Raw genomic sequence first — 111,082 nt, 5'->3', positions numbered from 1 at the left:
GGTGAACCATTCGCCGAGCAGGGCGGCGCCGAGGAAGGTCGCGACCAGCGGGCTGAGCAGGCTGAGGAAGGCGACGCCCGTGCCGATGGCGGCGATGCCACGCACCCAGAGCCAATAGGCGAGGGCGGTGCCGATCACGACCAGATAGCTCAGGCCGGCGAGGTTGCGCAGGGTGGGCATCGGCGGCAGGCCTTCGACTGCGAGCGCGACCGGCAGGAGCAGAAGCCCGCCGAGCGTGAGCTGCCAGGCGGCGAGCGCCAGCGGCGTCCCGACCCTGCCCCAGCGCTCGATCAGCACGGTGCCGGTCGCCATCGAGGCGGCGCCGACGAGCGCGGCGACGACGCCGACCGCATCGAGCCGCACCGTGTCGCCGATCACCAGCAGGCCGACGCCGACGGTGCCCGCGAGCGCGGCGAGCACCTGGCCGAGGCGCGGGCGGCGCAGCAGGAGCGGCCAGGCGAGGAAGGCGACGAGCAGCGGCTGCATGGAGCCGAGCGTCGCTGCGAGCCCGCCCGGCAGGCGCGAGGCGCTGAGAAAGAGCATGCCGAAGAACAGGCCGATATTGGCGAAGCCGATGACGGCGAGCGGCAGGAGCCTGTCGCGCGGCGGCAGGCCGGGACCGAGCAGCATCAGGAGGAGGCCGGCCGGCAGCGCACGCAGCGCCCCGACCAGCAGCGGATGCTCGACCGGAAGCGTCTGGGTGAAGACGATATAGGTCGAGCCCCACAGGCAGGGCGCCAGGATCGTCGCGAGCAGGATGCGGGTCTTGCCGTCGGCCATCGCGGCCTCCCTTTGCATCGTGGATGGCATGCGCGTAAGTTTATTCGAGGCAAGATAATTTGATATCGAATTATCTGATGAAGGACAACTAGGCTTGGGATTTTCATGAGTCAAGCTGATCGGACGGAGCAGGGCGGCGGGCTCGAGTCGATCCTCGCCCAATGGCGGCGGGCGCGGCCCGATATCGACCCGAGCCCGATGGCGGTTTGCGGCGCGATCTGGCGGGCGGCCGAGCGGGTGCGCCTCGGCGTCGGGCGCAATCTGCTCGGCGAGGATCTCGACTTCGCCGGTTTCGACGTTCTGATGACGCTGCGCCGCCAGGGCGAGCGGGGCGGCTCCCTGACGCCGTCGGAGCTCGCCCAGGACATGATGCTGTCGACCTCGGCGATGACGAATCGGCTGGACCGGCTGGAGAAGCGCGGGCTGATCCTCCGGCAGGCCGATCCGCAGGACAGGCGCAGCCTGCGCATCGTGCTGACGCCAGCGGGGTTCGCGCTGATCGAGCGTCTCGTGGCCTCGCATGTGGCGACGGAGGAGGCGCTGCTGTCGGCGCTGGACCGGGCGGAGCGCGAGCAGCTCAAGGCCCTGCTGGCCAAGGTCGCCGCGCGCGAGGGGGAGTGAGTCCGGCGCGCAACAGACACCCCCACATTAACCGGGACGGCGCATCGTTAACGCGTCGTTAACCATGTCGGATCAGGTTCGGACCCGGGAGTTCGGTGTCAGGAACCTTGATGGGCAAGCATGTCGCAGTGCTGATGGGCGGGTGGTCCGTCGAGCGTGAGGTCAGCCTCAGCAGCGGCGCGGCCTGTGCTCGGGCGCTGGAGGGCGTCGGCTATCGCGTCACGCGCGTCGAGGTCGGCCGCGACATCGCCGAGGTGCTGGCGAGGCTGAGGCCCGACGTCGCCTTCAACGCCCTGCACGGCCGTTACGGCGAAGACGGCACGATCCAGGGCGTGCTCGAGATTCTCGCCATCCCCTATACTCATTCCGGCGTGCTGGCTTCCGCGCTCGCCATCCGCAAGGACAAGGCCAAGACGGTGGTCGCGGCGGCCGGCGTGCCGGTGGCGCAGGGCGTGACGGTCTCGCGCTTCGAGGCGGCCCGGCGCCATGTCCTGCCGCCGCCCTATGTGCTGAAGCCGGTCGACGAAGGCTCCTCGGTCGGGGTGGTGATCGTTAAGAAAGGCCGCGAGCACCCGCCCCAGGAGATCGCCCGGCAAGACTGGCCTTGCGGCGAGACCATGCTGGCCGAAAGCTTCGTCGCCGGGCGCGAGCTGACCTGCGCGGTGATGGACGGCAAGTCCTTGGGGGTAACGGAGATTCGGGCGGCGACGGGCGAATTCTACGACTACGACGCCAAATATGCCAAAGGCGGTTCGGTCCACATCTGCCCGGCGCAAATTTTACCGAATCTTTACCGCCAAATCGAAGAGTGTGCGTTAACGGCGCATCAAGCAATCGGATGCCGCGGCGTCAGCCGTTCAGACTTCCGCTACGACGACGCGAGCGACACGCTCGTCTGGCTGGAAGTCAACACGCAGCCGGGCATGACCGAGACTAGCCTGGTGCCCGAACTAGCCGCCCATGCGGGCATGAATTTCGGTGAGCTCGTCAGATGGATCGTGGAGGACGCCTCCTTGAATCGGTGAAGGTGGAGCCGGCATTCGCCGGCGCCAACCTGCCGATGCGCGTGACGGGGCCGCAGCTCCTCGTCGGCGAGCGCTCGCGCCGCTGGTTCCGCGGCTCGCGCCGCAGCGCCGTCGCGGTGCCGCTGGCCGAGCGGCTGCCGCGCGGCTTCGGCTCGCTGCTGGCGATCGGCTTCCTGACGCTCGCGGGTGCGACCGGCGCCGTCCTCGGCGGCCATTACGAGACCTTCCGCGAGACCTATGGCGAGCCCAGGCACGCAGTCGCCCGGCTCGTCGGGCTCGGCATCGACCGCATCACCATTTCCGGGCTGAGCGGGCTCTCGGAGATCGAGGTGCTGGTCGCGGCCGGCATCGATCCGAAGGTCTCGCTCGCCTTCTTCGACGCGGACGAAGCGCGCAGGCGGCTCGAGGCGACGCCGATGATCCGCGAGGCCTCGGTCCGCAAGCTCTATCCCGGCGAGATCGCGATCAACCTCGTCGAGCGCGAGCCCTACGCGCTCTGGCAGGTCAAGGGCGATCTCTTCCTGATCGCGCAGGACGGCACCGTGATCGACAAGATGGACGATGGCCGCTTCGCCTATCTGCCCCTGGTCGTCGGTGCCGACGCCAATCTCAGGGCGAAGGACTATCTCGCCCTGCTCGCCGAAGCCGGCCCCTTCGCCGCGCGTATCCGCGCCGGCAGCCTCGTCGCCGGCCGGCGCTGGAACCTCAAGCTCGACAGCGGCGCCGATGTCAGGCTGCCGGAGCAGGGCGCCGGCGCGGCACTGAAGCGCCTGGCCAGCCTCGAGCAGGACTTCCGAATCAGCGAGAAGGACCTGATCGCCATCGACATGCGCCAGCCGGACCGCGTCACCATGCGCCTGACCGAAGAGGCCGCGACCGCGCGGGCCGAGCAGCTCAAGAGCAAGGCCAAGAAGAAAGGCGGCGAGGCATGAGCCTGACCTCGCAAGGCCTGACCCCGCGGATGCGGCCGCTTTCGTCGCGCAAGAGCGCGACCTTGTCGATTCTGGACATCGGCACGAGCAAGGTCGTCTGCCTGATCGCCGAGCTCAACCCGGCCGAGGCGAACGAGCGCCTGCGCGGACGCACCCATGTCGCGCGCATCATCGGCATCGGCCATCAGCGCTCGCTCGGCCTGAAGGGCGGGGCGATCATCGATCTCGAAAGCGCCGAGCGTGCCATCCGCGCCGCGGTCGACGCCGCCGAGCGCATGGCCAAGGTCGAGGTCCAGTCGGTGATCGTCAACCTGACCGGCGGCCGGCTGAACTCGCAGCATTACCAGGCCAGCGTCGAGCTGCGCGGCGGCTCGGTCGGCGATTCCGACGTGAAGCGGGTGCTCGCCGCCGCTGCGACCCATGCCATCCGGCCGGGCAAGGCGGTGCTGCATGCGCTGCCGACCGGCTATGCGCTCGACGGCTCGCCCGGCGTGCTCGACCCGCGCGGGCTGATCGGCGGGGCACTCTCGGTCGACATGCACGTCGTCGCGGCGGAAGCGGCGGCGGCGCGCAACGTCATGCTCGCGGTCGAGCGCTGCCATCTCGAGGTCGAGGCGGTGGTCGCGACGCCCTATGCCGCGGGGCTCTCCGTGCTGGTCGACGACGAGGCCGAGATGGGCGTCGTCGTGGTCGACATGGGCGGCGGCACGACCTCGCTCGGCGTCTTCTCCGGCGGCCACCTGACCCATGCCGACGCGGTCGCCGTCGGCGGCAACCACATCACCATGGACGTGGCGCGCGGGCTCTCGACCCGGGTCTCCGCGGCCGAGCGGCTGAAGACGCTGCACGGCTCGGCGATCGCCAGCCCTTCCGACGAGCGCGACATGATCGCGGTGCCGCAGGTCGACGACGACGAGCGCGACATGCCGAACCATCTGTCGAAGTCGCACCTGGTCAGGATCATCAGGCCGCGCGTCGAGGAGATCCTCGAACTGGTGCGCGACCGGCTGAAGGCGGCCGGCTTCTCGGCCGAGGCCGGGCGGCGCGTCGTCCTGACCGGCGGCGCCTGCCAGCTCACCGGCATGCCGGAGGTGGCGCGGCGCGTGCTCGGCGGCCAGGTCCGCACGGGCCGCCCGCTCGGAATCAAGGGTCTGCCCGAGGCGGGCAAGGGGCCGTCCTTCGCGGCGGCGGTCGGCCTGCTGGTCTATCCGCAGGTCGCCCATGTCGAACATTTCGAGCCGCGGGCGGGGGCGTCCTTCTTCGCCCATGCGAGCGACGGCTATTTCTCCCGCGTCGGCCGCTGGCTGCGCGAGAGCTTCTAGAGTTGCGGCCCGCGGCGTCGAGAGGCGGGGCGGGCCGGGGTGAGTTGAGCAGAACGGGGCCGCGGCCCCTGGCGTGGAAGACGGGACGGCCCGCCAGGAGCCGGACAAGACAGTGAAAGAGGCAATCATGGCGATGAACCTGCAAGCCCCGGACATCCGGGAACTGAAGCCCCGGATTACCGTCTTCGGCGTCGGTGGCGCCGGCGGCAATGCGGTCAACAACATGATCGAGGCCGGCCTCGACGGCGTCGACTTCGTCTGCGCCAACACCGACGCCCAGGCGCTCGCGCTCTCCCGTGCCCCGCGCATCATCCAGATGGGCCTGCAGGTCACCGAGGGCCTCGGCGCCGGCTCGCAGCCGGAAGTCGGCCGCGCCGCGGCGGAAGAGGTGATCGACGAGATCCGCGACCATCTCGCCGGCGCGCACATGGTCTTCATCACCGCCGGCATGGGCGGCGGCACCGGCACGGGCGCGGCTCCCGCGATCGCCCGCGTCGCCCGCGACATGGGCATCCTCACGGTCGGCGTCGTCACCAAGCCGTTCCAGTTCGAGGGCATGCGCCGCATGCGCATGGCCGAGGCCGGCATCGGCGAGCTGAACGAGGCGGTCGACACGCTGATCGTCATCCCGAACCAGAACCTGTTCCGCGTCGCCAACGAGAACACCGGCTTCGCCGACGCCTTCGGCATGGCCGACCAGGTGCTCTACTCCGGCGTGGCCTGCATCACCGACCTGATGGTCCGCCCCGGCCTGATCAATCTCGACTTCGCCGACGTGCGCGCCGTGATGCGCGGCATGGGCAAGGCGATGATGGGCACCGGCGAGGCGCAGGGCGAGAAGCGCGCGCTCTCGGCAGCGCAGGCGGCGATCAACAACCCGCTGCTCGACGACGTCTCGATGAAGGGCGCGCGCGGCCTGCTGATCTCGATCACCGGCGGGCGCGACATGAAGCTCTACGAGGTCGACGAAGCCGCCACCCGCATCCGCGAGGAGGTCGACTCCGAGGCCAACATCATCGTCGGCGCCACCTTCGACGAGGCGCTGGAAGGCACGATGCGCGTCTCGGTGGTGGCGACCGGCATCGACAAGCCGATCAGCGCCCAGGGCGAGATCGACCCGACCGAAGCGCGCATCGCCGAAGTCGCCGAGCGGCTGAAGGCGGAGGCGCGGCTGCGCTCGGCCGTGCCGAACATCCGCACCTCCGCCGCGGCTCCGGCCCCGGCAGCGATGCCGGCGCCCGTCGCCGAGACCGCGATGCCCGAGCCGGTGCGCGCACCGGCCCCGGCTCCGGCCCCGAGCTTCGCCGCCGACGTCCGCATCGAGCCGGCCCAGCCGCGCCAGGCGATGGTGGCTCCGCCGGTCGTCGAGGCGCCGATGCCCGAGGCGTCGGTGCCGCATATCGAGGACAGCTTCATCCCGCCGGCTCCGGAGCGTGCGGTGATCCGCCCGACCCGCATGCCGCGCGTCGAGGATCTGCCGCTGCCGGCCCAGCACCAGATCGCTCAGAGCCGCGGCGCGGCGCCCGCACCGGCGCCGGCCTCGGTCGAGCAGAAGCGCATGTCGCTGATGCAGCGCCTCGCCTCGGTCGGGTTCGGCCGCAAGGAGGACGAGCATGAGGTGCCCGTGGCTCCGCCGGCGCCGGCACAGCGGCAGGCGCCGCCGGTGGCCGCGCCCGGCCCGAGCGCGGCCCATGCCGAGTTCATGCGCCGCCCGCCGGTTCCGGCGACCCGGCCGGCTCAGGGGCAGCTCGACCAGCTCGGCCGCGCCGCGCCGCAGCGCAATACCGAAGAGGACCAGCTCGAGATCCCGGCCTTCCTGCGCCGCCAGTCGAACTGACCGGCCAGACCCGGCGCGACCGGTCTTTCACGAACGGCCCGGCGGAGCCCTCCGCCGGGCCTTTTTTAACGCCTGAAAAACCATATACATCAATCGGATGGTTAAGGTTTTCTGGCTTCGTAACCTCTGTTACAGAGCGAAAGAAAGCGTGATTTTGAAGGCAGTGCGCCTGCGCGTATCTTGCAGCGCATCACCGGGTAGGGGATTCGGGATTAATCCTGAGTTCGCCGCACATCAGGGAACCGCGTCGATCGTCGAACAGGTTGCGCCGCAAGGTGCCGGCCCGGAGATCGTCGCGCTCGAGATCGGATACTGAGTATGATGGCTGAACGGCAGACGACCCTACGCTCGCCCGTGACCCTCGAAGGCATCGGCGTTCACTCCGGGGCTCCCGCCTGCCTGACCCTGCGGCCCTCCACTGCCAATTCCGGCGTCGTCTTCCTGCGCAAGGGGCTGGAGGGCGGCCATGAGCAGCTGATCCACGCCCGCCACAACAAGGTCAGCGCCACCGAGCTCTGCACCGTGATCGGCGACCAGGCCTCCGGCTCCGTCGCGACGATCGAGCATCTGATGTCGGCCTGCTCCGGCCTCTGCCTCGATAATGTGCTCGTCGAGATCGACGGTCCGGAAATGCCGATCATGGACGGCAGCGCCGCCGAATTCGTCGCGGCGATCGAGGCGACCGGCCTCGTCGCGCTCGGCGCGACCCGGCGTTATCTCAAGGTGCTGCGGCCGGTGCGGATCGAGCATGGCCGCGCCTTCGCCGAGCTGTCGCCCTCGGAGAACGGCTTCCGCCTCGATGTCGAGATCGATTTCGACACGCCCGCGATCGGCCGCCAGCGCAAGATCTTCGATCTCGATCCCGAGGCCTATTCCCGCGAGATCTCCCGCGCCCGCACCTTCGGCTTCATGCGCGATGTCGAGCAGCTCTGGAAGGCCGGCTTCGCGCTCGGCGCCTCGCTCGACAACACCGTCGCGATCGGCGACGACAAGGTGATCAATCCGGAAGGCCTGCGCTACGCCGACGAGTTCGTGCGCCACAAGGTGCTCGACGCGGTCGGCGACCTGGCGCTCGCCGGCTATCCGATCCTCGGCGATTTCCGCTCCTATTGCGGCGGCCACCGCATGAACATCCGGGTTCTGGAGGCGCTGTTCGCCGACCGCGCCAATTATGCGATCGTCGAGGCGCAGCCGGTCTACGCCCATCGCGCGGTGCAGATGGCGGCCGGGCCGGTGCCCGCCGCGCTGGCGCCCGACCTGCACTGAGGGCCTCCCGGCAGGGCATCACGCGACGCCGCGCCTTGCATTCGCCCGTTTCCTGTTGGAAACGGCGATCGCACTGCACGAAGCGCCCGTCACGCTTGGCGAAAAGGTTGCTTCTGAGCTAGAGCATGGTCCGCAAGGGCGGGAACCGCTTTTGCGACGGGACCATGCTCCAGCGGTGAGTTGGCGCGATTTTGGTCGTTCGGCCGTTCCGGCTGGACCGAAAGCGCGCTAAGCCATTTCGTGCGCTTCTCCCGAGGGGGCGCTTCAAGGACGGATGTAGTGAGCGTCATGCGGCTGAAGACATTCAATTCCGGCGAATCGGCGAGCGGCGCCAAGCGCCTTGCGCTGGCTTTCGCTCTCGCGGCCGCGCTCGGCGGCTGCGACACGATGAGCTCGCTCAACCCGTTCGACCGGCCCGAGGTCTACAAGCCCGAGGTGCTGCCGGAGGTCCCGGCCGACAAGCTCTACAATGAGGGGCTCGCCCGCCTGCAGGGCGGCGACACCGAAGGCGCGAACAAGAAGTTCGAGGAGATCGACAAGCAGGCGCCGTTCTCGCCCTATTCGAAGAAGGGCCTGATCCTGACCGCCTACGCCAATTACGAGGCGGCGAAGTACGACGACGCGATCACCGCCTCGAAGCGCTTCCTGGCGCAGAACCCGGCGAGCCCGGACGCGGCCTACGCGCAGTACATCCTGGCGATGTCCTATTACAACCAGATCCCCGACGCGACGCGCGACCAGGAGCGCACCGGCCTGGCGCTGCGCGCGATGCAGGAGCTGCTCGACCGCTACCCGAAGTCGGAATACGTCATCGACGTGCGCGAGAAGATGCTGGTCGCCCGCGACCAGCTCGCCGGCAAGGAGATGAATGTCGGCCGCTTCTATCTCCAGAAGCGCAACTATACCGGCGCCGTCGGCCGCTTCCGCGAGGTCATCACCAAGTACCAGACCACGCGCCATGTCGAGGAGGCGCTGATGCGCCTGACCGAGGCCTATATGGCCCTCGGCATCACCAACGAGGCGCAGACCGCCGCCGCGGTGCTCGGCCACAACTTCCCGGACAGCCCCTGGTACAAGGACGCCTATGCGCTCCTGGAGAGCGGCGGGCTGCAGCCGCGCGAGGATCGCGGCTCCTATATCAGCCGGCTCTTCAACGGCTTCACCCGCACCATCACCGGCCTGGTGCGCTGACCGCATGAGCGGCGCCGCCGCAAGCTGAGAGCCGTCATGCTCGCCCAGCTCTCGATCCGCGACATCGTTCTGATCGACCGGCTCGACCTGGGCTTCGAGGGCGGGCTCAGCGTGCTGACCGGCGAGACCGGCGCCGGCAAGTCGATCCTGCTCGACGGTTTCGCGCTGGCGCTGGGGGCCCGCGGCGATGGCGGGCTGGTGCGCCATGGCGAGAGTCAGGGCCAGGTCAGCGCCGTCTTCGACCTGCCGATGACGCATCCGGCGCGGGCGCTCGCCCAGGCGCAGGAGATCGATACCGACGGCGACCTGATCCTGCGGCGCGTGCAATATGCCGACGGCCGGACCCGCGCCTTCGTCAACGACCAGCCGGTCAGCGTGCAGATCCTGCGCATGATCGGCGCGGCTCTGGTCGAGATCCATGGCCAGCACGACGACCGGGCGCTGACCGATCCGGCCCAGCACCGCACCATCCTCGACGGCTTCGGCGAACTGACCGAGCAGGCGGCCGAGGTGGCGCGCGCCAGCGAGATACTGAAGAAGGCGCGCCAGGCCCTGCAGAGCCAGCGCATCCGGGTCGAGACCGCGCGCAAGGAGGCTGATTTCCTGCGCCATGCGGTGGCCGAGCTCGGCAAGCTCGCGCCGGAGCTGGGCGAGGAGGAGGCGCTCGCGGCGCAGCGCCAGGGCATGATGGCCGCCGAGAAGGTGGCGCGCGACATCATCGAGGCGTTCGAGGCGGTCGGCGGCACGGCGTCGCCGGTCGCGGCGCTGTCGGGGGTGCTGCGCCGGCTGGAGCGCCGGGCCGCGCAGGCGCCGGAGCTGATCGATCCCTCGATCGCGGCCCTGACCACGGCGGTGGTGGCGCTGGAGGAAGCGGGCGAGACCCTGCAGGCCGCGGTGCGCGCGGCGGAGTTCGACCCACGCGTGCTGGAACGGGTCGAGGAGCGCCTGTTCGCCCTGCGGGCGGCGGCGCGCAAGTTCGACGTGCCGGTCGACGCGCTGCCGGCGCTGGCGCAGACCATGGCGGCCGACCTCGCCGCGCTCGACGAGAGCGAGGGCTCGCTGAAGCGGCTGGAGGCGGAGCTCGCCGAGGCCGAGGCGGCCTATGTCGCGCTGGCAAACACGCTTTCGGCCGGGCGTCTGTGGGCCGCGGCGGCGCTCGACGCCGCCGTCAAGGCTGAGCTGCCGCCGCTCAAGCTCGAGCGGGCACGCTTCATCACGCAGATCGACAGCGATCCCGAGGCACGCGGGCCGGAGGGGTTCGACCGGGTGGAGTTCTGGGTCGAGACCAATCCCGGCACCCGGCCGGGGCCGATGATGAAGGTCGCGTCCGGCGGCGAGCTCTCGCGCTTCATGCTGGCGCTGAAGGTGGTGCTGGCCGAGCGCGGCTCGGCTCCGACGCTGGTCTTCGACGAGATCGACACCGGCGTTGGCGGCGCGGTGGCGGATGCGATCGGCGAGCGACTGGCGCGGCTGGCGGCGCGGGTGCAGGTGATCTCGGTGACGCATGCGCCGCAGGTCGCTGCCAAGGCCGGGCAGCATTTCCTGATCGCGAAATCGGCCCAGGGCGGAGAGGGCGCGGACGAGCGCACCGTCACCCGCGTCTCGCCGCTGGAGGAGGGCAGCCGGCGCGAGGAGATCGCGCGCATGCTTGCCGGCGCCTCGATCACCGAGGAGGCGAGGGCGGCGGCCGGCAAGCTGCTCGATGCGGCCGGGCTGCGGGGATAGCGGCCGTCCTTCCGGGTTCGGGCCTGCCGGCCTGCCCCGAAAAGACGGTGTGGTTCCATGCCCTCCCGACCGAGAGCCGATCAGGCGGCGATCAGCTCGTAGCCCGCGCCGTTCTCGGCGACACGCCTGAAGCCCTCGATGTGGCCGCCCGACACGATCCAGCCCTCGCCGGCCGCACGCGCCAGGATGGTGCGGCGGGAGGCGCGGGCGGAGGCGGCGTCGAAATCATAGACGAAGCCGATGTCGGGATCGGAGGCCTGCAGGTCGGACAGATGCAGCGCATCGCCCCAGAGCAGGAGGCTCTCCTCGCCGTCGATCAGGTAGCCGCTATGGCCGACGGTGTGGCCGGGGAGCGGGAGCAGCGTGATGCCGGGCCGCACGAGGCCGGGGGCCACGGGCCGGATGCGGCCGGCATAACGCGCCTTCACGGCCGCCGTGACGGCGAAGCCGCCCTGCCTGTTCTGCGGCGTCCGGGCGCGGTTGGCCTCGTTCCCGAAGAAGCCGAAATCGGCCTCGGGCACGATGAGCTCGGCATTGGGGAAACGGGCGGCATCGCCGTCGAAGAGGCCGAGCGCATGATCGCCGTGCAGATGCGTGATCAGGACACGCTCGACCTGCGTGGGGGCGATCCCCGCCCTCGCCATGGCCGCAGGCGCATGGCCCATCGCCTCACCCCAGGAGGGGCCGGTGCCGGCATCGACGAGCGTGATCCCGTCGGGGCCTCTCAGGGCGAAGCAGTTGACGACGATGCTGACCTTCGGCTTGCCCCAGCGCGCCAGGGCCGCGGCGCGGGCGGCCTCGCCATCGGCATGGATCAGGACGTCGAGCGGCGCCTCGAAGACCCCGTCATCGAGCGTGAGCACCTCATAGGAGCCGAAACGCCGCCAGGCCGTGCTTGCCATGCTGGTTTTCCCGTCGTCCAAGGTTCGAACCCCGCCTCACCCCGAGGCTGCGCATGGCTTGGTATCTCAGAATGCCGGCCTCGCCATTCCCTTTTCCGGCGATTTCCTCTATGTGCAGCGCAATATCGCGGTGCCGCTTCCGGCGCCGCCCCTCGTTCTGCTTGCTGCCGACCCGCCAGCCCCAAAGGCCCGACATCGCATGTCCTTCATCTCCACGAGCGCGCCGCTCGCGCGCGCGCTCGCCGACCGCAATTACAGTGAGCCCACCCCCGTCCAGGCCGCCGTGCTGGAAGCGGCGGCCGCCGGCCGCGACCTGCTGGTCTCGTCGCAGACCGGCTCCGGCAAGACGGTGGCCTATGGGCTCGCCATCGGCGCCGACCTGATGGGCGCAGCCGAGACCCTGCCGCGCGCGGAGCGGCCGCTGGCGCTGATCGTCGCGCCGACGCGCGAGCTGGCGCTCCAGGTCCAGCGCGAGCTCGCCTGGCTCTATGGCGAGGCCAAGGCCCGCATCATCGCCTGCGTCGGCGGGATGGACCCGCGGCGGGAGGCGATGCTGCTGGCCGAGGGCGCGCATATCGTCGTCGGCACGCCGGGGCGTCTGCGCGACCATCTCGACCGCGGTCAGCTCGACCTCTCGGCGCTGAAGGCGGTGGTGCTCGACGAGGCCGACGAGATGCTCGATCTCGGCTTCCGCGACGATCTCGAATTCATCCTGCAGGCGGCACCGGCCGAGCGCCGCAGCCTGCTGTTCTCGGCGACGCTGCCGAAGGCGATCATCGCGCTCGCCAGGAGCTATCAGCGCGATGCGCTGCGTATCGAGGTCGCGGGCAGCGAAGGCGGCCACGCCGACATCGAGTACCGCGCCATCCGCGTCTATCCGCGGGAGAGCGAGCTCGCCGTCGTCAACCTGCTGCGCTTCTACGACGCGCCCTGCGCGCTGGTGTTCTGCAACACCCGCAACGCCGTGCGGCATCTCGAGGCGGCGCTGCTGGAGCGCGGCTTCGCGGCCGTCTCGCTCTCGGGCGAGCTCAGCCAGAGCGAGCGCAACTCGGCGCTGCAGGCGCTGCGCGACGGCCGGGCGCGCATCTGCGTCGCGACCGACGTCGCGGCGCGCGGTATCGACCTGCCGGGCCTGACCCTCGTCATCCATGCCGAGCTGCCGAACGATCCCGAGGTGATGCAGCATCGCAGCGGGCGCACCGGTCGGGCCGGCAAGAAGGGCATCAGCGCGCTCCTGGTGCCGCCCTCGCGCCGGCGCAAGGCGCAGATGCTGCTCGCCGGCGCCGGCGTCGAGGCCGAATGGGCTGGCGCGCCGACGCGGGACCAGATTCGCGCGCTCGACCAGGAGCGGCTGCTGCAAGACCCGCTGCTCTCGGGCGAAGCGGGCGAGGACGATGCCGGCATGATCGGCGCGCTGCTTGCCGGGCGTTCGGCCGAGGAGCTCGCGGCGGCGCTGGTGCGCGTCTACCGGGCGCGCCTGCCGGCGACGGAGGAGGTCGGCGATCCCGGATTCGCCCATGAGGAACGCCGCCCGGCCCGCAGCGCCGAGGATTATGCGCAGAAGCGCACGCCTGGCGAGCGGGAGCGCGGCGAGCGCTCGGGGCCGCGCGGGGAGACGGTCTGGTTCCGGCTGAGCACCGGCCGCAAGGACGGCGCCGATCCGCGCAAGCTGTTGCCGATGCTGTGCCGGCGCGGCCAGATCACCCGCGACGAGGTCGGCGCGATCCGAATCTTCGACCGGGAGACCAAGGTCGAGATCGACGCCGACGTCGCCGAGCGTTTCGCCGAGCTGACGCGCGTGCCCGACCGCGACCGGATCACGATCGAGCCCGTGACCGGCGAGGCTGAGCGCCGGCCGGCCAAGCCCTTCGCCGAGAAGCCTAGCCATGTTCCGCGCGGGGCTCGCCCGCCGCGCGACGAGCGTCCGGCGCGCAAGCCCCAGGAAGGCAGGGGCAAGCCGTTCGGCGCCAAGCCCTATGATCCGACGCGCCGCGATCGCGAGCCCGCCTACGAGGAAACCGCGATCCTGCGGCCCGAGCGCCCGTCAGGCAGAGGCGAGCAGGGCAAGCCGGGCGCCGGACCGTTCAAGGGCGGCAAGAAACCTTATCCTGCCCCCCATGGCGGCGAACGCCAGGGTGAGAGCCGGCCTGCCGGCAAGAGCTTCGGCGGGAAGAAGCCCTATGGCGGCAAGAAGCCGTTCGCCGGCAAGAAGCCGCGCCGCGACGATCGCTGAGGCGGGCTGCGTCCGCGCCATTCGTCGTGGTCGGGCTGGTCCCGACCATCGCGGTCGTAACCGAATGCGTGCTGAAGACGTGGATGCTCGCCGCGAAGGCGAGCATGATGTGCTGGCGCTGTCGCGTATGCGGGCCTGAGCCCGCTTCGGCTCAGCGCAGGCCGAGGAAGGAGAGGATCGCGAGGACCACGACGATCAGGCCGACGATGTAGATGATGTTGTTCATGGCGGGGGCCCCTCCGATTGCGTTGTGGCCGCAATTGCACGTTCAAGGGCGTGCGCGACCTTGCGGCAGCACCGACGCAACGCGAGCCTGGCCGGGATTGTTCCGGTTTCGTCGCATCCCTGTTGCACTCGCGCGCCATCCGCACCCACAATGCCCGGCCGGGCAGAGACCCGGACGGGGGAACGCCATGAGGACGATTGGTAAGGCGCTCGGCGCCGTGTTGATGATGGCGGGGCTGAGCCTGCCCGCCGCCGCGCAGGACCGGCTGGTGATCGCCGGGCGCGATGCCGGCTTCGCGCCGGCGCTGGCCAAGATGGTCGAGCTCTACCAGGCCAGAAATCCCAACCTGAAGATCGAGCGGCTCGAGCTCGGCGGCGGCCCGCTCTACGAGCGCCTCGCGGTCGGGGCGCGCGAGAAGGCGGCGGCGACCGACGTCGCCATGCTCGACGATATCTGGGCGCCGGAGTTCATGGCGCGCGGCTGGCTCACCGATCTCAACACGGTCGGCGGCCTGCCGGGCGAGTTCGTCAAGTCGGCGCTGGAGGTCTCGCGCCATAACGGCAAGCTCTATGCGGCGCCCTTCGTCGGGAACATCGCGATGTTCGCCTATCGCAAGGACCTGCTCGCGAAATACGGCTTCGAGCGGCCCAAGACCTGGAGCGAGGTGGTCAAGGCGGCGCAGACGATCCAGGAGAAGGAGCAGGGCGTCTCCGGCCTGGTCTTCCGCGGCCTCAAGGGCAACCCGATCGTCACCTCCTTCCTGCCGGTGCTGTGGGCGCATGGCGGCGACGTGGTCAGCGCCGACGGCAAGGCCGTGCTCGATACCCCGGCGGCCGAGAAGGCGCTGACCCAGTTCCTGTCGTTCAAGGCGCTCGCGCCGAAGGGCGTCGAGACCTACAACGCGACCGAGCTGCGGGACGCGATCCAGCAGGGCCGCGCCGCGATCGCTGTCGAGATGTGGTCGTCCTGGGCCGGCACGCTCGACGGCAGCGCCTCGAAGGTCGCGAACCAGGTCGAGGTCGTCGCGTCGCCGGGCGAGGTCAAGGGGCCGGCGCCGATGCTGGGCGCCTGGCTGCTCGGCATTCCGGCGGATTCGCCGAACAAGGCGCGCGCCGCCGACTTCATCCGCTTCGTCACCAGCCCCGAGAACCAGAAGCTGATCGCGCTCGAGACCGGCAACCCGCCGACGCTCGCGGCGCTGTTCAACGACAAGGATCTCGTCGCCAAGTACCGCTGGTATCCGGCGCAGCTCGAGGCGCTGAACGTCGCCCAGGCCCGTCCGCGCATCAGCCAGTGGGCCCGGGTCGAGACCGTCCTCGGCGACTACCTGCAGCTCGCGCTGATCGGCCAGCTGCAGCCCAAGCAGGCGCTGACCGAGGCCAACGCCCAGATCGCCCGCGCGCTGGCGCGCTGAGCGATCTTGCCGAGCCTATTCTCGCGGCCGTCCCGGGCGCGCGCAGCGCGGCCCGGGACCCATGCCTGAACCTTCTTCGTACATGTTCCGGCATGGATCCCGACTCTCCGCATCGCTCCGGCCGGGATGACCCTGGAGAGGTATTCTCAGTTCAATGCCCTTGACCGCATGACCGCCTCCCGCCGCCTGCTGCCCTGGCTCCTGCTGACGCCGGCGCTTCTGATCTTCGCCGGGCTGACGCTCTATCCGCTCGGGCGGACGCTGGCGCTCTCGCTGTTCGCCACCGATTACGGCTTCGAGAACGCCAAATTCGTCGGGCTGGAGAATTTCCGCGAGCTCCGGGACAGCCGCTTCTTCCGCCAGGCGGTGACGAACACGGTGCTGTTCACGGTGGTTTCGACCGTGCTCGAGGTCGCGGCGGGCCTCGGCCTCGCCCTGCTGCTCGACCGCGCCTTTCCCGGCCGCACGCTGGTGATGACGCTGTTGCTCGCGCCTTTCGTGCTTTCGACCATGGTCGTCACCGCGATCTGGCGGGCCTGGTTCCATTTCGACCTCGGCTATCTCAACAACCTGCTGCGCGCGGTCGGCCTGCCCGGCGTGCCCTGGCTGTTCGATCCCGATCTCGCGCTCTGGTCGATCGTGCTGGTCGATCTCTGGCAGACCGCGCCGTTCGCCTTCCTGATCATCTTCGCCGGGCTTCGGCTGATCCCGCAGGACGTCTACGAGGCGGCCCGCGTCGACGGCGCCGGGCGCTGGCGGCGCTTCCGCGACATGACGCTGCCGCTGCTCGCGCCCTATCTCTTCGTCGCGGCGCTGCTCCGCTCGGTCGACAGCTTCAAACTGTTCGACAAGGTCTACGCCATGACCGGCGGCGGGCCCGGCCAGGCGACCGAGACGGTCTCGATGTTCGTCTACCGGCAGGGCTTCCGCTTCTTCGACATCGGGCTGGCCTCGGCCGCGGCCGTGGTGATGATCGCGGTCGCGGGCCTGCTCGCGGCGGTCTATGCCGCCTCGCTGCTCAAGGGGGCCGGCCGATGATCCGGATCGCCGCCGCCTTCGGCCTCTGTGCGCTGTCGCTGATCCCGCTCGCCTGGATGGTCGCGACCTCGTTCAAACCGCCGGCCGAATATGTCTCGACCTCGATCGCGCTCTGGCCGCAGGACCCGACGCTGACGCATTACCGGGTGCTGCTGGAAGGCGGCATGTGGCGGCTCGGGCTCAACAGCGTCGTGGTGGCGCTGGGAACGGTGGCGCTGTCGCTGCTGGCGGGCTTGCCGGCGGCCTATGCGCTGGCGCGCTTCACGCTGCCGAGGCGCTTCGACATCGTCTTCCTCGGCTTCGTGCTGGTGATCAAGCTGGCGCCGCCGATCGCGCTCGCCATCCCGCTCTACCAGGTGCTGCGGGCGCTCGGCCTGCTCGACACCCATCTCGGCCTGATCCTCGCCAACCAGATCCTGGCGCTGCCCTTCGCGATCTGGATGCTGCTCGGCTTCGTGCGCGACGTGCCCTATTCCTTCGAGGAAGCGGCGATGCTGGACGGCGCCGGCTTCGTGAGGCGCCTTCTGGGCATCGTCGTGCCGCTGCTGATGCCCGGGCTGGTCGCCACCGCGGTCTTCGTCGCGATCATGAGCTGGAACGAGTTCCTGTTCGCGCTGCTGTTCATCCAGACGCCTTCGAAATTCACGCTGCCTGCCTTCATCGCGACGCTGATCAACGAGGACGAGACCCTGTGGGGCAGGCTTTCGGCGATGGGGCTGATCGCCTCGCTGCCGGTGCTGCTCGCGGTCGGGCTGGTCCGGCGCGGGCTGACGCGCGAGGTGGCGGTCGATCAGCATTGAGGGGGTGAAGCGTCATTCTCGGGCGGCGCGTGGCGCCACCCGAGAATCTCGTGACGATTGAGGCGCCAGCCGGCGCCTCATCCGGCCTGAGATTCTCGGGTCAAACCCGAGCATGACGGCTGGAAGCTATCGCGGCACGACCTTGCGGTAGAGGTGCCAGCTGGCGTGGCCGAGGATGGGCATGACGACGATCAGGCCGACCAGCACGGGCAGCGAGCCGAGCACCAGCAGCGCCGTGATCGTCAGGCCCCAATACATCATCACCTTCGGATTCTTCTCGACCGCCGCCAGCGAGGTCTTGACCGCCGTCGCCATGTCGACATGGCGGTCGAGCATCAGCGGGAAGGAGACGACCGAGATCGAGAACACCAGGATGGCGAAGAGCAGGCCGAGCGAATTGCCGAGCACGATCATCGTCCAGCCGTTCGCCGTGGTCAGGAGCGGCGTCATGAAGCTCTCGAAGGAGTCGAGCGGCACGTCGCCGAGCAGCCAGCGATAGATCGCCCAGGCGCTGAACAGCCAGGCGAGGAAGATGCCCGTCAGCAACGCGCCCAGCGTCGCGATCGGGCCGATGCCGGGCGAATGCAGCACGTCGAGGGCGTGCTTCCAGGAGGTGTCCATGCCGAGCTCGCGCCGGCGGCTGATCTCGTAGAGCCCGATCGCGGCGAAGGGGCCGAGCAGGGCGAAGCCCGAAGCCAGCGGGAACAGCAGCGGGAAGATGTTGTAGCTCACCGTGAGCCGGGCGAGCACGATCCCGGCGACCGGATAGATCAGCGCGATGAAGAGCAGATGGCTCGGCTGGGCCATGAAGTCGGAGAGGCCCTGTCTGAGCGCATCCCTGATATCGGCGACGCCGATCTCGCGCACGGGCAAGGCATCGGCGGGCGCGGCGTCGTTCGCCGCCATCCGGGGATGATGGATATGCATGTCGGCCATGGCGTTCTTCCCGGTTCCGGCCCGGTTCGCCGCGGCGGTCCTGACGCGATCCTCCGGTCAAGACCTGCGAGGCGTCGAGCATCCGTTGTCAGCAGGGTACAGCCTACACCCGACCGGCTCCTGCCACAAACCGGCAGGCGCGTGACAGAGAGCTTCGCAGAAGACCGCCCCTGAACTAGAACGGCGCCATGCCCGAGACTGTTCCCACCCCCGTCGAAGATCTCACTCCCGAGGCGGCCCGCGCGGAGCACAAGCTGCTGGCCGTGGCGATCGCCGAGGCGGACCGCGCCTATTTCCAGGACGACGCACCGGTCCTGGACGATTCCGTCTATGACGAAAAGCGGCGGCGGCTCGAGGCGCTCGAAGGGGCGTTCCCCGAGCTCAGGGGCGCCGAGGCGCTCTCCGACAAGGTCGGCGCCAAGCCGTCCGGCAAGTTCGCCAAGATCCGGCATCGGGTGCCGATGCTCTCGCTCGGCAATGCCTTCAGCGACGAGGACATCGCCGATTTCGTCACCCGCGTCCGGACCTTCCTCGGCCGCAAGGACGACCAGCCGCTCGCCTTCACAGCCGAGCCGAAGATCGACGGCTTGTCGCTGTCGCTGCGCTACGAGAAGGGCGAGCTGGTCAGCGCCGCGACCCGGGGCGACGGCGAGGAGGGCGAGGACGTCACCGCCAATGCCCGCACCGTCTCGGAAATCCCGCACCGGCTGAAGGGGACGGACCTGCCAGAGATCGCCGAGGTGCGCGGCGAGGTCTATCTCGGCCACGCCGATTTCGCCGCGATCAACCAGCGCCAGCGCGAGAAGCAGGAACGCGAATTCGCCAATCCGCGCAATGCGGCCGCCGGCTCGCTGCGCCAGCTCGACGTCTCGATCACCGCGAGCCGGCCGCTGCGCTTCTTCGCCTATGCCTGGGGCGAGATGCCGGAGCTGCCGGCGCCGACGCAGTTCGGCGTGGTCGAGGCCTTCGCGCGCTGGGGCTTCCGCACCAACCCGCTGATGGTCCGCTGCGCGAGCGTCGAGGAACTGCTGGCGCATTACCGCGCGATCGAGGCGCAGCGCGCCACGCTCGGCTACGACATCGACGGCGTTGTCTACAAGGTCGACGACCTCGCCCTGCAGCAGCGGCTCGGCTTCGTCGCGCGCGCGCCGCGCTGGGCGATCGCCCATAAATTCCCGGCCGAGCTCGCGACCACGGTGCTGGAGGCGATCGACATCCAGGTCGGCCGCACCGGCGCGCTGTCGCCGGTGGCGCGGCTGCGGCCCGTGACGGTCGGCGGTGTCGTCGTCACCAATGCGACGCTGCACAACGAGGACTATATCCGCGGCTTCGACTCGAAGGGGCAGCCGATCCGCGACGGCAGCGACATCCGCATCGGCGATACCGTCACGGTGAAGCGCGCCGGCGACGTGATCCCGCGCGTCGAGGCGGTCGACCTGACCAAGCGCCCGGCCGATGCCCAGCCCTACGTCTTCCCGACGACCTGCCCGGTCTGCGGCTCGGACGCGGTGCGCGAGCACAATCCGCGCTCGGGCAAGGAGGATGCGGTGCGCCGCTGCACCGGCGGGCTGATCTGCGCGGCGCAGGCCGTCGAGCGCCTGAAGCATTTCGTCTCGCGCGACGCGCTCGACATCGACGGGCTCGGCGACAAGCAGATCGAGTTCTTCCACGCCGATCCGGACCTGCCGGTGAAGGAGCCGGCCGACATCTTCACGCTGGCGCGGCGCGACGCGGCCAACCTCAGGAAGCTCAAGGACAAGGAGGGCTTCGGCGCGACCAGCACCAGGAAGCTGTTCGAGGCGATCGAGGACCGGCGCAGGCCGCCGCTCAACCGCTTCATCTTCGGGCTCGGCATCCGCCATATCGGCGAGACCAATGCGCGGCTGCTCGCCCGGAATTACGGCACGTTCGAAGCGCTGCAGGCGGCCTGCCTCGCCGCGCAGGACCCCGCGAGCGAGGAGCGCGCGGCGCTCGACGCGATCGACGGCGTCGGCCCGACCGTGGTCGAGGCGCTGCTGCAATTCTTCGCCGAGGCGCATAATCAGCAGATGCTCGCCCGGCTGCTCGCCGAGGTCTCGCCGCAGCCGCTGGAGGCGGTGGCCTCGTCCAGCCCGGTCGCCGGGCAGATCGTGGTCTTCACCGGCGCGCTGGAACGCATGACCCGCGACGAGGCCAAGGCGATGGCCGAGCGGCTCGGCGCCAAGGTGGCCGGCTCCGTCTCGTCGAAGACGAACCTGCTGGTGGCGGGGCCGGGGGCGGGTTCGAAGCTCAAGGACGCCGCCAAGCACGGCGTCACGGTGATCGACGAGGCCGGCTGGTTCGAGTTGGTTGGCGGGTAGGTTTGCCTGGGAATTGCGCTTGATGAAGAGTGCGGGGAACCCTTCTCCCGTATGGGAGAAGGGCAGGGATGAGGGCCCGCCCTATCCGTAGAAGGCGCGGCCGCGGCGTCGCGTTCCAGCAATCAGCGGCGGTCCCTCGCCCCTACCCCTCTCCCATCCGGGAGAGGGGATCCCGCGGTTGTTGGGGCTGCTCTTACCTTTGCTCCCCCGCCAGCGTGCAGATCATCCGTGCCACCTCATACGACTTCTCGAAGGCGGGCACCGGCAGGAATTCGTAGCGCGAGTGGAAGTTGTAGGCGCCGGTGAAGAAGTTCGGGGTCGGCAGGCCGCGGGCCGAGAGCGCGGCGCCGTCGGTGCCGCCGCGCATCGGGATCTGCTTCTTCCGGATCTGCAAGGCCTCCAGCGCGGAAAAGAGCAGATCGACCGGGCGCTGGTCGTCGCCGAGGCTGTCATGGATGTTGCCGTAGGTGTCGCTGACCGTGCATTCGACCCGGCCGGTCGGATAGAGCGCGGCGATCTCGGCCGCGACCTCCTCGATGCGGCGCTTGCGCGCCTCGAAGCTGGCCTTGTCGAAATCGCGGATCAGGGCGCCGAGCTTCGCCTCGCTGGCATTGGCGGTGATGGCGTTGAACCAGACATAGCCCTCGCGCCCTTCGGTGCGCTCCGGCGTCTGCGCCCGATCGAAGCGGTCGATGAAGTCGTGGGCCATCAGCACCGGATTGACCAGGACCCCCTTGGCCGACATCGGGTGGGTGCTGACGCCGGTCAGGGTGATCTCGGCGCTGGCGGCGTTGAAGTTCTCGATCACCACCTCGCCCAGCTCGCAGCAGTCGATCGTATAGGCGAAGTCGCAGGGGAAGCGCGCGAGGTCGAGCGCCTTGGCGCCGCGCAGGCCGATCTCCTCGTCCGGCACGAAGGCGACGGCGATGTCGCCATGGCGGTCCTGCGGGCCGAGCGTGGCGAGCAGGGTCATGATCACCGCGATCGCCGCCTTGTTGTCGGCGCCGAGCACGCTGGTGCCGTCGCCGGCGATGATCTCGGCGCCCAGCCAGTCGCGTAGCTGCGGATGCTCGGCGACGCGCAGCCAGATGTCCTCGTCGCGGTTGAGGCAGAGGTCCTCGCCTTCGAAGCGCAGCAGCTGCGGGCGGATCTCGGGCGAGAGGCCGGCGTCGAACGTGTCGAGATGGGCGATGAAGCCGATCCGCGGCGCGTCCGGCACCGTGCCTCGCTTCAGCGCCGTGACGGTGGCGCGCTCGTCGATGGCGACATCGGCGAGGCCGAGCGTGCGCAGCTCCTCGGCCAGCACTTGCGCGAGGCGCTGCTGCCCTGGCGTGCTCGGCAGCGTCGCCGCCCTGACGTCGCTCTGGCTGGGGATGGCGAGATAGCGGAAGAAGCGCTCGATCAGGTGCTGGCGGATGCTCATCGTCGTCCGTATTCGTTCGCGGGATGTTGGTCATCGCGAGCGTAAGCGAAGCGATCCAGAAGCGGCAGAGCTCTACGCTTCCCTGGATTGCTTCGTCGCTTCGCTCCTCGCAATGACGGGAAACCCGCCGGCAGGGGAGGCGTCGACGGGCCGGGCCGAGGGAGCCGGCTGCTCGGCCGCGCGGAAATGGCTCGGCGGCTTGCCGATCACGCGCTTGAAGGCCCGGCTGAAGGAGGCTTCCGAATCATAGCCGAGGCGGCGGGCGACGACGGCGATCCGCATCCGGTCGCGTTCCAGCCATTGCCTGGCCTGATGCATCCTGACCTGCGCGACATAGCGCGCCGGCGTCTCGCCGACGATCGCGGCGAAGCGCTCGGCGAAGGCGGAGCGCGAGGCGTGCATCACGCGAGCGAGCGCATCGACGGTCCAGTCCTCGCTCGGGTCGAGATGGATCGCGGCGAGGACGCGGCCGATATCGGGGTCGCGGGCGGCGGCGACCCAGCCGGTGGCGCTGCCGCAGCCGCGTTCGACCCAGGAGCGGATCAGGGCGGCGGCGACGACGTCGGCGAGCCGGGTCAGGATACCGCCGGCGCCGACGCGATCGAGGGCGAGTTCGCACGCCATGCTGCCGAGCAGTGGCGGAATCCCCGGCTCGTGGAGCGCCATCTCGTGCACCCACATCAGCTCCGGCATCATCCGCAGCAGCGGGTGCTGGGCGTCGACGTTGAAATTCAGGCTGGCGCTGAAGAACAGCGTGGCCGCGCCATCGCCGCCGCCGCGCGCCTCGGCAATCTCGCCGCAGCAGCGCTCGAAGGCGCAGGGGCCGAGCGGCGCGGTGCAGGCGCCGGGCTCGCTCGCCAGCGCGTGCTCGGCGCCGCGCGGCATCAGCACGGCATCGCCCTGTTCGAGCCGGACCCAGTCGCCCTCCGGGGTGCGCAGCCAGCAGCCGCGCTCGGCCATGAAGTGGAAGCGCGCCGCTCCTTGCGCTGGGAACAGCAGCCCCCAGGGGGCCGTCATCTGGTAGCGAGCATAGTCGACGCCTTCGAGCCGGAGGCCGCGAAGCATCTCCGTCAGCGGGTCCGGCCCGGTTCTTCTGGACGATTGGTCAAGCATCGCGGGTTTTCTAGCATGGAAGCTCCAGCCGGTCACGCCTAACTCGGTGGTCCGAACTTCTCCGGCCTGTTTGGAGCCAGTCATGTCCGATTCCCTGTCAGCCACCGCCGATCCCGAATTCGTCAGCACCCCGCCCGAAGCGCGGACGGATGCCGCCTGGGCCGGAATCGTCTCGCTCGCCATGGGCGTGTTCGGCCTCGTCACCGCCGAGTTCCTGCCCGCCAGCCTGCTGACGCCGATCGCGGCGGACTTGCGCATCAGCGACGGCGCTGCCGGCCAGGCCGTCACCGCCACCGCTGTCATCGGCGCCGTCGCCGGCATCGCCACTGCGATCGTCACGCGCAGACTCGACCGGCGGGTGGTGATGTGGTCCCTGACCGTCCTGCTCATCCTGTCGAGCCTGCTGGCGGCGGCGGCCAACGGCCTCGTCATGCTGCTCGGCGCCCGGCTGCTGCTCGGCATCGGCCTCGGCGGCTTCTGGTCGATGGCCGCGGCGACGGCGATGCGGCTCGTGCCGATGGAGGCGATGCCGCGGGCCATGGCGATCATCTTCACCGGCGTCTCGGTGGCGACGGTCAGCGCCGCGCCGGTCGGCGCCTATCTCGGCGACCTGATCGGCTGGCGCGCGGTGTTCGTGCTCTCGGCAGCCATCGGCGGGCTCACGCTGCTGGCGCAGGTGTTGACGCTGCCGCGCCTGCCGCCGCTCGCCGCGCCGAGCCTGCGCACGCTCGGCGAGCTGCTCGGCCGGCCGGCGGTGCGGCTGGTGCTGCTCGCGGTGCTGGTGATCATCTCCGGCCATTTCGCCGGCTTCACCTATGTCCGCCCCTTCCTCGAGCAGGTGCCGCTGCTCAAGGTCGAGCTGATCTCGCTCGTCCTGCTCGCCTATGGCGTCGGCGGCTTCTTCGGCAATCTCGCCGGCGGGGCCGTGGTGGCACGCAGCGTCAAGGCGGCGGTGGTGATCGGGGCGCTCGCCATCGGCGTCGCGGCGCTCGCCATGGCCTTCGCCGGGAGCTCGCTCGCGGTCTCCGCGGCCGCGGTCGCGGCCTGGGGCTTCTTCTTCGGCTTCCTGCCGGTCGGCATCCAGACCTGGACGGTGCGCGTCGCGGCCGACCAGGCCGAGGCCGCCGGCGGCCTGCTGGTCGCCGCGTTCCAGGTCGCGATCGCGGGCGGAGCCGTCCTCGGCGGGCTCCTGGTCGATCATCTCGGAGCGCTCGGAGCCGTCGGCTATCTCGCCGTCGCAACGCTGCTCGGCGCCGGGCTGGTGCTCGCCGCCGGCCGCGAGCCGCCGGCGGCGGGCGCCGTCACCGCCGCGCTCTGACCCGAGCGGATGGCGACGGTCGCGTGATCGCCGCCATCACTTTTCTTCAAGACAGGCCGGCCGGCTTCCGCTCTATCTTGCGGCATGGATCTGATCAGCCAGGGCGACGCATTGCTGGAGACGCCGCTGCGGGCGGGGGAACATGCCCGCCTGTTCACGGCGGCGCGCTTCTCCGATCTGGAATGTCTTTCGGCGCGATTCTCGACCCACACCTATCTGCCCCATGCGCACGAGACCTATGCGGTCGGCACGATCCTGTCGGGTTGCGAGGTCTGGCATGCCCGCGGCCGCACGCTCTTCGCCCGCACCGGCGATCTCGTCTTCAACCACCCGCTCGACGTCCATGACGGCGCGCCGAGCGAGGGCGGCTATCGCTACCGGATGACCTATCCGACGATCGAGCTGATGCGCGAGGTCGCGATCTCGCTCACCGGCGACGATACGGTCGGCACACCCTTCTTCCCCGAGCCGACGGTGCAGGATCCGGAAGGCTCCGCCCTGTTCTCCGCCGCGCACCGCGCCCTGGAGGAGGGCGGCGACGGGCTCGCCGGCGAGGAGGGCCTGCTGCGCGCCTATGGCTGGTGCCTGTCGCGCCATGCCGACCTCACCGTCCGCGAGATCGGGCGCGAGCGCGGGCCGATCGCCCAGGCGAAGGAACTGCTCGAGCAGCGCTATGACGAGGACCTGTCGCTGGCGGACCTCACCCAGCGTTCGGGCCTGCCGCGGCATCACCTGATCCGCGCCTTCCGGCGCGAGACCGGGCTGACGCCGCACGCCTATCTCGTCGATGTCCGCGTCCGGCGGGCCCGGGAGCGGCTGCGGCGCGGCGAATCCCCCGGAGCGGTCGCGGCCGCCACCGGCTTCTGCGACCAGGCGCATCTGACCCGCGCCTTCAAGGCGAGGCTCGGCGTGACGCCGGGCGTCTTCCGCGCCGCCCATCACGGCTGAACCACGACAGGATCACGATGTCCGTGTGCGACGACGCCCGCTTGGGCTTCAGCGATATCTGGCCGGCGATGATCGCGGCCATGCCCTTCGGCCTGCTCTTCGGCGCGCTCGCGGCCGGCAAGGGCCTGTCGCCGCTCGAGGTCTTCGCGATGAGCGCGCTCGTCTTCGCCGGCGGCGCGCAATTCGCCGCGGTCGAGATGTGGGCGAGCCCGACGCCGGTCCTGGCGCTGATCTTCTCGACGCTGCTGATCAATTCGCGCCATGTGCTGATGAGCGCCTCGCTCGCGCCCAAGCTCGGCGGCTTCAGCACCGGCCAGAAGCTCGCCGGACTCTACTACATGGCCGACGAGAATTGGGCGCTGGCCGAGAAACGGGCGCGGCTGCGGGCGCTGACCCCGGCCTATTGGTTCGGGATGATCGTGCCCTTCGTCGCCGGCTGGCTGGCCATGTCGATGGTCGGCGCGCTGGTCGGCGCGGCACTCGGCGATCCACGCCGCTTCGGCGCCGATTTCGCCTTCACCGCGATCTTCATCGCCCTGACCGCCGCCTTCTGGAAGGGCCGGGTGACAGCCTGGACGGTGGCGGCGGCCGGAATCGCCTCGGCGCTGACCTACAAACTGGCCGGGCCGCCCTGGCATGTGCTCGCCGGCGCGCTCAGCGGGCTCGCGGCCGCGTGGATCGCCGCGGGAGCGGAGCCGCACCGGACAGCCGCGACGGAGGCGGAGCGATGAGCTTCGATCCGCTCAACCTCGCAGCCATCCTCGGCATGGCGGTGGTGACCTATCTCACGCGCATCGCCGGCCTCGCCCTCGCCGACCGGCTGACCCTGTCGCCGCGGGCCCAGGCTGCCTTCGACGCGATCCCGCCGGCCGTGCTGATCGCGGTGATCGCCCCGAGCGCGCTGGCGACAGGCTGGCCGGAGACGATCGCGGCGGCGATCACCGCGCTCGCCGCGACGCGACTGCCGTTGCTCGGCGTGGTTGCCGTCGGCGTCGCGAGCGTGGTTGCCTTGCGCATGGTGGCCTGAGGCCGGCCGGAGGGAAACGCATGCGCGCCGTGATGAATTCCGTGGTCGAGGCGATCGGCGATACGCCGCTGGTCCGGCTCGATCGCTTGACGCGGCATCTCGGCGCCAGAGGAACCATTCTCGCCAAGCTCGACTATCTCAATCCCGGCTTCTCGAAGAAGGATCGGGCCGCGCTGGGCATCATCGAGGAGGCGGAAGCATCGGGCGCGCTGAAGCCCGGCCAGACCGTGGTCGAGCTTACTTCCGGCAATATGGGCACCGGGCTCGCCATCGTCTGCGGGATCAGGGGTTATCCCTTCATCGCGGTGATGTCGAAGGGCAATTCGGAAGAACGCGCCCGGATGATGCGGGCGCTCGGAGCGGAGGTCGTGCTGGTCGACCAACTGCCCGGCTCTGTGCCGGGGCAGGTTTCGGGCGGCGATCTCGAACTGGTCGACAGAGAGGCGAAGCGGATCACGCAGGAGCGCGGCGCCTTCCGCGCCGATCAGTTCAACCGCGACGGCAACTGGCTGGCGCATTACCGCACCACCGGGCCGGAGCTCTGGGAGCAGAGCGGCGGGGCGATCGACGCCTTCGTCGATTTCATCGGCTCGGGCGGCAGCTATGCCGGGGTGACCAGGGCGCTGAAGGAGCGCAGCCCGGCCGTGCGCTGCTATGTGGTCGAGCCGGCCGGCGCAGCCGCTGCGGCGGGCGAGGCGGTGACAAGGCCCGATCATCCGATCCAGGGCGGCGGCTATGCGCTGGCCGAGCTCGCTTTCCTCCGGGATGTGCCGGTCGACGGCTATCTGCAGGTCACCGGCGAAGAGGCGCGCGAGACGACGCGGCTGCTGGCGCGGCATGAAGGTATCTTCGGCGGGTTCTCGGCCGGGGCGAATGTCGCGGCGGCGATTCAGCTGCTGCGCGGGTGGGAGGCCGGGAAGACTGTTGCCGTCATCGTCTGCGATTCCGGCTTGAAGTATCTGTCGACGGATCTGTGGCGGTGAGCCCCGAGAGCACTTCGCCGCGAGGAAAGCGCGGGGAACCCTCTCCTTCCTGGAGAGAGGAGCCCGCGCCTCATCCTTTCACAACGGCAGACACGCCTGCTCGAGCCAGGCCTTCGCCTCGCCTTCGACCAGCGGCGCGAGATTGCTCCAGACCTGCGCGTGATAGGCGTTGATCCAGGCGATCTCGCCCTCGTCGAGCAGCGAGAGGTCGATCAGGGCGCGCTCATAGGGGCACCAGGTGATGGTCTCGAAACCGTACATGGTGCGCTCGGCGCCGGGAATCGCGCGCTCCTCGACCACGATCAGGTTCTCGATGCGGATGCCGTAGGCGCCCTCCTTGTAGTAGCCGGGCTCGTTCGAGAGGATCATGCCCGGCTCGAGCGGTGTGGTGCCGAGCTTGGAGAGCCGCTGCGGCCCCTCATGCACCGAGAGATAGCTGCCGACACCGTGGCCGGTGCCGTGGTCGAAGTCGAGACCGGCCTGCCAGAGCGGGGCGCGGGCGAAGGCGTCGAGCTGGGCGCCCGACGTCCCCTTCGGGAAGATGGCGCGCGAGATGGCGACATGGCCCTTGAGCACGCGGGTGTAGCGATCGCACATCTCCGCGCTCGGCTCCCCGACGGCCATGGTGCGGGTGATGTCGGTGGTGCCGTCTTCGTATTGGCCGCCGGAATCGACCAGGAAGATGCCGGGCTCGATCCTGCGGTTGCTCGCCTCGGAGACGCGATAATGCGGCAGCGCCGCGTTCGGGCCGGCGCCGGCGATGGTGGCGAAGGAGACGTCGCGCAGGTCGCCGGTCTTCAGCCGCTCGGCCTCCAGCGCGGCGACGGCGTCGATCTCGGTCAGTTCCCCCTTCGGCGCCTCGCGCGCCAGCCAGGACAGGAAGCGCACGATCGCGGCGCCGTCGCGCAGGTGGGCCTGCCGGCTGCCGGCGAGCTCGGCCTCGTTCTTCCTCGCCTTCATCAGCGCGGTCGGGTCGGCGCCGGCCTCAGGCGTGCCGCCGGCATCGCGGATCAAGGTGGCGAGGGCCGATGCGGCCGTCGCGGAATCGAGCCGGACCTTGGCCCTGGCGGCGCCGAGCGCCTCGAGTTGCTGCGCCAGCGCCTGCGGCGGGGCGATCTCGCCGAGCGCGCCGATGGCGTCGCCGGCCTCGTTGGTGATCTTCTCCGGCGCGAGGAAGACGGTCGGCCGCCCCTCGCGCGGCACGATGGCATAGCCGAGCGGCAGCGGCGTGTGCTCGACGTCGCCGCCGCGGATGTTGAAGGTCCAGGCCAGCGCATGCGGATCGGAGAGCACGAGCGCATCGACCCTGGCCGCGGCGAGTTCCTTCTGGATCCTGGCGAGCTTGTCGGCGCTGCTCTCGCCGGCATAGACGGCCGGATGCGCCTTGACTGCGGCGGTCGGCGGGGCAGGGCGGTCGCTCCAGAGCGCGTCGATCGGGTTCGGCGATACCGGCACCAGCATACCGCCGGCGGCGGCCGCCGCCTTCTCCAGCCGGGCGACGCCGTCGACGGTGTGGAGCCAGGGATCGTAGCCCAGCTTGCCTCCGGCCGGCAGATTGGCCTCGATCCATTTGTCGAGCGGGGTCTCCTCCATCTTCGTCGGCGTCACCACGTCCGTGTCGGTCTGGGCCGCCGACTGGATGGTGTAGCGGCCGTCGACGATCAGGGCCGCCTTGTCGGCGAGCACGACGGCGTTGCCGGCCGAGCCGGTGAAGCCGGTGAGCCAGGCGAGGCGCGCCATATGGGCGGGAACGTATTCGCCCTGATGCTCGTCGGCGCGCGGGACGACGAAGCCGTCGAGGCCCTGCTTTGCGAGCGCGGCGCGCAAGGCCGCGACGCGCGGCGCGACCTGCGAGGGATCGCTCGGCTCGGCGAAGGACTGGAAACGGCAGGCGGTCTTGCGGGAGGTCTCGGTCATGTCGGGCTCGGAGGGCTGGGAGCCGGCATGCTCGCCTCGCGGCCGCCGAAAGGCCAGTGCAAAACTGCCGTTTCGCACCTGCTTCCGGAGCGGGCCCATACTGCCTCGCATCGGAGCAGTGTGCCTGCCGGCTATGCGAGGTGCGCAGTCGTTAACGGATCTGTTCTTCCGTTATGCGTTTTTTGCATGTTGTGCATATGCGAACACGTCTTCTCGCAAGTGCGAAGACGGCCCACTTTAGTCGCATAAGAGAACGAGGAAGCGACCGGGACTGTCCTTCGTGATCTGAGGAGAGACCCTATGACCTATGTGCTGAATTCCACAGACGTGCTGCCGGCCGCGACCCGCGCGGAGGCGACGGACAAGACCGCCGGCCAGGGCTTCTGGCAGCGCTTCTACGCCGCGATGATCGAGAGCCGCCGCCGTTCGGCGCTGCGCGAGCTGCGCGCCCACAGCTATCTGGTGCGCGAATCCGAGCTGGTGCTCGGCGGCTTCCCGGCGACGACGCTGAAAAACGACGACGCGCTGCCGTTCAACCACTGATTTCGAGCGCCGCAGGCCGCGATACGCGCCGCGCGCAGCCGCAAAGGAACCGAACCATGATCGCCCTCATCAAGTATGCCTATGAGGCAGTTGTCGACGCCGCCAAGTTCGCCGCCGCCGTCTGGCACGATGCCCGCACCATGCAGGCGCAGGCCGAAGAGAAGTACGGCCATCTCGGCTTCTGATCCGGCGGCGGCTTCGGCCGCCTCGGTCCATGTGAAGCAGAAGGCCTAGGAGAGGCGGCGCGGCCTGGCGGCTGCGCCGCCTCTTTTCATGACCAGGGTCGCCCAGCCCTCGCGCGAGGAACGCCGCGCCAGCGCCAGCCCCTGATGGCGATAGGCCGAGACGACGCCGGCGACGTCCATCTCCAGCAGCCCCGACAGGATCACCGTGCCGTCGTCGGAGAGGGCGCGGGCGATGGCGGGGGCGAGCTTGCGCAGCGGTCCGGCCAGGATGTTGGCGAAGATCAGGTCGAAATGCCGGGGCCGGTTCGCCTTGGCGTGGCGCAGGCCCGGCGCGACATAGAGGTCGAGCGCCTGGGGCGCGGCGTTGATCCTGGCGTTGCGGGCCGAGACCTCGATCGCGATCGCGTCGATGTCGCCGGCGACGACTTTGCGCTTGACCTGCTTGGCGAGCGCCAGGGCCAGGATGCCGGTACCGGTGCCGACATCGATGGCGTGCTTCGGCCGGCGCTTCTTCAGTTCGGCGTCGAGCGCCAGCAGGCAGCCGGCGGTGGTGCCGTGATGGCCGGTGCCGAAGGCCAGAGCCGCCTCGATCTCGATGGCGACGTCGTTGACCTTCACCGCCGCCCGGTCATGCGAACCATGGACGAGGACTCTGCCGGCGCGCACCGGCTGCAGGCCCTCCAGGCTGGCGGCGACCCAATCCTGCTGCTTCACCGTGGTGAAGGGGGTGGTGTCGATGCCGTCGCCGACGATGGGCCGGAGCATGTCGCGCACCGCCTCCTCGTCCGGATGCGTCGCGAAATAGATCTCGACCTTCCAGGGCGCGTTGAGCGACAGGCTGGTGACGCCGCTCTCGACCTCGAAGGCCGAGACGGCGGTCTCGGTCGGGTCGAAGACCTCTCCGAGCAGTTCGGTCAAGGCGCGCGCCTTGTCGCCGCTGGTCGAGAGTTCGAGGACGGTCGCGACCGTCGATGGGAGGAGGCCTTCGCGCATGGCGGGGGCTTAGCAGGGGCATGGACGGATGTCATGTGCCGCGCTTGGCAAGGGCGCGGTCTCACCTAATCTGGCCTCCTGTCCGGGAGTAAGCCAATGCTGTCGCATGTGACTGTCGGTACCAACGCTTTCGAGCCGGCTTTCGCCTTCTATGAGGCGCTGTTCGCCGAGCTCGGCCACAGGCTGCGCTTCTGCGACCGCGAGAAGCCCTGGGCCGCATGGCAGCAACGGGCCGGGGGGCGGCCGCTCTTCATCCTGTCCGCCCCGTTCGACGGCAAGGCTGCCGGCGTCGGCAACGGCCAGATGGTCGCGCTGCTCGCGGGCGACCGCGCCAGCGTCGATCGCTGCCATGCGGCGGCGCTGGCGCATGGCGGCCGCTGCGAGGGCCCGCCCGGCCTGCGGCCGCATTATCATCCGAATTATTACGGCGCCTATTTTCGCGATCCGGACGGCAACAAGCTGTGCGTCTGTTGCCATGAGGCGGAATAGGCGCCGCGGGTCGTTCCGCCATTGCGAGGAGCGAGGCGGCGAAGCAATCCAGGAGGACCGAGCGAGGCCTTCTGGATTGCTGCGCTATGCTCGCAAGGGCGAGAGGACTCAGCCGTGCTGGGCGGCGAGCTGGGCGAAGATCGCGTCGACCTGGCCGTTCTCGGCGGCAAAGCGCAGCGGCTTGCAGCGCTCGACGATGATCTCGCCCGTGTCAGGCCGGCTTTCGAGCAGCGCCATCACCTCGGCGGTGAACTCGGCCAGGGGCATCGCCGCGGGATCGACCGCCTGCTGCGGGCCGAGCAGCTCGGTCTGGACGTAAGGCGGGGCGATCTCGATGACCTCGACCGAGGTCGCTTTCAGCTGCTCGCGCAGCGCCATCGACCAGGAATGGATCGCGGCCTTGGTCGCGCTGTAGGTCGGCGTCGTCGCCAGCGGCACGAAGGCGAGGCCGGAGGAGATGGTGAGGACCGCCGCGTGCTTCTGCGCCAGCAGATGCGGCAGCAGCGCGGCGGTCAGCCGGATCGGGCCGAGCAGGTTGGTCGCGATCGTCTCCTCGGCGGTGGCGAGAAAACCGCCGGCCGCGACGGACTCGGGACGCATGATGCCGGCATTGTGGATGACGACGTTGAGCGCCGGAAAGGCCTCGACCGCCTGGCTGGCGAAGGCCGCGACGTCGTTGCCGTCCTGAATGTCGAGCACGAGCGCTTCCATGCCCGGATTGGCCGAGGTCACCTCGTGGAGCAGCGCCTCGCGCCGGCCGGCGATGACGACCTGGTTGCCGGCCCTGTGGAAGGCCTCGGCCAGCGCCCGGCCGATGCCGGAACCGCCGCCGGTGATGAGGATGGTGTTGCCCGTCATGTTCATCGCAAATCCCTTTCCTGGTTGCGGAACATCAGCTGGCGTCGATACTCTTCAACGGAAAGAAGGCTCCCGAAAGTTCGATACGCACCAAAAGGAGAGTGTCGGCATGTATGCGATCCGCGAGGCGATGGCGGCGATGCACAAGCGCAGCGAGGAGATCCCGCCGGTTGCGCCGGCGGTCGAATCGCTGGTGCGGCAGGTGATCGCGCAGGTCGCCGACAAATGGACGATGCTGGTGCTGGAGGCGCTCGAGGAGCACGGCACGCTGCGCTTCAGCGAGGTCGGGCGCATCGTCGGCGGCATCAGCCAGAAGATGCTGACCAAGACGCTGCGCGAGATGGAGCGCGACGGGCTGGTCGTGCGCACCATCCATCCGGTGATCCCGCCGCATGTCGACTACACGCTGACAGAGCTCGGCCGCGAGCTCAGCGCCGCCTTCTGCGGCGTCTGGACCTGGGCGGAGACGTATTACGCGCAGGTCTCGGCGGCGCGGCGGGCGTTTCGGGAGCGGGAGGAGGGGTAGGGCGCTGCGCTCCCCGTCATTCCGGGGCGGGCCGCAGGCCCGAGCCCGGAACCCATGACCACGCTGTCAGGTCGTCATTGCGAGGAGCGAGAGCGACGAAGCAATCTAGCAAGGCTCGCGCCGCCGGCTTGGATTGCTTCGCTTCGCTCGCAATGACGGAGCGTTCTGCTGTCGGGTCGTGTTCATGGGTTCCGGGCTCACGCCTTCGGCGTGCCCCGGAATGACGGATCCCCGCGCCGTTATTCAGCAGCCGGCTGGAAGGTGAGACGCGGGGCCGGAATGAGCGCTATCGCATGCGCCGCGATATCGGCCGCGACCTCGGGATCGGCCTTCAATTCGCTCGGCGTGCGGGCGCGCGGGATCGCTTTTCCATCCTCGACCATCGACTCGACCCAGAGCGCGAGGGCTTCGGGCGCGTTCGCCATCGCCTCGTCCAGCGTGTCGCCGGCCGAGAAGCAGCCGGGCAGGTCCGGGAACCAGACGCCGACGGCATGGTCGGAGCCGGCATCCTCGATGATGGCGACGTAATGGGTCATCTCAATCGCGGGGCCAGCCTGCCTGCTTGTAGATCTTCAGCACGAGACCGGGTCCGAGTTTCTTCTTCGGATGCGGCACCGAGATATTGTCACGGACGCCCGGCTTTTTGAAGACATGGTGCGAGCCGGCGATGCGCGCGCATTCCCAGCCTTCGCGTTCGAGGCGGCGAATGATGTCGGCGCTGTTGTTGAGCATGTGTGCCTCGGACGAATCGAACGGCACATAACTAGTCACATAAAATCGTTTCCCTCTCCGGGAAAATGACTGCAAACATCCCGGAGAAGGAGGGTTGAAGCTGGGCTCACCCCGCCTTCTGCACGAAGCTGTCCAGCACCATTTTCCTTCCGGCCTTGTCGAAATCCACCGTGAGCTTGTTGCCGTCGACGCTGGCGACCGAGCCGGGGCCGAACTTGATGTGGAAGACGCGGGCGCCGGGATCGAAGGCGGAAGTGCCGGTCGATTTCGCCGTCAGCTCGCCCTCGATCAGGAGGGGGCCGCGCTGGCGGTTGCCGAAACCACCGCCTGAGCCGAAGCCGCGGCCGCTCTCCGAGAAACCGGAGCTGCCGCTGCTCGAGCCGCCGCCCGAACCGAACTTCGCCTTGTTCTCCTGCGCCCGCTGCCAGCCCGGCGTCTGGTAGGAGGAGCCGAAGCTCTCCATGCGCTCGAAGCGCGAGGCGCCATAGCCGCCCTGGCTGTAGGCGGTCGGGGCCTGGACGACCTCGACATGGTCTTCCGGCAATTCGTCGATGAAGCGCGATGGCAGGCTCGACTGCCAGAGGCCGTGGATGCGGCGGTTCGAGGCGAAATAGAGCTTCAGGCGCTTGCGCGCCCGGGTCAGGCCGACATGGGCGAGGCGGCGCTCCTCCTCCAGCCCCGCGCGGCCGTTCTCGTCGAGGGCGCGCTGGCTCGGGAACAGCCCTTCCTCCCAGCCGGGCAGGAAGACGGTGTCGAATTCCAGCCCCTTGGCGGCGTGCAGCGTCATGATCGAGACGCGGGCGCCGCCATCGCCGCTGTCGGCGTCCATCACCAGCGAGACGTGCTCGAGGAAGGCCGGCAAATCGGGGAACTCGTCGAGCGAACGCACCAGCTCCTTCAGGTTTTCCAGGCGCCCGGCGGCATCGGCCGAGCGATCCTTCTGCCACATCTCGGTGTAGCCGGATTCTTCCAGCACCAGCTCGGCGAGCTCGCCCTGCTGCATCGCCTCGGCCTTGCCCTGCCAGCGGGCAAAAGCCTCGACCAGCTCGCGCAGGGACGTGCGGGCTTTGGGCTTCAACTCCTCGGTCTCGACCACGGCCCGGGCCGACTGCATCAGCGAGAAGCCGGTGGCGCGGGCATGGTTGTGCAAGAGCTGGATGGTGGCGTCGCCGAGGCCGCGCTTGGGCACGTTGACGATGCGCTCGAAGGCGAGGTCGTCGGTCGGCGAAACGACGCAGCGCAGATAGGCCAGCGCGTCGCGGATCTCGGCGCGCTCATAGAAGCGCGGGCCGCCGATGACGCGATAGGGCACGCCGACATGGACGAAGCGTTCCTCGATCTCGCGCATCTGCGCGGAGATGCGGACCAGGATCGCGATCTCGCCGAGATTCTCACCCTTGGACTGCATCGCCTCGATCTCGTCCGAGATCAGGCGCGCCTCCTCCTGGCTGTCCCAGGCGCCGGTGATGGTGACCTTCTCGCCGGCCTCGTCCTCGGTGCGCAGCGTCTTGCCGAGGCGGCCCTCGTTGCGGGCGATCAGCTTGGCGGCGGTGGCGAGGATATGGCCGGTCGAGCGGTAGTTGCGCTCCAGCCGGATCACGGTCGCGCCCGGGAAGTCGTGCTCGAAGCGCAGGATGTTGTCGACCTCGGCACCGCGCCAGCCATAGATCGACTGGTCGTCGTCGCCGACGCAGGCGATGTTGCGCCGGCCCTGGGCCAGCAGGCGCAGCCAGAGATATTGGGCGACGTTGGTGTCCTGGTACTCGTCGACGAGGATGTAGCGGAAGCGCTCGTGATAGCTCGCCAGCAGTTCCGGATGCTCGCGGAACAGCGTCAGGCAATGCAGCAGCAGATCGCCGAAATCGACGGCGTTCAGGGTCTTCAGCCGGTCCTGATAGGCGGCGTAGAGCTTGCCGCCCTTGCCGGAGGCGAAGACGGCGGCCTCGCCGGGCGGGACGTCCTTGGGCGCGAGGCCGCGGTTCTTCCATGAGTCGATGAAGCCGGCCAGCATCCGGCCGGGCCAGCGCTTCTCGTCGATCCCTTCGGCCTGGATCACCTGCTTCATCAGGCGGATCTGGTCGTCGGTGTCGAGGATGGTGAAGTCGGAGCGCAGGTCGACCAATTCGGCATGGCGGCGCAGCAGCTTGGCCGAGATCGAGTGGAAAGTGCCGAGCCAGGGCATGCCCTCGGCGACCGGCCCGACGAGATGGGCGACGCGCTCCTTCATCTCGCGCGCCGCCTTGTTGGTGAAGGTCACGGCGAGGATCTGCGAGGGATAAGCGCGGCCCGTCGCGATCAGATGGGCGATGCGGGTGGTGAGCACGCGGGTCTTGCCGGTGCCGGCGCCGGCCAGCACGAGCACGGGCCCGTCAGTCGCCTCGACCGCCTGGCGCTGCTCCGGATTGAGCCCTTGCAGGTAGCCGGCTGCCGGCTGCGCGGCCGCACGCGATGCGAGGCCGCCGGGACGGGGCAGGGGGGCGGAGGTGGACTGGTCGGACAAGGGAACGCTGCTCGATCGTGATTCGTTCTGCGGTCAATATAGGGTGTCGCGCGGGGGATTGCTGGATCAGGATGCAGCCGCGAACAGGATAAGCCGCAGGAGCGCCCGATGCCGTCAGCAGGATCATCGCCGGGGCACGCCCACCAGGTCACCAACCAGGTGCCGCCGCTGGCCGATTACGACGCCTATGCCGCCGATCCGGTGCTGAAGGCGGCGATCGCGGCCTTCGATGCCGGCTGGGCCGATGAGCGGCTGCACGAGGCCGGGCGGACGGTCGGCGCGGCCGAGACGATCGAGATGGCGCGGCTCGCCAACCGGCACGGGCCGGAATTGCGCAGCCATGACCGCTTCGGAAACCGCATCGACCAGATCGAGTTCCATCCGGCCTGGCACGCGCTGATGGCCCGGGCCATCGGCCAGGAGACGCATGCGCTCGCCTGGAACCGGCCGGGGCCGGGGGCGCAGGTGGCGCGGGCCGCGCTGCAATATCTCTGGTATGGCTGCGAGAGCGGCATCTGCTGCCCGATCTCGATGACCTATTCGGCGATTCCCGTGCTGAAGCAGGACCGGGCGCGCTGGGCCGAGTGGGGCGCGCTGATCACCTCGAAGACCTACGACAAGACGCAGAGGCCGGCTCAGGCCAAGACGGGCGCGACCGTCGGCATGGCGATGACCGAGACGCAAGGCGGCTCGGATCTGCGCCAGACCCAGACCATCGCCTATGACAATCGCGACGGCACCTATTCGCTGCACGGGAGCAAATGGTTCTTCTCGGTGCCGCATTCCGACGTCTTCCTGACGCTGGCGCGCAACGAGGAGGGCATCTCCTGCTTCGTCGTGCCGGGCTGGCGACCCGACGGCGAACGCAACGGCATCGCGATCCAGCGTCTCAAGGACAAAAGCGGCAACCGCTCGAACGCCTCCTCCGAGGTCGAGTTCCGGGGCGCGATCGGCCATATGCTCGGCGATCCCGGCCGGGGCCTGCGCACCGGGCTGTCGATGAACCACAATACGCGGCTCGACATCGCCGCCGCCTCGGCCGGGCTGATGCGGCAGGCGGTGATGCTCGCCGGCCACCATGCCGCGCATCGCACCGCCTTCCAGCGCCTGCTGATCGACCAGCCGATCATGCAGAACGTGCTCGCCGACCTCGCGATCGAGGCCGAGGCGGCCGCCTGGCTCGCCTTCCGGCTGTTCGCCGCGGTCGACCGGCAGGAGCATTCGGAAGGTGAGAAGCTGCTGGCGCGGATCGGCGCGCCGCTGGCGAAGTACTGGGTGGCGAAACGCGCGCCGGCGGTCGTGGTCGAGGCGCTGGAATGCCATGGCGGCAACGGCTTCATCGAGGAGAACCCGATGGCGCGGCATTATCGCGAGGCGCCGCTCAACTCGGTCTGGGAGGGCTCCGGCAACGTCATCTGCCTCGACGTGCTGCGCTCGCTCGAGCGCGAGCCGGGCTCGCTGCAGGCGCTGCGCGCCGAGCTGCACGCCGTCTCAGGCCAGGACCGGCGCTACGACGCGGCGCTGCAGGTCCTGGAGACCGACCTGCACGAGCTCATCCGCCATGAGGGCCAGGCGCGTCTGCTGACCGAACGGCTGGCGCTGCTGCTGCAGGGCGCGCTGCTGATCCGTCACGCCCCGCACGCGGTCGCCGACGCATTCGTCGCGACCCGGCTCGGCGGGCACTGGTCGGGGCATTTCGGCGACCTGCCGCTCGCGGTCGACGCGGCGACGCTGGCGCGGCGGGCGGTGCCGGAGATTTGAGGCTCGCCGTCATTCCGGGGCAGGCCGAAGGCCTGAGCCCGGAATGACGGGGGCCTCAACCCGCCTCCGGCGCGAAGTCCATCGCCACGCCGTTGATGCAGTAGCGCAGGCCCGTCGGCGGCGGGCCGTCCGGGAAGACATGGCCGAGATGGCCGCCGCAATTGGCACAATGGACCTCGACCCGGTGCATGCCGAAGCTGAAGTCCTCGCTGGTCCCGACCGCACCTTCCAGCGGCTGGTCGAAGCTCGGCCAGCCGGTGCCGCTCTCGAACTTCTTGTGCGATTTGAACAGGGGCTGGCCGCAGCCGGCGCAGGAGAAGGTGCCGGCGCGCTTCTCGAAATTGAGGGCGCAGGAGCCGGCCCGCTCGGTGCCGTGGCCGCGCAGCACCTGGTACTGCTCCGGCGTCAGCCTCTCGCGCCATTCGGCGTCGCTGAGCTGGAAGGGGAATTCGCGCCCCGGCTTTCCGCTGCCGGCGCCAGCTTTGGCGAACATGTCCATCAGGCCCATGCGAGGCTCCTTTCCGCGCTGTCTTGTCGGGATCGTCGGGCGAGATATGGGGATTTGTCGCCCCGATGTCAGCCTTGCGCAAACGCAGCCCGTTTCACGTTTGCGTTCGGCCGCCGCCGCTTCCGCGCCACCCCGGCACGTCACCCAACCGTCACGCGACTCCTCTAGTCGGCTCGCCATCGCAACGGGCGCCAGCGAGGGCTTCGTGACGCAGACGATCCGCGCGGCGAAGCGCACCACGACTCTCGGCCTCACCACCGCCGTCCATCGCAGCAAGCCCCTGACGCGCGCCGGACTGCTCGAGCGGATGTTCACGCTCGCCTTCTCCGGGCTGGTCTATCCGCAGATCTGGGAAGACCCGGTCGTCGACATGGAGGCGCTGGCGCTGCGGCCGGGCGACCATCTCGTCGCCATCGCCTCCGGCTCCTGCAACATCCTGTCCTATCTCACCGCCGACCCGGCGAAGATCAGCGCGATCGATCTCAACGGCGCCCATATCGCGCTCGGCCATCTCAAGCTCGCGGCCCTTCGCGAGATCGACGACCACGCGACCTTCCGCCGCTTCTTCGGACAGGCGCAGTCGCAGGCCAATGTCGAGATTTATGACCGCCTGATCGCGCCGCGGCTCGACGCGGTCAGCCGGGCCTATTGGGACGGGCGCAACCTCGCCGGCCGGCGCCGGATCGAGCTCTTCGCCCGGAATTTCTATCGCCACGGCCTGCTCGGCCGCTTCATCGGCACGGGGCATTTCCTGGCGCGCCGGCTCGGCTGCGACCCGCGCGTCATGCTGCAGGCGAGGACGATGGAGGAGCAGCGGGCGCTGTTCGAGGCGCATCTGGCGCCGGTCTTCGACAAGAGGCTGGTGCGCTGGCTGGTGCGCCAGCCGGCCTCGCTCTACGGGCTCGGCATCCCGCCGGCGCAGTACGAGGCGCTCGCCGCAGATGGCGATGCCGGCATCCGCGCCGTGCTGCGCCACCGGCTGGAGCGTCTGGCCTGCGGCTTCGATCTGAAGACGAACTATTTCGCCTGGCAGGCCTTCGGCCGCGGCTACGGGCCGGAGCCGGATGCGGCGGTGCCGCCCTATCTCGAGCGCGGTCATTTCGAGACGGTGCGGGCGCGCGCCGGGCGCGTCTCCTACCATCAGGCCGCGATCACCGCCTTCCTCGAACAGCAGCCGGCGGAAAGCTGCGACGGTTTCGTGCTGCTCGATGCGCAGGACTGGATGAACGACGCCGAGCTGACGGCGCTGTGGACTCAGGTCACGCGCAGCGCCGCTCCGGGCGCGCGGGTGATCTTCCGCACAGCCGCCGACGAACGGCTGCTGCCCGGACGGGTGCCGGAGGCGATCCTGTCGCAATGGCACTACGACGAGGCGCGCAGCCGCGAGCTCGGCGCCCGCGACCGGTCCTCGATCTACGGCGCCTTCCACCTCTATGTCCGCGGAGCGGCCGCGTGAGCGCGCTCCACGGCCCGTCCGAGGCCGCCGGTCTGATGGACCGGATGTACCGTTTCCAGCGGCACATCTACGACGTCACCCGCAAATTCTACCTGCTCGGCCGCGACGGGCTGATCGCCGGTCTGCAGCCGCCGCCCGGCGGCGCGGTGCTGGAGATCGGCTGCGGCACCGGGCGCAACCTGATCGAGATCGCCAGGCGCTATCCGCAGGCGCGCTGCTATGGGCTCGACATCTCGGAGGAGATGCTGCGCACCGCTCGCCGGCAGGTGGCGAGGGCCGGGCTCTCCGAGCGCATCACTCTGGCGCAGGCCGATGCGACCAGTTTCGATCCGCTGGCGCTGTTCGGCCGAACCGGCTTCGAGCGGGTGGTGATCTCCTATGCGCTCTCGATGATCCCGCCCTGGCGCGAGGCGCTTGCCGAGGCGCTGCGTGTGGTCGCGCCCGGCGGCTCGCTGCACGTCGTCGATTTCGGCGACCAGGCGCATCTGCCCGGCCCATTCAGGGTGGTGCTGAACCACTGGCTGGCGCTGTTCCATGTCACGCCGCGCGAGGATCTCGAGGCGGTGGTGAGCGATCTCTGCGCCGGGGCCGGAGCGCTCGGCGGCACAACGCGGCTGTATGGCGGCTATTCCGTGCGGGCGGTGGCGGTCAGGCCGGAGTGAGCCCGGGGCTGGACGCTGCGGCCACGGCACTGCAAGGTCGAACGCATGAGCGCGGCCGCCGATCCGGACGACAGCAGCAACAATGGACATCCCGGGCTGCGCGACCGGCTGCGTCAGCTCTATCACGGCCGCTCCCCGGCGGCACTGCGGTTCCAGCTCGCCACTCTGATCGTCGACCTGCTGATCATCGGCTTCTTCGTGGCGACGCCGATGCTGCGCGACCGGCCGGAATTCCTCTGGCTCGACTATGCCGTCGCCCTCGTCGTCGCCGCGGAGATCGCGGCGCGTTTCCTCGCCTCCTCCAACATGCTGCGGCTGCTGCGCCAGCCGACCATGCTGCTCGACCTCTTCATCCTGGCGACGCTGCTGGCGCCGCAATGGCTGGAGAATTCCGGCTTCCTGCGCATCCTGCGGCTCTGGTCGCTGTCGCAGCGCGGCTTGCTCTGGTCGCAATTGCGGCAGACGCGCTATCGCGACTGGGAGGACGTGGCGCGCGCGCTGATCAACCTCACGACCTTCCTCTTCGTCGTCACCGGCTTCGTCTACACCTTCTTCTTCATGAGCCGGCCGGGGCTGGAGGGCTATGTCGAGGCGCTCTACTTCACCGTCACCACGGTTACGACGACCGGCTTCGGCGACATCACCCTGCCGGGCATCGCCGGCAAGCTGACCTCGATCGCGGTGATGATCGTCGGCATCTCGCTGTTCGTGCGGCTGGCGCAGGCGGTGTTCCGCCCGCACAAGGTGACCTTCTCCTGTCCGCAATGCGCCCTGCAGCGCCACGAGCCCGACGCCGTGCACTGCAAGGCCTGCGGCCATCTGCTGAAGATCCCGGATTCGGACGACTGAGCTGCGAAAGGACGTGGACTGCCAGCGCTCAGTGCCGCGTCTCGGTCTCCCGTTCCGTCTCTCGCTCCTCGGCCTGCGAACCGAGATTGATCGTGCTCTTCTGCGGCATGCCGATCATTCTTCCGACCGTGGCCGGGCGGGGCATCTGCGCATGCGCCGCCTTCATGATCGCGAGGTTGGCGAGGATGTCGGCCGGGAAGGGCGTGACCCTGCGGGTCGTCATGTCGACATGCAGGGAGAGGTTCTCCGAGCTCGCGGCGAGCCAGCCTTCGCTGGCATGGCGCATCTCGAGATAATAATGCAGGCGCTTGTCGTCGAAGGCGATCAGTTGCGCGGTGACGCGCACCAGGTCACGCGCGTTCAATTCGCGCTTGTACAGCACATGGCATTCCGCCGCGAAGAACGACGCCTTGCGGGACTCGACATAGTCCTGGTTGAGCCCGACCAGCGAGAAGACCTCGTCCACCGCGCGATCGAACAGGACATGGTAATAGGCCATGTTGAGATGGCCGTTATAGTCGATCCATTGCGGCTCGATCCGCATCGGGGACGAGACGAAGGGAGCGAAGAACAAGGCGGGCGTGCGAATTTCGTCCGGCATCGGCTCCTCCTTTCGTTCCGTCTGTCGTCGATGCGTAGGCGGCTCTGCGCCGCCGGCTCTTGCCGACGCGGGCGCGGCGCGTGAAAACAAGCGCAAGCCGCTCCTCCAAGGCCGAACCATTCCAGACTAGGCGAAGTTCTCCAGCCATGACAATGCCTTCACCCGCCTCCGTGCTTCAGGCCCCCGTTGCTTGCGCTGCAGAGCTGCCGCCATCGCCGCAGGCGATCGCCGCCGTCACCGAGGGACTGGCGGCGCTGTTCGGCAATCGGCTGGTCACCAGCCTCGCGGTCCGGCAGCAGCACGGTCACACCCTGACCTGGATCCCCAACCAGCCGCCGGACGCGGTCGTGTATCCGCAGAGTACCGAGGAGGTGGCTTCGATCGTGAAACTCTGCGCCGCGCACGGGGTTCCGGTGATCGCCTTCGGCACGGGCACATCGCTGGAGGGCCATGTCAACGCCCCCTATGGCGGCGTCTGCATCGACATGAGCCAGATGAAGCAGGTCGTCGCCGTGCATGCGGAGGATCTCGACTGCACGGTCGAGGCCGGCGTCACGCGCAAGGAGCTGAACGAGCATCTGCGCGACCAGGGGCTGTTCTTCCCGATCGACCCAGGCGCCGACGCCTCGCTCGGCGGCATGGCGGCGACGCGCGCTTCCGGCACCAATGCGGTGCGCTACGGCACGATGAAGGACAATGTCATCTCGCTCACCGCGGTGATGGCCGACGGGGCGATCGTCAAGACGGCGAGCCGGGCGCGCAAATCCTCGGCCGGCTACGATCTCACCCGCCTCCTCGTAGGCTCCGAGGGCACACTCGGCATCATCACCGAGGTGACGCTGAAGCTGCACGGCATCCCCGAGGCGATCTCGGCCGGCGTCTGCCCGTTCCCGTCGGTCAAGGCCGCGTGCGATGCGACGATCATGACGATCCAGTCCGGCCTGCCGGTGGCGCGGATCGAGCTGGTCGACGATGTGATGATGCGCGGCGTCAACCTGCATTCCAGGCTCGGCCTGCCGGAGACGACGATGCTGTTCGTCGAGTTCCACGGCTCGGAGGAGGGCGTGAAGGAGCAGGCCGAGCGCTTCGGCGAGATCGCGGCCGAGTTCGGCGGCGGCCCGTTCGACTGGGCGACCAAGCCGGAAGATCGCTCGAAGCTGTGGCAGGCGCGGCATGACGCCTACTGGGCGGCGCGCGCGCTCCGGCCCGGCGCCGAATCGGTCGCGACCGATGTCTGCGTTCCGATCTCCCGGCTGGCGGATTGCGTCGACGAGACCAAACGCGACATCGAGGCTTCCGGTCTGGTCGCGCCGATCGTCGGGCATGTCGGCGACGGCAATTTCCATACGCAGCCGCTGGTCGATCTCGCCGATCCGGACGAGGTCGCGCGCTGCGAGGCCTTCATCGACCGGCTGGTCAAGCGGGCGCTCGCCATGGGCGGAACCTGCACGGGCGAGCACGGCGTCGGCCAGAAGAAGATGAAATATCTCACGATCGAGCACAGTCCGGCGGCGGTCGCGACGATGGGCCTGATCAAGCGCTCGCTCGACCCGCGGAACATCCTCAACCCCGGCAAGATCATCGCCCTGTGACGTACGGTGGCGCTTCGAGGGGATGCGGAAACAATAGGAGCCGGTTGCGCGTCACTCCGGCTCCGAACGTCCCGGAATCGATGGCGTAAATGATTCTGGAGCGGATCGATCCGAAATCATCGTGATCTTGCGGGCTTCGTCCGCAAGAATGTCGTGATCCCGCCGCGACTTGCGTGCATGATCGCGCCGTCGACATTCGAGGATTGATGCAAGAGCGTGCGTGAGGCCCTGACCTTCCTGGCCGGGCTGCTGGTCGCGGCGTTGCTGGCCGCGCTTCTGGGGCCGGGCTTCGTCGACTGGCGCGAGTATAGGCCCCAGTTCGAGCAGCGCATCGGCGCGGCGCTCGGCCTGGAAACCCGCATCGCCGGCGCGATCGGGCTGCGGCTCCTGCCGTCGCCGCGCCTGACGCTGGGCCAGGTGCGCCTCGGCTCGGGCGAGGGCGAGACCAGCGCGGCGACCATCGAGACCCTGACGGCCGAGCTGGCGCTGGCGCCGCTGGCGCGCGGCGAGTTCAGGCTGACGGAGGCGGAGGCGGACGGGCTGACGCTCGCCCTTGTCGCCGACGAGTCCGGGGCGGTCGCCCTGCCGGCGCGCCGGGGCGCCGGCCCGCCGGGCGAGGCTGCGATCGATCGCCTCGCCATCCGCCGGGCGGCCGTGACCTGGCGCGAGCCCGGCAAGGCGGCGCAGACGCTCGCGCCGGTGTCCGTCGACGTCTCGGCCGCGAGCCTGCTCGGGCCGTGGCGGGTCGAGGGCGAGGTCGCGGGCGCGTCGGTCCGCTTCGCGACCGGCGCCGTCGAGCCCGACGGCCGGCTGAGGGCCAAGGCCTCGGTCACGGGCGAGCAGGTGCAGGTCAGCTTCGACGGCGCGGTGGTCCTGGGGGGCGCCGACGGGCGGCTCCAGCCCGGGCTCGACGGCAGCTTCACGGTCGCGCCCGGCGGAGCCGTCAGCCTGGCCGGCCGGGTGCAGGGCGGCAGCCGCCGCCTCGATTTCACCGGCCTCGTGATCGAGATCGCCGGCGGCGTGGCACGGCTGGATGGCGAGGGCTGGTTCAGCCCGGCGGGCAGCGGCGGCGGCGTGCAGCTCAGGGCGCGCCGGCTCGATGCCGACGCCCTGACCGATGCGCTCGCCGAGCGGCCGGGCTATCAGCGCGCCCTGCAGGCGCTGCCCGGCCCGCTCGAGCTTTCGCTCGATCTCGACCAGATCGTCTGGCGCGGCGAGGATTTCAGCGGGTTCTCCCTGCGCGGCAGGCTCGAGCAGGACCGGCTCGAGGCGGCCGGCGCCACGGTCAGGATCGCCAATGCGGTGCTCGACGCGCGCGGCGCGCTCGACGGACGGGGCTTTCGCGGCACGGTGGAGGCGAGGGCGCCCGATGCGCGCCGGGCGGCGCTGGCGCTGGCGCGGCTGGGCGTCGAGTCCGGGCTGGCCGACAGCTTCGCCGCCCTGCGCAGCCTGGACGGCACGGCGACGCTGGACTGGAGCCATGACCGGCTCGCGATCACGCGCCTGAGCGCGCGGGCGGGCTCGGGGCCGCGCCTCGAAGGCTCGGGGGCGATCACGGCGGGCCGCCTCGACGCCAGGCTGACGCTGAACGGGCTCGATCTCGCGACCTTGCCGGCGGGCGACAGCCTGGCCGCGCTCGCCGGCCGGCGCGACCTCGCGCTCGATCTCACCCTGAACGGCCTGCGCTATCTGGCGGCGCCGCCGGGCTCGGCACGGCTCGCGCTGTCGCGACAAGGGTCGGAATGGCGGCTCAACCGGCTCGCGATCGACGGCTTCGGCGGCGTCAGGGTCGAGGGCGAGGGGGCGCTGCTGCCGGGCGGCGGCGAGATCAGCGGGCGGGTGCGCGCCCCGCGCTTCGCGGCGCTGACGGCGCTGGCCGGGCCGCTGCTGCCCGATGCCGCCAGGCGCGTGCTGCCCCGGGTCGAGGACGGGCTCGCCGGGCTCGATGCCGGATTCAGGCTGGTGCGAGGGCGCAATGGCGAGACCAGCGCCACCGCAGAGGGCTCCGCCCAGGCCGGGCGCCTGTCGCTCGATGGCAAGCTGGACGCGGCCGGCCGGTGGCGCGGCGATGTGAAGCTTTCGCTGGACGACCGGCGCCGCGCCTTCGCCGCCTTCGGATTGCCGCGCCCGGCCCGCGGCGGCCCCGGCGAGCTGGCGCTTCGGCTCGGGCCGGCCGGGCCGACCGGAGCGCTCAGCGGGGAAGGCTTGATGCTGGTGCTGGACGGCGCCGGCGACGCGGCGCGGCTGAGCGTCCAGGCCGACGGGCCGGGGCAGGTCCTGCCGGAGGGGCTGGTGCGGCTCGTCCCGGACGGGGTGCTCGACGCGCATGGGCGGGTCGCCTTCGGGGAGGAGGCGCGGCTCGACGATCTCGTCGTCAACGCCGGCGGCAAGACGGCGCGCGGCACGGTGACCTTCTCGGCCGGGGGCGGCATCGGCGGGCGGCTCGAGCTGCCCTCCTTCGCCTTGCAGCCGGTGCTGTCCGCCGTGCTCGGCCAGGCCCAGCCGGTCGCCGGCAGCCAATGGTCGCCGAGCCGCTTTCAGGGGCCGGCCGGCCTCGGCGAGATCAGGCTCGCCCTCGGCGTCGACCGGCTCGAGCTGACCGACCGGATCGCGCTGTCCCGGGCCCGCTTCGACCTCGCGGCGGGGCCCGACGGGCTCGTGCTCGATCACCTCCGCGGCAGCCATGCCGGCGGCGAGGTCAGCGGCCGGCTTTCCGCCCGCCGCGAAGGCGGGCTCGCGCAGATCACCGGCAGGCTCGGCCTCGCCGGGCTCGACCTCGCCATGCTGACCAGAGGCGCGCTGACCGGCAGGCTGTCGGGCAGCTTCGAGGCCGGCGGCTCGGGCGAGAGCCCGGCGCGCCTGATCGCGGCGCTGGGCGGCGCCGGCTCGATCAGCGTCTCGGGAGCCGGCATGACCCGCTTCGACCCCGCCGCCATCTCCCGGGTCATCGCCGCGACGGGTGACGACGCCTCCGAGAGCGAGACCGAGCGGCTGCAGGACCGGATCGGCGAGGCGCTGGAGAAGGCGAGCTGGCCGCTCGGCGACGTCACCATCCCCTTCACCCAGGCGGCCGGCGTGTTGCGCGTCTCGCCGGTCAGCATCGAGCGCGCGGGGCTCAGGGCCGATGCGACCGGGCTGGTCGACTGGCGGGCGATGACGGTCGATCTGCGCCTGAACCTGCGCCCGCTCGGCCCGGCGCCGAAAGGCTGGCCGGAGCAGTTGCCGCAGGTCGGCGTCGCCTGGCGCGGGCCGCTCGACGCGCCGCGGCGCGAGACCGATGTCGGTGCGCTCTCCAATGTGGTGGCGGCGCGGGCGCTGGCGCGCGAGATCGAGCGGGTCGAGGCGTTCGAGGCGGACCAGCGCGAGCGGGCGATGCATGCGAGGCGCCTGCGGGCCGAGCGCGAGATGCGCGAGAACGAGCGCAAGCTGCAGGAGTTCCTGAAGGCCGAGGAAGAGCGGCGCATCGCCGAGGAGAAGCGGGCGGAGGAGGCGCGCCGGGCCGAGGAGGCGCGGCTCGCCGAGGAGGCACGCAAAGCCGAGATCGCGCGGCGGGCGGAGGAAGCGAGACAGGCCGAAGAGACGCGCAGGGCCGAGGCCGCGAAGCGTCAGGAGGAGGCGCGCAAGGCCGAGGAGGAGCGGCGCAGGGCCGAGGCCGAGGAGCGGGCCAGGCAGGCCGCGATCAAGGCGGCGATCGAAGGACAGCCTCCGCCGATGATCCTGCAGGGAGCGCCGCCCTCCTATCTGCCGGGCGACCCACCGGGATATGGCAGGCCGCGCAGCGAAGCGCCGCCATTGCCGCCACCGCTCGACATCCAGCCGGTGCCGCGGCCGCTGTCGCGCTCGCCCTTGCCGAATTGATTCAAGGCGCTGGCAAACTGATTCAAGCGGCGCTGCCAAGTCTTTGAAGGGACGGAGTGATTCCTGGCGGCCGCTCGTGTGGCGCGCGACTGCGGCGCTCGTAAAGGCGTCGAGGGTTCACAGGGTGGGCGGTTCAGCCGCCCTGGAGCAGCTTGAAGGCGATCGCCCACATGGTGGCGGCGACGGCGCCGTCGAGGATCCGCCAGGATCTCGGATCGGCGAAAAGGGGGCGCAGCCAGCGCGCGCCATAGCCGAGCCCGAAGAAGAACAGGAACGAGGCGGTCATGGCGCCGGCGGCGAAGACCAGCTCCCGCTCCGGGAACTGGCTGGCGACGCTGCCGATCAGCAGCACCGTGTCGAGATAGACATGCGGATTGAGCCAGGTCAGTGCCGCGCAGGTGACCAGGCTGGCCGAGAGGCTCGCGCCGCCGGCGGCGCCGACCGCGAGCGCCTCGGTGGAGCGCAGGGCCGAGAACAGGCTGCGCGCGCCGTACCAGGCCAGGAAGGCGGCGCCGCCATAGCGCAGGACCGGCTCGAGCACGGGCAGCATCGCTGTCGCCTGGCGTAGCCCGACCACGCCGGCGAGGATCAGCACCGCGTCCGACAGCGCGCAGGTGAGGCAGATCGCGAAGACGTGCTCGTTGCGCAGCCCCTGCCGCAGCACGAAGCTGTTCTGGGCACCGATGGCGACGATCAGGCCGAGACCCATGGTGAAGCCGGTGACATAGACGGAGAGAGGCATGAGCGGCGGTCCTGTTTCGCCTGTCCCGCCTAGCTGTCGAGGCTTATTTAGTGTAGTTAAACATCATAATTTCGATTAAGTAGAGCTAATGCGATGCTCGACTATCCCGCCCTGCAGGCGGTCTCGCTCGTGGTCCGGACCGGCAGCTTCGACAAGGCGGCGCAGGCGCTGAACGTCACGCCTTCGGCGGTCTCGCAGCGCGTCAAGGCGCTCGAGGAGCGGCTCGGGGCCGTGCTGATCGTCAGGGGCCAGCCCTGCACCGCGACCGAGCGGGGCGAATGGCTCTGCCGCCATGTCGAGCAGGTCGGCCTGCTCGAGGGCGAGCTGATGGCGCGCCTGCCTGCGCTCGCGGAACCCGGCCTGCCGCCGCAGCGCGTCACGCTGCGGGTCGCCACCAACGCCGACAGCCTCGGCACCTGGTTCCTGCATGCCGTGGCCGCCTTCGCAAACCGAAGCCCGCATCTGCTCGACATCGCCGTCGACGATCAGGAGCACACGGCCGAATGGCTGAGGCGGGGGCGGGGGCTCGCCGCCGTCACAGCCCTGGCGAAGCCGGTCCAGGGCTGCCGGGTCATCCCGCTCGGCTCGCTGCGCTACCGCGCGACGGCAAGCCCGGAGTTCATGGCGCGCCATTTCGCCGGTGGCGTGACCCTGGCGGCGCTGGCCGAGGCGCCCTCGCTGATCTTCAACCAGAAGGACCGGCTTCAGAGCCAGTGGATGCAGGTCGCGCTCGGCGAGAGCACCGAGCATCCGGTCCACTGGCTTCCTTCCACGCAAGGCTTCGTCGAGGCGAGCCTGCTCGGCATGGGCTGGTGCGCCAACCCCGAATTGCTGGTCGGGGAGGATCTCGCCGCCGGGCGGCTATGCGAGCTCGTGCCCGGAACGCCGCTCGACACGCCGCTGTTCTGGCAGGTCAACCGGGTCGCGGCCGAGCGGCTGACCGATCTGACGCGCGCCGTGGTCGAGACGGCGCGGCGCCTGCTGGTCAGCCCGCTGGCGTGACCTGTGCGGGCTCTGGGCGCCCGCGATAATGCGCCAGCACGCGCAGGCGCAGCGCCGAGGAGAGGTTGAGCTCGCCGCGGCCGGAATCGACCTCCATCACCAGGCTGGCGACCGGGCGCTTCTCGGCGGCCGCGATCTCCTTCAGCGCCTCCCAGAAGGGCTCTTCGAGCGAGACGCTGGTGCGGTGGCCGGCGATGGCGAGGGAGCGCTTGCGCAGGCCGCTCATATCGTCCCGCTCACGCCTTGTCCTCGTCGTCGGCCAGGCGATGGCCCTCGAGCCGGCGCTCCGCCAGCGCCTTCTCGGCGTCGCCGAGCTTGCGCTCGGCCTTGGTCCGGCCGAAGGCGATCCGGTTCTGCGCAGCCCGCGCCTCGGCGCTCGCCCGGTCGCGGGCCTTGCGGGCGCGGCGGAGATTGACGATGTCCCCCATCATCATGCCAACGGCCAGTGACGCTGACGCGTCAGGCCGTTGCTCCCATGTGAATGGCACACCTGCGGCCGATGGCGTGAGCCGTTCACATGCGGACTGCCAAGGGTCATTTGCATGCCCCTTGCCATCAGCCGGGGCTCAGCATGGTTTCGGCGACGACGGTCTTGTCGAAGAGCTCGGCGTCGACGCCGGCCCTGAGCGCTTCCTCGCGCAGGGTCGTGCCATTGTGATGGGCGGCCTTGGCGATGCCGGCGGCCTTGTCGTAGCCGATCGCGGGGGCGAGGGCCGTCACCAGCATCAGCGAGCGCTGGAGCAGTTCGGCGAGCCGCTCGCGATTGGGCTCGATGCCCTCGACGCAGTTGGCGCGGAAACTGTCGGCGGCGTCCGCCAGGAGCCTGGCCGATTGCAGAAAGGCCTGGGCGATCACCGGCTTGAAGACGTTGAGCTCGAAATGGCCCTGGCTGGCGGCGAAGCCGATCGTCGCCTGGTTGCCGTGGACGCGGGTCGCGACCATGGTCAGCGCCTCGGCCTGGGTCGGGTTGACCTTGCCGGGCATGATCGAGGAGCCGGGCTCGTTCTCCGGCAGGCTGATCTCGCCGAGGCCCGAGCGCGGGCCCGAGCCCATCAGGCGGATGTCGTTGGCGATCTTGAACAGATCCATGGCGAGCGCGGTCAGTGCGCCATGGCTGTAGGAGAGCGCGCCATGGCTGGCGAGCGCCTCGAACAGGTTGTCGGCGGTGCGGAAGGGCAGGCCGGTCAGCCTGGCGATCTCGGCCGAGAAGGCCTCGGCGAAATCGGGATGGGTGTTGAGGCCGGTGCCGACCGCGGTGCCGCCCTGGGCGAGCGCCAGGAGGCCGGGCAATGTCTGCTCGATCCGGGCGATGCCGAGCCGGAGCTGGGCGACATAGCCGGAGAATTCCTGCCCCAGCGTGACGGGGGTCGCGTCCTGGAGATGGGTGCGGCCGATCTTGACGAGGCCGGCGAAGGCGTCGGCCTTGGCGGCGAGCGCGTCCGCCAGCCGGCCGAGCGCCGGCAGCAAGTCCTGCGAGACGGCGAGCGCGGCGGCGATGTGCATCGCGGTCGGGAAGCTGTCGTTGGAGGACTGCCCCTTGTTGACATGGTCGTTCGGATGGACCGGGCTCTTCTTGCCGAGACCGGCGCCGAGAATCTCGTTGGCGCGGTTGGCCAGCACCTCGTTGACGTTCATGTTCGACTGGGTGCCCGAACCGGTCTGCCAGACGACGAGCGGAAAATGCTCGTCGAACCTGCCGGCGAGCGCCTCGTCGGCGGCCTGGAGGATGGCCTTCTCGATCTCGCCGTCGAGCAGGCCGAGCCGGGCGTTGACGGTGGCGGCGGCCTTCTTGACCAGGACCAGCGCATGCATCAGCGGCAGCGGCATGCGCTCGGCCGGGCCGCCGATCCTGAAATTCTGCAGCGAGCGCTGCGTCTGCGCCGCCCAATACCGGTCGGCGGCGACATCGATCGGACCGAAGGAATCGGTCTCGCTGCGGTAACCGGTCATGGCGGCGGCCTCTGGACGGGTCTCAGGTCTTCTTGCGGAAGGCGTCGAGGCTGACGACCTGGGCGCCGCCTTCCTCCTCGGCTTCGGCCGCGGCCTTGGCGGCCTCGGCGGCTTCCTTCGGTTCGCTCGCCGGCAGCGCCTTCTGCGCCGGCTTGGGCGGCAGGGCGAGCGGGGCGGCCGGAGCGACGCTGGGCTCGGAGGCGGCGCCGCGCGGCGCCTTCGGCGGGAGCGTGGCCTCGCCCGCAGGGGCCTCGGCCGGCGCGTCCTGCGTCTCGAACTTCAGGCCGAACTGGACCGAAGGGTCGAAGAAGGTGGTGATCGCGTCATAGGGGATCAGCAGCCGCTCCGGCACGCCGGAGAAGGAGAGCCCGACCTCGAACGCGTGCTCGCCGACGTTGAGATCCCAGAACTGGTGCTGGAGCACGATCGTCATCTCGTCCGGATGTTTCTCGCGCAGGCGCTGCGAGAGCCGCACGCCCGGGGCGCCGGTCCGGAAGGTGATGTAGAAATGATGGTCGCCCGGGAGCCCGTCACGGCCCGCCTCGGCCAGGATCTTGCGGACCACGCCCTTGAGCGCGTCCTGCACCATCAGGTCGTAGCGGAGAATATCCTTGGTCATCGGGTCGGGAATCCGTTTCCGCTCCTCTAGAGCATTTCCGCGTGCTTCGAACCGCGAAAATGCTCCATCTCCTTGTTTTCTCTCATTTTCTTCACGCGAGCCGGTGTCCGCTCCGCTCGAAAATGCTTTCGCGACCGCACAGGCCCAGGCAAAAAAGTGGAGGCTTCTGTTGCCAGGCGCCTCCGAGCCCCGCCTTACGCGGCTAAGCGCAAGGGCTTTGGTTTGGGAACCAGCACCGCTTACGCGGCGACGGCAACCCGAGCATTGTTGTCGTTGGCAACTATGCAACGGCCCGATAACGGCGGAACCATGCCGAGCGAAAGAACAACCTTTACACCCTCGTCGATCCTATTTCGCCCCCGCCGCAGCCCTGCCGCTCGCGCCGCAGGGCTGGGGTGGAGGCGCCGGGTACCGCCCCCGGGTCCGAAAGGCTTATTCCGAAGTCCGTTTATCGCCATAGCCGCTCTTGCGAACGGCAAGCGGAATATAGGGACTGAGAGCGCGGGGGGAAAGAGAGCAGGAGGACTTCCCGGCTAATTTCTGCGGAGGCGGCGCGGAACCGCGCCGAAGCCCCGCGACCTGCGCCGTTTCCGTGCGAGCGGTATCAGGGCGCGGCGGCGCCGCCGATCACGGAGCCGTCATAGGCATTGAGGTCGAGGGTGACCTCGACGCCGCCCTGGGCGCGCCCGGCGATCTCCCAGCGCGAATCCGAGAGGGCGATCTCCTCGACATGGACGAGCCCATGACGGAAGGCGATCGAGCGCGCCTGCGCTTCCGTGATCTTCGGCAGGGCGGCGACCGGAGCGGGCGGCTTGCTCTCGGCCCGAGCCGAGGCCGAAGCGTGCCCCGCCAGGCCGACTGCCAGAAGCAGCGCGGCCAGCATCGATAGTCTGCTCATGATATGGTCCTCATCAGCACGGGCTTTTGATGAAGCATCGGATCGTTCCGGAAACCGGAAGCCACCTTCGACCGATGTCCAAGCGCAGGCCCGAAGCGCCCCTTCTGTTCAGCAGGCATTCAGATTGGGGCGGACTTTCGGCATTGCAACACCCCGCGCGGTCACAATCTCTGCCATCCTCGTGAGTGCCGCGCGAAAAGCGGTTGAGAGTTGCGGCGAACGAGGGGCGGCCGGGGCGGCGTCGCGCTATGCTTGCCGGCTGCCGGATTCGCATGTCCGGCTCGAACCGGTATCACCTCGCCGCGCCGGGGCTCGCAGGCGGACGCGCTGCGATTCTGGCGACCGACTTTTGGAGACCGTGTGTGACGCGAAGGCATCCGGAGCAGCAATATCTCGACCTTCTGTCGCAGGTGCTGGAGCGAGGCGACGAGCGGCTCGACCGCACCGGCGTCGGCACGCGCTCGATCTTCGGTGCGATGGTCCGCTTCGATCTTTCGGAGGGCTCCGCCCCGATCCTGACGACCAAGCGCGTCTACTGGAAGACCGCGGTCAAGGAGATGCTCTGGTTCCTCACCGGCGGCACCAATATCCAGCCGCTCCTGCGCGAGAATGTGCGCATCTGGAGCGACTGGCCGCTCGACCGCTATCGCCGCGAGACGGGGGAGGCGATCACCCAGGAGGATTTCGAGCAGCGCATCGTCGCGGACGATGCCTTCGCCGCCCGCTGGGGCGAGCTCGGCCCGGTCTATGGCAAGCAATGGCGGCGCTGGCTCGGCGCCGATGGACGCGAGCACGATCAGATCGCCACGCTCATCGACACGCTGCGCACGAATCCTGCGAGCCGCCGGATGCTCTTCCACGGCTGGAACGTGCCGGAGCTCGGGGCGATGGCGCTGCCGCCCTGCCACATGGTCTATCAATATCATGTGACCTCCGACGGACGCCTGAACTGCCTGCTGTTCCAGAGATCGGTCGACCTGCTGCTCGGCGCTCCCTTCAATTTCGTCGGCGCGACCGCGCTGCAGCTCATGCTGGCCCAGCAGGCGGATCTGCGCCCCGGCGAGCTGATCTGGGTGGGCGGCGACATCCACCTCTACCGCAACCACCTCGAGCAGGCGCACGAGCAGCTCCGGCGCGAGCCGAGGCCGTTCCCGACCATGCGGCTGGTCCGGCGCGCCGCCAGCATCGACGACTACCGGATCGCCGATTTCGAGGTCGAAGGCTATTCGCCCCAGGCGGCGATCAAGGCGGAGGTCGCGGTCTGAGCCGACCCGCGGCCGGGCTCGGCCGCAGCGCCCGGGGCCCGGCCGGGATGCGCCGGCCGATATGGACGAGCCCGGGTCATGATGTAAGCGTGCTGCGTCGCGCGCGCCGATTCCGCCGGCCGCGCCGCCAGCTTCGGGGATGCGCATGACATTGACGATCCGCACCGCGCGGTCCGACGAGGCCGGGCTCGTGCTCGCCTTCGTTCGCGAGCTCGCCGAATACGAGAAGCTGCTGCACGAGGTCGAGGCCGGCGAGGCCGACATCGCCGCGGCGCTGTTCGGCCCCGAGCCCAAGGTGTTCTGCGACATCGCCGAATGGGACGGCGCCCCGGCCGGCGTGGCGATCTGGTTTTATACCTATTCCACCTTCACCGGCCGGCACGGCATCTGGCTGGAAGACCTCTATGTCCGCCCCGAGCATCGCGGCCGCGGCATCGGCAAGGGGCTGATGGTGCATCTGGCGAAACGCTGCGTCGACGAGGGCCTGTCGCGCTTCGCCTGGTGGGTGCTGAACTGGAACGAGCCCTCGCGCGTGTTCTACCGCTCGATCGGCGCGGTGGCGCAGAGCGAGTGGACGGTGAAGCGGGTCGACGGCGAGGCGCTGCGCAAGCTCGCCGCCGGGAGTTGAACCGATGGCGAAGCTCCCCGTCGTCGTGGTCGCGGCGGTCGCCGAGAACGGCGTCATCGGCCGCGACAACCAGCTGATCTGGCGGCTGCGAACCGATCTGCGGCGCTTCCGCGAGCTGACCATGGGCTGCCCGATCGTCATGGGGCGCAAGACCTTCCTGTCGATCGGCAAGCCGCTGCCGGGGCGGCAGACCGTGGTGCTCTCGCGCGATCCCGGTTTCCGGCCGGCCGGCGTCCATGTCGCGCCGACGCTCGACCAGGCGCTCGCCAGGGCGCAGGAGCTCGGCAGGACCATGGGGGCGCATGCGGTGATCGTCGCCGGCGGCGGCGAGGTCTACGCCCAGGCCCTGCCGCTCGCCGACCGGCTGGAGCTGACCCTCGTCCACGCCCGCCCGGAGGGCGATGCGCTCTTCCCGGCCTTCGATCGTGCCGCCTTCCGGGAAGCCGGGCGGAGCGAGCATCCCGCCGGCGCCGAGGACGACCATCCCTGCTCCTTCGTCAGCCTGGAGCGGATCTCCTGACCTGCCGGACAAGGTTGCTGCGACGAAGGGTCTACGACGAAAGGGGCTTGCGTCGTTGACGAATCCGTGGCCGATGCCCAATTCAACGCCCATTGCGCCTGACGGCGCTGACAGCGTTCTGCCGTTCAGCTATGCACGGTCGAAGCAAAAATGAGGAACGGCTGAGGCATGCCTTGGAGTAACCAGAGCGGCGGGAGTGGCGGCAGCGGCGGCGGAGGCCCCTGGGGCCAGCGCGGCGGCGGCAATGGCGGCGGCCCCTGGGGCGGCGGCCCGTCCGGCGGCAACACGCCGCCCGATCTCGAGGAGATCATCCGGCGCGGCCAGGACCGGCTCAAGGATTTCATGCCGGGCGGCAATCTTGGCGGGCGCGGACTCCTGCTCGTCGGGCTCGGCCTGGTGCTGCTCTGGCTCGCCACCGGCTTCTACACGGTGCGGCCGAACGAGGTCGGCCTCAACCTGATCTTCGGCAAATATGTCGGCAAGACCGGGCAGGGCCTGAACTACAACCTGCCTTATCCGATCGGCAGCGTGGTCAAGCCGCAGGTCACCAACGTGATCACCACCGAGGTCGGCTTCCGCACCGTCGAATCGGCCCGCACCTCGCGCCAGACCGATGTCGGCGAGGAAAGCCTGATGCTGACCGGCGACGAGAACATCGTCGACATCGACGTGATCGTGCAGTGGCAGATCGATCCGGCCACGCCGGAAGCCTATGTCTTCAACATCCAGGATCCGCCCGGCACGGTGAAGGCCGTGGCAGAGAGCGCGATGCGCGAGGTCATCGGCCGGCGCAACATCCAGCCGGTGCTGACCACCGACCGCGCCGCGATCGAGACCGAAGTGCGCCAGCTGATGCAGGATACGCTCAACACCTACCAGGCCGGCGTCCAGATCCGGCTCGTGCAGCTGCAGAAGGTCGATCCGCCGCAGCAGGTCATCGACGCCTTCCGCGACGTCCAGGCGGCGCGCGCCGACCAGGAGCGGCTGCGCAACCAGGCCGAGACCTACGCCAACCAGGTCGTGCCCGAGGCACGCGGCCGGGCCGCCCAGCTCGTCCAGTCGGCCGAGGCCTTCAAAGACCAGACCGTCGCCGAGGCGCGCGGCCAGATCAGCCGCTTCAACTCGGTCTACGAGCAGTACAAGAACGCGCCCGACATCACCCGCGAGCGCCTCTTTCTCGAAACCATGGAGCGCGTCTTCGGCGGCATGGACAAGGTCATCCTCGACCGGAACGGTTCCGGCAGCGGCGTCGTGCCCTATCTGCCGCTCGGCGAACTCGGCCAGCAGCCACGCAGGCCTGCCGTCCAGGGCCAGGCTCAGCAGGGGGCGACGCGATGAACGGCTTCCTTCGCATCGGCGTCCTGGCCGTCATCGCCGTCGCCGCGATCGTGTTCTACGCTGCGACCTTCGTCGTCCAGCAGACCCAGTCGGCGATCGTGCTCCGCTTCGGCGCGGTTCGCAGCGTCGTGACCCAGCCCGGCCTCTACTTCAAGCTGCCGGCGCCCTTCGAGCAGGTCACCTATCTCGACAACCGCATCCTCGATCTCGACCTGCCGGCCCAGGAGATCATCGCCTCCGACCAGAAGCGGCTCGTGGTCGACGCCTTCACGCGCTATCGCATCTCCGATCCGCTGCGCTTCTTCCAGGCGGTCAACAACATCCCGCGCGCCAACTCGCAACTGGCCTCGATCGTCAACGGCAATGTCCGCTCGGTCCTGGCCGAGGCGAGCTTCACCGCGATGGTCCGCACCGATCGCTCGCGGCTGATGAACCGCATCCGGGACGACGTGAACCGCGAGGCCGCCCGCTTCGGCATGACGGTGGTCGACGTCAGGCTGCGCCGCGTCGACCTGCCGGCGGCCAACTCGCAGGCGGTGTTCCAGCGCATGCAGACCGAGCGCCAGCGCGAGGCGGCGGAAGCGCGCGCGCTCGGCAGCCAGCAGTCGCAGGAGATCCGGGCGAAGGCGGAGCGCGAATCGACCATCATCGTCGCGGAGGCGCAACGGCAATCCGACGAGATCCGCGGCCAGGGCGAAGGCGAGCGCAACCGCATCTTCGCCGAAGGCTTCGGCAAGGATCCGGAGTTCTTCGCCTTCTACCGGTCGATGCAGGCCTATGAAGCGAGCCTGAAAGCCGGCGACACACGCATGCTTCTGACGCCCGATTCGCCGTTCTTCCGCTTCTTCAACGATCCGACCGGCCGTCGTCCCGGGGCCGGAAACGATGCCGCTCCGGCGACGCCGGCGGCGCCGCGGCCTTGATCCAGTGACCGGGCGCTGCGCATGACAGATTTCCTCGCGGCGCTCGGCCTGGTCTTCGCCATCGAGGGCCTGCTGTTCGCGTCGATCCCGGAGCTCGCCAAGGAGGCGCTGCGCAGCGCCTCCGAGACACCGGCCGAGAGGATGCGCCTGATCGGCATCGTCTCGGCGATCGTCGGCGTCGGCATGGTCTGGCTGGTTCGGGGCTGAGGCGCCGGTTCTCGGGCGATCACGGCATTATGACGCGATCTTGCGTCGCCCTTCCGCCGCATTTTGGCGTTCATTAGGTTGCGCTCGGATTCCGGCTGGGCTGCAATGCCGTCCATGCGCGACATCATCATGATCATGAGGACATCGATGGCTCACATTCATTCCCAGGCCTCCCGGCTGGTGCGGGTCGCGGCCGTCGCCGTGTTCGGCTTCGGCGCCCCGCTGGCCGCGCCGGCCTTCGGCCAGGCGACGGCCGGCACGCCTCAGGTGCAGGGGCAGATTTCGCTGGCGGACCTCGCCGAGCGGGTGATGCCGGCGGTGGTCAACATCGCGGCGGTGACGACCAGCGACACCCGCGGCCGCACCCTGCCGCAGCTGCCCCAGCTCGGCCCCGACACGCCCTTCGGCGACCTGTTCGAGGAGTTCTTCAACCGCCGCGGCCAAGGCCAGCAGGGCGAGCGCCAGGCGCCGCAGCAGCGGCGCTCGCAATCGGCCGGCTCGGGCTTCGTGATCGACGCCTCGGGGCTCGTGGTGACCAACAACCACGTCATCGGCGACGCCAACGAGATCACCGTCGTGTTCAGCGACGGGCTGCGCCTCAAGGCCGAGGTCGTCGGCAAGGACACCAAGGTCGATCTCGCCTTGCTGCGGGTGAAGCACGACAAGCCGCTGCCCGCGGTCAAGTTCGGCGATTCCGACAAGATGCGGATCGGCGACCCCGTGATGGCGATCGGCAATCCGTTCGGCCTCGGCGGCTCGGTCTCGTCGGGCATCGTCTCGGCCCGCAACCGCGACATCAACCAGGGGCCCTACGACACCTACATTCAGACCGACGCGGCGATCAACAAGGGCAATTCCGGCGGCCCGCTCTTCAACATGGCCGGCGAGGTCATCGGCATCAACACGGCGATCCTGTCGCCGACTGGCGGCTCGGTCGGCATCGGCTTCGCGGTGCCGTCGTCGCTGGCGATCAACGTGGTCGACCAGCTGCGCGAGTTCGGCGAGACCCGCCGCGGCTGGCTCGGCGTGCGCATCCAGAACGTCGATGACGCCGCTGCCGAGGCGCTCGGGCTCGGCACCGCGCGCGGCGCGCTCGTCGCCGGCATCGACGAGAAGGGGCCGGCCAAGCCGGCGGGCCTCGAGATCGGCGACGTGATCGTCAAGTTCGACGGTAAGGAGGTGAAGGATTCGCGCGACCTGCCGCGCATCGTCGCGGCGACGCCGGTCGGCAAGGACGTGCCGGTCCAGGTCGTCCGCAAGGGCAAGGAGGTCACCAAGACCGTCAAGCTCGGGCGGCTCGAGGATGGCGAGAAGGTCCAGCAGGCCTCGGCCAACAAGCCTTCGGCCGAAACGGCCAAGCCGGCGACCGCCTCGGCGCTCGGTCTGGAATTCTCCGCCCAGAACGAGGAGCTGCGCAAGCGCTACTCGATCAAGGACGGGCTCAAGGGCGTCGTCATCACCAAGGTCGACGGCAACTCCAACGCCGCCGACAAGCGCATCCTGGTCGGCGAGCTGGTGGTCGAGGTCGGCCAGGAGCCGGTGAACTCGCCGGACGACGTCACCAAGCGCCTCGACGCCCTCAAGAAGGAGGGCAAGAAGTCGGCGCTGCTGCTGATCTCAAACGGCCAGGGTGAGGTCCGCTTCGTCGCGGTGACGATGAACTGACCGCTTCGGTCGACCGGACGATCTCTCGGAAGGCGGCCCACGGGCCGCCTTTTTCGTAGCCGGTGATCGCCGGGATCAGAGTTTTGCATTGGAAGCGCGGCCGCCGCTCCGACAAGGTTGCGGGAGCAGCGTCAGAGAGACCGTCCATGCGCATGAGCGACATCCCCTTCGGCACGACCGACTGGTCGACGGTCGAGCCTGAATATTTCCCCGGCGAGCAGGGGCAGGCGACCTGGCGCACCCGGCGCTTCGGGCCGGCGGACAATCCGATCCGCGTCCGGATGGTCGAATACTCGCCGGGCTATGTCTCGGACCATTGGTGCGAGAAGGGGCATATCCTGCTCTGCCTCGAGGGCGAGCTCGAAACCACATTGGCCGACGGCCGGGTGATGCTGCTGCGAGCCGGTATGAGCTACCAGGTCGCCGACAACGCCGAGCCGCACCGCTCGCGCTCCCCGAACGGGGCGCGGCTGTTCATCGTCGACTGAGAGCGGTCAGCCCCTGACGATCTCCTCGCCGCGATAGCCCTGGGCGTAGAGCAGGGCGGTGAGGTCGGCATGGTCGAGGCGGGCATCGGCGGCGGCCGCGACCGCCGGCTTGGCGCGAAAGGCGACGCCGAGCCCGGCCTCGGCGAGCATTGCGAGGTCGTTGGCGCCGTCGCCGATGGCGAGCGTCGCCTCGTGCGGCAGGGCGAAGCGCTCGCGCAATTCGATCAGCGCGTCGAGCTTGGCCTGCTTGCCGAGGATCGGCTCGGCGACCAGGCCGGAGAGCAGGCCGCCATCGCTGAGCAAGGTGTTGGAGCGGTGCTCGTCGAAGCCGATCGTCCGGCTGACCGGCCCGGTGAAGACGGTGAAGCCGCCCGAGACCAGCGCCGTGTAGCCGCCATGGGCGCGCATGGTGCGGACCAGCGCGTCGCCGCCGGGGGTCAGGGTGATGCGCTCGGCGAGGATCTCGTCGACCACGGCGAGCGCGATCCCCTTCAGCAGGGCGACGCGCTCGCGCAAGGCCGGCTCGAATTCGAGCTCGCCGCGCATGGCGCGCTCGGTGATGCCGGCGACCTTGTCCTTCAGGCCGACATAGGCGGCGAGCTCGTCGATGCACTCCTGGCCGATCATGGTCGAATCCATGTCGGCGAGGAACAGGCGCTTGCGGCGGCTCGCGGCCGGCTGGACGATGATGTCGACGGGCGCGCCATTCAGCGCATCGCGCAGCACCGCTTCGAGCTTGCGCGCATCGTCCGCTTCCGCGAAGAGGTCGGCCGCGACGGCACCGTCGAGGCGCTCGAGCCGGGCCGGGGCGGGCGCGGCGGCGCGCAGGCGGGCGAGCATGCCATCGTCGAGCAGGGCCTGACCATGGGCGGAGACGAAGGTGGCGACGAGCGTCATGAAGGAGCCGGGCAGCAGGTGAGATACAGCGCGGTGCTCATCGCAGGTCCGACCGCGAGCGGCAAGTCGGCGCTGGCGGTCGAACTGGCGCGCCGCTTCGGCGGCGTCGTGGTCAATGCCGATTCGATGCAGGTCTATCGCGACCTCCGGATCATCACCGCGCGGCCGACGCCGGAGGAGATGGGCGAGGTGCCGCATTATCTCTACGGCCATGTCGATGGCGCGGTGAACCATTCGGCCGCGGCCTATGCGGCCGAGGTGTCGACATTGCTGCGGCACTTGGCGGGGCAGGGCGCGCTGCCGGTGCTGGTCGGCGGCACCGGGCTCTATTTCAAGGCGCTGACTGAGGGGCTGTCCGAGATCCCGCCGGTGCCCGAAGAGGTCCGCGCCGATTTCCGGGCCCGGGCGGCGGGGCGCGAGACCGGCGACCTGCATGCCGAGCTCGCCGGCCGGGATCCGCAGATGGCGGCGCGCCTGCGGCCGAGCGATCGGTTGCGGGTGATGCGGGCGCTGGAGGTGCTCGAGGCGACCGGGCGCTCGCTGGCGAGCTTCCAAGGCGCGAGGCGGCCCGGGCCGCTGGCCGGGCAGAACCTGCTCAAGCTCTTCCTCGCGCCGGAGCGCGAGCTGGTGCGCGCCCGGATCGACGCGCGCTTCGATATCATGATGGCGCAAGGCGCGCTCGCCGAGGTCGCGGCCCTGCGCGAGCGGCGGCTCGATCCGCTGCTGCCGGTGATGCGCGCCCATGGCGTGCCGGGGCTGATCGCCCATCTCGACGGCGCGCTTTCGCTGGACGAGGCAGTGGCGCGCGGCAAGGCCGACACCCGCGCCTATGCCAAGCGGCAGATGACCTGGTTCCGCCACCAGATGGAAGGCTGGACGGCTGTCGCGCCGGAGGCGGCGCTGGATATGGCGCTCGCGGCCTGCGCGGGCAGGTAGAAGGTTCGACCGCTCTTGTTCAGTCTCTAGGAGGGGTGGGCACTTGGTCTCTCCGACCTTGCCGTGGCTGCGCCGTCATTCCGGGGCTTCGCGTCAGCGAAGAGCCCGGAACCCGGAGCCGATGCCGTTTCAGCGAAAAGGCGCTGTCGGGCCATTGTCCAAAACTCACATGGCATCGGTTCTGGATTCCGGGCTCAGGCCTGTCGGCCTGTCCCGGACTGACGGTGGAGTGGAAACAAGCGCCCCGCGATTGCCGGCTTCAATCGCGCTTGACCATGCGGCGCGGCTCGTTTAGCGTCCGGCAACTTTCGTCTCGACAGGGCTGCGACATGCGCAAGCTTATTATCGTAGAGGTGCGCTGGTAGGGGCCGGTTCGACAACCGGGCGTCCCCGACGCCAGCGCACGCCCAGGCCCCTCCGAGGGCCTTTTTTATTGCCTTTTTCCGACCGAAACCGACGAAGACCTCCGCAGGAGACCGTTATGAGCGAGATGATGACCGGCGCCGAGATGGTCGTCCGCGCCCTCCAGGACCAGGGCGTGGAGCATCTCTTCGGCTATCCCGGCGGCGCCGTGCTGCCGATCTACGACGCGCTCTTCCAGCAGGACAAGGTCAAGCACGTGCTCGTGCGGCACGAGCAGGGCGCGGTCCATGCCGCCGAGGGCTATGCCCGCTCGGCGCCGGGCAAGGTCGGCTGCGTGCTCGTCACCTCGGGCCCCGGCGCGACCAACGCCGTCACCGGCCTGACCGACGCGCTGCTCGATTCGATCCCGCTCGTCGTCATCACCGGCCAGGTCCCGACGCATCTGATCGGCTCGGACGCCTTCCAGGAATGCGACACGGTCGGCATCACCCGGTCGTGCACCAAGCACAACTACCTGGTGAAGAACATCGCCGATCTGCCGCGCATCCTGCACGAGGCCTTCTATGTCGCGGCCAATGGCCGGCCGGGGCCGGTCGTGATCGACGTCCCCAAGGACATCCAGTTCGCCACCGGCGCCTATAGCCGCCCGCGCGACAACCAGCACAAGACCTACCGGCCGGTGGTCAAGGGCGACCTCGACAAGATCAAGGCCGCGGTCGCGCTGATCGCCGGGGCGAAGAAGCCGGTGTTCTATACCGGCGGCGGCGTCATCAATTCCGGACCGCACGCCTCGGCGCTGCTGCGCGAGCTGGCGCGGCTGACCGGCTATCCGGTGACCTCGACCCTGATGGGGCTGGGCGCGTTTCCGGCCGCGGACAGGCAGTGGCTCGGCATGCTCGGCATGCACGGCACCTACGAGGCCAACCTCGCCATGCATGATTGCGACGTGATGGTCGCGATCGGCGCGCGCTTCGACGACCGGATCACCGGCCGGCTCGACGCCTTCTCGCCGCGGTCGAAGAAGATCCACATCGACATCGACCCGTCCTCGATCAACAAGAACGTCAAGGCCGATATCGGGATCGTCGGCGATTGCGCCCATGTGCTCGAGGACATGGTCCGGATCTGGCGCGAGACCTCGCCGCAGGTCGACAAGACGGCGCTCACCGCCTGGTGGACGCAGATCGACGCGTGGCGGGCGCGGAACAGCCTGAGCTACAAGAAGTCGGAGAGCGTCATCAAGCCGCAATATGCGATCCAGCGGCTCTACGAGCTGACCAGGGACCGCAACACCTACATCACGACCGAGGTCGGCCAGCACCAGATGTGGGCGGCGCAGTATTTCCATTTCCAGGAGCCGAACCGCTGGATGACCTCCGGCGGGCTCGGGACGATGGGTTACGGGCTGCCGGCGGCGATCGGCGTGCAGATGAAGAACCCCGGCGCGCTCGTCATCGACATCGCCGGCGAGGCCTCGATCCTGATGAACATGCAGGAGATGTCGACGGCGGCGCAGTACCGGCTGCCGGTCAAGGTCTTCATCCTCAACAACGAATACATGGGCATGGTGCGCCAGTGGCAGGAGCTGCTGCATGGCGGGCGCTATTCGGAGAGCTACTCGGCCTCGCTGCCCGACTTCGTCAAGCTGGCGGAGGCCTATGGCGGCCACGGCATCCGCTGCTCCGATCCGGCCGATCTCGACCGCGCTATCATGGAGATGATCGAGACGCCCGGCCCGGTGATCTTCGACTGCGTCGTCGCCAAGGAAGAGAACTGCTTCCCGATGATCCCGTCGGGCAAGGCGCACAACGAGATGATCCTGCCGGACTTCGAAGGCGATACCGGCGAGATCATCGACGCCAGGGGCAAGCAGCTCGTTTGAACACGACGTCATTGCGAGGAGCGTGAGCGACGAAGCAATCCAGGAGCCGCGGAGCGAGACCTCCTGGATCGCTTCGCTTCGCTCGCAATGACGGCTCTCGAAACGGCAGGGGAAGACCACATGGCGACCATCGGCCTGATCGGCGGGATGAGCTGGGAATCGACGGCGGTCTACTACCGGCTGCTGAACGAGGGCGTGCGGACGCGCCAGGGCGGGCTGCATTCGGCCGACATCCTGCTGCACTCGGTGGACTTCTCGCCGATCGCGGAGATGCAGGCGAAGGGCGACTGGGACCGCGCCGGGGCGGCGATGGCGGCGAGCGCCCGCCGGCTCGAGCAGGGCGGGGCGGCCTGCATCGTCCTCGCCACCAACACCATGCACAAGCTCGCCGACCACATCATCCAGGCGACGAACCTGCCCTTCCTGCATCTCGCCGACGTCACCGCCAAGGCGGTCCGCAAGACCGCGGCGCGCCGGCCGCTGCTGCTGGCGACACGCTTCACCATGGAGCAGCGCTTCTATCGCGACCGGCTCGCGGCTTTCGGCGTCGAGACGCTGGTGCCGGACGAAGCCGAGCGCGCCGATGTCCACCGCATCATCTACGATGAGCTCTGCCGCGGGCAGGTCCTGCCGGCCTCGAAGGCGCGCTATCGCGCGATCGTCGCGAGGGCGGCGCGGGAGGCCGGCGCCGACGGCGTCATCCTCGGCTGCACCGAGATCGGTCTCCTGCTCTCCCAGGCCGATTTCGAGCTGCCGGTCTTCGACACCACGGCGCTGCATGTCGAGGCGGCGCTCGACTTCACGCTGGCGATGGAGCAGGCGGCGTGATCCGCCGGCAGCCGTCCCTCATGGATGAGATCACGAAAAGGCGCGGGATCGTCGTCCTGCGCTCCGCTAGCGTCCGTGCTCCCCTGGACGGACGGAGCGCGTCATGAAGCTGATCATCGCCAACAAGACCCATTCCTCCTGGTCGATGCGGCCCTGGCTCGTCCTGAAGCAGTTCGGAATCCCGTTCGAGGAAGTCCTGATTCCGTTCGGGCCGACCATGGACGATCCGGACTGGAAGCATGCCGTCGCCGAGTACACGCCCGCCCGCAAGGTCCCCTCGCTCGTCGATGGAGCGGTCGCGGTCTGGGACTCCCTCGCCATCATCGAGTACCTGGCCGAGGCGCATCCTGAGCTGCCGATCTGGCCGCGCGACAGAGCGGCGCGGGCGCTGGCGCGCTCGATCTCGGCCGAAATGCATTCCGGCTTCGGCGCGCTGCGCGGCGCCTGCCCGATGAACCTCGCCTGGGTGCATCCCGCGCGCGACCGCGGCGAGGCCGTGGCGGCCGACATCGCGCGCATCACCGAGATCTGGCGCGATGCCCGCCAGCGCTTCGGCGACGGCGGCGATTTCCTGTTCGGGGCGTTCGGCGCGGCCGATGCGATGTTCGCGCCGGTGACGAGCCGCTTCACCACCTATTCGGTCGCGCTCGACCCGGTCAGCGCGGCCTATGTCGAGGCGGTGCAGGGCACCGCCGGCTTCAGGGCCTGGCGCGACGCCGCGCTGGCCGAGCCCTGGATCGTCCCCGTCGACGAGCTCGACGAGCCGGTCCTCACCGATTTCCGTCCGCATATCAGCCGAAGCCGAGCCCAGCCATGAACACGACGCATTATCCGAGCGCCCCGACCGCCCAGCCGATCGCCCGCCATACGCTGGCGGTGATCGTCGACAACGAGCCGGGCGTCCTCGCCCGCATCGCCGGGCTGTTCTCCGGCCGCGGCTACAACATCGAGAGCCTCACCGTCTCGGAGACCGAGCACGAGAAGCACCTTTCGCGCATCACCGTCGTCACCTCCGGTACGGCGAGCGTGATCGACCAGATCAAGGCACATCTCGACCGGCTGGTGCCGGTCCACCGCGTCGTCGACCTGACCCTGCAGGGCGAGGCGATCGAGCGCGAGCTCTGCCTGCTCAAGGTCGTCGGCAAGGGCGACCACCGTGTCGAGGCGATGCGGCTCGCCGCCGCTTTCGGCGCGCGCACGCTCGATGCGACGCTGACTTCCTTCGTCTTCGAGCTCACCGGCGCGACCGAGGAGATCGAGCGTTTCATCAAGCTGATGACGGTGGTGGGCCTGACCGAGGTCTCGCGCACCGGCATCGCGGCGATGAGCCGCGGCCCGGAGGCAATGTGATCGGGAGATGGCGCCCGAAACGCTCAACCTCGTCGCCCTCGCGCTCGGCGCCGTCGGCTTCGGCTGTTTTGCCCTCCCGGTCCTGCAGCGGCTGTCCGGCAGGGCCGAAGCCGAGCCGCTCGGCTCCGGCAGGAGCCTGCGCTCGCCTTTGTGGTGGGCCGGTTTCGTCCTGACCGTCGCGGCGATCTTCCTGCAGCGCATCGCGGCGCAGCAGATGGCGGGCGGCTGAGCCGCGGCCACGGCACTTGATCGCAGGCGGCGAGTGGCGGCAAATGCCCGGCACGATCCCTTGCGCGTGAACGGGCGATGTCGATCCGTCTCGAAATCCGCAGCTATCGTGGCGGGGACCGCCATCGCCACGATTACAGCCAGATCCTGCTGCCGATGCAGGGCGCGATGCGGCTCGATGTCGAAGGACATCGCAGCGTCGTGTCGAGCCATTGCGTCGCCATCATCCCGCGCGAGCACGAGCACGATTTCGAGCCGACGCCCGATTGCAGCATGCTCATCCTCGATGTCGAGGCCGGGGCGATCGCCGGCGAGGCGGAGCCGGCCCTGCTGCGCGAGCGCCGGCCGTCGCTGACCCGGGTCGAGCCCTGGCTGTGGCGGATGTTCCGCCAGCTCGGCGCCGAGGTCGAGACGGGGGCGTGCCGGGCCGGCGATGCCGCCGGCCTGGCGCTGGCGGGGCTGCAACTGGTGGCGCCGCGCGCGATACCCCGCCCCGTGCCGCGTTCGGAAAGCCGCGTCCTCGCCGTCGCGCACGGGAGCGGGGCGGCGAGCGTCGCCGAGATGGCACGAGCGGCCGGCCTCGGCCAGAGCCGGTTTCATGCGCTGTTCCGGGCGACCACCGGGCAGTCGCCGAAGCAATTGCAACTGAGCAGGCTCTTCGACGAAGCTGCCGAACAGCTCGCCGCGACGGCGCTGCCGGTCGCGGAGATCGCCTACGGCCTCGGCTATCAGAACGCCTCGTCCTTCAACCGGCAGTTCAAGCGGCGTTTCGGCCTGACGCCGTCCGAATTCCGCGCCGCGCGCCGCGCTGTCCAGGGTCGGTAGGCGCAGCTTCGGTCAACTCGTTCGGAGCTTCGCCTCATCACGGCGGCGCGGGTGGTCGCTATGGTCGACGCGACGATGCCACCCATAAGGACCGCTCGCGATGAAGCTCACCGATTTCAAGGTTCTGACCTTCGACTGCTACGGCACGCTGATCGACTGGGAGACCGGGATCTGGAACGCGCTGCAGCCACTTCTGAGCGCCGGCCGGCTCGCCCTCGACCGCGAGGAGGCGCTGGCGCGCTTCGGCCGGCTCGAAACCGAGCTCGAGGAGGCGGCGCCGTCGCTGCGTTATTCGACGCTCCTCGCCGCCGTGCATGCCCGCCTCGCCAGGGACCTCGGCGTTCACATCCATGCCGACCTGAACGAGCGCTTCGGCGCTTCGGTACCGGATTGGCCGGCCTTTCCGGATTCCGCCGAGGCGCTCGCCTATCTCAAGCGGCACTACAGGCTGGTGATCCTTTCCAATGTCGACCGTGCCAGCTTCGCGGCGAGCAACCGCAAGCTCGGCGTCAGCTTCGACGCGATCTACACCGCCGAGGATATCGGCTCCTACAAGCCCGACCCGCGCAATTTCGCCTATCTGCTGGCGCATCTGGAGGCCGATCTCGGAGTGCAAGCCGGCGCTGTGCTGCACACGGCGCAGAGCCTGTTCCACGACCATGTCCCGGCGGAACGGGCCGGGCTGGCGCGCGCCTGGATCGACCGGCGCTTCGGCATGGCCGGGAGCGGGGCGACGCAGTTGCCGGAGACCCGGCCGAATGTCGACTTCCACTTCAAGAGCCTCGCCGAGCTGGCGCAGGCGCATCGCGAGGCAAGCGGCGACTGATCAGCCGCTGAAGCCGCCATCATCAAGGAAGCGCTGCTCCTCGGCCGTGCTCTCGCGGCCGAGGACCGCGTTGCGATGCGGAAAGCGGCCGAAATCGCGGATGATGTCGCGGTGGATGATCGCCCATCTGGTCGAGTCGTCGTCGCCCGAGGCCTCGCTGAGGGTGACGCAGCGCTCCTGGTCGGCGAGATCCTCCGAGTGCATGAACGGCAGGTAGAGGAAGCGGCGCTCCGGATTGTCGAAGGCCCGGTCGAAACCGCGCGCGATCGCGCGGCCGGCGACCTCACGCGCGAGCGCGTCGGCCGCGAAGGCGTGGGCCGAGCCGCGATGGAGTTTGCGCGGGAACTGATCGAGCAGGAGCAGGAGCGCATAGACGCCTTCCGGAGTCTCCTCCCAGTCCGAGAGCTCGCCGCGCGCGGCGGCATCCACCAGTGGCCGGAAGCGCCGGGCGATCTCGGCGTCGAAGGCCTCGTCCTTGGCGAACCATGTCTCCGGTCCGGCCGCGCGCCAGAAGGCGAGAATCTCGGCGGCCGCGGATGGGGCAGGCTGTGTCATGACGGGCTCCGGATCAGGCGTGTCTCGCGAAGATATAGGTGCCCGCGCGTCAGGTTGGCGATGAACTTTCGCGCCGGCGCCCTTGCGTCCCGGGAAGCCGTAGGGTAGATGCCAGAACCGTAACGTACGGTACTCCGGATCGATGAGCGACACCGCGACCCATAGCCAAGGCGAGGCGCTGAGCGAGCGGCAGCAGGCCGTGCTCGACGCCGTGCTGGCGCTGATGGTGGAGCAGGGCGACCAGCTCACCATGACCGCGGTGGCGCGGCGGGCCAGCTGCTCCAAGGAGACGCTGTACAAATGGTTCGGCGATCGCGACGGTCTGCTGACCGCGACCGTGCAGTGGCAGGCCTCGAAGGTTCGCGCCGACCATTACGATCGCACGCGGCTCGACGCCTCGGCGCTGCGCGACAGCCTGATCCGTTTCGCCGTCAACTGGCTCGAGGTGATCTCGAGCCCGACCTCGATCGCGCTCAACCGCCTCGCCATCAGCCATGCCGCGACGCATGAGAGCAATCTCGGCGGCATCGTGCTCGCCAATGGCCGCTTCGCCATCGGTGCGCGGCTGAAGCCGCTGCTGGAGGCCGGGCGCGAGGCCGGGCTGCTCGACTTCGACGATGCCGAGACGGCATTCCGCACCTTCTTCGGCCTGATCGGCCGCGATGTGCAGATCCGCTTGCTGCTCGGCGACGCGCTGGAGCTCGGGCGGGCCGAGATCATGCGCGACGCGGCCCGGGCCGCCGACCAGTTCCTCACCCTTCACGGGCGGCCTGACACCGCACCGAAAGCCTGAAGCAAGAGATCAACCCAAGGAAGGACGCCAGCCATGCGCGTTTATTACGACCGCGATGCGGACATCAACCTGATCAAGGGCAAGAAGGTCCTGATCGTCGGCTACGGCTCGCAGGGCCATGCCCATGCCCAGAACCTGCGCGATTCCGGCGTCAAGGACGTGGCGATCGCGCTCAAGGCCGGCTCGGCCACCCGCAAGAAGGCGGAAGGCGCCGGCTTCCAGGTCTTCACGCCGGCGGAAGGCGCCAAATGGGCCGACGTCGTGATGATGCTGACCCCGGACGAGCTCCAGGCCGACATCTATCGCGACGAGCTCGCCGCCAACATGAAGGAAGGCGCGGCGCTGCTGTTCGCGCACGGCCTCAACGTCCACTTCAACCTGATCGAGCCGCGCAAGGATCTCGACGTGCTGATGGTCGCCCCCAAGGGCCCGGGCCATACCGTCCGCTCCGAATATCAGCGCGGCGGCGGCGTGCCGACCCTGATCGCGATCCACCAGGACGCGACCGGCAACGCGCATGATCTCGGCCTCTCCTATGCCTCGGCCAATGGCGGCGGCCGCGCCGGCATCATCGAGACCACCTTCAAGGAAGAGTGCGAGACCGACCTGTTCGGCGAGCAGGTCGTGCTCTGCGGCGGCCTCGTCGAGCTGATCAAGGCCGGCTACGAGACGCTGACCGAGGCCGGCTACGCTCCCGAGATGGCCTATTTCGAGTGCCTCCACGAGGTGAAGCTGATCGTCGACCTGATCTACGAGGGCGGCATCGCCAACATGAACTACTCGATCTCGAACACGGCCGAGTATGGCGAGTACGTCACCGGCCCGCGCATCATCACGCCCGAGACCAAGGCCGAGATGAAGCGCGTGCTGACCGACATCCAGTCGGGCAAGTTCACCCGCGACTGGATGCTGGAGAACAAGGTCAACCAGACCTCGTTCAAGGCGACCCGCGCCCGCTACGCCGCCCATCCGATCGAGGAGGTCGGCGCCAAGCTGCGCGACATGATGCCCTGGATCAAGGCCAAGGCGCTGGTCGACAAGAGCAAGAACTGAGCGGGTTCCGGAGTTCGCACGCAGGTCGACCGCCCTGCCGAGCCGATTCCGCAAAAGCTCTCAAATATATGAAAAACAAGGGAACAGGCGCCAGCAGCGGCGCCCGTTTCGCGTTCCCGGGCGGGGCTGCGGGAACCGCTTCCGGCGGCAGGCGTTGATGCTCCAGTCGATATCTGCAGGAGCGTGCGATGACCGGCGAAGGCGAAACCCGGCGCAGGGCGATCGAGCGGTTGCACCAGCGCCATGCCCGTCACGGACTGGCCGATGTCGCCAAGCCGGCGTCAGCGGACGATTCGTTCCCCGTCCTGCTGCTGGCAGGCTTTCTCGCCGTGACGCTGCTGGCGAGCGTGCTGATGCGCGCAGTCGGCGGCTAGGCGGCCAAGGGAGGCGGAGACCGTCATGCAAGACGATGTGAGAGAGCGCGAGGCGCGCATGCCGGCCAAGGGTGGCGAGCCGGTTCCGCCGATGCAGGCCGATGTCCATTCCGACTCGGATCCGGCGGTGGAGACCGCGGTCGAGGCCAGGCAAGGCTTCCTCGACCGGCCGGTGCTGCTCGTCCTCGTGGCGGGGCTCGCGCTGGCGATGATCGGCTGGGTCTTCGCCGAGCTGGTCTACTGAGCCAGCGTCGCCTGTCACCCGTCATCAAGGAAAACGTTCGCGACGAAGCAGGCCGAAGCTCAACGGATGGAGGCGAGGATGACACCGATTCGTTCGATGCATGCGTCCCAATGGCTCCGGTTCACCAGCGCGCAGCTGGCGCTCGGGGCGTCTTTCGCCCTGCTGATCCTCATCGTCTTCGGCATGCTCTGAGGCGGCCGTAGCGCCGGGCCGCCGCGCTGTAGGCGTGCCGTTCGGCCGCGCCCGGACCCCGCCGGCATCGCCGCTGACAGAAGCTGTCACAGGCCACGAAGGATTCTGACAGCTCCTGTCAGCGCATGAGCGTCCTCTCCGTCATCGCAAATGACGGAGGCAGGTCGTGATCAGCATCATCATCGGATCGGCCAAGCCCGTGTTCGCGGTCGCCCTCGGCCGGTGTCTCGGCGCGATCGGCCGCTGGCTGCAGTCTCACCGGGAGCATCGCATCCTGCGCGAGATGAGCGAGCGCGAGCTGCGCGATCTCGGCCTCCGCGACAGCGAACTGCGCGACAGGGCGGCGGCACCTTTCCCGGGCGACCCGACCGGGATCATCTCGCTGGGTGCCGGGCGGCGGCGCGGGCTGGCGGGCGGGGCCAGCGTCGACGAGGCTCTGCGCGGCCTGGGCATGGGAGCGCCGGGCGAACGGATCGCGCGGGAGCCCGACAGCGCGGGCAGCGCCCGGGTGGTCCGCCTGCGGGCGGCCGAATGAGCGCCTGCGAGCGCTCATGGAAGGCCCTGCATGAATGCAAACGAGCCGGCCGCTGCCGCCGCCGGCTCGTCTGATCTGGTCGGATCGGATCAGAAGGTGACGTGATCCTTGATCTCGGCTTCGACATTGGAGGGCAGGACGCTGCGCTTCACAAGATCGTCGAAGTTCTTGAACTTGGCCTTGGCGCGCTCCTCGATGATCTTCTTCGAGCGGGCCTCGCCGATGCCCTTGAGCTGTTCGAGCTCGGCGGCGCTGGCGGTGTTGATGTTGACCTTCTTGCTCTGGGCCTGGGTGGCGGGCGCCGCCGGCTTCGCGGCCGGAGCCGCGGGCGCGGCGGGAGTGGTCACGGGCGCGGCCGGCTTGGCCGGAGTCGTGGGCTGCGTCGCGGTCTGCGCGAGCGCCGGGCCGGCGGCGAGGGCGAGCGCGGCGAGGCCGGTGGCGAAACGGGAGATGGTCATGGCTTGGACTCCTGTTTAAGTCCTGCCCGGGGGAGCTGAGCTGCGCGGATGCCGGGCCGTCCGCGCCGCCGCGCCGGTGGCGGACCGGATGATCCGGTCCAGGCGCGATGGCAGGACTTTCGGCCGGTGCGGCTGAACGCGATCTGAGAGGCTCGTTCAGCCGGGGTTGTGGCTTTCGCCGGGTTTTCGCCGCGTTTGCGGCCGCTACTTCCCGGAGATCTGCACCATGAATTCGGAGAAGCGGCCGGCGCCGTAGATCAGGCCGAAGCCCCAGGCGAAGGAGGCGGCGAAGTTCGCCAGCTGAAACGGCCAGAACGGCATCTTCACGATCCCGGCCACCAGCGCGATCACGGCCCGGATCGGCCCGAAGAAATGGCCGATCGCGATCCCGAGCACGCCCCATTTCTCGAAGAAGTCATGGCCGCGCCGGAGCAGCTCCGGGTTATCGCGGAGCGGCCAGTGGTGACCGACGCGAGGGCCGAGCAGCAGGCCGACCCAGTAGGAGACCCAGAAGCCGGAGGCCGCGCCGAGCGCCGCGGCGAGCGAAAGCGGCACGAGGTTGAGACCGGAAGCACCGGCGATGGCGCCGAAGGCGGTGAAGAACACGGTGGCAGGCACCAGCCAGGAGAGGACGGCGACGCATTCGCTGAAGGCGATCAGGAAGACGATCGGCAGCGCCCATTGCTGATTGAGGCGCATGAACTCGACGAGACCATGCATCCATTGCTCGAGCTGCAGCATCGGCTAGCGGTTCTCCGGCCGTTCTCGTAAAAACTCCACCGGGAGCGATACAGCAGAAGCGCCGCGTTTTCGCCAGCTCCGAGGCGCGCCCCGTATCGCTCACGGGTTGCCTTCGCCGGGTGATCGCCTAGTGTTCGCGGCGAACGGAGACGAGCCGCGTGCGCCGGAACGGCCGCGACGGCAGGGGACGGGATATCCATGGAGCCCAAGGTCAGCCGGCCCGCCGATGCGGGCGCGGCAGCGGAAACGCCGGCGGTCAGGCTCGCCGGCATCGACATCACCTTCCATCTCAAGGGCGCAGGCCGCTACCAGGCGGTGAAGGGCATCGACCTCGCGGTCGCGCCGGGCGAATTCGTCTCGGTGGTCGGGCCGACCGGCTGCGGCAAGTCGACCCTGCTCAACGCCGCGGCCGGCCTGCTGACGCCGTCCGCCGGCAAGGTCGCGATCTTCGGCCAGCCGCTCTCGGGCCTGAACCGCCGCGCCGGCTATCTCTTCCAGCAGGACGCGCTGATGCCGTGGAAGACGGCGCTCGACAACGTCAAGGTCGCGCTCGAGCCGATGGGGGTCTCCGACGCCGAAGCGGACAAGCGGGCGCGCGACTGGCTCGGGCGGGTCGGCCTGCGCGCCTTCGTCGAGCGCTATCCGCACATGCTCTCCGGCGGGCAGCGCAAGCGCGTCGCCCTCGCCCAGATGCTGATCCGCGATCCCGAGATCCTGCTGATGGACGAGCCGTTCGGGCCGCTCGACGCGCAGACCCGGCAGATCATGGGCAATCTGCTGCTCGACCTCTGGTCGAGGGACCGCAAGGCGCTGATCTTCGTCACCCACGATCTCGAGGAGGCGATCGCGCTTTCCGACCGGGTGGTGGTGATGTCGGCAGGCCCGGCCGCCGGTATCGTCGCCGATTATCGCGTGCCGCTGCCGCGCCCGCGCGACATCGCCGAGATCAGGCTGGAGAAGGCCTTCCACGAGATCCACCGCGACATCTGGGCCTCGCTGCGGGTCGAGGTGCAGAAGGCCTATGCGATGGGCGAGGGCCGCGAGCTGGTCGGGGAGGGGAATTCGTGAACCGCATCAAGCTCCTGTCCCTGCAGGTCCTCGTCCTGATCGTCTTCCTGGCGATCTGGCACGTGATCAGCAGCTACCCGATCTTCGGCGAGGTGAAGACGATCCAGTTCTTCTTCTCGACGCCGGGCGAGGTGCTCGCCCGTACCTGGAAGCAGCTCACCGGGGCCGACATCTACTGGCATCTCGGCATCACCCTGACCGAAACGGTGCTGGCCTTCGCGATCGGCTCGGCCGCCGGCATCTTCTTCGGCTTCGCCTTCGCCCGGAACGCGCTGCTGGCGGCGGTGTTCGATCCCTATATCAAGGCGGCGAACGCCCTGCCGCGCGTGGTGTTGGCGCCGATCTTCGCGCTCTGGTTCGGGCTCGGCATCTGGTCGAAGGTGGCGCTCGGCTTCACGCTGGTATTCTTCATCGTCTTCTTCAACGTCTACCAGGGCGTGCGCGAGGTCTCGCCGACGGTGCTGGCCAATGCCCGCATGCTCGGCATGAACGAGCGCCAGCTTTTCCGCCATGTCTACTGGCCCTCGGCGCTGACCTGGATGTTCTCGTCGCTGCACACCTCGGTCGGCTTCGCGCTGGTAGGCGCCGTGGTCGGCGAATATCTCGGTTCGTCGGCCGGGCTCGGCTACAAGATCCACGAGGCCGAGAGCGTCTTCGACGTCACCGGCGTGTTCTCGGGCATGCTGATCCTGGCGATCTTCGTGATCGTGATCGACGCGCTCGTCACGCTGGTCGAGAACCGGTTGCTGGTCTGGCGGCCGGGGCAGAGCTCGACCACGACGACCTGACTAGCCGTCCTGGCCCGGCCGGGCCCCGAGCATCCGCGTCAGCTCGGCGAAGCGCGGCATCAGCTCGTCGCGCCGGCGCAGATGGCGGTCGATCTCCGCCGGCGGCCGGCCTGCCTCGCCGCCGCTCTCGCCTTGCGCGACGGCGCCTTGGAAGGTCTTGTCGAGCGCATAAGCCGCGGTCCTGTCGCTGATGAAGGCGAGTTCCTGATGCAGCGCCGTGTATTCGTTCATCAGCTTGAAGCGCTCTTCGAACCTGATCAGCCCGGCGAGGTCGTCGGCACCGGCGCCCGGCGGCTGCGCCTCGTCGCGCGCCTGCGCCAGAACGGCCCGGGCCTGGTCGGAGAGGTCGAGGATGACGGCATTGCTCCGGGCGGACGCCGCCGATCCCGGAGTGGCACGCGAATGGCCGGCGCTGTCCTCGGCCGGGACATGCGGCGACGGCGACTGCCCGAGCGCGGCCGCGGAAGTCGCGATGCGGGTCGCCACAGCGCTCACCATGGCCGTCTCCTGTTTCGTCCGTCCTGGTCGAAAGCCGGTTTCGAGGCGTCATCGAGGGGGCACGCGGCAGCCAGTGTGGAAGGCCGGGTTTAACAAGCGTTGAATCTTTCGCGTCGCTTCCTCTGCGGTCAGCCTCGCCGCTACGCTTGCCCAGCCCGCGGCGATGCGCCTATCCTCGCCATGAAATCGCGCCCTTCCCGAAGCGCGTCATCGATCGACCGGAGGAAAATCAATGGCTTTCACCCGCCGCACGGCGCTCGCCGCGCTCGCCTTGGCCACCGCGCTCGGGATCTCGCCGGCCTTCGCCCAGACCGCCGAGAAGCCCAAGCTGACGCTCGGCGTCGGCGGCAAGCCGCTGCTCTATTACCTGCCGCTGACGGTCGCGGAGAAGAAGGGCTTCTTCAAGGAGCAGGGGCTCGACGTCGAGATCAACGATTTCGGCGGCGGCGCCAAATCGCTGCAGGCGCTGGTCGGCGGCTCGGTCGACGTCGTCACCGGCGCCTATGAGCACACCATCCGCATGCAGGCCAAGGGCCAGGACATCCGCGCCGTGGTCGAGCTCGGCCGCTTCCCCGGCATCGTCATCGCCGTGCGCAAGGACCTCGCCGGCAAGGTCAAGTCGGCCGCCGACTTCAAGGGCCTCAAGATCGGCGTCACCGCCCCGGGCTCCTCGACGGCGCTGACGGCGCAGTACGCCATGGTCAAGGCCGGCCTCAAGGCGAGCGATGCGCCGATCATCGGCGTCGGCGGCGGGGCCAGCGCGGTCGCGGCGATGAAGCAGGGCCAGGTCGACCTGATCTCGCATCTCGACCCGGTGATCTCGAAGCTCGAAGCGGACGGCGACGTCAGCGCGCTGATCGACACGCGCACCGAGGCCGGGACCAAGGCCCTGTTCGGCGGCGCCAACCCGGCGGCGGTGCTCTACCTCAAGAACGACTTCGCCGAGAAGAACCCGGTGACGACGCAGAAGCTCGTCAACGCCTTCGTCAAGGCGCTGAAATGGCTGGAGACGGCGAAGCCCGAGGAGGTCGCCGACCTCGTCCCGGCCGAGTATCATCTCGGCGACAAGCCGCTCTATCTGCGTTCGGTGAAGAATTCGCTGGAGAGCTATTCGCGCACCGGCATCTCCTCGCCGGAGGCGATGAAGAGCATGTACGACGCGCTCAAGCTGCTCGATCCCGAGCTGACCAACTCGAATGTCGACCTGAGCAAGACCTTCATCGAAACGTTCGCCAAGAAGGCGGCGGCGGGGTCCTGATCGGCTTCGTCCCGTTTCTTCCGAGAACGATGGCGCCGCTTCGTCGCGGCGCCATTTCTTTTTGCGAGCGGTCGAACCGAACGCTGGACTCGCCGTCGCGACGGCGCGAGGATGTGTAATTGACGCTAGGAGAGGCCAGATGACCGAGCACTCCTCCATCAAGAGCGTGATCGAAAAAGCCTACGAGGCGCGCGTCAAAGGCGACCTCGACGCGCTGATGAGCTATTTCCATCCCGATTGCCGTTTCCAGCTGATGGGAGCGGCGGACCGCGAGGCGATCTGCCGGCCGCAGGAAGGGTGCGTGGCGGTGCGCGGCCAGATGGCCGATCTCATCGGCGCTTTCACCTTCGCCAATTTCGAGACGCTCGACGTCGTCGTCGAGGGGGATCGGGCCGCCTATCACTGGCGCGCCGATGTGACTTTCGTGCCGACCGGCCGCACCGAAACCTTCCAGACGCTCGACCTGCTCGCCTTCGAGAACGGCAAGGTGCGCAGCATCGCGCAGTTCACCGACACCGCGAGCCTGGCGCGGATCACCGCCGCGGCCCACTGAGCGGATCCGCTCATCGCAGCCATCACCGCTTTCGATTTGCGGCGAGGCCGGCGGAGGGGCTAGACCTTGCCCTCCCGCCGCGAGCCTGCCCGCCGATGAACATCCTCTCGATCCAGTCCCATGTCGCCTATGGCCATGTCGGCAATGCCTCGGCCGTGTTCCCGATGCAGCGCCTCGGCGTCGAGGTCTGGCCGATCCACACCGTGCAGTTCTCGAACCACACCGGCTACGGCGCCTGGAAGGGCCGGGTCTTCGACGGCGCCACGATCGACGAGGTGATGGAGGGCATCGGCGAGCGCGGCGTGCTCGCCCGGTGCGACGGCGTGCTCTCCGGCTATATGGGCTCGGCCGATATCGGCCACGCCATCCTCTCGGCGGTGGCCAAGGTCCGCGAGGCGAATCCCAAGGCGATGTATTGCTGCGATCCGGTGATCGGCGATGTCGGCCGCGGCGTCTTCGTCCGGCCCGGGATCCCCGAATTCATGCGCGAGCAGGCGGTGCCGGCCGCCGACATCGTCACGCCGAACCAGTTCGAGCTCGAGCTGCTCACCGATATCGAGATCCGGACATTGCCGGATGCGCATCGCGCCGTCGAAGCGCTGCGCGAGGCCGGCCCCAAGGTCGTGCTCGTCACCTCGCTGCACACCAACGAGACGCCGTCCGACGCGATCGACCTGATGGCGGCGGACGGGCAGGGCGCCTTCCGGGTGCGCACGCCGAAGATCGACCTCAACATCAACGGCGCGGGCGATGCGATCGCTGCGCTGTTCTTCGTGCATTACCTGCGCGACGGCTCGGCGGCGAGCGCGCTCGGCAAGGCGGCGTCGTCGATCTACGGGCTGCTGAGGCGAACCAAGGAGGCCGGCTCGCGCGAGATCCTGACGGTGGCGGCGCAGGACGAGTTCGTGACGCCCTCGCAGAGCTTCGCGCCCGAGGCGGTCTGACAGGCATGAAGCTGCGCCTCGGCACCTTCAACGTCGAGAATTTGCTGACGCGCCACCGCTTCGAGGCGGGCGGGCGTGGCGAGACGGCGGCGGCGATGTCGCTGTTCCATTTCCCGCGCACCGAGGAGCGCGACGCGGTCGAGCGTTCGCTCGCGGTCGCGCTCGAGGACGACAAGCGCCAGATGACGGCGCTCGCCATCGCCGAGGCCGATGCCGACATCTGGATGCTGCAGGAGGTCGATTCGCTGGCGAGCCTGCAGGCCTTCTTCGCCAATTACGTCCACCGCATCGCCGACCATCGCTACGGCCATTTCACCCTGCTCGACGGCAATGACCGCCGCAACATCGAGATCGCCTTCGCGGCGAAGCGCGACCTCGCCCAGCCGCGACAGCTCAGGGCGCGCTCCCACAGCGCGATGAGCTTCGCCGAGGCCGGCGCCTTCTCGCCGGAGATCGCCGCCTTCGGCATCGAGCCCGGCGACAAGGTCTTCGCCCGCGACTGCCTCGCGGTCGAGCTCGATCTCGGCGACCGCCGGCTCACCCTGTTCGGCTGCCATTTCAAGTCGATGGACAATGGCCGCGACGACGGCCGGCAGGCGACGCTGCCGATCCGCCGCGCCGAGGCGCTCGCGGTGCGAAAGATCGTCAAGGACTGGTTCGGTCGAGGCTGGCGCGCGGCGAACTGGGCGATCCTCGGCGATCTCAACGGCTTCAGGATCGGCCTCGGGCCGCTCGCGGCGCCAGTCGACGAGGGCGACAGCGGCATCGAGCCGCTGCTGGAGAAATTCGCCGTCGATCCGATGGCGAGCCTGCCGCCGCACGAGCGCTGGACCCATTTCCGGCGCTACTGGTCGGAAGAGCGCCAGAGCCTGGTCGACAGCCATATGCCGCTCGATCATATCCTGCTGTCGCCGGCGCTGGCCGTGGCCAATCCCGAGCCGGCGATGCAGATGATCCGGCGCGGCCTGCCCTATCGGGTGCCGCTCGATCCGCGCGAGGCCGACCGTTCCATGGCCAAGCTCGCCCTGAGCGGGGACCGCTATCCCCGTGTCGGCTGGGACCGGCCCAAGGCCTCCGATCACTGCCCGGTGACGATCGACCTGACGATCCCGAAGGAGACCGCATGACGCGCCGCTTCGCCACGCTCGACGTGTTCACGACCAGGCCGCATGCCGGCAACCCGCTCGCCGTCGTGCTCGACAGCGAAGGGCTCGACGGCGCGGCGATGCAGGCGATCGCCCGCGAGTTCAACCTGTCGGAGACGGTCTTCGTCGCGCCGCCGGCCGCGTCCGGGAATCGCGCCGCGATCCGCATCTTCACGCCGGGACAGGAACTGCCCTTCGCCGGGCACCCGACGGTCGGCACCGCCGTGCTGCTGGCGCTGCGCGACGCGGCGGAGGGGCGCGGAGCGGACCGGCTCGTGCTGGAGGAGACGGTCGGGCCGGTCGATTGCGCGGTCGCGCCCGTCGACCACCGCATCGGCCGGGCGACCTTCACGCTGCCCCGGCTGCCGCAGCGCCTGGAGCTGGCGATCACCGAGGGCGATCTGGCGCAGGCGCTCGGGCTGGCCGCTGCCGATCTCGGCTTCGACGGGCACCGGGCCAGCCTCTTTTCCGCCGGCGTCCCCTTCGTCTTCGTGCCGGTCGCGAGCCGGGCGGCCGTGGCGCGGTCGGGGCCGGCCGGCGCGGATTTCGGCCGGATCATGGCTGGCGCGCCGCATGGCAACGCCGTGGTCTATTGCCGCGAGCCGGAGGAGGCCGGGCATCACTACCATGTCCGGATGTTCTGGCCGGAGGCGGGGATGGTCGAGGACCCGGCGACGGGCGGCGCGGCGGCCGCCTTCGCCGGCGTGATCATGGCGTTCGACCGTCCCGGCGACGGCACGCATCGCTTCGTCATCGAGCAGGGCTACGAGATGGGTCGGCCCTCGCAGATCGAGCTCACCCTGACGGTTGCGGGCGGCGCCCTGGCCGCGGCGACGATCGGCGGCGCGGCCGTGGTGATGAGCGAGGGCGTGCTGCTGTGACGGGTCATGGCATCGTCGACGGGGCGATCGTCGCGCTCGAACGCGTCGAGGCGCGGGTCGAGCCGTTCGACTGGGCCTTCGCGCGGGAACAGGCCGACGCGATCGCCGCGCATTGGGCGAAGCTCACGGTCGGCAAGCCCGCCATGTTCAACGGCCGGATCATGCTGCAGCATCGCGCGGCGATCGTGGACGGCGTGTTCCGCGCCGGCTATTTCGGGGCGGACTATGCCGCCTTCCTGGCCTGGCGCGATTTCGGGCTGCCGCCGCCGGCGATCCGCAACGGCTTCGCCATGGCGGCCCTGCGCGCGGCGGACGGGGCCTTCCTGCTCGGCCGGATGGGCCCTCACACCGCCAATGCCGGCAAGGTCTATTTCGCCGCCGGCACGCCCGACGAAGAGGATGTCCGCGCCGACGGCACGCTCGACCTCGCCGGCAGCGTCACTCGCGAGCTCTGCGAGGAGACCGGGCTGGCGCTCGACGAGATCGCCGTCGAGGAGCGCTGGACGGCCGTGATCGTGCCGGGCCGCGTCGCCTTCATGCGCCCCGTCGCCATCGATCGCGAGGCGGAAGGCGCGCGGGCGCTGATGATGGAGCGGATCGCGCGGCAGGAGGAGCCGGAACTGTCCGACATCGTCATCGTCCGCGATCTCGCCGATTGCGCGGCCCATGACATGCCGCCCTTCATGATCACCTACCTCGCCCATATCTTCGAGGAGGAGTGATCCTCTCCTGGATCGCGGTCGTCCCGCACAAGCGGCGAAGCCGCGCCGATCCGGGATTCATTCCTGAGCCTCTCCAAAGAGGTTCAGGCATGGGTCCCGGGTCTTCGCTTCGCTCCGCCAGGCACGACCAATCTGTTCGACTGATGCAGCAATGCTGAAAGGCCAGCCCATGACCGCCTCCGAAATCCTTGCCCTGCCCGCCGGCAACCCGTTCGGGCGCGCCTGGGAGACGCCGTTCGGCCTGCCGCCCTTCGCCGCGATCGAGCCCGAGCATATCCGCGAGGCCTTTCCCGCGGCGCTGGAGACGCACCGGGCCGAAATCGAGGCGATCAAGGCCGAGCGGGCGGCGCCCGACTTCGCCAACACGATCGAGGCGCTGGAACGGGCGGCGCGGGGGCTGAGCCGGCTCGGCGGCGTGTTCTACAACCTCACCGGGGCCGACACCAACGAGACGCTGCAGGCGATCGAGCGCGAGATGTCGCCGGTGATGTCGCGGCACTGGTCGGCGGTGATGATGGACGAGGCGCTGTTCAGGCGCGTCGACGCGGTGTTCGAGCAGCGCGGACGCCTCGGCCTCGATGCCGAGCAGATGCGGCTGCTGGAGCGGACCCATCGCGGCTTCGTCCGCTCGGGCGCCAAGCTGTCGGGCGAGGCCAAGGCCAGGCTCGCCGCGATCAACGAGCGCCTGGCCGCGCTCGGCACCAGCTTCGGCCAGAATCTGCTCAAGGACGAGGCGAGCTACGCCCTGATCATCGAGGACGAGGCCGAGCTCGAGGGCCTGCCGCCCTTCGTCGTCGCGGCGATGGCGCGCGCCGCCGCCGATCGCGGCCAGGCCGGCAAGCACGCGGTGACGCTGGCGCGCTCGGTCATCGAGCCTTTCCTGACCTTCTCGACCCGGCGCGAGCTGCGCGAGCAGGCCTTCGCCGCCTGGAGCAAGCGCGGCGAGAACGGCGGAGAGACGGACAATCGCGCCATCGTCGCCGAGATGGTGAGCCTGCGGGCGGAGAAGGCGAAGCTCCTGGGATTTGCGACCTTCGCCCATTTCAAGCTCGACGATTCCATGGCGAAGACGCCGCAGAACGTGCGCGACCTGCTCGAGCTGGTCTGGAAGCCGGCCCGCGCCCGCGCCGGCCAGGAAGCGGCCGAGCTGTCCGCGCTCGCCCGGGCCGAGGGCGAGAACGGGCCGATCCGCCCGTCGGACTGGCGCTTCTATGCCGAGAAGGTCAGGCAGAAGACCTACGCGCTCGACGAGGCGGTGCTGAAGCCCTATCTCCAGCTCGACAGGATCATCCACGCCGCCTTCGACGTCGCCGGCCGCCTGTTCGGCCTCGCCTTCGAGAGCCGTCCGGAGCTCTCCGGCTACCACCCCGACGTCCATATCTGGGAGGTCAGGGAGGCGGAGACCGGCCGCCATATCGGCCTGTTCCTCGGCGACTATTTCGCCCGGGCCTCGAAGCGCTCCGGCGCCTGGATGAGCGCCTATCGCGGCCAGCGCAGGCTCGACGGCGAGGTCCGGCCGATCATCGTCAACGTCTGCAATTTCGCCAAGCCGGCGGAAGGCAAGCCGGCGCTGCTCTCGATCGACGATGCCCGCACGCTCTTCCACGAATTCGGCCATGCCTTGCACGGGCTGCTCTCAGACGTGACCTACGGCTCGCTCGCCGGCACCTCGGTCTCGCGCGATTTCGTCGAATTGCCCTCGCAGCTCTACGAGCACTGGTTCCTGACCAGGGAGGTGATGCGGACCTATTGCCGCCACGCAGAGACGGGCGAGCCGATCCCGGACGCGCTGATCGAGAAGATCAGGAAGGCGCAGACCTTCAACCAGGGCTTCGCCACGGTGGAATACACCTCCTCGGCGCTGGTCGATCTCGCCTTCCATTCGCTGGAGGCGCCAGCCGAGATCGATCCACTCGCCTTCGAGGCGAAGGAGCTGGCCCGGATCGGCATGCCCGCCGAGATCACCATGCGCCACCGCACGCCGCATTTCTCGCATGTCTTCTCGGGCGACGGCTATTCGGCCGGCTATTACAGCTATCTCTGGTCGGAGGTGATGGACGCCGACGCCTTCAACGCCTTCATCGAGGCAGGCGACGTCTTCGCCGCCGAAGTCGCCGGCCGGCTCAAGCGCTACATCTATTCGGCCGGCGACACGCGCGATCCGGCCGAGGCCTATACGCTGTTCCGCGGCCGCCTGCCGACGCCGGACGCGCTCCTGGAGAAGCGCGGGCTGGCGGGGTAGGCTGAGAGCGTCATGCTCGGCGCAAGCCCCGAGCATGACGTGCTGCCGTCACGGATAGCCGAACTTCGTCCGCGTCGCGCGGATCTGGGATATCGCGCCGGCCTCGTTGCCGGCGGCGCAGCTCCTGCGGGCCGTGTCGATCTCGGCACTGACGCGGGTATGGACGCCCTTGGTGGTGTGGCCGGTGGCGAGATCGTTGTCCATCACCGCCTGGAAGCGGTCGACCTCGCCGCCGCAGCCCGTGCCGGTCGGCATGCGGAAGGTGTTGGGGGTGACGCCGGTCGGCGCCTGCTCGGGCGAGGGCGCCGGCGGCGGGGCCGCCGTCTGGCAGGCCGCGAGAGAAAGACCGAGGGCGGCGGCAAGGAAGGCGGCGCGCATGGACGGAATCCCGACGAGAACGGTGCCCGGACCATGACCGATTCCCCGTCGAGCGCCAACGGCGCCGGCTTGCGCACGAACGTTCAAGACCTGGGAGGCTTGCCTTCCTAGGCTGCGATCCGGTAGACAGTGCCAGTCGATGAGAGGACTATCGTGGCCGCATCCGCCACCCATGCCGAGAGCCAGAGCCGCGCCGCCGCGCGGAGGGCCGGCATGTGCGCTTCGTCGCGCGCTCCCTCGCTTCCTGGTCAGCTGCTTCTCCTTACCTGCCCCTGAGGGCCGGCCGGGCATGCATGCCTGGGCGCTCAGGGGATGGTGGAAACAGACCTCAGCCTCACGCGCCCGCCGGAACCGAAAAGCGGGCGCCCCGACCAGGGACCAAGACCATGAGCAATGCCAGCACCGCCGCGTCCGCCAAGGACCGGGTCCTGATCTTCGACACCACGCTGCGCGACGGCGAGCAATGCCCGGGCGCGACCATGACCTTCGAGGAGAAGCTCGAAGTCGCCGACATGCTGGACGCGATGGGCGTCGACATCATCGAGGCCGGCTTCCCGATCGCCTCGGACGGTGATTTCGAGGCGGTCTCCGCCATCGCCGGCCGGATCAGGCGCGCCGTCGTCGCTGGCCTCGCCCGCGCGATCCCCGCCGACATCGCCCGCGCGGGCGAGGCGGTGCGCCATGCCGCCCGGCCGCGCATCCACACCTTCGTCTCGACCTCGCCGATCCATCTGCAGCACCAGATGCGCAAGAGCGAGGAGGAGGTGCTGGAGATCATCACTCGGACGGTGACGCAGGCGCGCGATCTGGTCGAGGACGTCGAATGGTCGGGCATGGATGCGACCCGCACGCCGATCGACTATCTCTGCCGTGCGGTCGAGGCCGCGATCAGGGCCGGCGCGACCACGATCAACCTGCCGGACACGGTCGGCTATGCGACGCCGGACGAATACCGCGCCATGTTCAGGGCGGTGCGCGAGCGGGTACCGAACGCCGACAGGGCGATCTTCTCGGCGCATTGCCATAACGATCTCGGCCTCGCCGTCGCGAATTCGCTGGCGGCGATCGAGGGCGGGGCGCGCCAGGTCGAGTGCACGATCAACGGCATCGGCGAGCGCGCCGGCAACGCGGCGCTGGAGGAGGTCGTGATGGCGCTGCGGGTGCGCGGCGACGTGATGCCCTACGACACCGGCATCGACGCGACCTATCTGATGCGCGCCTCGAAGGCGGTCTCGACCGCCTGCTCCTTCCCGGTGCAGTACAACAAGGCGATCGTCGGCCGGAACGCCTTCGCCCATGAGAGCGGCATCCACCAGGACGGCATGCTGAAGCACCAGCAGACCTACGAGATCATGACTCCGGCCTCGGTCGGCGTCACCAAGACCTCGCTGGTGATGGGCAAGCATTCCGGCCGCGCCGCCTTCCGCTCCAAGCTGAAGGAGATGGGCTACGAGCTCGGCGACAACCAGCTGGAGGACGCCTTCACCCGCTTCAAGGCGCTCGCCGACCGCAAGAAGCATGTCTACGACGAGGACATCGAGGCGCTGGTCGACGAGAATCTCGCGACCGCGCATGACCGGGTGAAGCTGGTCTCGCTGACGGTGATCGCCGGGACGCGCGGCCCGCAGCGCGCCATGCTCAAGCTCGACATCGACGGCCGGGTCGCGGCCGAGGAGGCCGAGGGCAACGGCCCGATCGATGCGGTGTTCAACGCGGTCAAGGCGCTGGTGCCGCATGAGGCGGTGCTGGAGCTCTACGACGTCCACGCCGTCACCGAGGGCACCGACGCCCAGGCGGAGGTCACGGTCCGCCTGTCGCATGGCGGCGCGGCGGTGACCGGCCGCGGCGCCGATCCCGACACGCTGGTCGCGTCCTGCAAGGCCTATCTCGCCGCGCTCAACAAGCTGGTCGCCCGCGGCAGCCGCATGCACGCCCAGGCGGCGGAGTGAGCGGGGGCGGGGCAGGGAGCGCGGCCGCCGTCTCGACCTGAGATGGCGGCGGACGCCATGGCGCCGCCCGCCCATCTCCTGATCGCATCGCGCGAGAAAGCTATTCCTTGCTCGCGACACGATCGCTAGTCTTGCCCGGTGCTGGATCCGGGGGGCTGCATGAGGCGCTGGCGTCGGCTGTCGTGGTCGTCGGTCCTGGTCGTTTGCCTATATGGCACGGCCATGCCGGCCTTGGCCGATGTCCGGCAATCGCCCGACAGCGCGACCGAGTTCTGGGGCGAATGCAGCTCCGACAGCGCGGATACCGGCATGCGCATCGACGCGTGCAACAGGGCGCTCGGGCTTGAGACGCATCCGGCGCGCCGTGCCCTCCTGCTGGTCGCGCGCGGCTGGCAGAAGCGACGCGGCGGCGACCGGAACGGCAGCCTGCGCGATTTCGAGGCCGCCCTGAAGATCGTGCCGGGAAGCGATGCGGCTTTGCGCGGGCGAGCCGTGATGCTGTCGGATCTCGGGCGCTATGACGAGGCCGAGCGCGCCTTCACGGCGATGCTGGCCGACGACGAGACGCGCCCGCTCCTCTACCTCGATCGCGGCCTGGTTCGTCGCCGGGCCGGCCGGCGCGAATCGGCCCTCGCCGATTTCAATGCGGCTCTCCAGATCCAGCCCCGCTATGCCGATGCGCTGGTCCAGCGCGGCCGGCTGGCGCTGGAGGGACGGGACCATGCCGCCGCGCTCGCCGATCTCGAGGCGGCGACCGGAATCGATCCGAAGGATACCGCGGCGCTGTACTGGTATGCGCAGGCGCTGAGCGAGAAGGGCGATCTCGACGCCGCCTTGCTGGCGTTCAACCGGCTGGTCGGGATCGAGCCGCAGGATGCCGGCAACTGGCTCCAGCGCGGCCGGCTGCAGGAAAGGCGGAGCGATCACGCGGCAGCCCTGCGCTCCTACGATCTCGGTCTCGAGCGAGCACCGAAAAACGGCGAGCTGCTGTTTCGCCGAGCCTATGTACTGTCCATGCTTCGTCGGGACGATGCGGCGATCGCGGCCTACGGAACGCTGCTGGCGGCCCATCCGCGGCAGGCCTCCGGCTACGGAAACCGCGCCTGGCATCTGTCGCAGAAGGGCGACCGGGCCGAGGCGATGCGCGATGCGGACCGCGCGATCTCGCTCGATCCGCGCAACGGGCAGCCTCACTACGTCAAGGGGCTGATCCATTTCGAGAGGAGGGACTACCGCAAGGCCCGCCGTGCGCTCGACCGCGCCGTGGCGCTCGGGCATGACACGACGGAGGCGGTCAATCTGCGCGGCCGCATCGCATTGGGCCTGAAGCGCCACGACGAGGCTGCGGCCGATTTCGACGAGGTGATCAGGCGGGCGCCGGCGGCGATGTTCGGCCATTACAATCGCGGCCTGACCGAGAAGCTGCGCGGACGCTGGGCGGAGGCGCTCGGCCATTTCGGCAGGGCTCTCGAGGCCGAGCCGGGCGACCCGGATTCCACGCGCCAGCGCGACGAGATGCTGGTCAAGCTCGGGCGGGAACGGGAGATCTGGCGCATCCGGCTGGTCGAGGCCGCCTCCGCCGTCAGGCGAGCGGTGCGGGCCGCGCGGGACCAGGCTTCGGCCAGCGCCGCTCAGACGGGCCGCGAACGTCTGCGCAGGCTGGACGACAGGCTGGAGCTCGATCCTTACGACGATGCGGCTCGGCTCGAGCGGGCGCGCCTCCTCGCAGCCTCGGCGGAGGGCCGGGCCCGCGCGCTCGCCGACGTCGAGCACCTGCTGCGGAGCCATCCGCGGAATGACGACGCCCGGCTCGAACGGGCCCGCATCCACTATGACGAGAAGCGCTATCCGCAGGCCGCCGCCGATGCGGAGCGCGTTCTGGAGCAGGCGCCGAAGCATGCGGACGCCTTCTTCTGGCGGGCGCGGGCGCGGGCGGCGCTCTCGCAGGACGCCGAGGCGGTAGCCGACTACACGAGCGTGATCTCGCTCGCTCCCGGATCGAAGCCCGCCCGCTTCAATCGTGGATTGCTGCACCGCAAGGCCGGCCGGCTGGCGGAAGCCGAAGCGGATTTCGAGGCGGCGATCAGGCTGCGGCCCGAGCAGTCGGATTCCTGGCGCTATCGCGGGCTCGTGCGCCTGCAGCAGAAGCGCTTCGCCGAGGCGAGGGCAGATCTCGAACAGGCCTTGCGGCTGGAGCCCGACCATGTCGGCGCGACGATCGATCTCGGCAACGCGCTCTATCGGAGCGGGGATTACGAGGCCGCCATCGCCCTTCTGACGCAGGCGATCGAGCGCGGGGTCACCAGCGTGGTGATCTGGAACAACCGCTGCTATTTCCACATCCTGCGGCGGCAGTTCGATCTGGCCCGCAGCGATTGCGCCGAAGCCCTCAAGCTCGACCCCCAGCGGGCGACGACCCTCCACAGCCTGGGCGCGATGAGGATGCACGAGGGCGATCTCGACGAGGCGCTCGCCTATTTCGACCGCTCGATCGCGCGCGATCCGAAGAGCGCCTTCGCCCATTTCGGGCGCGCCATCGCCCTTCTGCGCAAGGGCGAGGCGGAGCCGGCGCAGGATGCGTTCGCGAGGGCGCGCGCGCTCGATGGCGAGATCGACGAACGCTACCGGGAGCTCGGACTGGAGTATTGAGGCGCGCCGGCCGCCACTGTTGTGGAGGCGGCACAGCGGCGGCTTTTTTGCTTCGCCGGCGCAGCGGCCACTGGACCTTTGCGGGCCTTTGCCGATCTCATGATCCCGGCTGGGGAGCCATGAGAGATGCCGTCATGAAGCTGCTGCGCCTGCGCCTGATGTCGCTCGGAGCGCTCGCCGTGCTCGGCGCCCAGCCTGTCGCGGCCTATGCGCCCGCCTCGCCGCCGGAGCGGGCCGAGCGCGCGCAGGAGCGCGTCCGCATCTGCATGGGCGCGATCGAGGCCGGCGGCAGCGAGCGGCGCGCGGCCTGCGACGAGAGCCTGAACAGCGAGCTCAACCGCGCCGTCCGGGCCGATCTGCTCGCCAGCCGCGGCTGGCAGTCCGAGGCCGAGCATGCCCTGAAGGAGGCCCTGCGCGATTTCGACGCCGCGCTCAGGGCGGTCCCGAATCACCTGGCCGCGCTGCGCGGGCGGGCGCACACGCTGTCCGAGCTCGGCCGCCATGCCGAGGCCGCGGCGCTGATCGAGCGGGCGATGGTCATCGGGGGGCGCGCGACCCTGCTGGCCGACCGGGCCCTGCTGCGCGAGCGAGCCGGCGATATCGCCGGCGCCCGTGCGGATCTCGACGGCGCCATCGCGCTCGACCCGTCCAATGGCTGGGCGCGCGGGACACGGGCGCGCTTCCTGCAGGACGAGGGCGAGCACGAGGCGGCCCTGGCCGATCTCGACGCGGCGCTCGCGATCGAGCCCGGCGTCACCTCCTATCATTATCGCCGCGGCCTTTCATTGGCCGCGCTGGCCCGGCCGCGCGAGGCCATCGCCGCCTTCGACAGCGCCATACGGCTCGAGCCGCAGGTCGCGCAGGTCTGGTTCGAACGTGCGCGGGCCTTCGAGGCGCTCGGTCATGACGGGCCCGCCCTCGGCAGCTATGGGCGGGCGCTGCGGCTCGATTCCCGGCACGAGGCGTCGCTGTCCAGGCGCGCCTTTCTCCTGCAACGCACCGGCCGGGCGGAGGAGGCGGTCGCCGCCTATGGCCGGCTGCTGGCGGTCCGGCCGGACGCGGTCTTCGGCCTGAACAACCGCGCGGGACTGCTGGCCGGGCTCGGCCGGCGCACGGAGGCTCTGGGCGATTTCGACCGCGCCGTGGCGCTCGCTCCCGGCGACGGCAACGCCCTGCGCAACCGGGCGCAGCTCCTGCTCGCGCTCGGCCGTAACGATCTCGCCCTGCGCGACCTCGACCGGGCAGGTCCCGGCCGCGACGCGGCGCCCTGGCACGGCATGCGCGGCGATGCGCTGCTCGCGCTCGGCCGGCCGCTGCCGGCGCTGGAAGCCTATCAGGCCGCGCTCGTGCTGAGGCCGCATGACCGGGCGACGCTGTTCGGGCTCGGCCTGGCGCATGAGGTCCGCGGTGACCGGAGCGCGGCCGCCGCCGCCTATGGCGCGCTGCTCGCCGTCGATCCCGAGCACGAAGGGGCGCGCGAGCGTCGCGAGGCGCTGCTGCCGGCGCTCGGCCGTTCGATCGAGGTCTGGCCGGCGCGCCTCGCCGATCTGCTGCGGGAGGCGCGGCACTTCTACCAGCAGGAGCGCTCCGCCTTGCGCGCCGCCTATGACGCGCTGCGTCCACCGCCGGCTCCGGCCGCTCCGGTCCCGGCGAATCCGGCCGCGCTGCTCGATGCCGCCCTGGCGCTCGACGCCTTCGACGTGCCGCGGCTGATCCGCCGGGCGCAGTTCGGCATCGGCCAGCCGGCGCGTGAAGCGCAGGCCAGGGCTGATCTCGCCACCGCGCTCACGCTCGAGCCGGACAATCCGGCGGCCCTGGTGCAGCGCGCCCGGCTGAACCATCGCGACGGCGCCTTCGCCGCGGCGCAGGCCGACGCCGAAGCGGCCCTGCGCAGCGAGCCGCGCTCGGTCGAGGCCCTGTTCCAGCGGGCTCGGGCGCTCACGGCGCGCGGGCAATTGGGCGCTGCGTTGAAGGCCTATGACGATGTGGTCGCGGTCGCGCCCGCCAACGCCGCGGCCCTGCTCAACCGGGCCCTGCTGCTGCAGCGCGCGCGCGAATACGAGCGGGCGCTGGCCGATCTCGACGCCGTGGTCGCGGCCAACCGGGCCGATCCGGATGGCTGGGTGGCGCGGGCGGCGCTGCGCACCGCGCTCGGCCAGACCGATGCGGCGATCGCCGATTTCGACCGGGCCCTGTCGCTCGACGCGCGCCTCGGACAAGCCTGGTACGGCCGCGCGCTCGCCCATCAGCGCCGCGGCGACGCCGCGGAAGCGGCGGCCGATCTGGCGCGGGCGCGCGCGCTCGACGCCCATGCCGAGGAACGCTATCGCGCCTTCGCCGGGATGCCCTGAGGCGCGGCCTCAGACGGGCCAGCCGCGATCGGGCTTGATCGTCGCCAGCACGAAGGAGGAGCGCATGTCGGCGATGCCGGGCAGCGTCAGCAGGCGCTGCATGGCGAACTCGCCATAGGCCTCGATGTCGCCGGCGACGATGTGGACCAGCAGGTCGCATTCGCCGGTCATCGCCTGGCAGGAGATCACCTCGTCGAAGGATTGCAGCTTCTCGATCAGCTTGGTGCGCCAGTCCGGATCGGATTGCGAGAGCTTGACGAGAGCATAGGCCTCGACGCCATGGCCGAGGCTGCGGCGGTCGATCAGGGCGCGATAGCCGGTGATGACGCCTGCCTCTTCCAGCGCCCGCAGGCGGCGCAGGCAGGGGGAGGGCGCCATGCCGATCGCCTCGGCGAGCGCGGCATTGGTCTGCCGGCCATTGCGCTGGAGCGCCCGCAGGATGCGCCGGTCGGTCTCGTCGAGGCGGGACGGCTGCTTTACGGAATGGGGCATGATCGGACCTCATCCGGGGAGAGATGGTCCGATCATGGCTGCTCTCGGAGCGCTGGCAAGGAGAAAGGCAGGATATGACCGCCGGCCGGGCGCAGAGTGTGGCGCAGCATTGGGAGGTGCGCCATGACCAGCGATCCCTTCATCCGGTCGGGACTGAAGCCGCATGAGATTCCGGCCGACCATGTCGTCGATCAGCGTTTCGACGCCTATTCCGCCGCCGACCACCAGACCTGGTCGCGGCTCTATCGCCGCCAGTTCGAGCTGCTGAGCGGCAGGATCTGCGACGAATATTTCGCCGGGCTCGCCGCGCTCGGCATCACGGCCGACGGGATCCCCGATTTCCGCCAGATGAACCGCACATTGGAGGCCGCGACCGGCTGGACGGTGGTGGCCGTGCCCGGGCTGGTGCCGGATCGGGTGTTCTTCACCCATCTGGCGCAGCGGCGCTTTCCGGCCGGCTTCTGGATCCGGCGCCCGGAGGAGTTCGACTATATCGAGGAGCCGGACATCTTCCACGACGTCTTCGGCCATGTGCCGCTGCTGATGAACCGATCCTATGCCGATTTCGTCGCCGCCTATGGCGAGGCCGGGCTGCGCTATGCCGATCCGGCCGATCTCGCCCGGCTGGCGCGGCTCTACTGGTACAGCGTCGAGTTCGGCCTGATCGAAACCGGGGCGGGGCTGCGCATCTTCGGCGCCGGCATCTCCTCCTCGCCGGGCGAGACGGTTCATGCGTTGGAGAGCGACGAGCCGAACCGCATCGCCTTCGATCCCGTGCGGGTGATGCGGACGCTCTACAAGATCGACGATTTCCAGCAGACCTATTTCGTCATGTCCGGCTTCGACGCCATGCCCGATCTCTCGCCCGGGCCGCTGGAGGCGGCGATGGCGAGGGCGCGCGCCCTGCCCGAGCTCGCCGCCGACGCCGTGCTCGCCGAGGACAGGCCGATCGGGGGCGGCGAGCGCCGGAGGCGGCCGGCGGCCTGACCCGCCGGATCGAGGAAGCGCGCTGTTTGCGGTGGACGGCGCCTGCCTCTCGCTTGGCGCGAGCCCGATTCTTGCCACTATTCCCCTCCGGTGCGCGCAGGCGCGTTGGCTGGGAGCGGGACGATGGCTGGCTATTTTCCGAACTGGACGCTGAAGACCTCCGGCGAAGTCATGCCGGACGAGCGCCTGCCGACCGGGCAGACGATCATCGCCGGCCTGCAGCACGTCGTCGCCATGTTCGGCGCGACGGTGCTGGCGCCGATCCTGATGGGCTTCGATCCCAATGTCGCGATCTTCTTCTCCGGCATCGCGACGCTGCTCTTCTTCGTCATCACGGGCGGGCGGCTGCCAAGCTATCTCGGCTCCTCCTTCGCCTTCATCGGCGTAGTCATCGCCGCAACGGGCTATGCCGGCAGCGGCCCGAACGCGAACCTACCGGTCGCGCTCGGCGGCATCATCGCCTGCGGCGCGGTCTATGCCGCGATCGGCCTCGTCGTGCAGGGCGTCGGCACGCGCTGGATCGAGAGGCTGCTGCCGCCGGTCGTCACCGGGGCCGTCGTCGCCGCGATCGGCCTCAACCTGACCGCTGTCGCGATGAACATGATCTCGGCCAGCGCCTACACCAAGTGGATCGCGCTGTTCACGGTGGTCGCGGTGGCGCTGATCGCGGTCTATGGCAGCGGCCTGGTGCAGCGCCTGCCGGTGCTGATCGGCGGGCTCGCGGCCTATATCCTCTATGCCGCGACGGCGACGAGCTTCGGCGCGCCGCCGGTCGATTTCGGCAAGGTCGCGGCGGCAGCCTGGTTCGGCCTGCCCAATTTCGTCGCGCCGGTGTTCGACGCCAGGGCGATCGCGCTGATCGCACCGGTCGCGATCATCCTGGTTGCCGAGAATCTCGGGCACATCAAGGGCATCTCGGTGATGACCGGGCGCAATCTCGACGCCCTGATCGGGCGCGGCTTCTTCGCCGACGGCCTCGGCACGATGATCGCCGGCTCCGGCGGCGGCACCGGCGTCACGACCTACGCCGAGAACATGGGCGTGATGGCGGTGACGCGGGTCTATTCGACCCTGGTCTTCGTCGCTGCCGGCGTGATCGCCATCCTGCTCGGCTTCTCGCCCAAGTTCGGCGCGGTGATCGGCACCATCCCCGTCGCGGTGCTGGGAGGCCTCGCCGTCGTCGTATTCGGCCTGATCGCCGCGACGGCCGGCCGGATCTGGGTCGAGAACCAGGTCGACTTCGCCGCGCCGAAGAATCTTCTGACGGTGGCGACCGCGCTGATTCTCGGCGCCGGCGACCTCAAGCTGCCGATCTTCGGCTATGAGCTCGGCGGCATCGGCACGGCGACCTTCGCCGCGATCGCGCTCTATCACCTGCTCGACCGCCGCAGCGCGGCCTGAAACCGCGCGCGAGAGAGAGCCCGCCGCGCGCCTCGTGGCGGGCCTCTCCCTGTCCCTGCACGGAGCGGGCGGGGAGCGTCTCCAACAAGTTTGCATATTTCTGTCGCAAACGGGTGGACAGGGGCGGGGGTGTTTGCTACATCGCCGCGCGTCGGGACGCGGTCCACGCCTCGCCGGCAACGTCTTCGTGGCGTATGGGTGATTAGCTCAGTTGGTAGAGCAGCTGACTCTTAATCAGCGGGTCGTAGGTTCGAGCCCTACATCACCCACCACGGACGCAACTGCCTGAACGGCGGATTTTCCTCTCCTCACAGAGTTCTGAGCCGGGCTGCTTCGAAGGCCGGCGGAGTCTTGTGCAGGCCGGCCTGCAGAATCGTGCCGGCGACGACAGGCCGCCCCCGGTTCTCCCATCCTTGCCGGCCGAGCCCGGCAGTTCCCATCTAGTACACGACCGTCGCGACGATGGTGTCCGCATAGGCCCCGGGGGAGGGCGTCGGCTGCGCCGGGACGCGGCCGTGGATGGTGACGGTCTGGGCCAGTCCCGTGCCGGTCCCGGCGAGCGTATCGACTCCGAGCGTGCTGCCGAAGGGCAGCGCCCGGGCGGCGTCGCGGTAGAGCCCGTAGGTGACGAATTCGGCACCTTTCGACATGCGCCGCTGGGTCGGGTCCGTCGCGCCGGCGAGGCCGCCGTCGAGGCCGATCTGGTAGGCGGTCCCGCTGGTGCAGGTCGGGGTCAGGGCGGCCGCGGCGTCGCGCGCGCTGGCGAGGATGGCGACGGAGCCGAAGTCGAGATTGCTGGTCGTCACCCGGCAGGTCGGCGGCACGGTGGCGCTGACGCTGAAGGTCGTCGTCTGCGCATTGGTCAGGAGGTTGCAGCCGAGCAGGAACGACACAAGCCCGAAGCGGATGCGGGCGTCGACGCCGGTGAAGGTGCTCGTATAGGTCAACGGCGCGGCGGTGGGCTGGCCGCCATGGACGCGGCCGGTGATGATTTCCGAATGGCTGCCGCTTCCGCCGGCCGAGAGCACGATGTTGAAGCCGACGGGATTGGCACCGCCGCCGGCCCAGGCGCCCGAGCCCCAGGGCGTCATGCCGCTGCCATAGAGCCCGTAGCGCAATTGCTGCGCGCCGTTGACCATGAAGCGGTTCGTCGCATCGGTCGCGCCGCCGGAGCCAGGGCCGAGATCGATGCAGATTCCGACGAGTTGCAGCGGCAGGCCGGTGCAGCTGACGGTCGCCGTCGCCGTGGTGTCGACCTGGGCATTGGCGGTGACGTCGACCGGCCCGAAGACCATGGGGGTGACGCTCAGCGAGCAGGATTGCGCCGCGGCAGGGGCTGTCGCTGCGAGCAGGCCGGCCAGGATGAGCAGGGCGCAGGCCACGATGTGGTGAAGCGGCGATCTCATCGGCATGGCACCGGTCCGATCGTGACCTGCACCCCTTCCCTGGGAGCGAAGGGAAAGCGGGCGCTGCATTCGCCGTCGGCGAGGCGGACGCGGATCTCGTTGTCGGCGCCGAGCCCTTCGACGAAGGCGCGCCCGTCATAGCCCACGACGAGATCGGGAGCCGGGCTCGCGACCCCACGCAGCCCGGGCTGGAGCGCGCCGCGCGAGCCGGCCGGCAGCGGTTTGCCGTCGCGCCCGTGGAGCACGACGATCGCGGCGTCGACGGCTGAGCGCACCGCGAAGTCGACGATGATGCCGGCCCTGTCGGGCGGCGCCGCGACCTCCTGGGTCGTCTCCGCCACGGCGGTGACCGGCAGGCCGCGCGCGTCGATCGCGATCCGGTTGGACTGATAGGAGCGCAGATTGGGGATCAGGGCCGTGCCGCCGGCGCCGGTGCGGGCCACGACGCGGTTCTCGTGGAGGACGTCGACGCCGGGGACGCCGACCTTGGCGATGGCGAAGGCGTCGTCGATGCGGTTGGCGAGGAGGAGGCTGCCGCCGGCTGCGACCAGGGCGCCGTCGAGCTGCGCCGAGCCGGCGACGCGCCCGGCGCTCTGCTCGACTGCGCCCTCGACCTGTCCGTAATCGCCGCGATAGGCGAGGGAAGCCGTGCGACGACGCTGGCCGCCGGCGCCTTCGACGTCACGCAGGCGCCAGCCGATGCTGCCCGGCTCCTGCTGGATCGGCTTTGCGATGTCGGCGGCCAGCGCCCAGGCGCCGCCGGAGCGGGTGAAGCCGGCGGAGGAGGTGATGTTGCCGCCGAACGGGAAGGACAATCCGGCGAAGACGCCGGCCGAACCGCCCGACACCAGATCCGCGAAGACGGTGACGTAGAACGAGCCGCCGCGCGGCAGCGGCCGCGAATAGCTGGCATTGACGATGCGGCTGGTGCGGCCGCCGACCTCCCTGAGCTGGGCGAAGCCGAGATTGAGCCCGCCGCCGAGCAGCGGCGCCGGCAGGCCGACGGAGACGCGATCGACGGCGCGCGGCGGCAGCTGCAGCCAGGACCAGCCGCGCGCATCGGTCGCGGCGCCGGTGTCGGCCAAAGTCAAGGCGAGCGTGCCGAGTGCGGCAGGCGAGGCCGTCGCGGAGGCGAGGTCGTGATAGTCGCCGAAGCTGCGCTGGCTCGAGGCGAAGACAGAGACGTCGCCCAGGCGGGTCTCGAAAGCGAAATAGGCCAGGCCGCCGGCCGCGCCGCCGCGCCAGCTCCCCGCGCCGGCGGCGCTGACGAGCCCGAGCGGCCCGAGCCCGATGACGGCGCCGGCGCCGGCATTGCCGAATGCGCGCGCCGCCTCGCCATGCGCCATCAGGGTGAGGCGATCGCTCAGCCCGTAGCGCACGCTCCCCGAGCCCGCGGGCTGTTCGGCATAGAGGCTGGAGCGCAACCCGTATTGCAGGCGCGGCATGCCGATCTCGGCGGAGAAATCGCTGAGGCCGGGCCGCAGCAGCTTGCCCGAGACGGCGAAGGGCAGCGTGGTCTCGCTCTGCTGGCCGGAGGCATCGCGCAGGACGACGCTGGCATTGCCGTTACCCGACAGGATGGGCAGGTTGTTGATGCGGAACGGCCCGGCATCGACAGGCTGCGACACCGTGCGGATGCCGTTGACGAAGACGTCGACCGTCGAGGGCACGGCGGCGCTGCCGTCGATGCTCGGCAGGGGCAGGGTGACGAGATCGGGCCGCAGCCCGAAATTGCGCTGGATCTGCAGGCCCCCCAGGCGAACCGGGCGGGTCCAGGCCAAGCCCCCGGAAATGGTATCGCCGGCCCGGTAGGTCAGCAGCGCCGCAGGGTCGGAATAGCTCCAGGTGGTGTCGAGCCGCAGGATGTCGGCCTTGTCCGCAGCGAGCGAGCGGTTGGCGACGATTCCGCTCTGCGACAGCACGCCGAACGGGCTGAAGACGCGCCCGTCCAGATTGGCGGAGAGGCTGGGATAGCGCCAGACCTCATGGAATTGCGCCCCGCTGGAATTGGCGAGGAGCGTGTAGTTGAGCACGGCGCCGGTCGTCGCCAGGCCCGTCGCGGGCGTCGTGTCCGGCTGCGGCGTCGCATCGTAGATCTTGCGCATCCGAAGGGCGTCGGGAGCCTGCAGATCGATGCGCTGCCGGGCTTCGTCGTAGCGATGGCTCAGCCCGGGGATGGCGCCGAGCGGAACCTCGTCCTCGGGCCGGAAGTGCTCGGGAACCCTGATGCCGAGCTCTTCCAGTTCCTTGCGGCGCGCCGACAGCGCGCCCGTCTCGCTCTGACGGAACGCTCCGATGAGGCCGATCGCCTGGCCGCCCAGGGAAACGTCGAGCTGAAGATCGCGGGCGCGGCCTTCGGTTGCCGCAGCGTTGCAGAGCGCCAGCAGGGAGTCGGCGTTGATCAGCAAGACCAGCTGCCAGCAGCTAAGGCGTCGCTTGGACACGTGCGGCCGCATTGAAGGGACCGGTTTCGCCTGAGCCGCTGATCGAAACCCTGCTGCCAGGGCGCGGCAGCGGCCCCGTGGCTGGAAGCGGCCAGCTCATCGTGCCCTGTCCGAGCGCGTAGCCGACCAGGCCCTTGCTGGCCCCCACGACCCGGCCCGACGCATCGCGGATGCTGACGGCGGAGAGCCGCAGGCGGGCGTCGCCATGATTGCGGGCATTGAGCACCAGGCGCCGACCCTGCGTGCTGACGCCCCAGGTCAGGTTCGCGGGCGAGGTGCCGCGACTTGCGAAGAAGACCGGGACGACATGGCGCAGCACGAGCGAGACCGTGCCGCTGCGCTGCTGCGGCCGAGGCAACTCGTCGATGACGAGGCGGTACGCCTCCTCGCCGGCAACGGTTCGGCGCACGGTCCGGACCACGCGCACCGTGTAGTCCTGGCGGGCGCGCAGCTCGACGAAGGGCGGGCTGGCGACGACGTCGCCGGTCGGCTCGAGCCGTTCCTCGCCGCCGGCCTGGACCCAGCGATAGACCCTGATCTGCGCCGTGATCGGCTGGGTGTCCGTGTTGCGGAGCGTGATCGTCGTGGCGGAGCCCGCGGCAGGGACATCGAGCAGCACCGGTGCGACCTGCAGCGAAGCGGCCGATGCCGTCGTCGTGGTGAGGCCGCAGGCGACGGCCAGGGCGAGGCGGGCTCTCATGGCATCTTCCTCCGGTGACGGGCGCGGTTCGTCGTCGGCCACGGCTTCGTGGCCCGTCCGCGCGGATTTTCTCGAAGATCTCCGTACGAAGCCGGCTCGGCCAGCCGTGGTCAGTAGGTGACTGTTATGGTGATCGTGTCGGTGTAGAGGGCGGGGCTGGGGGTGGCCTGTGCCGGCACCCGGCCATAGACGGTATAGGCCTGAGCCGCGCCCGAGCCGGTTCCGGCGACGGTGTCGACCCCGATGGTTTCGCCCCAGTTCAAAGTCCGCGCGGGGTCCCGGGACAGGGCATAGTTCACCAGACCGCCGGCGCCGCTCATCTGCCGCGTCGTGACGCCGCCGCCGTTGAGGCCGGCATTGAGCCCGATCGTATAGGGCGTCGTGGCGGTGCACTGCACCGTGACGGTGCTGGTGGAATCGATGCTGGCGCTGAGGACGCCGACATTCCCGAAATTGAGATCGGTGGCGCTTGTGATGGTGCAGGCCGCCTGGATATTGATCAGGACCTGGAAGGTGCTCGTCGCGGTCGCGGCGCTCGCCTCGCCCGCCAGCATGCCGATGAACAGCACGATCCAGGCCGAGCGCATGCCTTCCTCCGTTTATTGCTGCCGGTGATGGTCAGTCGTAGGTCGTTCTCTCAATTCAGCCCGTTCTCCAGGTTCAAGGCTAAGTCGACGTGGTTAACCGATGGTTAATGACGCAGATGGAGGTGGCGGCCAACTTGGAGCCGGGCAAGCCTTCGGCGGCCGGTCTCTTGCGTGTCGCCCGCGCCGGCCGCCGGCCGGCGCGATGACTGCTCGAAACGCTGTGAACAGGCGCGAGGTCTCGATCCGCCCGGCGAGCCGATGCCGCCGCCGTCGGCCCGTGCGGCGAAAGGCCCTGGCCGGTTGCCCTGGAAGGCGTCTGCTTCAGGCGGCGAGGCCGCCCTGCGATCCGCGGTCGCCGCGCAGCATGTTGCGCAACTGGTAGGCAAGCGCGACCGGTGCCGGGAAGCGTTTGCGGCAGAAGGCGATCTTGCGGACATAGGAGTCGATCCGCCAAGTCGCCCAGGTCTTGCCGGCGAAATAGGCGATGTCGCCCTGGCGCAGCACTCGCTGCGAGCCGTCCTGCGCGGTGACGTGGACCTCGCCTTCGAGGATGACGACGGTCTCGTCCCAATCGAAGAACCAGCGGAACTCCCCGGCGGTGCAATCCCAGATCGCGGTGGAGGCGGCGTCGTCGCCGGCGCGCGAATGCAGGCCGACCCGTGCGACGGGCTCTCCGGCGATAATCCAGGACGGCTCGATGGGCGAGGGCTCCATCGGCAGGTCGTCCGGGGCATGCGCCACCAGCGGCGCCTGCTCGGCCACCGTCGCCACCGGGATCTGCCGCAGCATCAGCGCGGCCGCCCCGGCCAGCATCATCTTCAAGGCCATCTCTTCCTCCCCGTCATCGCGCGGATCGTAGAGGAGGGGCGTAAAGACGGGCCTTCGGGAATCCCTCGCATTTGTCGGCATCCGGACACGGCTCCGGTAACCTTCCCGAGCCGCGCTCTCGCGGATGCCGCCTTCAGGTATGGCCGACGGCGATGACGGCGTCGGCGAAGGCGGCCGGGGCCTCCTGCGGAAGATTGTGGCCGACGCCGCCGTCGATCGTCCTGTGCCGGTACCAGCCGGAGAATTTTCCGGCATAGCTCGCAGGAGCGGGGTGCGGCGCGCCATTGGCGTCGCCCTCCAGCGTGATGGTCGGCACGCGGATGTTCGGGAACGCGGCGAGTTGCTTCTCGAATGCGTCGAACCGAGCTTCGCCCTGCGCCAGGCCGAGGCGCCATCGGTAGTTGTGGATCGAGATCGCCACGTGGTCGGGGTTGTCGAAGGATGCTGCGGAACGCGCGAAGGTCTCGTCGTCGAAACCCCATTTCGGCGAGGCGGTCTGCCAGATCAGGCGGGCGAAATCCCGGGTGTTCCTAGCATAGCCGGCTGCGCCGCGCTCGGTGGCGAAATAGTATTGATACCACCATTGCAGCTCGGCCTTCGGCGGCAGCGGAGCCTTGTTGAGCTCCTGGCTGCCGATGAGATAGCCGCTGACCGAGACCAGGCCATTGACCCGCTCCGGCCAGAGCGCCGCGACGATGCAGGCGGTGCGCGCGCCCCAGTCGCAGCCGCCGAGCAACGCCCTGTCGATCCGCAACGAGTCCATCAGCGCGATGACGTCGACGGCCAGCGCAGCCTGCTGGCCGTTGCGCGGTGTGTCCGGCGAGAGGAAGCGGGTTCCGCCATTGCCGCGCAGGAAGGGCACGATGACCCGATGACCCTTGGCCGCCAGAAGCGGGGCGACATCGACATAGGTGTGGATGTCGTAGGGCCAGCCATGGAGCAGGATGACGACCGGGCCGTCGGCAGGGCCCAGCTCGGCATAGGAGACACTGAGCACGCCGGCGTCAATCCGCTTGAGCGGGCCGAAGGAGGACAGCGCGGGCGATGCAGCCGATGCCGGCCGGCCGAGGCCGAGCCCGGCTGCGGCGATCGCTGTCGTCATGGCGCCGACAAAGAGGCGGCGGCTGGGATCGATAGTTTCGCGGCCGCCGGTGGCGTGGGTGCGGCCGCTGTCGAGAATCTTGTTGAGCCAAGACATGACGAGCTTCCCTCTGCAAGTTAAGTCGCATCCGATTTAATCGGATGCGTGTTGTATGACCGCACCCAAGCGGATGTCAACTGTTCCGATTTAATCGGATGCGATATATATCGGTGTGACGATAGCGCTCTCACGACGAGGCATGGCATGGCTGCTGAAACCCAAGATTCGGAGGTCCCCAGGCTGGCGGATTTCCTCTGCTTCGCGATCTATTCGGCCAACCTCGCTTATGGCCGTGCCTACAAGCCGATCCTCGACGAACTCGGGCTGACCTATACCCAGTACATCGCGATCATCGCGCTCTCGGAGGAGGACAATCAGAGCGTCGGCAGCCTGGGCGAGAAGCTGTTCCTGGAGTCGAACACGTTGACCCCGATCCTGAAGAAGCTGGAATCGCTCGGCTATATCCGCCGTCAGCGCGATCCGGCCGATGAGCGCCAGGTGCGCGTCAGCCTCACGCCGGAGGGCCGCAGGCTGCGCGAGAAGGCGCTGCCGATGAACCTGGTGGCGGCCGCCGGGCTCGGTGCGGATTTTCCGGTGGTGCAGAAGGCGGTGGTCAGGCTGCGCAGCAATCTGCTCAAGGCGGCGCGCGGGCAGGGGACGAGGGCCGTCGAAGTGGCCGAGGCCGAGTAGGTCTGCCATTGCCGTCACGGTCGGGCTTGTCCCGACCATCCACGTCTTCTCGTCCTTCGTCGAATGCGGTGTTCAAGACGTGGATGCTCGCCACAAGGGCGAGCATGACGGAGTCGAGATAGGTTGCTGCTACCTGAGGCTCAGGCCACGGCCTTCGCCTCGTTGCCAGCTTCAGCGCCTTCGAGATCGGCCATCGCCGCCGCGACGCCGCCGCTGTGATGGGGCACGCCGGCCGCGGCGAGGCCCATCTCGACGCCGGAGAGGGCACCGAGCAGGCTGAGTTCGTTGCATTCGCCGAGATGGCCGATGCGGAAGACCTTGCCGGCGACCTTGCCGAGGCCGGAGCCGAGCGAGATGTTGAACTTCTCCAAGGCGATCCTGCGGAGGCGGTCGGCGTCATGGCTCGGCGGCATCAGCACGGCGGTGAGCACCGGCGATTGCTCGGCCGGATTCTCGCAGAGCACGTCCAGCCCCCAGGCCCGGACCGCGGCGCGGCAGGCGCGCGCGAGGCGCTGGTGGCGGGTAAAGACCTGGTCCAGCCCTTCCTCCTGCAGCATGGCGAGCGCCTCCTTCAGCCCGTAGAGGAGGTTGGTCGCCGGCGTGTAGGGGAAGAAGCCGCCGGCATTGATCTTGATCATCTCCTGCCAGTCCCAATAGGAGCGCGGCAGCGTATTGGCCTTCGAGGCCGCCAGGGCCTTCTCCGAGACGGCGTTGAAGCCGAGGCCGGGCGGCAGCATCAGCCCCTTCTGCGAGCCGGAGACCGTGACGTCGACCTGCCATTCGTCATGGCGGTAGTCGACCGAGGCGAGCGAGGAGATGGTGTCGACCATGAACAGGGCCGGATGGCCGGCGGCGTCGATCGCCTTGCGGATCTCGGCGACGCGGCTGGTCGCGCCGGTCGAGGTCTCGTTGTGGACGACCATCACCGCCTTGATCCTGCGGGCCTTGTCCTCGGCGAGCCTGGCCTCGATCGCTGCCGGATCGGCACCGCGGCGCCAGTCGCCGGGGATGAAGACGACCTCGATGCCGAAGCGCGTGGCGATGTTCTTCCAGAGCGTGGCGAAATGGCCGGTCTCGGCCATCAGCACGGCGTCGCCGGGGGAGAGCGTGTTGACGATCGCCGCTTCCCAGGCGCCGGTGCCGGAGGAAGGGTAGATCAGCACCGGCTGCGTCGTCTTGAACACGGCCTTGCTGCCGTCCAGCACGGTCCTGCCGAGGGCGGCGAACTCGGCGCTGCGATGGTCGATGATCGGCATGGCGATGGCGCGCAGGATCCGGTCCGGAATCGGGCTCGGGCCGGGAATGTGCAGGAAGTGACGCCCTTGCATGATGGTCTTGTCCTCCCCTGAGGGTCTCAGCGCCTCGAGCCGGATCCGATCGGTGAATCCGTCTCTCAATTCCCTGTGCAGAGACCGTGTTTCGGTCAGCTTGCCTTGGAAGCCGACCGAAGCGGGCGCCAGCATCAGTCTCTGTCATTTTGCATTCATTTTTTGGAAGATCAATCTCGCTCTGGTATGCTGATCGTCGATGATTGCGCTCGACAGCGGGCGCGGGCGAACCTAGCGATGGGGCATGAGCGAGCCAATTCTCGATATGGTCGACGAGTCGAGCCCGGCGCCGGCCGTGGCGGCGAAGCCGGCCGCCTCGCTGCATGAGGGGCTGCTGGTCGCGCTCCGCGACTTCATCGTCGAAGGCAATCTCGCCGACGGAGCGCGCGTCCCGGAGCGGGCGCTGTGCGAGCGCTTCAACATTTCCCGCACGCCGTTACGCGAGGCGCTCAAGGTGCTGGCGGCGGAGGGGCTGATCGAGCTCCTGCCCAATCGCGGCGCGCGGGTGCGCGAGCTCAGCCCGGAAGATGTCCGCGAGCTCTTCGACGTGATGGGCGGGCTCGAGGCGCTGGCGGGGCGCCTGGCCTGCGAGCGGATTTCCGAGGCCGAATTCGCTGAAATCGAGCGGATGCATCACGACATGTACCGCTTCTACCTGCGCCGTGACATGCATGGCTATTTCCACTGCAACCAGGCGATCCATCTGGCGATCGTCGCGGCAGCCGGAAACGCGACGCTGGCGGCGACCTATGCCAGCCTGGCCGGGCGGATCCGGCGCGTGCGCTACTCGGCCAATCTCGCCAAGGATCGCGACCGCTGGGGCGAGGCGATGCGCGAGCACGAGGCGATCCTCGATGCGCTGCGTCGGCGCGCGGGCTCGGAGCTCTCCGACATCCTGTTCCTGCATCTGCGCAACAAGCGGAAGGCGGCGCAGGCTTCGGCAGGGTGAGGCTGTCGTCATTGTGCGGCGTCATGCTCGGGCTTGTCCCGAGCATCTCGGCAGCCAGTGTCGTCTTGTTCCGAGATCCGCGGGCCTGCGCTGCGCTTCGCCCGAGAATGACGGCATTCGCCGTCGACAATTCGCGCTCCTGAAATTTCGGATTGAATGCAAAACTTTTTGGGCTAAGGTCCCTCACCAGCGCCGTCAGAGCGCATCGTCAGGAGGGAGCGATCATGAAGCAGCATTGGCTGGCCGCGACCGCGATTCTGGCCGCCGGCATCGGGCAGGCGGCCGCCTGGGAGCCGAACAAGCCGATCGAGATCGTGGTGCCGTTCTCGGCGGGCGGGGCCTCCGACCAGATGGCGCGCACGATCCAGGGCATCATCCAGAAGCACCAGTTCACCAGGCAGCCGATCATCGTCGTCAACAAGCCGGCCGCCGGCGGCGCCGAAGGCATGCTCGACATCCAGAAGTCGGCCGGCGACGCGCACAAGCTGATCACCACCTCGAGCGGCATCTTCATGACGCCGATGGCGACCAAGCTGGCGCTGAACTGGACCGACTACACCCCGGTCGCGATGCTGGCGCAGGATTCCTTCCTGCTCTGGGTCAACGCCAAGTCGCCCTACAAGACTGCCGGCGACCTGATGACGGCGGCGAAGAGCGCCAATCCGCCGATGAAGATCGGCGGCACCTCGTCCAAGCGCGAGGACAATCTGCTCGTCTTCGCCATGGAGAAGCAGGGCGGCGTGAAGTTCGCCTATATTCCCTATACCTCCGGCGGCCAGGCTTCGACGCAGCTGTCGGGCGGGCATGTCGAGGCGACCACCAACAACCCGGCCGAGGACCTCGCCAACTGGCGCGGCGGCGCCACGCGACCGCTCTGCGTCTTCTCCGAGCAGACGATGGTCTACAGCGAGAAGGTCGCGGACGGGCAGTCCTGGGCCGACATCCCGACCTGTGCCTCGCAGGGGCTGAACGTCAGCTACCAGATGCTGCGCGGCATGTTCATGCCCGGGAAGGTCAGCAAGGAGCAGCAGGCCTTCTATGTCGACCTGTTCAAGAAGGTCTCGCAGACGCCGGAATGGAAGGAGTATCTCGCCCGCAACGCGCTGGCGCCGGACTATCGCGACGGCGAGGCCTTCGTCGCCTTCCTGAAGGCCGACGAGGCGAAGCACGAGAAGCTGATGACCGAGGCCGGCTTCATGGCGAAGTGATGCTGGAGCCGCAACGGCGCCTTCGTCGTCATGGTCGGGCTTGTCCCGACCATCCACGTCTTGGCGTCACTGGTCGAAAGCGGCGTTCAAGACGTGGATGCTCGCCACAAGGGCGAGCATGACGATCTGGAATGGCCGGGTGTTCATGGTTCCGGACCTGTCCCGGACGGCGAGCGGGAGTGATTGATGTCATTACCTTCCGAAACCGAAGCACCTGAACCTGGCATCGCACGCCGTCCCGTCGAAATCGCCACGGCGCTGCTGCTGATCGGGCTCGCTGGGCTCGTCCTCTACGACTCGCACGGGCGCGGCGCCGGCTGGGACGGCGGACCGCAGAACGGCTTCTTCCCGGCCCGCGTCGGCTGGATCTTCCTCGCAGCCGCGCTCTTCATCCTCTGGCAGTCCTTCCGCCGGCCGGACGGGGTCTTCGTCAGTTACGCGCAGTTGCGCCAGGTGGTCAGGGTGCTGGGGCCGCTCGTCCTGTTCGTGGCGCTGATCCAGCCGCTCGGCCTCTACGCCGCCGCGGCGGCCTTCATCCTCGCCTTCATGGCGGTGGTCGGCACCTCGCGCTGGTGGTCGATCCTGCTGACCGCGCTGCTCGTGCCGGTCGTCTGCTTCTGGATCTTCGAGCTGCAATTCCGCGTGCCGCTGCCGAAGGGCCCGCTGGAAGCGGCGCTCGGCTACTGAAGGGCAACCGATGGACGATTTCGCCTCGCTCGTCGCCGGCTTTCAGGTCGCGCTCTCCTGGCACAATGTCGGCTTCATGGCGGTCGGGGTCATCCTCGGCATCATCGTCGGGGTGCTGCCGGGCCTAGGGGGACCGAACGGCGTCGCGATCCTCCTGCCGCTGACCTTCGGCATGGATCCGACCTCGGCGATCATCCTGCTGTCGTCGATCTACTGGGGCGCGCTGTTCGGCGGCGCGATCACCTCGATCCTGTTCAACATCCCCGGCGAAGCCTGGTCGGTCGCGACCACCTTCGACGGCTACCCGATGGCGGTGCAGGGCAAGGCGGCGGAAGCGCTGACCGCGGCCTTCACCGCCTCCTTCATCGGCGCGCTCTCGGGCGTGGTGCTGATCACCTTCGTCGCGCCGCTGGTCGCGCAGTTCGCGCTGCGCTTCGGCCCGGCCGAGTTCTTCGCGGTCTTCCTTTTGACCTTCTGCTCGTTCATCGGCATGGGCCGGGAGAACCGCGCCAAGATCATCGCCTCGCTCTGCATCGGCTTCCTGCTCGCGGCGGTGGGCCTCGATTCGATCTCGGGCGACCTGCGCATGACCTTCGGCTCGACCGAATTGATGCGCGGCTTCGACTTCCTGATCGTGGTGATCGGCCTGTTCGGCGTCAGCGAGATCCTGCTGACGGTCGAGGAAGGGCTGGTGTTCAAGGGCAAGCAGGCCAGGATCGACCTGATGGTGGTGCTGCGGACCTGGGCCGGTCTGCCGCGCTACTGGGCGACGTTGCTGCGCTCGGCGATCGTCGGCATGTGGATGGGCGTGACGCCGGGCGGTGCCATCGCCGCCTCCTTCATGGGCTATGGCCTCGCCAAGCGCTTCTCCCGGCGCGGCAGGAACTTCGGCAAGGGCGAGATCGAGGGCGTGCTGGCGCCGGAGACCGCGGCCCACGCCGCCGGCACCAGCGCGCTGCTGCCGATGCTGGCGCTCGGCATTCCCGGCTCCGCGACCGCGGCGGTGCTGCTCGGCGGCCTCCTTGTCTGGGGCCTGCAGCCCGGGCCGATGCTGTTCGTCGAGCAGAAGGACTTCGTCTGGGGGCTGATCGCCTCGATGTATCTCGGCAACCTCGCCGGCCTCGTCATCGTGCTCGCGACCGTCCCGCTCTTCGCCGCGATCATGCGGATCCCGTTCTCCTTCGTCGCGCCGGTGATCCTGATCGTCTGCGCGATCGGCGCCTACACGATCTCGAACTCGATCTTCGACATCTGGCTGATGCTGATCTTCGGCGTCGTCGGCTATGTCTTCAAGAAGCTCGACTATCCGCTCGCGCCGCTGATCCTGGCGCTGGTGCTCGGCGATCGGGCCGAGGACGCCTTCCGCCAGGCGCTGCTCGGCTCCGGCGGCTCGCTCGGCATCTTCTGGGCGAACGGGCTGGTGACGACGCTTGTCGTCCTTGCTCTCCTGCTGCTCTGCTGGGGGCCGGCGGGCGATGCGCTCGCCGCCCTGCGCGGTCGCGGGCGTATGGCGGCGCGGGCCGCAGAATAATGCCGTTGGTCGACCGCCGCACTCTGACTCCGGGCAAGCCGCTCCGCTTGGCTGCGGCCGCAACGACGGCGCATGTTTGGATTATCTCGTGAACCCATGAACCAGACGACGCTCACCAGGCAGGGTTCGCGCAATCTCGGCTTCGAACGCAAACTGTCGCAGGCGCTGGAAGGGGAGGTGCGTTTCGACGCCTTCACCCGCGGGCGCTACGCCACCGACGCCTCGATCTACCAGATCATGCCGCAGGGCGTCGCCTTCCCGAGGAGTGACGCCGACATCGCCGCGGCGCTGACGATCGCGGCCGAGCACGGCGCGCCGGTGATCGCGCGCGGCGGCGGAACCTCGCAGAACGGCCAGCCGATCGGCGATGCGCTGATCCTCGACATGAGCAGGCATTTCAACGCGATCCGCGACTACGACCCGGCGGCGCGCACGGTCTCGGTCGCGCCGGGCATCGTGCTGGAAGCGCTCAACACGCATCTCAGGAAGGACGGGCTGTTTTTCCCGGTCGAGCCCTCGACGGCGAGCCGCTGCACCATCGGCGGCATGGTCGGCAACAACTCCTCCGGCGCGCGCTCGCTGCGCTACGGCAAGATGGTCGACAACGTCGTCGGCCTGGAAGCGATGTTCCATGACGGCGAGGCCTTCGCGCTCGGCGAGGGGCCGCTCGGCGACAATGCCTCGCCGCGGGCGCGGGCGCTGATGGAGAACATGCTGGCGCTGGCCGAGCGGCATCGCGGCGAAATCGAGGCGATCTTCCCGAAGGTGCAGCGACGGGTCGGCGGCTACAACCTCGACGAATTGATCGCCCCGGCGCCGAACCTGTCGCATCTTCTGGTCGGCTCGGAGGGCACGCTGGCGCTGACCACGCAGGCGACGCTCAAGCTCTCGTCCCTGCCGCAACACCGCGTCATGGGCGTCTGCCATTTCCCGAGCTTCCGGTCGGCCATGGAGACGACGCAGCATCTCGTCGCGCTCGGGCCGGCCGCAGTCGAGCTCGTCGACAACAATGTGCTGGTGCTCGGCGCCGATATTCCGCTCTTCGTGCGCACGCTCGCCGACATCACCAGAGGCAAGCCGAACTGCCTGCTGCTGGTCGAGTTCGCCGGCGACGACCTTTCGGCTCTGAAGGGCGATCTCAGGCGGCTCGACCAGTGCATGGCCGATCACGGTTTTGCCGATGCGGTGGTCGAGGTGGTGGAGCCCGCCCGGCAGAAGCCGGTCTGGGAGGTGCGCGAGGCCTGCCTCAACATCATGATGTCGATGAAGGGCGACGGGAAGCCGGTCTCCTTCATCGAGGACTGCGCCGTCCCGCTCGAGCATCTCGCCGAGTATACCGACGCCGTCACGGCGCTGTTCGAGCGCCACGGCACGCGCGGCACCTGGTATGCGCACGCCTCGGTCGGCTGCCTGCATGTCCGCCCGATCCTCAACATGAAGACGGAAGCCGGGGTGAAGGCGATGCGGAGCATCGCCGAGGAGGCCAGCGAGCTGGTGCGCCGCTTCAAGGGCTCGTTCTCGGGCGAGCATGGCGACGGTATCTCGCGCTCCGATTTCGTCGAGCCGATGTTCGGCGCGCCGCTGACCCGCGCCTTCGAGGCGGTCAAGGACGGGTTCGATCCCGGGAACCAGCTCAACCCCGGCAAGATCGTCCGGCCCTACCATATGGACGACCGCAGCCTGATGCGCTTTGCGCCCGGCTACGGCACGCCGGTGCCGGCGGCGCCGGCGCTCGACTGGTCCGACTGGGGCGGCTTCGGCGGCGCGGTCGAGATGTGCAACAACAACGGCACCTGCCGGAAGATGGCGGGCGGCACGATGTGCCCGTCCTACAGGGCGACGCGGGACGAGCAGCACCTCACCCGCGGCCGGGCCAATACGCTGCGCCTCGCCATCTCCGGTCAGCTCGGCGAAGACGCCTTCACCGCGCCGGAGATGAAGGAGACGCTCGATCTCTGCGTCTCCTGCAAGGGCTGCAGGCGCGACTGCCCGACCGGCGTCGACATGGCGCGGATGAAGATCGAGTTCCTGCATCATTACCATGCACGGCACGGCCTGCCGCTGAAGGAGCGCCTGATCGCCTTCCTGCCGCGCTATGCGCCGCTCGCCGCCAGGCTCGCCCCGCTTATGAACCTGCGCGACCGCGTCCCGCTGCTGGCGACGCTCAGCGAACGCTGGCTCGGCTTCTCGGCGCGGCGCTCACTGCCGGTCTGGCGCGAGCCCTGGCGCGAGACGGCGCCGTCGCGCCCCTCCGACGTATTGGGCGACGGCCGCGACGTCGTGCTCTTCGGCGACACCTTCAACCGCTATTTCGAGCGCGAGAATCTGGAGGCGGCCGAGCGCGTGCTGCTTGCCGGCGGCTACAGGCTGCATCGGGCCGCTGCCGCGGGCGGAGGCCGCCCGCTCTGCTGCGGCCGCACCTTCCTCTCGGCGGGGCTGGTCGACGAGGCGCGGACCGAGGCCCGGCGCACGCTCGATGCGCTTGCGCCCTTCGTCGCCAGGGGGGCGCGTGTCGTCGGGCTCGAGCCCTCCTGCCTGATGAGCTTCCGCGACGAATTCGCTGCGCTGCTGCCGAAGGCCGAGGTCGAGCCGCTGGCCAAGGCGGCTCTGCTGGTCGAGGAGCTGCTCGCGGCCGACATGGCGGTCGGCAGGACCAGCCTGCCATTGCGCGACCAGGGCGGGCGCATCGCGCATCTGCACGGGCATTGCCACCAGAAGGCGTTCGACGCGATGGGCGCGGTCGAGACGACGCTGCGGGCTGTGCCGGGGCTCGAGGTCAGGCCGATCGAATCGAGCTGCTGCGGCATGTCGGGCGCCTTCGGCTATGGCGCCGCGACCATCGAGGTCTCGCTGGCGATGGGGGAGCTCGCGCTGCTGCCGGCGGTGCGCAGGGCCGGGGCCGGCGACTTCGTCGTCGCCGACGGCACGAGCTGCCGCCACCAGATCCATGACGGCGCCGGGCGCGAGGCGGTGCATGTGGTCAGGGTTCTGGACGAGGCGCTGAGAGGCTGAGGGCCCGGCCGGCAGCACGCAATCGGTGGATGGAGAGGACGAGTTCAGGGGGCGTTAACTCTGCCCCGCTACCCCTCGATGCACTGCCGAATTAGTGCCGGGCCTGCGTCAATCCATGCGTCGAATCCATCGCAATCTGCAGACGAACAGCGTCTCTCCCGCTGCCCGGATTTCGGATCAACTCACTGATTTCGCTGATGTCTCCGGGCAGCAATCCGGAGGTCCGGCAGGGGGCCCGGCATCGGCGTTCGTGCGCTTCGGGCGGACCCCCGACAAGCTGCGCCGCCAGCAGGTCGAGCGCGCCGCCGCCGAGGTCGCGAGCCCGGCGCCCGAGCCGGTTCAGGAAGCGCCCGCCGATCCCGGCCGCGTCCGCTACTGGCGGACTCCGCGGCATATGCTGGCGCAGGTCTGGGGAGCCGGCTCGATCGAGGCGCCGGAGCCGGAGGCGGCGCCGCGGGGTGAAACAGCCGGGGAGGTGGACATCCCGACCGCTCCGGCCGCCGATTCGCCGCTGCCGGAGGAGCGCCTGGTGGAGGCCGCGACGACGCCCTTCGCCTTTCTCTCCGATGCCGCCTTCTGGGAGTTCATTCCCGCTGCGGAGCAGGAGGACGATGCCGCCTTCGAGCCTGCGCCGTCCTCCCTCGCATCGCGGGTGCCCCTGCAGGGAAACGGGCCGATGACGCCGCCGGCAGTGGCCGAGCCGGTGCGCCCGGCGCCTGCTCCGGCTCCCGTCGCGCCGGCGGCAATGACGTTCGGCTGGACCCAGCCCTATCGTTTCGAGCTGAGCCTGACGCCGCAGACCCTGCCGGCCGCCCCGGCAGCTCCCGTTGCGGCCGCACCGACATCTCCTCCCAAAGCTCCGGCTCCGCGCCGCAGGATCATGGGGCAGCTCGCGCCCGCGGCTCCCGCTGCCGCACCGGCGCCGAGGCCGGCCGAGGCCGAGGACGCGCCCGCCGCCGTGCAGCCCAAGGTCTCGGTCGTGCCTGCGGCGCCAAAGCTGCGCGCCGTCGCTCCGCAGGCGCGGCCCGCCGCGGCGGAGGGGTTCGAACTGCCACCGATCGCATTCCTGGCCGAGCCGCCGCAGATCGCCAGTGCGATCCCGATCGAGGTCATCCAGCAGAATTCCGGCCTGCTCGAGGGCGTGCTGGAGGATTTCAATGTCCGCGGCGAGGTGGTCCAAGCCTGTCCCGGCCCGGTGGTGACGCTGTACGAGCTGGAGCCTGCGCCCGGGACGAAGTCATCGCGTGTGATTTCGCTGGCGGACGACATAGCGCGCTCGATGAGCGCGGTGTCGGCGCGTGTCGCGGTGGTGCAGGGCAAGAACGCGATCGGCATCGAATTGCCGAACGCCAAGCGCGAGACGGTGTATCTGCGCGAGCTGCTGGCCAGCCATGATTTCGAGGCGACCAAGCACAGGCTGGCGCTGTGCCTGGGCAAGACGATCGGCGGCGAGCCGGTGATCGCGGATCTGGCGCGGATGCCGCATCTGCTGGTGGCGGGCACGACCGGCT

At 69.4% G+C, this 111,082-nt stretch carries 104 protein-coding genes, 1 tRNA gene and 1 other RNA gene (1 of these 106 cut by a window edge); 72 read left to right on the top strand and 34 right to left on the bottom strand.

Annotation, left to right across the window (positions count from 1 at the left end; all coding sequences use genetic code 11):
- On the bottom strand, positions 1–780 hold the 5' portion of the coding sequence (locus CS1GBM4_RS14230; protein WP_186419387.1) for an EamA family transporter. 141 nt of this gene lie to the left of the window's left edge; only the first 780 of its 921 coding nucleotides appear in the window; it begins with the start codon at positions 778–780; its stop codon lies beyond the left edge, outside the window.
- A gap of 105 nt (positions 781–885) precedes the next feature.
- Here CS1GBM4_RS14230 and CS1GBM4_RS14225 point away from each other — a divergent pair, with 105 nt between their 5' ends.
- From CS1GBM4_RS14225 to recN, 8 genes are all read left to right on the top strand, one after another.
- Positions 886–1,401 (top strand): MarR family transcriptional regulator, encoded by a 516-nt coding sequence (locus tag CS1GBM4_RS14225; protein ID WP_186419386.1) that lies wholly within the window; start codon positions 886–888, stop codon positions 1,399–1,401.
- 110 nt (positions 1,402–1,511) lie between these two features.
- Complete coding sequence (locus CS1GBM4_RS14220; protein ID WP_186419385.1) at positions 1,512–2,426, top strand: D-alanine--D-alanine ligase; 915 nt, start codon at positions 1,512–1,514, stop codon at positions 2,424–2,426.
- A gap of 2 nt (positions 2,427–2,428) precedes the next feature.
- Positions 2,429–3,358, top strand: a complete 930-nt coding sequence (locus tag CS1GBM4_RS14215) for a cell division protein FtsQ/DivIB (protein WP_244607230.1) — start codon at positions 2,429–2,431, stop codon at positions 3,356–3,358.
- Positions 3,355–4,680, top strand: a complete 1,326-nt coding sequence (gene ftsA / locus CS1GBM4_RS14210; RefSeq protein WP_186419383.1) for a cell division protein FtsA — start codon at positions 3,355–3,357, stop codon at positions 4,678–4,680. The genes CS1GBM4_RS14215 and ftsA overlap by 4 nt, the downstream gene beginning before the upstream one ends.
- A 127-nt stretch (positions 4,681–4,807) precedes the next feature.
- On the top strand, positions 4,808–6,517 hold the full coding sequence (ftsZ, locus tag CS1GBM4_RS14205) for a cell division protein FtsZ (RefSeq protein ID WP_186419382.1): 1,710 nt from the start codon (positions 4,808–4,810) through the stop codon (positions 6,515–6,517).
- 318 nt (positions 6,518–6,835) lie between these two features.
- Positions 6,836–7,783 (top strand): UDP-3-O-acyl-N-acetylglucosamine deacetylase, encoded by a 948-nt coding sequence (lpxC, locus tag CS1GBM4_RS14200; RefSeq protein WP_186419381.1) that lies wholly within the window; start codon positions 6,836–6,838, stop codon positions 7,781–7,783.
- A 288-nt stretch (positions 7,784–8,071) separates the two neighbouring features.
- Positions 8,072–8,974 carry an outer membrane protein assembly factor BamD gene (locus CS1GBM4_RS14195; protein WP_186419380.1) on the top strand — a complete coding sequence of 301 codons (903 nt, stop codon included), beginning with the start codon at positions 8,072–8,074 and terminating at the stop codon, positions 8,972–8,974.
- Positions 8,975–9,010: 36 nt separating this feature from the next.
- On the top strand, positions 9,011–10,699 hold the full coding sequence (gene recN / locus CS1GBM4_RS14190) for a DNA repair protein RecN (protein WP_186419379.1): 1,689 nt from the start codon (positions 9,011–9,013) through the stop codon (positions 10,697–10,699).
- 80 nt (positions 10,700–10,779) lie between these two features.
- Here the strand turns inward: recN and CS1GBM4_RS14185 are convergent, their stop codons facing one another.
- Positions 10,780–11,601 (bottom strand): MBL fold metallo-hydrolase, encoded by an 822-nt coding sequence (locus tag CS1GBM4_RS14185; protein WP_186419378.1) that lies wholly within the window; start codon positions 11,599–11,601, stop codon positions 10,780–10,782.
- Between the two features lie 199 nt (positions 11,602–11,800).
- Here CS1GBM4_RS14185 and CS1GBM4_RS14180 point away from each other — a divergent pair, with 199 nt between their 5' ends.
- From CS1GBM4_RS14180 to CS1GBM4_RS14165, 4 genes are all read left to right on the top strand, one after another.
- Positions 11,801–13,834, top strand: coding sequence for a DEAD/DEAH box helicase (locus CS1GBM4_RS14180; protein WP_186419377.1), 2,034 nt, complete (start codon positions 11,801–11,803; stop codon positions 13,832–13,834).
- A gap of 413 nt (positions 13,835–14,247) precedes the next feature.
- Positions 14,248–15,474, top strand: a complete 1,227-nt coding sequence (locus tag CS1GBM4_RS14175) for an ABC transporter substrate-binding protein (RefSeq protein ID WP_186419376.1) — start codon at positions 14,248–14,250, stop codon at positions 15,472–15,474.
- A gap of 168 nt (positions 15,475–15,642) precedes the next feature.
- Positions 15,643–16,512, top strand: coding sequence for a sugar ABC transporter permease (locus tag CS1GBM4_RS14170; RefSeq protein ID WP_186419375.1), 870 nt, complete (start codon positions 15,643–15,645; stop codon positions 16,510–16,512).
- Entirely contained in the window at positions 16,509–17,312 is an 804-nt protein-coding gene (locus tag CS1GBM4_RS14165) for a carbohydrate ABC transporter permease (RefSeq protein WP_186419374.1), read from the top strand. Before CS1GBM4_RS14170 ends, CS1GBM4_RS14165 begins: the two co-directional genes overlap by 4 nt.
- 126 nt (positions 17,313–17,438) lie before the next feature.
- Here the strand turns inward: CS1GBM4_RS14165 and CS1GBM4_RS14160 are convergent, their stop codons facing one another.
- Entirely contained in the window at positions 17,439–18,239 is an 801-nt protein-coding gene (locus tag CS1GBM4_RS14160) for a DUF2189 domain-containing protein (protein WP_244607256.1), read from the bottom strand.
- 197 nt (positions 18,240–18,436) lie between these two features.
- Between CS1GBM4_RS14160 and ligA the strand changes: the two genes are divergently transcribed.
- A complete protein-coding gene (gene ligA / locus CS1GBM4_RS14155; protein ID WP_186419372.1) occupies positions 18,437–20,587 on the top strand; it encodes an NAD-dependent DNA ligase LigA in 2,151 nt (716 codons plus the stop codon).
- Positions 20,588–20,780: 193 nt separating this feature from the next.
- On the opposite strand, the gene pepT is transcribed toward ligA, so the two are convergent.
- The gene (gene pepT / locus CS1GBM4_RS14150; protein WP_186419371.1) at positions 20,781–22,010 is read right to left on the bottom strand and encodes a peptidase T; all 1,230 of its coding nucleotides are present in this window, start codon (positions 22,008–22,010) and stop codon (positions 20,781–20,783) included.
- A 72-nt stretch (positions 22,011–22,082) separates the two neighbouring features.
- Complete coding sequence (locus CS1GBM4_RS14145) at positions 22,083–23,123, bottom strand: AraC family transcriptional regulator (protein ID WP_186419370.1); 1,041 nt, start codon at positions 23,121–23,123, stop codon at positions 22,083–22,085.
- An 82-nt stretch (positions 23,124–23,205) separates the two neighbouring features.
- Between CS1GBM4_RS14145 and CS1GBM4_RS14140 the strand changes: the two genes are divergently transcribed.
- The 5 genes from CS1GBM4_RS14140 to CS1GBM4_RS14120 all read left to right on the top strand — a co-directional run bounded on the left by CS1GBM4_RS14140 (position 23,206) and on the right by CS1GBM4_RS14120 (position 27,399).
- Entirely contained in the window at positions 23,206–24,441 is a 1,236-nt protein-coding gene (locus tag CS1GBM4_RS14140; RefSeq protein WP_186419369.1) for an MFS transporter, read from the top strand.
- 84 nt (positions 24,442–24,525) lie between these two features.
- Positions 24,526–25,389, top strand: coding sequence for an AraC family transcriptional regulator (locus tag CS1GBM4_RS14135; protein WP_186419368.1), 864 nt, complete (start codon positions 24,526–24,528; stop codon positions 25,387–25,389).
- Positions 25,390–25,406: 17 nt separating this feature from the next.
- A complete protein-coding gene (locus CS1GBM4_RS14130) occupies positions 25,407–26,120 on the top strand; it encodes an AzlC family ABC transporter permease (RefSeq protein ID WP_186419367.1) in 714 nt (237 codons plus the stop codon).
- A complete protein-coding gene (locus CS1GBM4_RS14125; RefSeq protein ID WP_186419366.1) occupies positions 26,117–26,416 on the top strand; it encodes an AzlD domain-containing protein in 300 nt (99 codons plus the stop codon). Before CS1GBM4_RS14130 ends, CS1GBM4_RS14125 begins: the two co-directional genes overlap by 4 nt.
- Before the next feature lie 20 nt (positions 26,417–26,436).
- Positions 26,437–27,399, top strand: coding sequence for a cysteine synthase family protein (locus CS1GBM4_RS14120; protein ID WP_186419365.1), 963 nt, complete (start codon positions 26,437–26,439; stop codon positions 27,397–27,399).
- 78 nt (positions 27,400–27,477) lie between these two features.
- Here CS1GBM4_RS14120 and CS1GBM4_RS14115 read toward each other — a convergent pair whose 3' ends face one another.
- Complete coding sequence (locus CS1GBM4_RS14115; RefSeq protein WP_186419364.1) at positions 27,478–29,316, bottom strand: aminopeptidase P family protein; 1,839 nt, start codon at positions 29,314–29,316, stop codon at positions 27,478–27,480.
- A gap of 300 nt (positions 29,317–29,616) precedes the next feature.
- On the opposite strand from CS1GBM4_RS14115, the gene CS1GBM4_RS14110 reads away from it, so the two are divergent.
- Positions 29,617–29,859 (top strand): hypothetical protein, encoded by a 243-nt coding sequence (locus CS1GBM4_RS14110; protein ID WP_186419363.1) that lies wholly within the window; start codon positions 29,617–29,619, stop codon positions 29,857–29,859.
- 56 nt (positions 29,860–29,915) lie between these two features.
- Positions 29,916–30,044: a hypothetical protein gene (locus tag CS1GBM4_RS24775; RefSeq protein ID WP_280177718.1), complete on the top strand. Its 129-nt coding sequence runs from the start codon at positions 29,916–29,918 to the stop codon at positions 30,042–30,044.
- 45 nt (positions 30,045–30,089) lie between these two features.
- On the opposite strand, the gene CS1GBM4_RS14105 is transcribed toward CS1GBM4_RS24775, so the two are convergent.
- Positions 30,090–31,037, bottom strand: a complete 948-nt coding sequence (locus tag CS1GBM4_RS14105) for a 50S ribosomal protein L11 methyltransferase (RefSeq protein WP_186419362.1) — start codon at positions 31,035–31,037, stop codon at positions 30,090–30,092.
- Between the two features lie 96 nt (positions 31,038–31,133).
- Between CS1GBM4_RS14105 and CS1GBM4_RS14100 the strand changes: the two genes are divergently transcribed.
- Positions 31,134–31,526 (top strand): VOC family protein, encoded by a 393-nt coding sequence (locus CS1GBM4_RS14100; protein ID WP_186419361.1) that lies wholly within the window; start codon positions 31,134–31,136, stop codon positions 31,524–31,526.
- Positions 31,527–31,634: 108 nt separating this feature from the next.
- On the opposite strand, the gene CS1GBM4_RS14095 is transcribed toward CS1GBM4_RS14100, so the two are convergent.
- Entirely contained in the window at positions 31,635–32,390 is a 756-nt protein-coding gene (locus CS1GBM4_RS14095; protein ID WP_186419360.1) for an SDR family oxidoreductase, read from the bottom strand.
- Positions 32,391–32,514: 124 nt separating this feature from the next.
- Between CS1GBM4_RS14095 and CS1GBM4_RS14090 the strand changes: the two genes are divergently transcribed.
- The gene (locus tag CS1GBM4_RS14090; RefSeq protein WP_186419799.1) at positions 32,515–32,910 is read left to right on the top strand and encodes a helix-turn-helix domain-containing protein; all 396 of its coding nucleotides are present in this window, start codon (positions 32,515–32,517) and stop codon (positions 32,908–32,910) included.
- A gap of 239 nt (positions 32,911–33,149) precedes the next feature.
- Here CS1GBM4_RS14090 and CS1GBM4_RS14085 read toward each other — a convergent pair whose 3' ends face one another.
- From CS1GBM4_RS14085 to CS1GBM4_RS14075, 3 genes are all read right to left on the bottom strand, one after another.
- Positions 33,150–33,446: a type II toxin-antitoxin system HicB family antitoxin gene (locus CS1GBM4_RS14085; protein WP_186419359.1), complete on the bottom strand. Its 297-nt coding sequence runs from the start codon at positions 33,444–33,446 to the stop codon at positions 33,150–33,152.
- A gap of 1 nt (position 33,447) precedes the next feature.
- The gene (locus CS1GBM4_RS14080) at positions 33,448–33,642 is read right to left on the bottom strand and encodes a type II toxin-antitoxin system HicA family toxin (protein WP_186419358.1); all 195 of its coding nucleotides are present in this window, start codon (positions 33,640–33,642) and stop codon (positions 33,448–33,450) included.
- A 106-nt stretch (positions 33,643–33,748) separates the two neighbouring features.
- Complete coding sequence (locus CS1GBM4_RS14075; protein ID WP_244607255.1) at positions 33,749–36,115, bottom strand: UvrD-helicase domain-containing protein; 2,367 nt, start codon at positions 36,113–36,115, stop codon at positions 33,749–33,751.
- 135 nt (positions 36,116–36,250) lie between these two features.
- Here CS1GBM4_RS14075 and CS1GBM4_RS14070 point away from each other — a divergent pair, with 135 nt between their 5' ends.
- On the top strand, positions 36,251–37,903 hold the full coding sequence (locus CS1GBM4_RS14070; RefSeq protein ID WP_186419356.1) for an acyl-CoA dehydrogenase family protein: 1,653 nt from the start codon (positions 36,251–36,253) through the stop codon (positions 37,901–37,903).
- Positions 37,904–37,958: 55 nt separating this feature from the next.
- On the opposite strand, the gene msrB is transcribed toward CS1GBM4_RS14070, so the two are convergent.
- Positions 37,959–38,396 carry a peptide-methionine (R)-S-oxide reductase MsrB gene (gene msrB / locus CS1GBM4_RS14065; RefSeq protein WP_186419798.1) on the bottom strand — a complete coding sequence of 146 codons (438 nt, stop codon included), beginning with the start codon at positions 38,394–38,396 and terminating at the stop codon, positions 37,959–37,961.
- A gap of 220 nt (positions 38,397–38,616) precedes the next feature.
- Here msrB and CS1GBM4_RS14060 point away from each other — a divergent pair, with 220 nt between their 5' ends.
- From CS1GBM4_RS14060 to CS1GBM4_RS14050, 3 genes are read left to right on the top strand one after another with little or no spacing between them, the layout of a single operon-like run.
- A complete protein-coding gene (locus CS1GBM4_RS14060) occupies positions 38,617–39,867 on the top strand; it encodes a DUF3419 family protein (protein ID WP_244607229.1) in 1,251 nt (416 codons plus the stop codon).
- Positions 39,868–39,911: 44 nt separating this feature from the next.
- Positions 39,912–40,529 (top strand): class I SAM-dependent methyltransferase, encoded by a 618-nt coding sequence (locus tag CS1GBM4_RS14055; protein ID WP_186419797.1) that lies wholly within the window; start codon positions 39,912–39,914, stop codon positions 40,527–40,529.
- 45 nt (positions 40,530–40,574) lie between these two features.
- Positions 40,575–41,378: an ion channel gene (locus CS1GBM4_RS14050; RefSeq protein WP_186419354.1), complete on the top strand. Its 804-nt coding sequence runs from the start codon at positions 40,575–40,577 to the stop codon at positions 41,376–41,378.
- A 28-nt stretch (positions 41,379–41,406) separates the two neighbouring features.
- Here CS1GBM4_RS14050 and CS1GBM4_RS14045 read toward each other — a convergent pair whose 3' ends face one another.
- Positions 41,407–41,979, bottom strand: coding sequence for a thioesterase family protein (locus tag CS1GBM4_RS14045; protein ID WP_186419353.1), 573 nt, complete (start codon positions 41,977–41,979; stop codon positions 41,407–41,409).
- Positions 41,980–42,131: 152 nt separating this feature from the next.
- On the opposite strand from CS1GBM4_RS14045, the gene CS1GBM4_RS14040 reads away from it, so the two are divergent.
- Both CS1GBM4_RS14040 and CS1GBM4_RS14035 read left to right on the top strand, forming a co-directional pair.
- The gene (locus CS1GBM4_RS14040; protein ID WP_244607254.1) at positions 42,132–43,571 is read left to right on the top strand and encodes an FAD-linked oxidase C-terminal domain-containing protein; all 1,440 of its coding nucleotides are present in this window, start codon (positions 42,132–42,134) and stop codon (positions 43,569–43,571) included.
- 216 nt (positions 43,572–43,787) lie between these two features.
- The gene (locus CS1GBM4_RS14035; protein WP_186419351.1) at positions 43,788–47,429 is read left to right on the top strand and encodes an AsmA family protein; all 3,642 of its coding nucleotides are present in this window, start codon (positions 43,788–43,790) and stop codon (positions 47,427–47,429) included.
- Positions 47,430–47,562: 133 nt separating this feature from the next.
- Here the strand turns inward: CS1GBM4_RS14035 and CS1GBM4_RS14030 are convergent, their stop codons facing one another.
- The gene (locus CS1GBM4_RS14030) at positions 47,563–48,171 is read right to left on the bottom strand and encodes a LysE/ArgO family amino acid transporter (RefSeq protein WP_186419350.1); all 609 of its coding nucleotides are present in this window, start codon (positions 48,169–48,171) and stop codon (positions 47,563–47,565) included.
- A 93-nt stretch (positions 48,172–48,264) separates the two neighbouring features.
- Between CS1GBM4_RS14030 and CS1GBM4_RS14025 the strand changes: the two genes are divergently transcribed.
- The gene (locus CS1GBM4_RS14025) at positions 48,265–49,173 is read left to right on the top strand and encodes a LysR family transcriptional regulator ArgP (protein WP_186419349.1); all 909 of its coding nucleotides are present in this window, start codon (positions 48,265–48,267) and stop codon (positions 49,171–49,173) included.
- Here CS1GBM4_RS14025 and CS1GBM4_RS14020 read toward each other — a convergent pair.
- From CS1GBM4_RS14020 to CS1GBM4_RS13995, 6 genes are all read right to left on the bottom strand, one after another.
- Positions 49,157–49,399, bottom strand: a complete 243-nt coding sequence (locus CS1GBM4_RS14020; RefSeq protein WP_186419348.1) for a ribbon-helix-helix domain-containing protein — start codon at positions 49,397–49,399, stop codon at positions 49,157–49,159. The two genes, CS1GBM4_RS14025 and CS1GBM4_RS14020, sit on opposite strands and share 17 nt — an antisense overlap.
- A gap of 10 nt (positions 49,400–49,409) precedes the next feature.
- Positions 49,410–49,601 carry a DUF4169 family protein gene (locus CS1GBM4_RS14015; protein ID WP_186419796.1) on the bottom strand — a complete coding sequence of 64 codons (192 nt, stop codon included), beginning with the start codon at positions 49,599–49,601 and terminating at the stop codon, positions 49,410–49,412.
- 127 nt (positions 49,602–49,728) lie between these two features.
- Positions 49,729–51,123, bottom strand: coding sequence for a class II fumarate hydratase (gene fumC / locus CS1GBM4_RS14010; RefSeq protein WP_186419347.1), 1,395 nt, complete (start codon positions 51,121–51,123; stop codon positions 49,729–49,731).
- A gap of 22 nt (positions 51,124–51,145) precedes the next feature.
- On the bottom strand, positions 51,146–51,742 hold the full coding sequence (locus tag CS1GBM4_RS14005) for a ClpXP protease specificity-enhancing factor SspB (RefSeq protein WP_186419346.1): 597 nt from the start codon (positions 51,740–51,742) through the stop codon (positions 51,146–51,148).
- Between the two features lie 155 nt (positions 51,743–51,897).
- Positions 51,898–52,258: a transfer-messenger RNA gene (gene ssrA, locus CS1GBM4_RS14000) on the bottom strand.
- A gap of 88 nt (positions 52,259–52,346) precedes the next feature.
- Positions 52,347–52,640: a PepSY domain-containing protein gene (locus CS1GBM4_RS13995; RefSeq protein WP_186419345.1), complete on the bottom strand. Its 294-nt coding sequence runs from the start codon at positions 52,638–52,640 to the stop codon at positions 52,347–52,349.
- 362 nt (positions 52,641–53,002) lie between these two features.
- Here CS1GBM4_RS13995 and CS1GBM4_RS13990 point away from each other — a divergent pair, with 362 nt between their 5' ends.
- The 8 genes from CS1GBM4_RS13990 (at position 53,003) to CS1GBM4_RS13955 (ending at position 59,674) form a co-directional block, all read left to right on the top strand.
- The gene (locus CS1GBM4_RS13990; protein WP_244607228.1) at positions 53,003–53,905 is read left to right on the top strand and encodes a thymidylate synthase; all 903 of its coding nucleotides are present in this window, start codon (positions 53,003–53,005) and stop codon (positions 53,903–53,905) included.
- A 145-nt stretch (positions 53,906–54,050) separates the two neighbouring features.
- On the top strand, positions 54,051–54,533 hold the full coding sequence (locus tag CS1GBM4_RS13985) for a GNAT family N-acetyltransferase (RefSeq protein ID WP_186419343.1): 483 nt from the start codon (positions 54,051–54,053) through the stop codon (positions 54,531–54,533).
- Between the two features lie 4 nt (positions 54,534–54,537).
- Positions 54,538–55,053 (top strand): dihydrofolate reductase, encoded by a 516-nt coding sequence (locus CS1GBM4_RS13980; RefSeq protein WP_186419342.1) that lies wholly within the window; start codon positions 54,538–54,540, stop codon positions 55,051–55,053.
- A 168-nt stretch (positions 55,054–55,221) separates the two neighbouring features.
- The gene (gene hflK, locus CS1GBM4_RS13975; protein ID WP_186419341.1) at positions 55,222–56,391 is read left to right on the top strand and encodes an FtsH protease activity modulator HflK; all 1,170 of its coding nucleotides are present in this window, start codon (positions 55,222–55,224) and stop codon (positions 56,389–56,391) included.
- The gene (locus CS1GBM4_RS13970) at positions 56,388–57,314 is read left to right on the top strand and encodes a protease modulator HflC (protein ID WP_186419340.1); all 927 of its coding nucleotides are present in this window, start codon (positions 56,388–56,390) and stop codon (positions 57,312–57,314) included. The genes hflK and CS1GBM4_RS13970 overlap by 4 nt, the downstream gene beginning before the upstream one ends.
- A gap of 21 nt (positions 57,315–57,335) precedes the next feature.
- On the top strand, positions 57,336–57,521 hold the full coding sequence (locus tag CS1GBM4_RS13965; protein WP_186419339.1) for a DUF2065 domain-containing protein: 186 nt from the start codon (positions 57,336–57,338) through the stop codon (positions 57,519–57,521).
- A 147-nt stretch (positions 57,522–57,668) separates the two neighbouring features.
- Positions 57,669–59,186 (top strand): DegQ family serine endoprotease, encoded by a 1,518-nt coding sequence (locus tag CS1GBM4_RS13960; protein WP_186419338.1) that lies wholly within the window; start codon positions 57,669–57,671, stop codon positions 59,184–59,186.
- Between the two features lie 146 nt (positions 59,187–59,332).
- Positions 59,333–59,674, top strand: coding sequence for a DHCW motif cupin fold protein (locus CS1GBM4_RS13955; RefSeq protein ID WP_186419337.1), 342 nt, complete (start codon positions 59,333–59,335; stop codon positions 59,672–59,674).
- 6 nt (positions 59,675–59,680) lie between these two features.
- Here CS1GBM4_RS13955 and serB read toward each other — a convergent pair whose 3' ends face one another.
- Positions 59,681–60,571, bottom strand: a complete 891-nt coding sequence (gene serB, locus CS1GBM4_RS13950; RefSeq protein ID WP_186419336.1) for a phosphoserine phosphatase SerB — start codon at positions 60,569–60,571, stop codon at positions 59,681–59,683.
- Between serB and miaA the strand changes: the two genes are divergently transcribed.
- From miaA to CS1GBM4_RS13910, 8 genes are all read left to right on the top strand, one after another.
- Positions 60,539–61,507, top strand: coding sequence for a tRNA (adenosine(37)-N6)-dimethylallyltransferase MiaA (gene miaA / locus CS1GBM4_RS13945; RefSeq protein WP_186419335.1), 969 nt, complete (start codon positions 60,539–60,541; stop codon positions 61,505–61,507). The two genes, serB and miaA, sit on opposite strands and share 33 nt — an antisense overlap.
- A gap of 481 nt (positions 61,508–61,988) precedes the next feature.
- Complete coding sequence (locus CS1GBM4_RS13940; protein WP_186419334.1) at positions 61,989–63,752, top strand: acetolactate synthase 3 large subunit; 1,764 nt, start codon at positions 61,989–61,991, stop codon at positions 63,750–63,752.
- A gap of 120 nt (positions 63,753–63,872) precedes the next feature.
- Complete coding sequence (locus CS1GBM4_RS13935; RefSeq protein WP_186419333.1) at positions 63,873–64,580, top strand: aspartate/glutamate racemase family protein; 708 nt, start codon at positions 63,873–63,875, stop codon at positions 64,578–64,580.
- A 103-nt stretch (positions 64,581–64,683) separates the two neighbouring features.
- Positions 64,684–65,397, top strand: coding sequence for a glutathione S-transferase family protein (locus tag CS1GBM4_RS13930; RefSeq protein ID WP_186419332.1), 714 nt, complete (start codon positions 64,684–64,686; stop codon positions 65,395–65,397).
- Positions 65,394–65,930 carry an acetolactate synthase small subunit gene (ilvN, locus tag CS1GBM4_RS13925; protein ID WP_092160697.1) on the top strand — a complete coding sequence of 179 codons (537 nt, stop codon included), beginning with the start codon at positions 65,394–65,396 and terminating at the stop codon, positions 65,928–65,930. The genes CS1GBM4_RS13930 and ilvN overlap by 4 nt, the downstream gene beginning before the upstream one ends.
- A gap of 7 nt (positions 65,931–65,937) precedes the next feature.
- Positions 65,938–66,159, top strand: coding sequence for a hypothetical protein (locus CS1GBM4_RS13920; protein WP_186419331.1), 222 nt, complete (start codon positions 65,938–65,940; stop codon positions 66,157–66,159).
- Positions 66,160–66,236: 77 nt separating this feature from the next.
- A complete protein-coding gene (locus CS1GBM4_RS13915; protein ID WP_186419330.1) occupies positions 66,237–66,983 on the top strand; it encodes an AraC family transcriptional regulator in 747 nt (248 codons plus the stop codon).
- Positions 66,984–67,083: 100 nt separating this feature from the next.
- Positions 67,084–67,809 carry a haloacid dehalogenase type II gene (locus CS1GBM4_RS13910; protein WP_186419329.1) on the top strand — a complete coding sequence of 242 codons (726 nt, stop codon included), beginning with the start codon at positions 67,084–67,086 and terminating at the stop codon, positions 67,807–67,809.
- Here CS1GBM4_RS13910 and CS1GBM4_RS13905 read toward each other — a convergent pair whose 3' ends face one another.
- Positions 67,810–68,364 (bottom strand): DUF924 family protein, encoded by a 555-nt coding sequence (locus CS1GBM4_RS13905; protein ID WP_186419328.1) that lies wholly within the window; start codon positions 68,362–68,364, stop codon positions 67,810–67,812. It lies immediately after the preceding gene.
- 142 nt (positions 68,365–68,506) lie between these two features.
- Between CS1GBM4_RS13905 and CS1GBM4_RS13900 the strand changes: the two genes are divergently transcribed.
- The 5 genes from CS1GBM4_RS13900 (at position 68,507) to CS1GBM4_RS13880 (ending at position 71,555) form a co-directional block, all read left to right on the top strand.
- Positions 68,507–69,157, top strand: coding sequence for a TetR/AcrR family transcriptional regulator C-terminal domain-containing protein (locus CS1GBM4_RS13900; RefSeq protein ID WP_186419327.1), 651 nt, complete (start codon positions 68,507–68,509; stop codon positions 69,155–69,157).
- A gap of 33 nt (positions 69,158–69,190) precedes the next feature.
- Complete coding sequence (gene ilvC / locus CS1GBM4_RS13895) at positions 69,191–70,210, top strand: ketol-acid reductoisomerase (protein ID WP_186419326.1); 1,020 nt, start codon at positions 69,191–69,193, stop codon at positions 70,208–70,210.
- A 188-nt stretch (positions 70,211–70,398) separates the two neighbouring features.
- Positions 70,399–70,584: a hypothetical protein gene (locus tag CS1GBM4_RS13890; RefSeq protein ID WP_186419325.1), complete on the top strand. Its 186-nt coding sequence runs from the start codon at positions 70,399–70,401 to the stop codon at positions 70,582–70,584.
- Between the two features lie 25 nt (positions 70,585–70,609).
- Positions 70,610–70,828 (top strand): hypothetical protein, encoded by a 219-nt coding sequence (locus CS1GBM4_RS13885; protein ID WP_186419324.1) that lies wholly within the window; start codon positions 70,610–70,612, stop codon positions 70,826–70,828.
- Between the two features lie 358 nt (positions 70,829–71,186).
- Positions 71,187–71,555 (top strand): DUF1127 domain-containing protein, encoded by a 369-nt coding sequence (locus tag CS1GBM4_RS13880; RefSeq protein ID WP_186419323.1) that lies wholly within the window; start codon positions 71,187–71,189, stop codon positions 71,553–71,555.
- A gap of 89 nt (positions 71,556–71,644) precedes the next feature.
- Here CS1GBM4_RS13880 and CS1GBM4_RS13875 read toward each other — a convergent pair whose 3' ends face one another.
- The gene (locus CS1GBM4_RS13875; protein ID WP_186419322.1) at positions 71,645–72,013 is read right to left on the bottom strand and encodes a DUF655 domain-containing protein; all 369 of its coding nucleotides are present in this window, start codon (positions 72,011–72,013) and stop codon (positions 71,645–71,647) included.
- A gap of 204 nt (positions 72,014–72,217) precedes the next feature.
- Positions 72,218–72,754 (bottom strand): DedA family protein, encoded by a 537-nt coding sequence (locus CS1GBM4_RS13870; protein WP_244607227.1) that lies wholly within the window; start codon positions 72,752–72,754, stop codon positions 72,218–72,220.
- A gap of 198 nt (positions 72,755–72,952) precedes the next feature.
- On the opposite strand from CS1GBM4_RS13870, the gene CS1GBM4_RS13865 reads away from it, so the two are divergent.
- Both CS1GBM4_RS13865 and CS1GBM4_RS13860 read left to right on the top strand, forming a co-directional pair.
- A complete protein-coding gene (locus CS1GBM4_RS13865) occupies positions 72,953–73,822 on the top strand; it encodes an ABC transporter ATP-binding protein (RefSeq protein ID WP_186419321.1) in 870 nt (289 codons plus the stop codon).
- Positions 73,819–74,610 carry an ABC transporter permease gene (locus CS1GBM4_RS13860; protein WP_186419320.1) on the top strand — a complete coding sequence of 264 codons (792 nt, stop codon included), beginning with the start codon at positions 73,819–73,821 and terminating at the stop codon, positions 74,608–74,610. The genes CS1GBM4_RS13865 and CS1GBM4_RS13860 overlap by 4 nt, the downstream gene beginning before the upstream one ends.
- Here CS1GBM4_RS13860 and CS1GBM4_RS13855 read toward each other — a convergent pair whose 3' ends face one another.
- Complete coding sequence (locus tag CS1GBM4_RS13855) at positions 74,611–75,108, bottom strand: hypothetical protein (protein WP_186419319.1); 498 nt, start codon at positions 75,106–75,108, stop codon at positions 74,611–74,613.
- Positions 75,109–75,340: 232 nt separating this feature from the next.
- Here CS1GBM4_RS13855 and CS1GBM4_RS13850 point away from each other — a divergent pair, with 232 nt between their 5' ends.
- The 7 genes from CS1GBM4_RS13850 (at position 75,341) to CS1GBM4_RS13820 (ending at position 82,853) form a co-directional block, all read left to right on the top strand.
- Positions 75,341–76,366 carry an ABC transporter substrate-binding protein gene (locus CS1GBM4_RS13850; protein WP_186419318.1) on the top strand — a complete coding sequence of 342 codons (1,026 nt, stop codon included), beginning with the start codon at positions 75,341–75,343 and terminating at the stop codon, positions 76,364–76,366.
- A 139-nt stretch (positions 76,367–76,505) separates the two neighbouring features.
- Entirely contained in the window at positions 76,506–76,919 is a 414-nt protein-coding gene (locus CS1GBM4_RS13845; RefSeq protein ID WP_186419317.1) for a nuclear transport factor 2 family protein, read from the top strand.
- Positions 76,920–77,014: 95 nt separating this feature from the next.
- Positions 77,015–77,863 carry a pyridoxal kinase PdxY gene (gene pdxY, locus CS1GBM4_RS13840; protein WP_186419316.1) on the top strand — a complete coding sequence of 283 codons (849 nt, stop codon included), beginning with the start codon at positions 77,015–77,017 and terminating at the stop codon, positions 77,861–77,863.
- Between the two features lie 5 nt (positions 77,864–77,868).
- Complete coding sequence (locus CS1GBM4_RS13835; protein ID WP_186419315.1) at positions 77,869–78,990, top strand: endonuclease; 1,122 nt, start codon at positions 77,869–77,871, stop codon at positions 78,988–78,990.
- Positions 78,987–79,889 (top strand): PhzF family phenazine biosynthesis protein, encoded by a 903-nt coding sequence (locus CS1GBM4_RS13830; RefSeq protein WP_186419314.1) that lies wholly within the window; start codon positions 78,987–78,989, stop codon positions 79,887–79,889. The genes CS1GBM4_RS13835 and CS1GBM4_RS13830 overlap by 4 nt, the downstream gene beginning before the upstream one ends.
- The gene (locus CS1GBM4_RS13825) at positions 79,886–80,611 is read left to right on the top strand and encodes an NUDIX hydrolase (RefSeq protein WP_186419313.1); all 726 of its coding nucleotides are present in this window, start codon (positions 79,886–79,888) and stop codon (positions 80,609–80,611) included. The genes CS1GBM4_RS13830 and CS1GBM4_RS13825 overlap by 4 nt, the downstream gene beginning before the upstream one ends.
- Before the next feature lie 169 nt (positions 80,612–80,780).
- Complete coding sequence (locus CS1GBM4_RS13820; RefSeq protein ID WP_186419312.1) at positions 80,781–82,853, top strand: M3 family metallopeptidase; 2,073 nt, start codon at positions 80,781–80,783, stop codon at positions 82,851–82,853.
- A gap of 48 nt (positions 82,854–82,901) precedes the next feature.
- Here the strand turns inward: CS1GBM4_RS13820 and CS1GBM4_RS13815 are convergent, their stop codons facing one another.
- The gene (locus CS1GBM4_RS13815) at positions 82,902–83,231 is read right to left on the bottom strand and encodes a hypothetical protein (protein WP_186419311.1); all 330 of its coding nucleotides are present in this window, start codon (positions 83,229–83,231) and stop codon (positions 82,902–82,904) included.
- Positions 83,232–83,617: 386 nt separating this feature from the next.
- Here CS1GBM4_RS13815 and CS1GBM4_RS13810 point away from each other — a divergent pair, with 386 nt between their 5' ends.
- The 3 genes from CS1GBM4_RS13810 (at position 83,618) to CS1GBM4_RS13800 (ending at position 90,180) form a co-directional block, all read left to right on the top strand.
- Positions 83,618–85,180, top strand: a complete 1,563-nt coding sequence (locus tag CS1GBM4_RS13810) for a 2-isopropylmalate synthase (protein WP_186419310.1) — start codon at positions 83,618–83,620, stop codon at positions 85,178–85,180.
- Positions 85,181–85,402: 222 nt separating this feature from the next.
- Positions 85,403–87,829, top strand: a complete 2,427-nt coding sequence (locus CS1GBM4_RS13805) for a tetratricopeptide repeat protein (RefSeq protein WP_186419309.1) — start codon at positions 85,403–85,405, stop codon at positions 87,827–87,829.
- 134 nt (positions 87,830–87,963) lie between these two features.
- On the top strand, positions 87,964–90,180 hold the full coding sequence (locus tag CS1GBM4_RS13800; protein ID WP_186419308.1) for a tetratricopeptide repeat protein: 2,217 nt from the start codon (positions 87,964–87,966) through the stop codon (positions 90,178–90,180).
- 9 nt (positions 90,181–90,189) lie between these two features.
- Here the strand turns inward: CS1GBM4_RS13800 and CS1GBM4_RS13795 are convergent, their stop codons facing one another.
- Complete coding sequence (locus tag CS1GBM4_RS13795; RefSeq protein ID WP_186419307.1) at positions 90,190–90,672, bottom strand: Lrp/AsnC family transcriptional regulator; 483 nt, start codon at positions 90,670–90,672, stop codon at positions 90,190–90,192.
- Positions 90,673–90,795: 123 nt separating this feature from the next.
- On the opposite strand from CS1GBM4_RS13795, the gene phhA reads away from it, so the two are divergent.
- The 3 genes from phhA (at position 90,796) to CS1GBM4_RS13780 (ending at position 93,332) form a co-directional block, all read left to right on the top strand.
- Positions 90,796–91,659 carry a phenylalanine 4-monooxygenase gene (gene phhA / locus CS1GBM4_RS13790; protein WP_186419306.1) on the top strand — a complete coding sequence of 288 codons (864 nt, stop codon included), beginning with the start codon at positions 90,796–90,798 and terminating at the stop codon, positions 91,657–91,659.
- 123 nt (positions 91,660–91,782) lie between these two features.
- Entirely contained in the window at positions 91,783–93,060 is a 1,278-nt protein-coding gene (locus CS1GBM4_RS13785; protein ID WP_186419305.1) for a solute carrier family 23 protein, read from the top strand.
- A gap of 196 nt (positions 93,061–93,256) precedes the next feature.
- Positions 93,257–93,332 (top strand) — tRNA-Lys (locus tag CS1GBM4_RS13780).
- 168 nt (positions 93,333–93,500) lie between these two features.
- Here CS1GBM4_RS13780 and CS1GBM4_RS13775 read toward each other — a convergent pair.
- From CS1GBM4_RS13775 to CS1GBM4_RS13750, 6 genes are all read right to left on the bottom strand, one after another.
- Entirely contained in the window at positions 93,501–94,472 is a 972-nt protein-coding gene (locus CS1GBM4_RS13775) for a spore coat protein U domain-containing protein (RefSeq protein ID WP_186419304.1), read from the bottom strand.
- The gene (locus CS1GBM4_RS13770; protein ID WP_186419303.1) at positions 94,463–96,874 is read right to left on the bottom strand and encodes a fimbria/pilus outer membrane usher protein; all 2,412 of its coding nucleotides are present in this window, start codon (positions 96,872–96,874) and stop codon (positions 94,463–94,465) included. The genes CS1GBM4_RS13775 and CS1GBM4_RS13770 overlap by 10 nt, the downstream gene beginning before the upstream one ends.
- A 16-nt stretch (positions 96,875–96,890) precedes the next feature.
- Positions 96,891–97,610: a fimbria/pilus periplasmic chaperone gene (locus tag CS1GBM4_RS13765; protein ID WP_186419302.1), complete on the bottom strand. Its 720-nt coding sequence runs from the start codon at positions 97,608–97,610 to the stop codon at positions 96,891–96,893.
- 110 nt (positions 97,611–97,720) lie between these two features.
- Positions 97,721–98,197, bottom strand: a complete 477-nt coding sequence (locus CS1GBM4_RS13760) for a spore coat U domain-containing protein (RefSeq protein WP_186419301.1) — start codon at positions 98,195–98,197, stop codon at positions 97,721–97,723.
- A gap of 321 nt (positions 98,198–98,518) precedes the next feature.
- A complete protein-coding gene (locus CS1GBM4_RS13755) occupies positions 98,519–99,025 on the bottom strand; it encodes a cupin domain-containing protein (protein WP_186419300.1) in 507 nt (168 codons plus the stop codon).
- Between the two features lie 133 nt (positions 99,026–99,158).
- Positions 99,159–100,127, bottom strand: a complete 969-nt coding sequence (locus tag CS1GBM4_RS13750) for an alpha/beta hydrolase (RefSeq protein WP_210201588.1) — start codon at positions 100,125–100,127, stop codon at positions 99,159–99,161.
- Positions 100,128–100,370: 243 nt separating this feature from the next.
- Between CS1GBM4_RS13750 and CS1GBM4_RS13745 the strand changes: the two genes are divergently transcribed.
- Positions 100,371–100,856, top strand: a complete 486-nt coding sequence (locus CS1GBM4_RS13745; RefSeq protein WP_186419298.1) for a MarR family transcriptional regulator — start codon at positions 100,371–100,373, stop codon at positions 100,854–100,856.
- 140 nt (positions 100,857–100,996) lie between these two features.
- Here CS1GBM4_RS13745 and CS1GBM4_RS13740 read toward each other — a convergent pair whose 3' ends face one another.
- Positions 100,997–102,184 carry an aminotransferase class V-fold PLP-dependent enzyme gene (locus CS1GBM4_RS13740; RefSeq protein WP_186419297.1) on the bottom strand — a complete coding sequence of 396 codons (1,188 nt, stop codon included), beginning with the start codon at positions 102,182–102,184 and terminating at the stop codon, positions 100,997–100,999.
- A 265-nt stretch (positions 102,185–102,449) separates the two neighbouring features.
- Between CS1GBM4_RS13740 and CS1GBM4_RS13735 the strand changes: the two genes are divergently transcribed.
- From CS1GBM4_RS13735 to CS1GBM4_RS13710, 6 genes are all read left to right on the top strand, one after another.
- Positions 102,450–103,133 (top strand): GntR family transcriptional regulator, encoded by a 684-nt coding sequence (locus CS1GBM4_RS13735; protein ID WP_244607253.1) that lies wholly within the window; start codon positions 102,450–102,452, stop codon positions 103,131–103,133.
- Between the two features lie 224 nt (positions 103,134–103,357).
- Complete coding sequence (locus tag CS1GBM4_RS13730; protein ID WP_186419295.1) at positions 103,358–104,341, top strand: tripartite tricarboxylate transporter substrate binding protein; 984 nt, start codon at positions 103,358–103,360, stop codon at positions 104,339–104,341.
- A gap of 186 nt (positions 104,342–104,527) precedes the next feature.
- Positions 104,528–105,028, top strand: a complete 501-nt coding sequence (locus CS1GBM4_RS13725; RefSeq protein ID WP_186419294.1) for a tripartite tricarboxylate transporter TctB family protein — start codon at positions 104,528–104,530, stop codon at positions 105,026–105,028.
- Positions 105,029–105,038: 10 nt separating this feature from the next.
- On the top strand, positions 105,039–106,559 hold the full coding sequence (locus CS1GBM4_RS13720) for a tripartite tricarboxylate transporter permease (protein ID WP_186419293.1): 1,521 nt from the start codon (positions 105,039–105,041) through the stop codon (positions 106,557–106,559).
- A gap of 96 nt (positions 106,560–106,655) precedes the next feature.
- Complete coding sequence (locus tag CS1GBM4_RS13715) at positions 106,656–109,571, top strand: FAD-binding and (Fe-S)-binding domain-containing protein (protein WP_244607226.1); 2,916 nt, start codon at positions 106,656–106,658, stop codon at positions 109,569–109,571.
- A 250-nt stretch (positions 109,572–109,821) separates the two neighbouring features.
- On the top strand, positions 109,822–111,082 hold a 1,261-nt coding region (locus CS1GBM4_RS13710; RefSeq protein WP_280177717.1), incomplete at its 3' end, for a DNA translocase FtsK.

The organism is Allobosea sp. CS1GBMeth4, from assembly GCF_900185715.1.
Lineage (GTDB): Bacteria > Pseudomonadota > Alphaproteobacteria > Rhizobiales > Beijerinckiaceae > Allobosea.
The sequence above is the reverse complement of the archived record's forward strand: the minus strand, read 5'-3'. Positions and strand labels throughout refer to the sequence as shown.

Coding starts and splice junctions, on each gene's coding strand:
- CS1GBM4_RS14225 (WP_186419386.1), top strand. CDS start 886: ATGAGTCAAGCTGATCGGACGGAGCAGGGCGGCGGGCTCGAGTCGATC.
- CS1GBM4_RS14220 (WP_186419385.1), top strand. CDS start 1,512: ATGGGCAAGCATGTCGCAGTGCTGATGGGCGGGTGGTCCGTCGAGCGT.
- ftsA (WP_186419383.1), top strand. CDS start 3,355: ATGAGCCTGACCTCGCAAGGCCTGACCCCGCGGATGCGGCCGCTTTCG.
- ftsZ (WP_186419382.1), top strand. CDS start 4,808: ATGGCGATGAACCTGCAAGCCCCGGACATCCGGGAACTGAAGCCCCGG.
- lpxC (WP_186419381.1), top strand. CDS start 6,836: ATGATGGCTGAACGGCAGACGACCCTACGCTCGCCCGTGACCCTCGAA.
- CS1GBM4_RS14195 (WP_186419380.1), top strand. CDS start 8,072: ATGCGGCTGAAGACATTCAATTCCGGCGAATCGGCGAGCGGCGCCAAG.
- recN (WP_186419379.1), top strand. CDS start 9,011: ATGCTCGCCCAGCTCTCGATCCGCGACATCGTTCTGATCGACCGGCTC.
- CS1GBM4_RS14185 (WP_186419378.1), bottom strand. CDS start 11,601: ATGGCAAGCACGGCCTGGCGGCGTTTCGGCTCCTATGAGGTGCTCACG.
- CS1GBM4_RS14180 (WP_186419377.1), top strand. CDS start 11,801: ATGTCCTTCATCTCCACGAGCGCGCCGCTCGCGCGCGCGCTCGCCGAC.
- CS1GBM4_RS14175 (WP_186419376.1), top strand. CDS start 14,248: ATGAGGACGATTGGTAAGGCGCTCGGCGCCGTGTTGATGATGGCGGGG.
- CS1GBM4_RS14170 (WP_186419375.1), top strand. CDS start 15,643: ATGACCGCCTCCCGCCGCCTGCTGCCCTGGCTCCTGCTGACGCCGGCG.
- CS1GBM4_RS14165 (WP_186419374.1), top strand. CDS start 16,509: ATGATCCGGATCGCCGCCGCCTTCGGCCTCTGTGCGCTGTCGCTGATC.
- CS1GBM4_RS14160 (WP_244607256.1), bottom strand. CDS start 18,239: ATGCATATCCATCATCCCCGGATGGCGGCGAACGACGCCGCGCCCGCC.
- ligA (WP_186419372.1), top strand. CDS start 18,437: ATGCCCGAGACTGTTCCCACCCCCGTCGAAGATCTCACTCCCGAGGCG.
- pepT (WP_186419371.1), bottom strand. CDS start 22,010: ATGAGCATCCGCCAGCACCTGATCGAGCGCTTCTTCCGCTATCTCGCC.
- CS1GBM4_RS14145 (WP_186419370.1), bottom strand. CDS start 23,123: ATGCTTGACCAATCGTCCAGAAGAACCGGGCCGGACCCGCTGACGGAG.
- CS1GBM4_RS14140 (WP_186419369.1), top strand. CDS start 23,206: ATGTCCGATTCCCTGTCAGCCACCGCCGATCCCGAATTCGTCAGCACC.
- CS1GBM4_RS14135 (WP_186419368.1), top strand. CDS start 24,526: ATGGATCTGATCAGCCAGGGCGACGCATTGCTGGAGACGCCGCTGCGG.
- CS1GBM4_RS14130 (WP_186419367.1), top strand. CDS start 25,407: ATGTCCGTGTGCGACGACGCCCGCTTGGGCTTCAGCGATATCTGGCCG.
- CS1GBM4_RS14125 (WP_186419366.1), top strand. CDS start 26,117: ATGAGCTTCGATCCGCTCAACCTCGCAGCCATCCTCGGCATGGCGGTG.
- CS1GBM4_RS14120 (WP_186419365.1), top strand. CDS start 26,437: ATGCGCGCCGTGATGAATTCCGTGGTCGAGGCGATCGGCGATACGCCG.
- CS1GBM4_RS14115 (WP_186419364.1), bottom strand. CDS start 29,316: ATGACCGAGACCTCCCGCAAGACCGCCTGCCGTTTCCAGTCCTTCGCC.
- CS1GBM4_RS14110 (WP_186419363.1), top strand. CDS start 29,617: ATGACCTATGTGCTGAATTCCACAGACGTGCTGCCGGCCGCGACCCGC.
- CS1GBM4_RS24775 (WP_280177718.1), top strand. CDS start 29,916: ATGATCGCCCTCATCAAGTATGCCTATGAGGCAGTTGTCGACGCCGCC.
- CS1GBM4_RS14105 (WP_186419362.1), bottom strand. CDS start 31,037: ATGCGCGAAGGCCTCCTCCCATCGACGGTCGCGACCGTCCTCGAACTC.
- CS1GBM4_RS14100 (WP_186419361.1), top strand. CDS start 31,134: ATGCTGTCGCATGTGACTGTCGGTACCAACGCTTTCGAGCCGGCTTTC.
- CS1GBM4_RS14095 (WP_186419360.1), bottom strand. CDS start 32,390: ATGAACATGACGGGCAACACCATCCTCATCACCGGCGGCGGTTCCGGC.
- CS1GBM4_RS14090 (WP_186419799.1), top strand. CDS start 32,515: ATGGCGGCGATGCACAAGCGCAGCGAGGAGATCCCGCCGGTTGCGCCG.
- CS1GBM4_RS14085 (WP_186419359.1), bottom strand. CDS start 33,446: ATGACCCATTACGTCGCCATCATCGAGGATGCCGGCTCCGACCATGCC.
- CS1GBM4_RS14080 (WP_186419358.1), bottom strand. CDS start 33,642: ATGCTCAACAACAGCGCCGACATCATTCGCCGCCTCGAACGCGAAGGC.
- CS1GBM4_RS14070 (WP_186419356.1), top strand. CDS start 36,251: ATGCCGTCAGCAGGATCATCGCCGGGGCACGCCCACCAGGTCACCAAC.
- msrB (WP_186419798.1), bottom strand. CDS start 38,396: ATGTTCGCCAAAGCTGGCGCCGGCAGCGGAAAGCCGGGGCGCGAATTC.
- CS1GBM4_RS14055 (WP_186419797.1), top strand. CDS start 39,912: ATGTACCGTTTCCAGCGGCACATCTACGACGTCACCCGCAAATTCTAC.
- CS1GBM4_RS14050 (WP_186419354.1), top strand. CDS start 40,575: ATGAGCGCGGCCGCCGATCCGGACGACAGCAGCAACAATGGACATCCC.
- CS1GBM4_RS14045 (WP_186419353.1), bottom strand. CDS start 41,979: ATGCCGGACGAAATTCGCACGCCCGCCTTGTTCTTCGCTCCCTTCGTC.
- CS1GBM4_RS14040 (WP_244607254.1), top strand. CDS start 42,132: ATGCCTTCACCCGCCTCCGTGCTTCAGGCCCCCGTTGCTTGCGCTGCA.
- CS1GBM4_RS14030 (WP_186419350.1), bottom strand. CDS start 48,171: ATGCCTCTCTCCGTCTATGTCACCGGCTTCACCATGGGTCTCGGCCTG.
- CS1GBM4_RS14025 (WP_186419349.1), top strand. CDS start 48,265: ATGCTCGACTATCCCGCCCTGCAGGCGGTCTCGCTCGTGGTCCGGACC.
- CS1GBM4_RS14020 (WP_186419348.1), bottom strand. CDS start 49,399: ATGAGCGGCCTGCGCAAGCGCTCCCTCGCCATCGCCGGCCACCGCACC.
- CS1GBM4_RS14015 (WP_186419796.1), bottom strand. CDS start 49,601: ATGGGGGACATCGTCAATCTCCGCCGCGCCCGCAAGGCCCGCGACCGG.
- fumC (WP_186419347.1), bottom strand. CDS start 51,123: ATGACCGGTTACCGCAGCGAGACCGATTCCTTCGGTCCGATCGATGTC.
- CS1GBM4_RS14005 (WP_186419346.1), bottom strand. CDS start 51,742: ATGACCAAGGATATTCTCCGCTACGACCTGATGGTGCAGGACGCGCTC.
- CS1GBM4_RS13995 (WP_186419345.1), bottom strand. CDS start 52,640: ATGAGCAGACTATCGATGCTGGCCGCGCTGCTTCTGGCAGTCGGCCTG.
- CS1GBM4_RS13985 (WP_186419343.1), top strand. CDS start 54,051: ATGACATTGACGATCCGCACCGCGCGGTCCGACGAGGCCGGGCTCGTG.
- CS1GBM4_RS13980 (WP_186419342.1), top strand. CDS start 54,538: ATGGCGAAGCTCCCCGTCGTCGTGGTCGCGGCGGTCGCCGAGAACGGC.
- hflK (WP_186419341.1), top strand. CDS start 55,222: ATGCCTTGGAGTAACCAGAGCGGCGGGAGTGGCGGCAGCGGCGGCGGA.
- CS1GBM4_RS13970 (WP_186419340.1), top strand. CDS start 56,388: ATGAACGGCTTCCTTCGCATCGGCGTCCTGGCCGTCATCGCCGTCGCC.
- CS1GBM4_RS13965 (WP_186419339.1), top strand. CDS start 57,336: ATGACAGATTTCCTCGCGGCGCTCGGCCTGGTCTTCGCCATCGAGGGC.
- CS1GBM4_RS13960 (WP_186419338.1), top strand. CDS start 57,669: ATGGCTCACATTCATTCCCAGGCCTCCCGGCTGGTGCGGGTCGCGGCC.
- CS1GBM4_RS13955 (WP_186419337.1), top strand. CDS start 59,333: ATGCGCATGAGCGACATCCCCTTCGGCACGACCGACTGGTCGACGGTC.
- miaA (WP_186419335.1), top strand. CDS start 60,539: ATGGGCGGAGACGAAGGTGGCGACGAGCGTCATGAAGGAGCCGGGCAG.
- serB (WP_186419336.1), bottom strand. CDS start 60,571: ATGACGCTCGTCGCCACCTTCGTCTCCGCCCATGGTCAGGCCCTGCTC.
- CS1GBM4_RS13940 (WP_186419334.1), top strand. CDS start 61,989: ATGAGCGAGATGATGACCGGCGCCGAGATGGTCGTCCGCGCCCTCCAG.
- CS1GBM4_RS13935 (WP_186419333.1), top strand. CDS start 63,873: ATGGCGACCATCGGCCTGATCGGCGGGATGAGCTGGGAATCGACGGCG.
- CS1GBM4_RS13930 (WP_186419332.1), top strand. CDS start 64,684: ATGAAGCTGATCATCGCCAACAAGACCCATTCCTCCTGGTCGATGCGG.
- ilvN (WP_092160697.1), top strand. CDS start 65,394: ATGAACACGACGCATTATCCGAGCGCCCCGACCGCCCAGCCGATCGCC.
- CS1GBM4_RS13920 (WP_186419331.1), top strand. CDS start 65,938: ATGGCGCCCGAAACGCTCAACCTCGTCGCCCTCGCGCTCGGCGCCGTC.
- CS1GBM4_RS13915 (WP_186419330.1), top strand. CDS start 66,237: ATGTCGATCCGTCTCGAAATCCGCAGCTATCGTGGCGGGGACCGCCAT.
- CS1GBM4_RS13910 (WP_186419329.1), top strand. CDS start 67,084: ATGAAGCTCACCGATTTCAAGGTTCTGACCTTCGACTGCTACGGCACG.
- CS1GBM4_RS13905 (WP_186419328.1), bottom strand. CDS start 68,364: ATGACACAGCCTGCCCCATCCGCGGCCGCCGAGATTCTCGCCTTCTGG.
- CS1GBM4_RS13900 (WP_186419327.1), top strand. CDS start 68,507: ATGAGCGACACCGCGACCCATAGCCAAGGCGAGGCGCTGAGCGAGCGG.
- ilvC (WP_186419326.1), top strand. CDS start 69,191: ATGCGCGTTTATTACGACCGCGATGCGGACATCAACCTGATCAAGGGC.
- CS1GBM4_RS13890 (WP_186419325.1), top strand. CDS start 70,399: ATGACCGGCGAAGGCGAAACCCGGCGCAGGGCGATCGAGCGGTTGCAC.
- CS1GBM4_RS13885 (WP_186419324.1), top strand. CDS start 70,610: ATGCAAGACGATGTGAGAGAGCGCGAGGCGCGCATGCCGGCCAAGGGT.
- CS1GBM4_RS13875 (WP_186419322.1), bottom strand. CDS start 72,013: ATGACCATCTCCCGTTTCGCCACCGGCCTCGCCGCGCTCGCCCTCGCC.
- CS1GBM4_RS13870 (WP_244607227.1), bottom strand. CDS start 72,754: ATGCTGCAGCTCGAGCAATGGATGCATGGTCTCGTCGAGTTCATGCGC.
- CS1GBM4_RS13865 (WP_186419321.1), top strand. CDS start 72,953: ATGGAGCCCAAGGTCAGCCGGCCCGCCGATGCGGGCGCGGCAGCGGAA.
- CS1GBM4_RS13855 (WP_186419319.1), bottom strand. CDS start 75,108: ATGGTGAGCGCTGTGGCGACCCGCATCGCGACTTCCGCGGCCGCGCTC.
- CS1GBM4_RS13850 (WP_186419318.1), top strand. CDS start 75,341: ATGGCTTTCACCCGCCGCACGGCGCTCGCCGCGCTCGCCTTGGCCACC.
- CS1GBM4_RS13845 (WP_186419317.1), top strand. CDS start 76,506: ATGACCGAGCACTCCTCCATCAAGAGCGTGATCGAAAAAGCCTACGAG.
- pdxY (WP_186419316.1), top strand. CDS start 77,015: ATGAACATCCTCTCGATCCAGTCCCATGTCGCCTATGGCCATGTCGGC.
- CS1GBM4_RS13835 (WP_186419315.1), top strand. CDS start 77,869: ATGAAGCTGCGCCTCGGCACCTTCAACGTCGAGAATTTGCTGACGCGC.
- CS1GBM4_RS13830 (WP_186419314.1), top strand. CDS start 78,987: ATGACGCGCCGCTTCGCCACGCTCGACGTGTTCACGACCAGGCCGCAT.
- CS1GBM4_RS13820 (WP_186419312.1), top strand. CDS start 80,781: ATGACCGCCTCCGAAATCCTTGCCCTGCCCGCCGGCAACCCGTTCGGG.
- CS1GBM4_RS13815 (WP_186419311.1), bottom strand. CDS start 83,231: ATGCGCGCCGCCTTCCTTGCCGCCGCCCTCGGTCTTTCTCTCGCGGCC.
- CS1GBM4_RS13810 (WP_186419310.1), top strand. CDS start 83,618: ATGAGCAATGCCAGCACCGCCGCGTCCGCCAAGGACCGGGTCCTGATC.
- CS1GBM4_RS13805 (WP_186419309.1), top strand. CDS start 85,403: ATGCCGGCCTTGGCCGATGTCCGGCAATCGCCCGACAGCGCGACCGAG.
- CS1GBM4_RS13800 (WP_186419308.1), top strand. CDS start 87,964: ATGAAGCTGCTGCGCCTGCGCCTGATGTCGCTCGGAGCGCTCGCCGTG.
- CS1GBM4_RS13795 (WP_186419307.1), bottom strand. CDS start 90,672: ATGCCCCATTCCGTAAAGCAGCCGTCCCGCCTCGACGAGACCGACCGG.
- phhA (WP_186419306.1), top strand. CDS start 90,796: ATGACCAGCGATCCCTTCATCCGGTCGGGACTGAAGCCGCATGAGATT.
- CS1GBM4_RS13785 (WP_186419305.1), top strand. CDS start 91,783: ATGGCTGGCTATTTTCCGAACTGGACGCTGAAGACCTCCGGCGAAGTC.
- CS1GBM4_RS13775 (WP_186419304.1), bottom strand. CDS start 94,472: ATGCCGATGAGATCGCCGCTTCACCACATCGTGGCCTGCGCCCTGCTC.
- CS1GBM4_RS13765 (WP_186419302.1), bottom strand. CDS start 97,610: ATGAGAGCCCGCCTCGCCCTGGCCGTCGCCTGCGGCCTCACCACGACG.
- CS1GBM4_RS13760 (WP_186419301.1), bottom strand. CDS start 98,197: ATGCGCTCGGCCTGGATCGTGCTGTTCATCGGCATGCTGGCGGGCGAG.
- CS1GBM4_RS13755 (WP_186419300.1), bottom strand. CDS start 99,025: ATGGCCTTGAAGATGATGCTGGCCGGGGCGGCCGCGCTGATGCTGCGG.
- CS1GBM4_RS13750 (WP_210201588.1), bottom strand. CDS start 100,127: ATGACGACAGCGATCGCCGCAGCCGGGCTCGGCCTCGGCCGGCCGGCA.
- CS1GBM4_RS13745 (WP_186419298.1), top strand. CDS start 100,371: ATGGCTGCTGAAACCCAAGATTCGGAGGTCCCCAGGCTGGCGGATTTC.
- CS1GBM4_RS13740 (WP_186419297.1), bottom strand. CDS start 102,184: ATGCAAGGGCGTCACTTCCTGCACATTCCCGGCCCGAGCCCGATTCCG.
- CS1GBM4_RS13735 (WP_244607253.1), top strand. CDS start 102,450: ATGGTCGACGAGTCGAGCCCGGCGCCGGCCGTGGCGGCGAAGCCGGCC.
- CS1GBM4_RS13730 (WP_186419295.1), top strand. CDS start 103,358: ATGAAGCAGCATTGGCTGGCCGCGACCGCGATTCTGGCCGCCGGCATC.
- CS1GBM4_RS13725 (WP_186419294.1), top strand. CDS start 104,528: ATGTCATTACCTTCCGAAACCGAAGCACCTGAACCTGGCATCGCACGC.
- CS1GBM4_RS13720 (WP_186419293.1), top strand. CDS start 105,039: ATGGACGATTTCGCCTCGCTCGTCGCCGGCTTTCAGGTCGCGCTCTCC.
- CS1GBM4_RS13715 (WP_244607226.1), top strand. CDS start 106,656: ATGAACCAGACGACGCTCACCAGGCAGGGTTCGCGCAATCTCGGCTTC.